Below are 113,633 nucleotides of genomic sequence, written 5' to 3' on the forward strand. Positions count from 1 at the left end.
TGGTTCTTTTGGATTATCCAATTGGCAGTGGACTGATGCTGCATCTTACCTTTTTTACTTTGAAATAAGCACTTGTTATTTCTTAAATACAGACTAAAGTAAAAGTAAACAAGACAAGTTGAATACGAGGGAAGAAAGGGGAGTTTTCATGCGCCATGTGGCACTGCTTCGGGGGATTAATGTCGGCGGCAACAACAAAATCAATATGAAAGAACTCAAAAAGGTTTTTGAAGAAGCCGGAATGGAAAATGTCAAAACGTACATCAATTCGGGCAATATCATTTTCAGCAGCAGCCATCCGTCATCGAAAGAACTCGCGGCAATTTTGGAAGGGGCGATTCTTGAAAATTTCAACCTGGAAATCCGGGTGCTCGTCTACAGTTTGGAGCAATACGAAAAAATTGCGCAAGCCATTCCGCCGCACTGGACGAACGGAGACGAGATGAAAAGCGATGTGCTCTTTCTATGGGAAGAAATCGACCGGGAATCCCTAGTGGAAGAAGTGGGAACAAAACCGGATATTGACCAGTTGTTCTATGTGCCCGGTGCGCTTCTATGGGCAGTCGACAGGCAACTGGTGACAAGGAGCGGCATGATGAAGCTCGCCGGGTCAGCTCTTTATAAGCGCATGACCGTCCGCAACGTCAACACCGCACGCAAAATCTACGAACTGATGAAAGAAGAATAGCAGAAAAAATTCCTTGAAAGCCTAAAATGAACGGCAGTGCAATAGTTGACATCATCTTGCAAAGGGGTGGACATTTTGCAAACCTATGTAAAGGATTTTCAGGAGATTGGCCACAATGATTTATTGCAGGTCGGAGGAAAAGGACTGAATTTAGGGCAGCTGGCAAAAATGCCGGGAATCCAGGTGCCTGCCGGATTTTGTGTAACGACAGACGCCTTCAAGAAAATGCTGGCCGGCCATACAGAAGCGGAAGAGCTGCTCGGTAAATTGTCGCTGCTGACAATGGATGATAAGGAAAAAATCAGAGAGGCGAGTGCGCATTTGCGGAGTCTCGTTGAAAGTTTGGCTATACCGGTAGAAATAGAGCAGGAAATCGTTTCTGCTATGGAAGAGCTGGGAGAAGGAACCGCTTTCGCTGTCCGCTCAAGTGCAACCGCTGAAGATTTGCCGGCAGCCTCATTTGCCGGGCAGCAGGATTCGTTTTTGAACATCCGTGGAAAACGTGAGATCCTGCGGCATGTCAGCAAATGCTGGGCATCTTTGTTTACCGAACGGGCTGTGGTGTACCGGATCCAGAACGGCTTCGACCACCGAAAAGTGCATTTATCGGTCGTTGTTCAGCGAATGGTGTTTGCACAAGCATCCGGAATTTTGTTTACGGCAGATCCGGTGACGTCAAACCGCCGAGTAACATCGATTGATGCCAGTTTTGGCCTGGGAGAAGCGCTTGTTTCCGGGATTGTGTCTGCAGACAATTACAAAGTCCGGGAAGGCCGGATTGTCCAAAAAACAATCGCGTCCAAAAAAGTCGCTGTTTACCCACGACCCGATGGAGCCACTGAGAAAAGAGAAGTTCCACCGGCCGTACAGAAAAAACAGGCGATCGAAGATGAGCAGATTGTGACCCTCGAGAAACTGGGCCGGCAGGTTGAGAGCCGGTTCGGGAAGCCACAGGACATAGAATGGTGCTTGGAGGATGATGCCATTTATATCGTGCAAAGCCGCCCAATTACCACTTTGTATCCTTTGCCCGAAAAACGCGACGATCATTACCGGATCTTTTTTTCAGTAGGCCATCAGCAAATGATGACCGATCCGATCAAACCGCTCGGCATTTCCTTTTTCGGGTTCATGCCCGATTATGACCTGATCCATGCGGGTGGCCGCTTATTTGTTGATTTGACGCATGATTTGGCTTCGTTCAGCGGACGTAAAATTGCGGTATCGTCACTCGGCAGCAACGATCCGTTGATGAAACAGGCACTTCTCAACTTTTTGGAAAGAAAACCGAAACTGATAAAAGGCAAACGTGTATTCAAACTGGGGAACGATTACCTTCCGTGGACATTTCCAGCTGTTCTGGCGAAAGTGTACCGGGACAATGATCGCCGTTTAGCCGGCCAGCTGATCAACCGGAGCGAGGCTTATATCAGGGAACTCGAATGGCGGATTAAAGAGGTTTCCGGAGATGAATTGTTCGCCTTGATTTTAGAAGATCAAAAAGAATTGAGAAAGAGTGCTTACGACCAGCGCGGCATAGCGGCGATTCTGATCGGCGCCTATGCCACACACTGGCTCAATAAAAATATGGAGAACTGGCTTGGCGAAAAAAATGCGGCCGACGTTTTAAGCCAATCGATCACCAACAATGTCACATCGGAGATGGGGCGTGAACTATTGGATGTAGCGGATGCGGTGCGCGCTTATCCGGAAGTGCTCGCTTATTTCGAACACCCGGATCGAAATGCTTTTTTCAAAAATCTCGAAAAACTGAAGGGCGGACCGGAAGCCAGCCGGGCGATCCGGGATTACCTCGGTAAATACGGAATGCGCTGTGCCGGCGAAATCGATATCGCCAAGACACGTTGGAGCGAAGACCCGACCATTCTCATGCCGCCCATTTTGAGCAACGTCAAGAATTTTCCACCGAATGCACGGCAAGCAATGGTGGAAGAAGGAAAACGGCGCGCCGCCGAAAAAACGGAAGAGCTGCTGCAGCGGCTGGCACAGCAGCCCGGCGGCAAACGGAAAGCGAAAAAAGCCAGACACATGATCAGCCTGCTCCAGAATTTTCTCGGGTACCGGGAATATCCGAAATTCGCGCTCGTCAAACATTTATTTCTTTACAAGCAGGCCTTGAAGAGAGAGGCGGTTCTCCTCCAGCAAAAGGGAGCGATCCAAGAGCCGGAGGATGTCTATTACTTGACGTTCGAAGAGTTCCGGGAAGCGGTGAATGGAAAAGCGCTGAACTGGCAAATCCTTGAAGAGCGGAAAACAGCATACCGGCATTATGACAATTTGACGCCGCCGCGTCTGATGACTTCTGAAGGCGAAGAGATTTTTGGCAGTTATCAAACAGACCGGCTTCCAGAAGGGGCGCTTGCAGGGATCGGTGTTTCCGCCGGAACGGTTGAGGGGCGGGCAAGAGTGGTCTTCAAGATGGAACAGGCCAGTCTTGAATCCGGAGACATTCTGGTCACTGCCTTTACCGATCCGAGCTGGACGCCATTGTTTGTCTCAGCGGCTGGCCTGGTGACGGAAGTCGGCGGGCTCATGACGCACGGCGCAGTAATTGCCCGTGAATACGGATTGCCGGCTGTCGTCGGAGTCGAAAATGCCACGAAAACAATAAAAGACGGACAACGGATTCGCATCAACGGCTCGGAAGGCTACGTGGAAATAATGAAATAACAGAAGAATGATTGAAAATTACAATAGTAAGTATTTTGATTTATTGGTAAACTGAGGTTAATTAACCTATTCGATTGTTAAGGAGACTCAGCCATGTCGAACCTTTCACTTGCGGAAGCAGTAAAATTGAAAAGTGTGTTAGCGAAACGAATTCAAGAATTGGAAGAAGAAATGTACCGCGTGTCCTATGTTGAAATTGAAAAAGGGGCGAAAGTGCCGAAACAAGCCCGTACTTTATCGATGGTGGAAGAGGAAATCGACGAGATTCGCAGCGACTTCCGCCTATTGGACAAATTGATGTACCGGGCAAATATCGAAAATGAAATCGACTTTAACGGCAAGGCTTTAACAATTGTGGAAGCCATCGAACTGGCGACGCAGCTGCGTGCCAAAGCACGGAAGTTCAAAGACTTCGGAGCTGCTTCCAAAGAAGAGCTAACCTATTCATTTGGGGAAGGGACGCCGCTTGTCCGGCTGGCCATGTTTGAGCCGGAAGAATACCGGCTGAAGGCCCTTGAACTGGAACGCCAGGCGAACCGCCTTTCGAACGCCATCAACTCAAAAAACTATGCAGTTGAGCTGGATTTTGACAGCGAGAAGTATTTCTGATCCTTGAAGCGGTGAGACTCCGCTTCAAGGCATAGGAGGAGCACTTGCGTTGTACTCCAGTACAAATGATTGAATGGCAGATGGCCAAACCAATGACCCATCACCCATGACACCTTTACCTTTGACCGATGACCAACCATTTGCAAATGCTGGCTGATAGCCAATTTAGTGTTTTACCCGCTCCTTCTATGAATCCTCTTGCCTGTTGGCAAGAGGATTTTTTCTATTGCAGCCTTATCTTCGTTTCGAAGCTTCGCTAACGAGGCTTTTTTAATTTCTATCGATGTGTTGTCCGTTTCTATCGGTGTTATCGCCATCTCTATTGAAGTTCTTCTTTTATTAGCACAGAGAAGAACATGGCTTTCCCGTTTAAGTTCAGCCTTCTACAGGAATAGAACAGCAAGGAGGGACTGGTTATGATTATTTATACGATTGGGCATTCCAGCCATTCGAAGGAATTTTTTGATCACATGCTAAAAGAAACGGGCATTGAATTGTTGGCGGATGTGCGGGCATATCCCGGCAGCCGCAAGTGGCCCCAGTTTTCAAAAGATGTGTTTCCGGTTTGGCTGGAAGCGGAAGGAATCACGTATGAACATTTCGGGAAACTCGGCGGCAGGCGCCGGAAATCGAAAGAGGTGGAAGAGGAAGTGAACGCCGGCTGGCGCAACCGGTCGTTCCAGAATTACGCTGATTACACGCTGACGGAAGAATTCCGGCAAGGCATTGAAGACCTGCTGAAAAGGACAGCTGAAAAGAAAGTCGCCTATTGCTGTTCGGAGCGGCATCCATCCCGCTGCCACCGGCTGTTGATTTCAAACTGGCTTGTCGCAAACGGCTATTCAGTCAAGCACATTATTGACGGCAAAGATGGTGCGATCGAACTCGTGGACCACGAGCTTGGCATGTGGGGCGCTCCTGCACAATTGAAAGATGACGGCACGGTCGTTTATCCGGCCGCTGAAGAATAAGCACAAAAACGAAACTTCTTTCAGCTTAAACCCGTACAATAAAGAAGAAAGCAAACGCAAGAAGAAATGGAGAACGGTGCCGATGAAAAAGTTAAAAATCCTTCTGTTTGGAAATCTGCTGTTAGCTGCCATGCTGGCCGGCTGTTCCAGTGATGAAGAACCGGGTGCGGCGGACAAGCAGCCGGCAAAAGAAGCGCAGCAAGTTGAGAAAGAAGCAGAAAAAGAAGCGCCAGCTGAACCGGCCATGCCGGAAGCAGCCGTACATAATGTGGAAGAAATCGTGAAAGAAAAAGGGAAATACGATGCAAGAAATCAGATGGAGGAAATCCAGAAAGAACTGGAAGCAGCTCCAGATGGAATGACCGGGGAAGAAGCCTATTCCCTGATTGTTTCATTGATCGCACCGGACCTTGAGGAGCCGGCAGCGAAATTCGAAGCAATCGATCCCGTAATCACCATTGATTCCGCCACACCGGAAGACCAAATCAATCTGCCGGAACAGGAAACGGTCAATGTCGCTGTACTTTTGGATGCAAGCGGCAGTATGGCCGGGGAAGTATCGGGTGGCCAAAAGATGAAGCTGGCCAAACAGGCCATCCAGAAATACGCAGCGGACCTGCCGGAAGGCTCGAACGTCATGCTGCGCATCTACGGCCATAAAGGCGAGGGTACCAATGCCGATAAGGAAATGTCCTGCAGTTCAAACGAAGTGGTCTACAATTTGAGTGCTTACGACGAACCGAAATTCACCGCGGCGCTTGAAGCGTTTGCACCGGCGGGATGGACGCCTTTAGCGGGAGCTATCGAAGCAGCCGAACAGGATTTACAGGAACAGAAAGGCGACAATATCCGCAATGTGATTTATGTTGTCAGCGATGGCATTGAAACTTGCGGCGGCGATCCGGTGGCAGCTGCAGCATCTCTCAGCGGATCCGGCATCGAAGCGGAAGTGAATATTATCGGATTTGATGTGGACAACGAAGGGCAGAAGCAGCTTGAAGAGGTGGCGAAAGCCGGCAAAGGCCAGTACAAATCCGTTTACTCGGAAAGTGAACTGAATGAATACCTGAAGCAGGAATACAGCCGCCTGTACTGGGAATGGCTGGCTTGGGGCAATGACCGCTATTTGGATATTTTGCAGCAAAGCAATAACATCTATGGTGATCTGCTGAAATACAACAACGACATTTACGGCAAATCGCTTGCTTCCTTAAACAATATGTACAGCATGTCCAACAAATTGGCGGATCTCGGGAAGTTCAAAGACGAGGAAGCAGCTACTAAATACAAAGAGTTGATCGAGATGCGGCATGAAACCGTGACCCAATACTTCAGACAAGAACAGGAAAGAAAAGACGCCATCCGGAAAGACATGCATGAAAAGCTCGAAGCGAAAGTAAAACAGCTGCAAGAAGAAAGTGAAGAAAATTACGGTTCATAAAGCAGCAAAAGCCCCTGTTGAGATCCATGGATTTCAACAGGGGCTTTGTTTAGGAAACGGGAGCATCTATTAAAAATTTCATCAGATCAAACCAGATAACGGCTCCAATAGCTAGAGCTAAAATGACCATTTCGCTTGCCGTCAAAATGGCTTCCTTTGGATGTTCGGAATAGCGCCATTCGAAAAATGCTTGAACGGCCATCTGCAGAACAAAAAGAATAACCATAATGCCTAGCATTAGATTGAGGGAATAATCTTCATAGATTAGCTTGTAAAAGAAAATGAGATAAACAATCATAGAACCAATCCGAATAACCCAATCAATTTTCCGATGCAGACTATTGACATGATTATAAGAAAAGAACTCTTTTCTTCCTTTTTCGATATGGAAGATTTTCCGCAATAAAACCTTGACCAGAAAAATGACTGTGAACAGTACGGCTAGACTTAATAATAACTTCCCCATGGCTGGCCCTCTCCTTCATACCTGCAATCTGCTGGAAATGCTTCTATTACAAATACGTTCCAAAAGATGGGAAGTTTCAGGAAGTGAAGGAATTCAATAAACGAATTCATGCGAGATGTCGGCATAATAAAAACCTGCAGCAACTTGTCCAGTTCCCGCAGGTGTTGGGGTTAGTATCTTCTGCCGTGTTTCGCCTGGAAATTTTCTTCTGACGACAATAAATAAGAAACACCTTCAATAAATCCAAGAATCGCAGGGATGGCTGTCCAACAGAAGGCTAAATACAAAAGACCGGTTTTGGGTTTGCCAAGATAGAATTTATGGGCTCCAAAATCACCAAGGAAAATACCGAGAAGGCCGGCTGCCAATTTGTTTTTCATGCCGTTCATCCTTTCTGCATTATTCGTATGTTTTCCCTTCTATGCAAATTGCTAATCCTGATTCATAAATCCAATCCCATTGACAGGTGCAGATTAAGGAGTTATTATAGATCCATAAAGTCTTTGAAAGGAGACGGACAGCTATATGAAATATTCTAAAGCCACAAATTACGCCCTTCATACCATGCTCCATCTGGCAGCAGCTACACCGGACAAACCAATGGGCGTGCAGCAATTGGCCCAGCAGCAAAAACTTTCACCGACATACTTGTCTAAAATCCTGACGAAGCTGGTGAAAGAAGGCATGGTGCAATCTGCTTCAGGCGCCAATGGAGGCTACTCGCTGAAAGCAAACTGGGAAAGCATTTCATTTCTTGATATCATCCACGCCATTGAAGGCAAAGCTTCGCTGTTCGACTGCGATGTCGATCACGGACCGAACTGCCTGATTCAGCAAGTAATGGTTTCGGCGGAAGAGAAAATGGAAGAAGAACTTCGAAACGTTAAAATAGCCGATTTGGCCAAAGAAATAACAGCGGCAAAATAAACCGCTGTTTCTTTTTGAACCAATTAAGGACTTAAAGAGTCTTTGAAGTCTTTTAAAAACAAAGGAGATGAGTCGAAATGAAAACAGTGGATTGTGCCATTATAGGCGGGGGAGCAGCGGGACTGAGTGCAGCGTTGGTACTTGGAAGATCGCGGAGAAAAGTGGCAGTGTTTGATGACAATACCAACCGGAACCGGGTTACGCAGGAATCCCACGGATTTCTGACTCGAGATGGCATCAAGCCTGAAGAATTCCGAACTATTGCAATTGATCAGTTAAAGCCTTACTCTTCCGTCGAACATGTCTCTAAAAAGGTATTAGCCATTGAGCGGCTGGAAAATGGTTCTTTTACAATTTCAACCGCCGGCGAAGAATTAAATGCGGAAAAAGTAATTCTGGCTACAGGCGTCCAGGAAACTTTTCCCGATATTCCAGGCATCCGGGATTATTACGGCAAAAGCCTTTACAGCTGTCCGTACTGTGACGGTTGGGAAATGAGAGACCAGCCGCTCGTGGTCATTGCCGAAATAGAAGCGCATGCTTTGCATTTAGGGAAGCTTGTCTACAACTGGTCGGAAGACCTTGTCATTGCAAGCAATGGGCACCGTTTCACAGCTGAAGCGCTGCAAGAGTTCGAGCGGAAAAATATTCGCGTCAAAAGCGGGAAAATTGCTGCTCTGGAAGGAAAAGACGGCTATTTAAAGAAACTGGTGTTTGAGGGCGGGGAAGAACTGGAGCGGACAGGCGGTTTTGTCGTGCCATCCTATTACCGGCCGAATCCTTTTGCAGAACAACTGGGTTGTGAACTCGACAGCAATGGGGCCTTGGCAATGGATCCTTTTGGGCGGACTTCTGTGCCCGGCGTTTATGCAGCCGGGGAAAACGTTACCGGCGGCCCTTCGTCGCTGATCATTGCCGCGGCAGAAGGAAGCAAGGCGGCGACCGCCGCAAACATGGAGCTGGTTCTGGAACGCTACTGATGTTGAGCCATTCCGAGCCGTAGCTAATTCCGCTATAATGATTGTTAAAAGGGAAAAAGGATGGGGACAAATGAAGCGATTTTCAACAGAACATAGAATTACAGCATTTTCAAAAAAACACGAACCGGCATATTTTGCAGAACTGGGGGAGGCAGTGGCGGTTGAAACGATGGATTGCTACGACGGACAAGTGCAAGACAGCTCTACGCTCCGCGGGGATTTTGACAGAAGCCGGCTGAATCCGGCAACCGGGCCGATTTACATTAACGGCATTCAAAAAGGAGACACCTTGTGTGTCGAAGTGCTGTCAATCGAAACGGGGGACTTCGGCATCATGATGGCTGCTCCTGGGCTCGGGCCATTGGGAGCGCATGTCACGGATTCGACGACAAAGATCCTGGCGATCCGAAATGGCCAGATAGAGTTTGCCGAATCGCTCAAGCTGCCGGTAAGGTCGATGATCGGTGTGGCCGGCGTTGCACCGGCGGAAGGGGAAATCTCGACAGCCCTTCCAGGGGAACATGGCGGAAATCTCGATACAAAAGACATCAAAGCGGGCAATAAACTGTATCTTCCGGTGTTTGCAGACGGAGCACTTGCGGCGTTCGGAGATTTGCATGCGGCAATGGGGGACGGGGAACTGAGCGGCACCGGTGTTGAAACAAGCGGGGTTATTGGGCTGCGCTTCACGAAAGCGCCTATCCTAATTGAAAACCCGCTGGTCGAAGATGCTGATTTTCTCTACTTCCTTGCCTCTGCCAAATCTTACGAAGAAGCCATCGATACGGTTTTGTACCAGACGGCGAAGCAATTGGCCGACTGGCTCCGTTTGCCGTTTGAAGACGGCTACCGTTTATTGAGCGCAGTCTGCGATTTGAGATTCAGCCAAATCGTCAATGACTTGGTGACGGTAAGAGTCGCTGTGCCAAAATCTTTATTTGCCGGTTCTTTTCCTTGGAAGCAATAAAGTAAAAGATCCGACTTTTTCCAACCCGTGCACATCGGATGAGTCGATTCGTTTCCTCGTACAATGAAAAGTGAAAGGAGGTCAGCAAATGGATATGCTAAAAGATATGAACGAAGCCTTACGCTATATTGAAGAACAGTTGGACGCGGACATTGATTTTGAGGAAGTGGCGACGATTGCTGGGGTTTCGGAATATCATTTCCGCAAATTGTTTTCGTATTTGTCCGGCATGAGCCTGAGTTCGTATATCCGAAACCGGCGATTGTCCCAGGCAGCCTTCGATCTGCATCAGGGCGGCGAGCGGGTATTGGATGTCGCCGTCAAATATGGCTACGATTCGGCGGACGGTTTCAGCCGGGCGTTTCGTGACTGGTCCGGCATGAATCCGTCGGAAGTGAAAAACAGCGACTCGTTCAAAGTATTTCCAAAGCTGACTTTCCAACTGACTGTACAGGGAGGAATCGATATGGAATACCGCATTGTGGAGAAAGCGCCTTTTAAATTAGTAGGAATCAAAAAACGCGTGCCAATCGTTTTTCAAGGAGAAAACCCGGAAATCATGAAAATGGTGCAGTCCATTACACCGGAACAGCGGGAACAGCTGCAGCAGCTGCGCAACACGGAAGTGAAAACGGTCGTCAACGCGTCGTTCAATTTTGATGAAGGGCGCAATATGGAAAAAGGGCAATTGGACCATTTGATCGGCTCCATCACAACAAAGGATCGCGATTTTGGAAATTTTGATGTAGTGGAAGTGCCGGCAGGAAGCTGGGCGGTTTTCAGTTCGGAAGGGCCGTTTCCTGAAACGCTCCAACAGACATGGGCGAAAATCTTTTCGGAATGGCTGCCTTCGTCCCATTATGAACTGGTGGACGGACCGGAAATCTCTTTTAACGACGGCTTTTCAAATCCGCAGAAAGTCTACAGCGAGATTTGGGTTCCGGTGAAAGAAATGAAGAAGTAACAGCATCAAAACCCCTTAAATCAAAAAGCCGATGTTTCTGCAGAAAGCAGAGCATCGGCTTTTTTAGGGAACAATTGATTTTGGGAGTTTATTTTATTTCTATTGATACTGAAGAAGCATCAACTGGAACGCCTTCATCTTCAAAGTTTTCAACATACGTAATGGTTGGAATGATGGTTACGGAAGAAGCTGCCGGATCCAGGGCTTCAAAGGTGAATTGTTGCCGGGACTCGCTGCCGGTTCCAAACTGCATAGGGTAAATATTTCCGAGGTCGTCTTTCAATTGCCAATCAGTCATATAGTGGTTTTCATCGATTTCGTCTTTCGACAGCGTCATCACGGTGGACAGTTTCGTTAACTTCAGTTTATCCAAAGTATAGCTGCCGCCTTCAAAGGAAATCTCTTTGCCGATAGACACCTTTTTGCTGTCAATGGCTTTGAGTTTAAACTCAAATGCCCAATCTCCAGCTACGCGCGTGCCGGTTTCCATGTCTTCGAAAGCCTCGGGTTTCCAGGAAAGGTTCAAGGTGCTGGGCGGACCGAAAAAGAAATCGGGAGCCATCGTGATCATGCCGGCATAAGTCGTATCATCGACTTTCTCCATGACGGTGGCAGAGCCTGAACCGCCGGCTCCAGACGCTTCCAGCAGGCCGCTTGTGTTAGGGAACTTACCCAGGTCTTTTTCGGTCTTCAATGCAAAACTGATGGTGACCGATGTGCCGTCGTAGACTGCTTCTTCGATGGCAACCGTCGTGCCGTTGCTTGTCTTTGCCAATCCGATCGGCTGGGCCATTTCACTGAAATGATTGAAAATCAATTCGTCGCCATCAAAATAGGAGACGATATTCTGCAAAACCGGAATCTGGGAAGCAAGTGAAGGAAAAGCGATCGTTGCCGTAGCCGCAGATGCCAGAAAAATACCGGCTGCAAGCGCCAGTTTGGCCAACCAAGGGGCTTTGCGCTTTTTGCCGAGGAGGCGTCTGTTCATCTGGTTTTTTTCAGAGCTGGAAACTTCAGCTTCCGGAAAGTCTTCAATATCGGTCATCAGCCATTTCTTCAAGTCGCTCATATGAATCGCTCCTTTCGTTCCATCAAATGCCCCAGTTTCCGCTTGCCGCGGTAGAGCCGGTTTTCGACTGCTGAGAGGGTGATGCCGAGTGCTTCTGCAATTTCATTGTTTGACAGGTCCAAATAATACCGCATCAAAAACAATTCACGGTCTGCTTCCGGCAGTTGATGGAGCCGGACAAGCATTTCCTCGCGTGATTCGTTCTTCAGGACGGCTTCTTCCGTGGAGTGCCGGTCGCCGCTTTCCACATTCTCATCGGTTAATGTTTCCCGCAGCTGCTGTTTTGTCTCCCGGCGATACCGGTCGATTGCTTTGTATTTGGCAACCATGCCAGCCCATTTGCGAAAATCGTCATCGCTGCCCTCAAACTGGTGGGCTTTTTGCCAAATCGTCAGGAATACATCGTTCAGGCATTCTTCTGCCGCCTGTTTTCCGCAGCTTTTGGCTAGAATGTGCTGGCAAATCCCTTTGAGAAAAGGCATGTATGTATCAATCATAAATGCCAGGGCTTCTTCATCCCGCCGCTTTAACCGGCCGATAAAATTCTCCACTTGAATCCCTCCCTTGCCTTGTTACTGAATACAACGAAGCCATATGAACAAACCTCGCGGACTTTTTAAAAAAATGGCGAAACAAAAGCAGAAGCCGAAATATCGGCCTCTGAAAAAGCGGGAAGTCGTGCGCTGGAATCCTGTATATTGTTGAAAAGTATAATCGACCGGCCGGTGACATACAATAGGGTTTAAAAGACATAGAAGATAAAAAGAGCAGCAGGCACCCCTTTGGGTTTCCTGCTGCTCTTTATCATTTATTTGGTCATGTCTTTATGATGGAATGGGCATTTGCCCTTGATGGGTTCACTGTCGTCTCCAATGAAAAATTGCTTCCATTCATTGTGCGTCGGGTCGCCAAAATGGCTGATGTCCGGGTGGGTTGGCAAGTGGTCCCAAGCTTCCACGCGGGAACGCACTTTGTCGCGCGACATGATGCCGCCTTTTTCGGTCCCTTTCAAGCCTTCGAAAATGCGTCGCGGCTGGAATCCGAGCACCATCGCGTTGCCAAGATGGCGTGTTTTGCGCTGTTTGTATGCCGGGGCATTGCCGAACACGAAAATCGGTTCGCCGTCGAAGGTAAAGTCCCACAGGTAATGGTCCGGATCTTTCGGCGCATCTTTCGGCCATTCGGTTTTATCGGTATCGTGCATGTATTGCAGCAGATCCCAGAATTGCTTCCGGTATTCTTCAAGAGAACCTTCCGTTTCAAAAGGCTCGACAAACACAAACAGGCCGTGGCGCTTATGCTTAGGATCTTTAAAAAGCTGAAGAAATGCCGAAACTGCTTCCGGCAGATTGCTCCAGTCGTCCTGAGTGACATAGGCGTAGCGGAGCTCACCTTTCAACTCGCCGCTCATCCCGAAATAGCAGGGGAACGTTTTATCGGTTACCGTGTTATGGAAGGTCTGGTATTCGTTAAGCAGCCATTCAGGCAAATCGCTGCGGTTTTGAAAATCTTCTTTTGTCAATAAAGCGTCAACAGTCGTCGTCAATGAAATTCCTCCAATTTGCTTCTCATTACATCTCTGTACAACATTCCCTAAATAGGGGGAATAAAACGCCCGTACGGCAAGCGAGTAAGGCATCCCATAAATAGTTTAAGCAAGTTTTTGTATAAAGTTGAATGCCATTGAAATGAAGAAGTGAGCAATAATCTGTAAATGCAAGGGTTGAATTCAGTTGTAATTTTAATTTTTATGCAAATTTTTAAATAAAAATTTATTGACTGACTTTTTTATTCATAGTAACCTTTACCATGTGTTTATTAAAAAAACAAAATTCTGTTGCAGCTACTGCATAAAAAAGGGATGAGGAAATGGCTACAGTTACAGAAATCAGTTCGAAAAAGAAGAAAAAGCGGGAAGCAATGCATCCGTTCAATATTTTGTTCATTGTGATTTTATTTATGGCGCTCTTAACTTACTTTGTACCGGCTGGAGAATATGAACGCATCACAAACGATGCCGGCCAGACGGTTGTAGTGGACGGCTCTTATACGCAAATCGATTCGAATCCAGCTGGGTTCTTGAGTATTTTTCAGGCGATACATAAAGGAATGGTGCAAAGTGCGCCGATTATTTTCTTCATCTTCATTGTAGGCGGGGCCTTTCATGTGTTTCGTGATACAAAAGCAATCGAAGGGGCATTTGCTAGCCTCTCAGAAAAGACCAAGGGCAAAGAAATGCTGATGATTCCGATTGTTATGCTGTTCTTCGGAGTCGCCGGAGCATCAATCGGCATGTTTGAAGAAGCTTTTCCCTTTGTCATGATCATGGTGCCACTCGCAATTGTGCTTGGCTATGATTCCATGGTGGGACTGGCTATGGTGTTGATCGGTGTTTCGGCAGGGTTCACGGCTGCTTTTATGAATCCTTTTACGGTTGGCGTAGCGCAAGGACTGGCTGAGCTTCCGTTATTTTCAGGAATGCTGCCGCGAATCGGCTTTTGGCTGGTGTACATGGCTGCCGCTATTATTTTTGTGATGCTGTATGCACACAGAGTCAAAAAAGATCCGAAGAAAAGCATTGTGTACGAAGAAGACCAGGCGCGCGGCATTGATCGAAGCGGCATGAACTTGGAGAAAATCACGAAGAAGCAAGTAGCGGTTCTCGGTATTTTGGGGCTCACCTTAATTGTTCTGGCGTATTCGGTTATCGAGTACAAATGGTATATCGGTGAAATTTCAGCTCTGTTCATCATCATGGCTGTCGTGATGGGCTTGGTTTATGGGATGGGATTCAATCGAATCACGAAATCCTTTGTCAAAGGCTGTGAGGAAATGGCGACCGGTGCGCTTATTGTCGGGTTGGCATATGCTGCGGTCGTGATTCTGCAGGAAAGTTTCATCATCGATACGATTCTTTATGGAATTTCCGGACTGATTTCTTCTATTCCGGCGGGCTTAAGTGCGGGGGCCATGTTTGTCACCCAAGCGCTTTTGAATATTGCCGTATCGTCGGGAAGCGGCCAGGCTGCTCTGAGCATGCCTATTATGGTGCCACTTTCGGATTTAATCGGTGTCAGCCGGCAAACGGCGGTTTTAGCATTCCAAATGGGAGATGGCATCACAAACCTGTTCTCTCCGACAAGCGGCTTGCTGTTCGCCGCACTCGCCATGGCAGGGATTCCGATTATCAAATGGTTTAAATGGGTATGGCCATTGATTTTGGTGCAGGCTATACTGAGCCTGATTTTTGTGACAGTTGCCCACTTCTTTATCTGGACGGTTTAAATGATCAATTAGACAGAACGGCTTCACAACATCGTTTGTGAAGCCGTTTTTTTCTATGGAAGAGGGGTATAACCAAATAAAGACAGCATGTTTTATTGTAAAATCTTCATTTAAAAGGAGGGAAACAATATGAAACCAGATTCTTCAAATGATCACCCATCAAATAGCGATTCAACAATGGACAAAATCACCAAGAAAGCAAAAGGCGCTTTTGGAAAAGACGACAGCCATGAAGTCGGCGTCGATGGGCCGTTCCAAAATGCACCGGACGAAGGCAAAGAAGATGTTCCAAAAGGCAATAAAGTCATTACAGACCATAAGACCGGGGAAAAGAAACATATTGAAAATACCGGGGACAAATATTAAAAAACGGATGCGGCAGCTGACTTAGCTGCCGCATCCGTTTTTTCCTGGAATCAGGCTCTTCTCAATAAGACCTTCTGCAGAAATTTCTGCGTCCGTTCCTCAGTCGGAGCTTTAAAAATGTCTTCCGGTTTCCCTTGTTCGACAATATGGCCGTCTGCGATAAAGATGACGCGGTCCGATACTTCTCGGGCAAAATCCATTTCATGCGTCACGATGACCATCGTTTGTCCTTCCAACGCCAACTCTTTGATGACGGTCAATACTTCGCCGACTAGCTCGGGGTCAAGCGCAGAAGTCGGTTCATCAAACAAAAGAAGATCCGGTTTTAAGGCAAGAATGCGGGCAATGGCGGCCCGTTGTTTCTGGCCGCCTGACAGTTGTTCCGGATACTGGTTTTTATGGTCGAGCAATCCGACTTTCTGCAGCAGCCCTTCTGCTTCGCGCAACAAGTCCTGCTTGTTCCTTTTTTGCACAACAAGCGGCGCTTCGATAATGTTTTCAATTACCGTCTTATGCGGGAATAAGTGAAAATGCTGAAACACCATGCCAGAAAATTGGCGGATGTCGATTTTTTGTTTTTTGCTTGGCGTTTTTCCAGTGAACGTGACATGGACGTCATTGATCTGGAGCGACCCGCGCGACGGAGTTTCCAAAAGGTTCAAGCAGCGGAGCAAAGTGGTTTTGCCGGAACCAGACGGCCCAATAATGCTGACGACTTCGCCTTTATTAATCTCTAAGGATATCGATTTCAGCACTTCCACGTCATCAAATTGTTTGCTTAAATTTTCAACTTTGATCATATAAACGGCCTCCTATCACGCTGCCACATAGCGGTTTGCTTTTTTCTCGAGGTAATCCTGCAACAGCGTCACCAGTGCACAGATGGCCCAGTAGATGAGTGCGACCAGGATATACAAAGTGAGGCTTTCATACGTTTGCCCGACCACCACTTTGGCGCGGTAGAACATTTCGGAAACGGTGATGACCATAGCGAGCGAAGTCCCTTTGATGATATCCATAAACGTGCTCGATAACGGCGGAAGAGCGATGCGCGTCGCTTGCGGCAAAATGATGCGGATCATCGTTTGCCAATAGTTCATCCGCAAAGTCTCGGCTGCTTCCCACTGGCCTTTTGAGACAGAAGAGATGGCAGAGCGGATAATTTCTGCAGTGTAGGCGGAAAAATGGACGCTGATGCCGATGATGGCAGCAGTCAGCGGTTCCATTTCAATGCCGACCATCGGAAAGCCGAAATACAGAATAAACAAAATGACCAATAGCGGAGTGCCCCGCATAAAGGAAATGAACAACCGGGCAGGCAGAGACAAGCCGATAAAGCGGTTCATGCGGGCAAGGGCAACGAACAGTCCCATGATCAGCGCAAAAAACATACTGACCAATGCAATCAAGATGGTCTGCCAGGCCCCTTCCAATATGAAAGGAAGGGAGTCCAGTGCAATTTCTACATTAAAAAGATATTCCCATTTAAAGTCGGCCATTGGAAAACTCCTTTGCTGATTATGTATAAAAGGGGAACCCGAAGATTCCCCAAAAATGATTACTCTTTTTCAAGCGGCTGGGTCACATCGGCACCCAAAAATTTAGTGGAGATTTCTTTTAGCGTCCCGTCAGCCAGCAACTCTTCAAGCGCAGCATCGAGTTTTTCTTTCAGCTCCGGACTGTCTTTCGGCATAACGATGGCACTGCTGCTGAAGGAGAACTTAACGCCTTCAGCCAGTTTCAAGCCGGGCTTGTCATACTGCTCAAGGGAGCGCATCAATACCAGGTAATCGTTCAGCGTCGCATCCACGCGGCCGTTGACGATTTCCGGAAGGACTGTATCGGAACCGGTATAAACAATCACTTCAGCGCCTTGTTCCTGGGCAAATTTCGAATAGTTGCTTGTAGCAGAACCGCCGACTTTTTTGCCTTTCAAATCTTCCACTGATTCAATGCCGGAGTTGTCGCTTTCGCGAACGATGGCAGAACCGTAGGAATGTTTCACTGGAATCGTGAAATCGAATTTTTCCTTGCGCTCATCTGTAATGGCAAAATCATTGGCTGCAATATCGATTTGTCCATTGCGAAGCGCCGGAAGCAACCCATCAAACTCCATTTCTTTGAATTCGACTTCCAGCCCGAGTTTCTCACCTAAAGCACGGGCAACTTCCACGTCATACCCCGTCAGTTCTTTCGTAGTTTCATCATGATATGTAATCGGATAATAAAGGCCTTCTGTCCCGACAACGATTTTGCCGGCTTCTTCGATGCGTTCCCACGCGTTTTGTTCTTTGCTTTCTGATGAAGCTGCCGCTTCATTCGATGTTTCTTTGCTGCCGCATGCGGCCAGCAAGATAGCGGCTGCCAGAACTGCCAGCAACAATAAAAGCCGTTTTGTGTTTTTCATGTCTGCACCATCCTTTTCTATTGGTTTACTTGGTTTTAAGTTAATAGAACTGTTCCAACATGGAGGCAAACAAAAAGCCTCTTCTATAAGAAGAGGCAGGCATGTGAAAACACATTGAAATTCCGGCTCTTCTTATCTCTCAAGCTAAAAGCTTGTTGGATTTGGCACAGTGCTCCGATTGCGAGCCCGCTGCCGAGGTTTCGTAGGGCCAATCCCTCCACCTCTCATGATAAGAACAAATTGCTATTAAACTATGTTGAAAACTTTACCACCGTTGCATTTAATCGTCAACACAATATTCTAAAAGAACATATACGAATGTGTTATTCCAGCTATAAGCATTATTCCTTAAAATTTTGCGAAAAGCGACAGACAAAAGATTAAGAAGTGAAGTTAAAACTTACACCAGTCAATTTTTCTGAGACTTCCCACAGCCGTTTGCTTACTTCTTCATTATGGGCTGCGGGGTGAGGAGTTTCGATAGCTGGATACCCCCGGCGCTGGCCTTTGCCATCGGGACCGATGTATTCGCCGCCCTTTAACCCAGGTTCAGTTGCTGCGTAGATGGTGGGAAGTGCACCCATCGCTGCAGGCTGGAAATAACGGTTCATCAACCCTTTGAAAATCCGTGGGGCTTCCCGTTTGCCGAACTTGAACAAATTGGTCGCAGAAATGCCCGGATGGCAGGCAATGCTGATTGTTGGCAGGCCATGCTGTTTCAATCTTTTGTCGAGTTCCTGTGCGAACATCAAATTGGCCAGCTTGCTTTGGCCGTAAAACTTCATGCCTTTATAGCCTTTTGAACCGTCGAGGTTATCAAAGTCGATGGCTGCACCGCGATGGGCCAGGCTGCTGAGTGTCACAACGCGAGACGCAGGTGCTTTTAAAAGGAGGGGCAACAAGCGGCCGGTCAATGCAAAGTGCCCAAGATGGTTGCTGGCAAACTGCAGTTCAATCCCGTCTTTCGTCTTGGTGAAGGGAGGGACCATAACCCCTGCGTTATTGATCAATAAATCCAACGAATCCATTTTGCCTTTAGCTTGCTCAGCAAAGTCCGATATGCTGTCTAGGTCTGACAAATCGAGTTTCATGACTTCGACGGAAGCACCGGGTGCTTCTTTTTTTATATGTTCCAAGGCGGTTTGCCCTTTATCCGTGTCTCGAACAGCAAGAATGACGTGTACACCTTGCCCGGCAAAAGCTTTTGCGGTTTCAAGGCCGAGTCCGCTGTTCGCTCCTGTAATGATGGCCGTCTTTTCCGTTAATCGGTTCTCTTCCAAACGATTCGCTCCTTATTTGATAAATTCATTTTTCTAAACCACTGTACCCCTATCTTGGTTTTGGTAATCCAAGTATTTATTCCACATAGTGATTAAAAGGAATGAACGAGGGAAGAGAATAGAAACACACTCAAAAAGGAGACTTGTCATTTATGGATTATCGAAAAATCACAGTTGCCGGAAGCGGTGTATTAGGAAGCCAGATTGCCTATCAGACAGCATTCAAAGGGTTTGAGGTGACGGTTTACGATATCAATGATGAAGCTCTTGAAAAAGCGAAGTATAGAATGACCAAGCTGAAAGCCAATTACAAAACGGATTTAGGCGCAACCGACGCGGAAGTCAACGGAGCTTTTGACCGTCTGACATTCAATTCGGACTTGGCACAAGCAGTAGCAGACGCGGACCTTGTCATTGAAGCGATTCCAGAAGTAGTCGATATCAAGATCGCTTTCTACAAGGAACTGGGAAAAGCGGCTCCTGAAAAAACGGTCTTTGCCACGAACTCCTCAACTCTCTTGCCGAGCCAGTTTGCAGAAGCGACCGGGCGCCCTGAAAAGTTTCTTGCTCTCCATTTTGCGAATACGATTTGGATCAACAACACAGCAGAAATCATGAAGCATTCTGGAACGGATGAAAAAGTATTCAATGATTTGATCGACTTTGCAAAAGCAATCGGCATGGTTGCACTGCCGCTTCATAAGGAACAGCCGGGCTATATTCTGAATTCATTGCTTGTGCCTTTCCTCGACGCGGCGGAATTGCTGCTGGTAAAAGAAGTGGCGGATGTCCAAACCATCGATAAAACCTGGCAGATTGCGACCGGTGCGCCGCTTGGCCCGTTTGCCATTTTAGACGTGGTCGGCATCAATACAGCCCATAACATCGTTCAGGCAAAAGCAGCAGCTACCGGCAATCCGGATTTTGAAAAGCTTGCGAATTTACTCAAGACGGAGTACATCGACCAAGGAAAACTCGGAAGATCGACAGGGGAAGGGTTCTACAAATACCCGAACCCGGCGTTCCTTGATCCGGAATTTTTAAAGAATTAATGATGAAGTGACCTGCAAAAGATGAGGTATGCACAGAACCGGCAGCTCTTGAAATTGGGAGCTGCTGGTTCTATTTGCATAAACTTAACGGACAAACGGAAGATCGTATACTATTTTAAAAGGGCGGAAAATAATTTTTCCGCACAAGCAGTTCATCCTGATTTTGTAACTGGAATTCTTTAAAAACCCTTTTCTGCCAACGGTTTTTAGCGATGTTTATCAGTTGACGAAAAAACAGTTTGGCATATAATTTTAAGTAGAAAGACCAATTATGAAGAAAGGGGAAGGATAACCGTGTGGGCCTTGAAAGTCATCTCATGGCAAGCCCAAGTGTTGGAAGGGTGGCCATAGGAACCGATTGCTCCTGAAAAAGTGAGTAGGATCTTGTGACTTTTGAAAAGCTGGCATCGGCCAAAAAATTTAACATAAGGAGAAGATTGCAATGAGCACTTTGTTTCCAAGAAAACAAACAGATTTATTCCCAAGCCTCTTTGGAAGCGGATTGGAATCAGACTTCTTTAATAAGTTTTTTGGGGAAAACGCCTATCCTCAAGTTGATATAAAAGAGAAGGCAGGCCAGTATGAGTTTATGGTCGATCTTCCAGGGTTCTCCAAAGATGAAGTCGAAGTGGAGTACAAAGACGGCTACTTGGAAATCCGCGGTGAACGTGAACAGAATTGGGAGTCCAATGACACGGAAGGGCGCTACGTACGAAAAGAACGTTCTTATGGTGCCTTTAAACGCAGCTTCTATATTGGCGAAATTGATGAAAAGCAAATTGCCGGTTCATTTGAAAAAGGAGTATTAATGCTCCAAGTGCCGAAATCCAATGAGCAGGCAAAAAAAGATAAAGGCTACCGCATTCCAATCGAATAAGGCAACGCCTCATATTCCCCTAATTTATCGGGAAACACAAAACCGGTATGCAGCTGAAAGATAGCTGCATACCGGTTTTTTTCGTGATTTAGTTAATTTTATTCTGCTTTTACAGCAGCCCTTTTAAATACCCATAGCCTTCAGCTTCCATTTCCGCTTCCGGGATGAACAGGATTGAAGCGCTATTGATGCAGTAGCGCAAGCCGCCTTTGTCTTTCGGCCCGTCATTGAAAACATGTCCCAAATGGCTGTCGCCGGAACGGCTCCGTACTTCAATGCGCACCATATTGTAGCTGGTGTCTTTATGTTCGGTTACCACATCCGGTTCAATTGGCTGGGTGAAGCTCGGCCAGCCGCATTTGGAATCGTATTTGTCGCGGGACGAGAACAGGGGCTCACCGGTTGCGACATCCACGTAAATGCCAGGCTCGTAATTGTCCCAGTATTCGTTGGAGTAGGCAGTTTCGGTGTCGTTTTTCTGTGTCACTTGGTACTGGGCATCAGTCAGTGTCGCTTTCAGTTCCTCGTCGCTCGGTTTCGGGTAAAGCGCCGGATCGATCAAAGCCGGGACTTCCTGGTCTTCGAGCGAGTCGAATTCCACATGGCAATAGCCGTTCGGATTTTTCTCCAGGTAATCCTGATGGTATTCCTCTGCCAGGTAATAATGTTCAAGCGGCTCCACTTCTGTAACAAGAGGGTCATCGTATTTCGGCGCCTCATTCGCCATCACGGCTTCAATGATTGCGCGGTCGGCTTCATCTTTGTAGTAGACGCCGGTGCGGTATTGTTCGCCGCGGTCATTTCCTTGCTGGTTCAACAGCGTCGGATCGATGATCATGAAATAATGGGACAGCAGTTTTTCAAGGTCTATGCGTTCGGGATCGTAGCGGACATGGACCGTTTCCGCATGTCCCGTATTTCTGCGGGTTACGTCTTCATAGCTTGGGTTTTCGGTATTGCCGTTGGCGTAGCCGGAAGTGACGTCATAAACGCCGAAAACACGCGCCATATAGGCTTCGACGCCCCAGAAGCAGCCGCCCGCAAGCCAAATATCTTTCAAGTTTTCTTCATCAAAAGTTAAGCCCTCATTTGGATTATCAGGAAACCGTGATTCGGATCCGGCAGCAGTGGTTTCGCCCGCATTGTTAAAGTTCGGCACAGAGCAGCCGGCCAGCAGCACAACTAAGAGCAGGAGACAGGCGTGTTTAAGTTTCATGGTTGGGTAACCGCCTTTCATTATTGGATGCTTTCGAAGGTCTCATAAATTTGGTCGTTGCTGAAATGGCCGGGAGCGCTTTTTACCATGACGCCGTCCGAACCGATATATGTGGAAGTCGGGTAGGCAAGGACTCCGTATTCATCGAAGACAGCACCTCCCTCATCCAATAGGACGGTAATATTCGATGCGTTGTCCAGTCCGCTGAACCACTTGGCGAAAGACGCACTGTCTTTTTCGGCATTTGAACTTGGCGACACGATGGTCAGCACTTCAAAATCGGGATCTTCACCAGCCAGCGTATTCAACTCTTCCATGCCGGCGAGGCAGATGGAGCACCAGGAAGCCCAGAATTTCACGTATACTTTTTTGCCGGCATACTGAGACAACTCGTGCGGATTGCCTTCCAAATCGACCAGGTCAAAAGCAGGCGCCGGTTCGCCTTTATTCACCGGTTGTGCAGAAGTGGCAGCGTTTTCAGGGTTGCTGGAACAAGCGGCCAATAAACAAATTAAAGCGGTGATCAAGAACATTTTAGAAAATGCTTTCATTGGAACCATCCTTTACTCGGGAATCTAGCGGCTGGGGAAAAGGCAATTGCGGATAGGGCAGCCATCTCTATTTACGAATATCATATAGTGGATTGGCAATAAAAGACATTGAATGGACTCAGGCTAGTGAATAAAGAACAGAGAGCCGTCCACATTTCGGACAATAGATGAAAACCGGCAGCCCATTTTTTGGAACTGCCGGTTTTATGTAAAAGGGAACCTTTATTTGTAGTTGTCAAAATCAAACTTCACACCTGTCAGCTTTTCGGAAACTTCCCAAAGTCTGTTGGCAACAGCTGCATCCAGCGCAACATCGTGCGGCGTTTCAAGCGTCGGGTAGCCTTTTCGGTAGCCTTTGCCGTCTGGTCCGATGTACTCGCCGCCTGTTAGGGAAGGGTGGACTGCGGCATAAACTGTTGCAAGAGCACCCATTTCCGGCGGATGCAAATAGAAGTTGGCGGCGTTTCTTAAAAACTTAGGCGCATCCCGTTTTCCAAGTTTGAAAATGTTGGTGGCGGAAATTCCGGGATGGCAAGCCACGCTGATGGTTTGGCAGCCATGCTCTTTTAATTTCTTATCCAGTTCGAGCGCAAACATCAGATTGGCGAGTTTGCTTTGGTTGTAAAATTTCTTGGCCTTATAGCCTTTAGAACCGTCCAAATTGTCAAAGTCGATTTTCCCGCGGTTATGGGCCAGGGAAGCAATGGTCACTACACGCGAAAAAGGCGTATTATTCAGCAGAGGCAGCAAAAGGCCGGTCAATGCAAAATGGCCAAGATGGTTGCCGCCGAACTGCAGTTCAAAGCCGTCTTTGGTTTTGGTATAGGGAGGCATCATGACACCCGCATTGTTGATCATCAAGTCGAGCGAATCATTTTCGCTCCGGAAGCGCTCGGTAAAAAAACGGATGTTGGTCAAATCGGTGAGATCCAATTGCATCAGTTCTACTTGTGCCTGCGGATGGCGGCCGATTATTTCTTGCCGTGCTGCATTTCCTTTTTGCAGATTGCGGACAGCCATCACAATCCGTGCCCCTTTGCCGGCCAAGTCTTTTGCCGCTTCCAGGCCGATGCCGCTGTTGGCACCTGTAATGATGGCGGTTTTTCCTGCCAGTAGATGTTTTTCCACAAAATCAGCTCCTGCTATTGAGTGCGAATCCTTTTCAACTTATCATGAGAACCAAATCAGAACAAATATAAAAAAATGATTTATTTCTCTCAGCGGATATTGTAAGATGAAGGTGGTATTAATCTGATAATTCTAATAATTTTACATAGCCACTCTTTGCAATCTAACGCTATTAGGAAAGAAGGAGAACAGCGTGGCAGAGATTATGCAAAAATTCACGACGTGCTTGTGGTTTAACATGCAAGCGGAAGAGGCGGCAAAATTTTATGTTTCAATTTTCAAGGATTCAAGCATTGGCCGAATTACCCGTTATGTGAAGGAAGGGCAGGAAATCCACGGCAAAGAACCTGGTTCCATCATGACCGTTGAATTTCGAATCGCCGGGCAAGAGTTCATGGCTTTGAACGGTGGGCCAATGTTCAAATTTTCGGAAGCCGTTTCGTTTATCATTAATTGCGAAACTCAAGAGGAAATCGACTATTATTGGGACAAACTGACCGAAGGCGGAGATGAGAGTGCCCAAGTATGCGGCTGGCTAAAGGATAAGTTTGGCGTGTCGTGGCAAGTGGTTCCGATTGCGATGAATGAGATGCTGGTAGACCCGGATACGGAAAAAGTGGAGCGCGTCACCAAGTCATTTATGCAAATGAAGAAGCTGGATCTGAATGAACTTCAGCGGGTGTACGAAGGTTAACGATTTCGGGAGTGGCTTAATAATTTTAAGGCAGCGCACAAAAAAATCAAGCTCTTTTAGAAAAGAGCTTGATTCGTTATGCTTGTTTAACTATTAATGGTTGTGGTGATGCTTTTTGTGGTGCTTGTAGAAATGTTTGCCGTGTTTGTAATGTCTTTTATCTTTGCAATTGTCATCGTAGCGATCGCGTTTGTGTTTTTTGTGATACTTTTTGTGTTTCTTTTTGTCGTGTTTGTATTTATGATCATCATCATCGTAGCGGTCGCGTTTTTTATACTTGTCATCATGATCTCTTTTGTACTTTTCATGGTAACCGTCTTTGTCTTTATCATGCCCATCGTCTCCGTGTGCCAATGCGCCAGTTGCGGAGAAGCCGAACACTAAAAACAATGCCATCAAGATTGAAAGATATTTCTTCATGTTATTCTCTCCATTTCATAATTAGATTTGGTTTATTCTCTAGTCTGCAGGGGCGTAGAGTCATAAACTTGCCTATTTATGTACTTTTAGAGAGTATGACCTCCTTCTGTGATGGGTGTTAGATGGTTTCAAGAAATTTCTATAAATGTTTATTTCAAAGAAATTTCTTGTCCTTGAAGACATTGTACAACATAAATCAAAAATTTACTACAATTATCCGAAAATTATAAAAAATAAATTTATTTTAGTTTTTCGGGATAATAGTTGGGCAAGAGCAGGAAATTCTCTCAATACATAGTTGTGTTTTAGTTTAGGAAGAAAATAACATCTATCAGGCCGCTTTATTTCATTAAACAATTTTACTGCTATAACGCAAAAAGGAGGGGGAATGATGAAAAAGATTTTAATTTACGGGGTAGGGCCGTTCGGCAGCTTGTTTGCTGAACGCCTTTCAGAAGCGGGGCACTCCGTATTCTTGCTGGATCACGGGGAGCGGCAGCAAGAGTTGAAGCCATACGGCGTTGTGACAGAAAATACAGCGACGGGTGAGCAAACAGTGACGAGGCTTCCAGTAGTAGAGCGCCTGGAAGAGGAAGATGCGTACGATCTGGTCATCGTGCCAATCCGCAAAAATTTGGTTGGGGATGTGTTGCCGGCATTGGCCGCCAATAAAAAGGTTCCGACTTTCTTGTTCATGATGAACAACGCCGCGGGCCAGCAGCAATTTGTTGAAGCTCTCGGCAAAGAACGGGTAATGGCGGGTTTTCCGCTCCCGGGCGGCTATAAGAAAGACCACGTCATGTATATGATGCCGGTGGAAGAAAAGAAACCCACGGTCTTGCCGATTGGCGAAGTCGATGGAAACGTGATTTCACGAACTTATGAAGTGGCGGACATTCTCAGTTCGATGCGGGGCTACCGGGCACAAATCCGGAAAGACATCGACGGTTGGCTGAAAACGCATGTCGCCTTGCTGATTCCGACGCTTGCTCCGGCAGTCTATGCGTGCAATACAAATTTATCTCACTTTGCTGCAACTCGGGATGCTCACGTGCTGTTAAAGCGTGCGCTCCCTGAAGCTTTCCGGGCAATCCAAAATGCAGGGGTGCCCATCACGCCACCTTCACTTCGCATCGTCGAATGGATCCCTGAACCGTTGTTTGTCCTGGCTCTCGGCAAAATGGCAAAAAGCGCCACATTTGAAAATGTAATGGGGCATTTGGAAAGCGTTCCGGATGAAGTCCGCCATTTAACCGATGAATTTTTTGAGCTGATTCGGCACGGCCATACCCCGACACCGACCTTAGATGGGCTGGCGGAATTTACGTATGGCACCAAAGAGGCGATTCCTTTTGGATCAAAAAGTATTCCTCTTCGGTGGGGAGGGGTTTATGGAGTGGCGATTGGAGCAGCCGTCGTGGCGGGTTTACTTATGAAAGCAAGGAAGAGAATTTAATTAGATGTACGAAAAAGAACAGGCTCCGTAATGGCTGGAGCCTGTTCTCGGTCATTAATGGCGTTTTTTGCCTTTGTCTTTTCCATGTTTTTCCCATTTGCCGTGAGTTGTTTCAACATCCACAACTTTTTTGTCATAATGGGTTTGTTCGTTTTTCTTGAATGTTTCTTTGTGCTTGGTCACTTCTTTCGTTGTTTTACCGAATTCTTTATCAAAGAATTTTTCAGTTGTTTTGCTGATGATTTTGCCGTTGCTTCCCGGTTTGCCGCGGTGCTTAATGGTTGTGACAGTTGTTTTGGTGATTTTAACCGGAGTCGTGAATTTTTTAATGGTGTGAATGGCTGTTACTTCATCCCAAGAAGTCGTTTTGGTGATTTCATAAGTGGTTTTAACATATACATCTCGATACCAATCGTGTTTTGGATGTTTTTCACGTTTCTTTTCAACTTTTGATTCCGTGTAAGTGTCTTTCTTAAATTTCTTCTCGGTTTTGTAATCCGTGTCTTTTTCTACTTTGACAATCTTGTCATAGCTTACTTCTTTTGTCGTTTTTACAATGGTCGTGACGCCTTTATGGAAAGTCACTTTTTCGGTTGTATTGTTATCTCCATGATGGCCATCGTTGCCAGCAAAGGTCATAGAAGAAAAACCGAATACCAACATAAAAGTCAATAAAATCATCGCCAACTTTTTCATGACTGATTCTCCCTTGTTTAAAATTAGATTTTTTGTTAGTCTCTTCGTGCATCGCTGAGAGATTAAACTTGCAATCGTCATTTTAAGGTACTTTTTGAGAGAAATTTGGCCCCCTTTTTATGCGGCTTGCGACAAAAAAGATTGTACTTGCACGATAATTATACTATAAAGAGCAAATAATTCATATAATTCAGAATAAATAATTTAAATATTTTTACTAATATCAAGGTATTCTTTAGTAGGATAAAGTGTTTGTTTTTTTAAACAGTTCAAGCTCAGTATAGATATGAAGAAAAGAAGTTCAATTCGCCTGTTGGACCAAATCTGTTGATCCTTTTTTATCGGTGAAGTTTCCAGAATGCTTTAACAATTTTCATGTAGAATAGAGATAACTACTTTAAATCCGAAAGGAGCTCATACATATGAAACACAATTTTCCTTTTTCCAAAGACATAAAACGGGCCTTCCAAAACGATCCGCCGGGACAATGGATGACTGTCGTACCAACGGGATGCATTCGCCTGAATTCAGGTTATCCGCAACCGGTCCTGGTGCCTTCCATAGAAATAAAAGAGGCAGTTGCGCGCTTGATTGATGAAGAACAGGATTTGCCGCTCCACTATATCGGCAGCCCCAGAATTCCGGAGTTAAAAAAATTCATCCAGCAGCGCATGCAAAAACGAGGAGTCGTTCTTTCCGAGGAAGAGCTTTTGATCACATCGGGCGCTTGCCAGGCCATTGACTTGATCTCCCGGATTTTGCTTGATGATGAAGCCGTTGTAGCAATTGAGGCGCCAACCTATATGGAGGCGTTGGAGGTGTTCGGAAATTATACCGAGCATTTCATGGATGTGCCGATTGACGCAAACGGGCTCGATACCGACCGTTTTGAAGAAATGCTGGCAGACAAAGAAGCGAAAGGGGAAACTTTGCCGCGCTTGCTTTACACCATCCCGACATTCCAAAATCCTACGGGGACGACAATGACGCTGGAACGGAGAAAAAAGGTGCTGGAATTGGCAGAACGCTACGATTTTCTGATTTTAGAAGACGATGCCTATGGTGAACTGGCATTCGGGGAACAAGCGCGTTTGTTGAAAGCGATGGATCCGGGCAACCGTGTGCTTTATGTCGGATCCTTATCGAAAGTTGTCGCGCCGGGCATGCGGATCGGCTGGGTGGCAGGAGCGGAGGAATTGGTCACGGCTATGGACTGGTTCAAAAAAGATTTGCACCATCCCTTCGCCCAGGCAACCATGGCTTCGTATTTAGAAGGACTGGATTTTGACGGCCATCTTCAAGAGCTTCAGGATGCTTATCAGCGAAAAAGCAGTGTAATGGTTGCGGCATTGGAAAAATTCTTGCCGAAGTCGGTTTCCTGGTATACACCGAGCGGCGGATACTTTGTTTGGGTCCAAGTGCCGGGAGTGGATACAGTCCAAATGCTGCCAGAAGCACTCGCGGCTGGTGTGGCATATGTGCCCGGCAGATACTTTTTCCTGAACCAGGAGGAAGGCCGTGAATTCCTCCGGTTGTCGTTCAGTTATGCGGACGAAGAACAGATTGTAAAAGGAATCGAGCTTTTAGGGCAAGTGATCGGGAGAACGGTTCCGCAGGAAAACAATTAAACCATACAAGAGGAGAAATTTTTTGGAAACATATATCGTTATCCACAATATAGAAGCCGAGCCCGAATGGCCAAAGCTTTTCGGCATCGCACTGTCGGTCTGCGACAGTTTTCAAATCATGTACCCGGATGGAGAATGGGATGCGGAAAATCCTTTGCTGACGGGCAAGCCGGAGTTTGAGAACTTGGAAGGGATTCAAACTTTTCCATGGGATGGCATGAAAGACAGCACGGTTTATCGCGGTCCTTTGAATGCAGAGTCCAGAGAATTGTTTTGGCATCGTATGGTTCCGAGAGAGGATGACTATGTGTATCCGCTTTGGAATTTCGATTTTTACCGGGAAGGCAAGCTCGTTTTTTCAATCCAGGATTTTTCAGTCTGCCTTGCCTATTCCTACCCCGAAATGATGGAGATTTTTGCAGAGCAAGGAATTGATTTATTGAGTTTAGAAGGTTAGTAAAAAGGAGGCACCCAAAGGGATGCCTCCTTTACATTTTTATTCCACGACGTATTCAGTTTCTGTTCGGAAGGCAGGGCCCTGTTCAGGCGTCAGCCAGGCTTCAAGTGTGTAAGTGCCGGGTTCCAGTTCCAGCGGCGGCACTTCGATTTCATACTGCAATTCTTCTGCTTGTTTCACCGTTTCTTCTCCAAGTGCCTGCGCATACATGCTGACAGACGACTGCAGGAAAACTTGCTCGCCTGATTCATCGAGCAAAGCGAAATCATAGCGTTGGCTGCTGGTGAAATCAAAAGTCAGCGGCTTTTCCGTTTGGTTTTTTACCGTATACAGATAGGTTTTGTCATCCAGCTGTTTAATCGCCGGTTCCGGTTCGCCGGCTGCAATGCCGCCGGAAGTGCCTTCGTTTGTTTCGGGTTCTTCAGGCATTTTCTCTGCGTCCTCCTCCATGCCGCATGCTGTTGCAAAGAGTGCTAGCAACAACAGCGATAGTGCCAAAAACCATAAGCGTTTTCTCATTATCGCACCTCCTTTGAAACTTCAATGGAATCTCTTCCGCATCTCTTTAGTATAAGACCGTTAATCGAAGAGAAAAGTTACAAAAGAAAAAGGCGCCGGCGGCAACCTGTCAAAGGCCGCCGCCGACGCTTTTTTGAATCAATCACGTAATCGATGCTTCGTAAATAGTCCGGATTGAATCAGCAATGCCTTCGTTGAATTCGTCATCGCTTTGGTCAGCGCTGACGCCTTCAGATAAACCGCGGGAGAAGCTGGCGATTAAGCCGTTGTTCCGCGCCAATTTCTCATTCGCTTCTTTCCGTGTATAACCGCCGGAAAGCGCCACTACCCGGACGACACGGGGATGTTCAATCAATTCTTTATAGAAATTATCAACTGTTGGAATCGACAATTTCAGCATCACCGGCTGGTCTTCGCTGAGATTATCCAGCTCTTTCAAGATTTCTTCTTTTAACAATGCTTCAATTTTTTCTTTGTCAGCACTGTGAATGTCCACTTCCGGTTCAATGATGGGCACAAGTCCGGCAGCGATGATTTGCTTGCCGACTTCAAACTGCTGGGCCACTACTTGTTTAATGCCTTCAGCATTCGCTTCTTTAATGACCGAGCGCATTTTCGTGCCGAATACTTTGCGTTCAACCGCTCTTTTTAACAGTTCATCTAAATTTGGAATGGGTTTCATCAGCTGGACGCCGCCCTCTTCGTCAGCCAGGCCTTTATCGACTTTCAAGAAGGGTACAACGCCTTTTTCTTCCCATAAGTAATCGGGTGTGTATTTGCCTTCCACTTTCCGGTCCATCGTCTGTTCGAACAGGATGGCTCCAAGAATGGAATCGGAATTGAACGCAGGAGCGGTCATGACGCGCGTCCGCATTTCGTGGATCAAATCGTACATTTCCTCTTCGTTGGAATAGGCATCTTCCGGAACGCCGTATAATTTCAACGCTTTTGGTGTACTGCCGCCGCTTTGGTCAAGCGCTGCGATAAAACCTTGTCCGTTTTTAACCAACTCTAACTGCTCTTTGTTCATTTTCCCAGCTCCTTAGATAAATTTTTTTGAATAAATCCTTCATAAAAACTTTAACTAAAAGTGACCTCTTACAATAATTAGTGTATCAATAATCGATTTAAACTACAAAAGAATATATAGCACCTGAAGCACTGAATTTTCACACTGTTCCAGTATGAATGGGTTTTCTGAACGGTATTTTAACTGTGGAATAAGTATGGAAAGTTAGTTTACTGGTTGCACAAAGTTTGTGAACATTGCTACAATTAATGATAACGTTTTCAATTTGAAAGGAGGAAGGGAGTCAAAAAGATTTTTCTCCCGTTGACGCAGATGAAAAACAACAAGAACTTTTATATTTTTGCCATTACTTTAGTGGCTACTTTAGGTGGTCTTTTGTTTGGCTATGACACAGCCGTCATATCCGGTGCAGAAGGAGCTTTGCAAAATTATTTCGCAGATTCCTTAGGGCTTAGTTCCTTTGTTCATGGCCTTACAGTTTCCAGTGCGTTAATTGGCTGCATCATTGGCGGCTTATTGTCTGGTAAAGTTTCAACAGCGATCGGCAGAAAGTACTCATTGATTCTGGCTGCCATTCTTTTTATTCTTTCGGCTTTAGGCTCTGCTTATCCAGAGGTTTTGTTTTTCACAGCGGGGGAACCGACGATGGCTCTGCTGATTACCTTTAATGTTTACCGCATCATTGGCGGTATAGGTGTAGGCTTGGCTTCTGCTGTCGCTCCGATGTATATCGGCGAAATTGCTCCCGCACATTTGAGAGGCCGGTTGGTTTCATTAAATCAGTTTGCCATTATTCTTGGTATGCTTGTCGTTTACTTTGTCAACTGGGGCATAGCCAGAGGCGAGAGCCTGGAGTGGATCAATTCAATCGGCTGGAGATACATGTTCGCTTCTGAACTGATCCCGGCGGTGTTGTTCCTGCTTCTCCTGTTCTTCGTACCGGAAACACCGCGCTATTTGGTGTCACAGCAAAAGGAAGACAAGGCAATGGCAATTTTGCTGAAGACTTACGATGCAACCATGGCAAAAGCCACTTTATACGAAATCAAGCAATCGTTCGACCATAAGAAAGAAAAATTATTCGTCTACGGAAAAGCCATTGTAGTGATTGGCGTATTGCTTTCCGTGTTTCAGCAATTTGTCGGGATCAACGTGGCACTGTACTACGCACCGAGAATTTTTGAAAGTATGGGAGCGGCACGTGACGCTTCGTTTTTCCAGACCATTGTCATGGGCTTGGTCAACGTCATCTTTACAGTCATTGCGATTCTGACAGTAGACAAATTTGGGCGTAAGCCGTTGCTGGTCATCGGGTCAATCGGTATGACAGTGGGGATGTTCGGCGTTGCCGGTCTTGCTTATTTCAATCAAATCGGGATTGCGACTTTGGTGTTCATCATCATTTATACAGCATCCTTCATGATGTCCTGGGGACCGGTTGTGTGGGTCTTGCTGTCTGAAATTTTCCCGAACAAAATCAGAGGGCAGGCACTGGCGATTGCTGTCGCAGCTCAATGGGCCGCCAATTATTTCATTTCTTCTACATATCCGATGATGATGGAAGTCAGCGGGGCGATGACGTACTCATTCTACGGAATCATGAGTTTGCTTTCGGCATTATTCGTTTGGAAGTTCATCCCGGAGACAAAAGGCAAGTCGCTGGAGGAACTTGAAATCCTGCTGAAAAAATCACATGCTTCAAAACAAGGGCAGACAGCGAATAAACGCGGTTCTGCAGTGAAAGAAATTTAACGCAGCAACAGGCGGTTTCCATCAGCAGAAGGCTGAAGGGAATCGCCTGTTGTTTTGTGTATTAGAATAATTTAACTGTTTTAATAAAGGCAGACTGTCTGAGACCAGCAACCTTTCAATTCAAGGCTGCTGGTCTTTTGAAATTAGATGCAAAATTAAGCTTGAATGGATTCGATTATTATTAAAAACGGCACTTTCGCATAATTGTCAAAATTTTTTATCAATAATTTGCTTCTTTGTGTTAGAGTAATGAAATAACTAAATTCAAAAGGGTGATTCAGATGACGAGAAGCAATACGACAGAGCTTGAGAGAGCAACAGACACAGCGAAAGTGACAGTGGCAGACATCATGGTGGCGAATCAGGCACTGAAAGACGTCATTGTGAAAACGCCGCTTCAGCGCAACGAAATTCTGTCCGCCCGATACGGCTGCAACGTCTTTTTGAAACGGGAAGACCAGCAAGTGGTGCGGTCTTTTAAATTGCGCGGAGCGTATAATTTTATCTCCAGCATGACCATGGAAGAACGGAGCAGAGGCGTCGTCTGCGCAAGCGCCGGCAACCATGCACAAGGTGTGGCATACTCCTGCAAGGCGCTCGGCATTGAAGGGAAAATCTTCATGCCGCTCACCACACCGAGCCAAAAAGTGTCCCAGGTCAAGCGCTTCGGCGGTGAACAAGTTTCCGTAGTCCTGACAGGCGACTCGTTTGATGATGCGTTTGCAGCGGCAATGGAGCTTTGCACAGCGGAAGGAAAAACTTTTGTCCATCCGTTCAACAGCACCCAAGTCATTGCGGGACAAGGAACGGTCGCCCTTGAAGTGCTGAATGAAATGCAGGAGCCGGTCGATTACATGTTTTGTGGAATCGGAGGCGGGGGGCTTGCTTCCGGCGTAGGTTCCTATCTAAAAGGAATCAGCCCTTCCACCAAACTGATTGGTGTTGAACCGGCGGGAGCCGCCAGCATGAAAGCTTCCTTAAAGAACGGCGAAGTGACCCGCCTGGATGAGATTGATACTTTCGTTGACGGAGCTGCAGTGAAACAAGTCGGTGATTTGACGATGGCAATCTGCGAAGACGTCGTTGATGACATCATTCCCGTGCCCGAAGGAAAAGTGTGTACGACCATTCTGGAACTGTATAACGAAAATGCCATTGTCGCAGAACCGGCGGGCGCATTGTCGGTAGCTGCCCTGGATTTTTATAAAGAGCACATCAAAGGCAAAAACGTGGTCTGCGTAATCAGCGGAGGCAATAACGATATCGAACGGATGCAGGAAATCAAAGAAAAGTCGCTGATCTATGAAGGCTTAAAACATTATTTCATCGTGACATTCCCGCAGCGTGCTGGAGCACTCCGCAAATTTATGGAACAAGTGCTTGGTGAAGAAGACGATATCACTCATTTCGAGTACACGAAACGGACGAACCGCGAGCATGGACCGGTTATTGTCGGCATCGAATTGAAACGCCGGGAAGACTACGAACCGCTTGTCACCCGGATGGCGGAAAACGGTTTCCCGTATAAAGACATCAATAATGATTCCTTATTGTTTAATTTATTGATCTAGTGCTAGAAACTTTCCATTCTTTAAGTCATTTCGCTCCAAGTGGACGCTTTCCGCGGGCCCGGCTTCAGCCGCTTCCTTCGCTACGCTCCGTCCAGGGTCTTCAGCTCGTGCTGTTCCCGCAGGAGTCGCCACTTTCCGCTTCATTCGGTTCACTTTTTTAATAAAGTTCTCTTATACTATAAAAAGTGAAAGAGTAGGCATGTTATTTATTCATTGTTCTTCATCGATATGGAGCAACCCAGTGGAGACGCCTGCGGGAAAGCGAGACAGCCGAGACCCCGCAAGACGCGTAGCGGCTGAGGAGGCTTGGCAGATCGCCCGCGGCAAGCGCAGCTGGGTTGCGGAATATCGGTTAATAAGTTATGTCTTTCTCAACATGCTGCAAGAACCCCTTTCAAAGAAAGGGCTCTTGGCTAGTATATTGCTTTTGTGAGCATTTGGTGATTTTTTGGCAAATGCTCTTTTCTTTTGGAGCGTTTCAATTGATAATATAGAAGGAAAATTCATCATCGGTGAGTTGAAAAGAAAGCAGAGCAAAAGGATGGAAATCATTGCCTAGACGACTAATAAGAAAAATCATGCAAGTGCTGATGCTGGCGCTTTTTGCATTTACAGTGTTTGCGGCGTATGGCATTTGGACATATGCTGCAGAAACAGAAAATATAAAAACCGATGCGGCCATCGTTCTTGGCACCAAAGTGATCGGGGACCAGCCCTCGCCGGTGCTGCGGGAACGCATCAACCATTCGATATGGCTGTATGAAAATGAGTTTGTGGATAAGATCATTTTTACCGGCGGCAAAACGGACGGCGCCAAAATGGCGGAATCGGAAGTCTCCCGCAAGTATGCATTGGGAATGGGAATTCCGGATGAAGATATTTTCATTGAAACCGAATCCATGATTACGGAAGAAAATTTTCTGTATGCCTACGAAGTTGCAGAAGAAAATGGACTGGACAGCTTTCTGGTGGTCAGTGACCCTTTACATATGAAACGTGCGTTATTGATGGCGCAAGTGACGGGAATCGATGCCTATTCTTCACCGACACAGAGTTCAATCTACCAGACATTCAGCAGCCAGCTGCCATTTTTCATCCGAGAAACCGTATGTTACGTCGGCTATGTGCTGTCATTCGCATTTTTCCGTTAAATCACAAAAGAGCGCCTCTGCTAAAGTAGAGGCGCTCTTTATTCTTTCTTATACGATTCTTCGTCCGCTTTTTCCGAGGGCATAGTAAATGCCATGCTGCAGCGATTGCAGGCATTCGAACTTTTTTAAGCTGGTCAAAGTTTGCGAAATAATTAGCGCCAATTCAGGCGACACGCCGACCAAAATCACTTCGGTTCCAAGAAGCCGGGCAGACGCGCCGAGTTTGTCGATCAGTTCAGCCGTATGGGCTGTAATGTTTTTATTCAAGCCGGTTAAATCCAAAAGCAGGTAATTGGCCTGGTGCTTCGGCAAGTGGCTAAGCGTTTTATAAATCAAATCTTCAGCGCGTTCTTCATCGTAAGTGCCGATCATCGGGACGACGATAATGCCTTCGAGTACCGGGATGATGGGAGAAGAAAGTTCTTTCACAAGCTTCTGCAGCATTTGGGTATTTTCATTTACGAGCAATTCAAGCTTGTTGATTTGTTCGGCTTCCTGCCGTCTCGACAGTTCATGGATATTGCGTTGGACGGTCACATCGGAAGGGAAGTACTCAACGATGCTGTATGGATTTTCACTGTTCTGGTATTGAAGGGTCTTGTACCAGAAATTGATGCCGAAAATACCGGTTAATACACCGGCGTAATGGGAAGGGACGAAAATTCCTTCTGTTTGTTTTTCGTCCAGCTGATTCAGTTTGTATTCCCAGTCATCCTGGATATGCAAAGTGAACGTATTGTTCTTTTCATCCATTTTAACAATTTCCACTTTCCCCCAGCCGGCAGGGGCATATGTATCGGAAATCCATTCCACGATATTCGACGTATCGATGTGCTTCATTTCTGCGAAACCTTCGCCGACGATGATGCCTTGGCGAAAACCCGTTGTTTCCAGAACCAGGTTGGTTGCTTCAACGCCTGAGATTTCCTTGATGGTATCAAAGAAGGTTTTCATGGCACTGACCCAAAAGAAGACTACGTCGCCGCCTTCGAAAAGCACTTCTCCTGAATCCAGATCCCATTTCAATTCGATTCCGCCAACTGTTATGTTTTTCTTTTGCGTCATTGTTGTTCCTCCATATCAGCAAGATAAATCAATTATATAGTTTAGATTTCTGAATGTCTCTTTTGACACCTAAACGCAGAAAGCATAAAAAAATATATCTGAATAAACTGAAAATACACTTTTCATCTAACGGGAATGGGTGTATAATTAAAAATATAAGAACACTTGTTCTTTCTGGTTATCTACATAAGTTTTGTATAGGGTGTCTGATGAATCCAGCAGGATTATGCGGATTCAGGGAAAAATAGCTTCTCCTTGAATACGTAAAATAGATAAGGGATAAAAGAAAGGAGCGATTTACGTGCCGGTAGTTGCTTATATGGTGTTCAACGGGAATTGCGAAGAAGCAGTCAAGTACTATGCGGATGTTTTTGGAGCAGAACAGCAGGAAATTATGCGTTTTGGGGACATGCCTCCGGAGGAAGGCTTTGAAATGGTGGAAGAGACGAAGAACTTGGTTATGCATACGGCTTTAAATATCGAAGGCAGTGAAGTGATGTTTTCTGATGGAATGCCGGATTCGGAAGTGCCGTTTGGCAAAAATCTCAATTTGACGATCGTCTCGGATGATTTGGACAAAGTGAAGTCTCAATTTAACCGGTTGGGAGCAGACGGTAAGGTGACGATGGAGTTGCAGGAAACTTTTTGGAGTCCGGCATACGGGGCACTGGAAGATAAGTTCGGCATTGTGTGGCAGTTTAATTACGATGATGGGTCTTATGGCCAGCAGCAATAACACCACAATATGGGGGAAATGACAGCACGCGCCTAAAGCAGGCGCGTGCTTTTTGCTTGTGCGTTTCGACTGCTTAGCAGTTAGGGTATGGGTATAAAAAACCTTGAAATGCGTACCTTGTATGCTTTTTCGTCTATAGGAGTGGACCGCCGCTATGCCGCATATTTCAATTGATGAATCAGTTTCGCTTTACTATCATGTTAAAGGACAAGGCATGCCCATCGTTTTTATCCATCCATTTGTTATGGGGCATAATGTATTCCGTAACCAGGAAGCTCTCGCAGAAAGCTATCAATTGATTTTCTATGACCTTGCCGGGCACGGGCTCAGTTCAAGAGGCAGCAATCCGTTGACCATCCATCTGCTGGCTGAACATTTAAAGAGACTGCTCGATAAGCTCGGCATTAAACAAGTGGTTCTTTGCGGTTACTCCCACGGAGGCTTGATCGCCCAAGAATTTGCTTTGAACTACCCGGAACGCACCATTGCTTTAATCCTGTCGGGAGGCTACTCGGAATTAAATAATTTCACTCCTAAATTCTTTATCAAATCCGTCATGTACATGGCGAAATTTCGGCAAATCCCCATGGCTGCAAAACTGCAGGCTAAATTAAACCGGAAACTGCCGGGAGATGAACAAGCGATTTACCGATTGGCCAAAAAGTCGGATCCTCGGGCTTCTTATGAATTTTGCAAAACGGGGCTGCACTATATTTCCACCTATTCGCTTCATCGTTTGAAAATGCCGATTCTGCTTCTATATGGAACGCTCGAAAAACCGATGCACCATTACCGGATTCCGTTTTTGAAAGCGGCACCCCAAACACAGGTGGTTTTTATCGAAGGGGGTACCCATCAATTGCCGCCCCGGTCATTCAAGGAATTCAATGCGGCTGTAGATTGTTTTCTGTGGCCGATCGAAGAGCAATACCGGCTGGGTTCTACCATAGCAAAGACCGGTGATGCACGATGAGAAATGCTTTGCGTTTGATTGGGCCGACGGTGATGATTTTTATCGGGCTTCAAGTCATGGAAAATGTCGCGATTACGTTTTTGCTTTTTTATAGCTGGCTGCTGTTTGTACCGCTGATTGACCGGGCATTTCCGGTGGAACAGCTGAAGTTGGACAAACGCGGAGTTGTTTTAGGCGTCGGAAGCGGGGTGCTTTTTTTCATTTTTATCTTTGGCGGGTTAAGTTGGCTGCATGTCTACTTATTGGATATTGAATATTTGCGGACTTTGCTGATGGACTGGGGATTTTCAGGACGAGGGGAGATCCTCTTGGTCCTTGTGCTGCTGTTGGCCAACCCGGTATTGGAAGAACTTTACTGGCGAGGCTACATGTTTAACCGGCTGCGGATGAAAGGAAGCGCCTTGTATGCTGTTGGGATGTCGGCTGGTTTTTACACTTTGTATCATCTGCTGTCGATCATCCCGATTTTTGAAGCCGGGTTTAGTTTTGTCGCCGTACTTCCTGTGTTTATCGCCGGGCTTTTTTGGGGGTTCATTCGGGAAAAATCGGGTTCGATGACCGCAACCATCATCAGCCATGTGCTATCGGATTTTGGAATTGTTTGTGTCTACTGGTTTATTGTGAGATAAGGGGGACGACGGAATGGTGGCAGTCCAAAAAAGTATTGTGATCAATCGGCCAATTGACGAAGTATATCGATACGCAACAGATCCAAAGCACTGGTATCAATGGTATTCCGGTTTATCCGAACCACGGAATTTAAGTGGGCAAGGTGAAGCGGGGACAACGATGGATTTGGATATTCATATGTTCGGCATGCAGCTTCCTGTCATCGTTGCAGTGACCGAAAATTCACGGACGGGCAGCGGCTATACGTGGAAAGGGCTTATCAAAGGATCAATCGATTCTCTTCAGAGCTGGACTTATACGCCAGAAGGCACAGCTACCCGGATTGATTATGCGGAAGAGTATGAATTGCCAAAGAGTCTGATGTCGAAGTTAGCGGATAAGCTGATCATCAAAAAAGTGATGAATAGTGCCATGGAACAGAGCTTAAAGAACTTGAAAGACATTTGTGAAACAACGGAACTCAGAACCAATTAGGAAAAGCGGCTACGTCTGGCAGTTTTACTCCAGCACGTAGCTTTTTTTATTTTAGCGGATGGCTAACCAAAGTTGTGGGTATACAAATAACAGATTAGAAACACGGTTAGGGGCGATGAAATGATAAAAGAGAATACAAAAGTCGGCATCAGCCTGTTGCTGCTGGGGGTAGGGCTTGGCGTGGCTGCGCTTTTCCTGGTGATATTTACGGAACTGGCCGAAGAAGTCATGGAAAACGAAATGAGAAGATTCGATGGATCGATTATCAATTACTTTAAAGCAATTGACCATCCTTATCTCGATACGGCCATGATTTTGATCACAGAGCTTGGTTCGGTCTGGTTTTTGACAATGCTGTCCGTTGCGACGGTCCTCGTATTAAGGATTAAATACAAAGATAAATGGGGGATTTTGTTTTTCCTCCTGGCTGTTGGAGTTGGCGGTTTATTGACAAAAATGCTCAAACAATTGTATGAAAGAGGCCGTCCTTCCATCAATCCGGAAATCGATGCGGTCGGCTACAGCTTCCCAAGCGGCCATTCCATGGGATCTCTTATTTTCTATGGCTTTATCATGTATCTTGTTATGCGCGGCAATGGGAGTGCTGCCTTTAAGCGGCTTTCCATTGCATTCATGGGGATTGTGGTGCTGCTCATCGGCTCAAGCCGAGTGTACTTAGGCGCCCACTTTCCGAGTGATGTGCTGGCCGGTTATATAGCTGGTACGATTTGGCTGATTTTGTGCCTGATTGCTTTAGAGTGGATTCAGTGGCAAAGCAAAAGCGATGTGCGTCCGGTGCATTCTATCCGCAATATGCTGGCGTCCATGTGGAATGCGATCAGAAAGCGATTTCCGGCGAATAAATAGCAGGTGAAATTTTTCCCAACCCGGTGCTCTCCTTTTTATTTTGATGACAGATGGAGACTGTAGTATGGTTATCTTAAGAATGTTTGATGTACACATTATCCATAAGTTTTGGTTGAATTCTAAGGAGGCATCAGCCTGTGAACGAAAAGATTGCAAACCTGGCAAAAACATTGACTGCAACAGGCAAGGGCCACATTTTTTATAGTTCCAACAGTTTGGAAGATTATATCCGCAATGCCGTTTCTTTTATCGTATATGGCATTCAGCAAGGAGACTACGTGCTGTTTGTAGAAAATTCCCGTATATTTCCGATGATCCACCATCATTTGAAAGAGAGGCTGACGGAAGAAGAACAATCAGCTTTGCACTACATCAATAATTTTGATTTTTATTGGCGAAATGGGAATTTTCATCCGCCTACCATTTTGGCTTATTTAGATGAAGTGATGGCTGCAGGAAATGGGACTAAGCGCAATGTCCGTACATGGGGGCATGTCGAGTGGAGCGATTCGCAGGATATCGAACGGGAAATCGCAGTGTATGAAAACGAGCTTGACCGGATGGTGCTTCAGAATGAAGCAATTTCTGTTTGTGCTTACAATGCGGAGCGGGTTTCCGAAGAGCTTAAGAAGAAGCTCTTGAGCTGCCATGGCTACTTAATGACAGACAACAGCATTATTTCCTTAGCGAATAAATAACAGCAAAGGCTGTTGTAAACCGTTCTTTCTTCTTTTAATCTTGAGACAGAAAGCAATCAAAAGGAGGAGTTGGATGAAGGAGTTATCGAAGAAACGCTCAAAAGCGATGTTCATTGATTTTCTGACAGCAACCACAGCGCTGGCCGTTTTGGAAGCAGCCGTGCCAAAGAAAGTCAAAAACAATGCAGCCTATTCGCTGGTCGTGCCAACCTTGGTGGTATGGGGACTAGAGTATGTGCAGCTGGCCAAATCAGGGCAAACGCTCGGCTACAAAACACAAGGGCTCATTTTGGAAAGTGAAGACGGCCAGAAACCAAGCGGCGAACAAATTGCCAAGCGTTTCCTTTACCGTGATTTTATCAGCACCATTGATTATTTTAAAGACCGTAAAGGCTTTGAACAGCTAGGCGGGGCAAGCTTCCCGCATGATGCTTATGCCCGTACGGTAGTCAGAGAAAAATAAGCCTACGAACAATCGTCCCATTCTGCCGCTCTTTTGAGGATCACTCAAAAGAGCGGCGTTTTTTATTTTTGCGCCTTGTCTCACTTTGACTAGTTGAAGCTCCGGATTTCCGCTAAGATAAAAGAAAGAATGTATAGAAATGGATAATAATTTTAAAGGCAGGAGGGAAGCACATGTTCAAAATCATGATAGTGGAAGACGATGAGACGATTGCCGGCATTTTGAAAGAAGAACTGCAGAAATGGAATTACGAGGCCTTTGCAGTAGACGATTTTAACCGGGTGCTTGATGTGTTCAAAGAACAGTCGCCGCAATTGATCTTGCTTGATATCCAGTTGCCTTCATTTAATGGCTACTATTGGTGCCAGGAAATCCGCAAAATATCCCAGGTGCCGATCATTTTTGTCTCATCAAGAAACGAAAACATGGATATCGTGATGGCAATTCAAATGGGAGCCGACGATTTTATTGCCAAACCGTTCGATTTAACGGTGGCCATCGCGAAAACACAGGCGTTGCTGAGAAGAACGTATGATTTCAACGAATCGGATAACTTTCTGAACTTTAACCGGACGGTTTTGAAAACGGGAGAGTCGAAGCTCTATTATGAACAGCAGGAAGTGGATTTGACCCGTACGGAATTGAAAATCCTGGAGCTGTTGTTTCTGCAAAAAGGGGAGTACGTCACGCGTGAAGAAATCATGATTCAGCTTTGGGAAGACGAATCGTTCATCGATGACAATACCTTGGCGGTAAATGTGGCAAGGCTTCGAAAAAAACTGGCGCAGGTGGAACTAACCGATTTTATCGTCACCAAAAAAGGCATCGGGTACGCGTTGAATAAGGAAGCAGCCCATGCCTGATTTCTCGAGAAGTGAACTCTTAAAAAAGTTTTTATGGTCAGTGCGCCCGCAAATATTCATTTTCACCGGCATGATGGTGATATTCGGTTTGGTGTATTTGTTGGGCCGGCTGCCACTCGATTTTTTTCTTTACAGCATGGAAGTATCATTTTTTCTATTTGGCATTTACGTGGCCATCCAATATATTCAGTATGCAAGACGCTACGGGAAGGTAAGGCGTCTACAGACAACAGATATTGCAACATTGCAGGAGCTTTCGGAAAGTCCAGACCCTTTTGAACGGCTGTACATAGAAAAACTGGCGCTCGTTATGAGGGAACTGCGCGAAGCAGAAACAGTCCATACAGACCGGCAAGCCGATCAGCTGGATTACTTCACATTATGGCTGCATCAGATCAAGACGCCGATTTCTGCAATCAGTTTGCTGAACCAAAGTTCCAGCGGGAAAGAGGCGCGGCAGATTTCCATGGAATTGCTTAGGCTAGAGGATTATACGCATATGGCATTAAATTATGTGAAGCTGGAGGAACCGGGTGCTGAACTTGATTTGAGCCAAGTGGACCTTGATGGTGTTATTAAAAAAGCTCTCAAAAAATATTCTATTTTGTTTATCTACAACGGCATTAAATTAGAATACGAACCGCTTCAGATGACTGTTTTATCCGATGAAAAATGGCTGCAAAATTTGCTTGAACAGCTTCTTTCGAATAGCCTGAAATATACGCCAAACGGCAAAATCTCCATCTACAAAGATCCAGGGGAAGAACAGACGTTGATCATTGAAGACACGGGGATCGGCATTCGTCCGGAAGATTTGCCGAAGATTTTCAATAAAGGCTACTCCGGTTTTAATGGGCGCCTTTATGAAAAGTCGACCGGCCTCGGTTTATTTCTCAGCAAGAAGATTTGTGAGCGGTTGGGGTATAAGCTCGATATTCAGTCGGAACTAGGCAAAGGAACAAAGGTACTGATTGATCTGTCGAGAGAGGAATTACGGGTATTTGATTGAGGAATGAGAACGCAGTTGGATAAAGAGAAAAGAACCAAAAACAGAAAAATGATTAGTGATTTTAGTAGAAAGTCGGATGAAAATTAAAAACACGAACTATGAATAGATAATAAGATGCAAATGTTCGCTTTTGTGTTGACTCCCTGTTGGGTGCTTGTTATATTAGCGAAGTGTTAAAAATGAATAATAATTCTCGTATATGCCCGGTAATATGGTCCGGGCGTTTCTACCAAGTTCCCAAAAAATGAACTGGACTACGGGTTGAAGTATTTGACGATGGCGATTTTAACCTTCTATTGGTTTGCCTCGTTCGAACACTTTAACTTTGCAAGTCCAGAAGGTTAGCAAAAGCTAACTTCTCTGGCTTTTTTTGTGTGGACAGACGTGGGAAGGACTTAACAACTAGGAGGAAGACAGCATGAGAAAAGTGAAAACCTATCAAATTTGGGTACTGGCAATGGCGATTTTGCTAATTCTTGCAGGATGCAGTTCAACAGGCGAAACAGAAGCGAAAGAAAAACCGCAACGTCCGATTTTAATTCAAGGGCCAATGCCGATTGAAGCGGAAAAGTTTGCTGAACGTTTGGAAAATGTGAAAGTAGAAGAAGCAGGGTCGACCTTTGAATTTTACATTGGGACAGTGGAAGGGTATCCAGTGATTGTAACCAAGACGGGGAAAGGGATGGCAAATACCGGTGCTGCAACTGCATTGGCCATTGAAAAATACAATCCCGCAGCAATCATCAACCAAGGAACATCAGGCGGACACGATCCAGCACTGAACGTCTTTGATATTGTGCTTGGCGAGCGTTCTGTAAATATAGGAGCTTTGAAAACAGGGGATTTAGCAAAAGGTGAAGGCATCGAGCCAACGGAATGGAAGCCGATGGACTTGATGGCTTCAGAAGGCAGTGCCGGAGAAGACCCGGATGCTGAAAATATTCGTTACTATGAAGGCGACAAAGAATTATTGGCTGCAGCTAATGCAGTAAAAGATACGCATACTAAAGGGAAAGTTGTAGAAGGAACAATCGGTTCCGCTGATTTCTGGAACAATGAAGTGGACCGCATCAATTGGATCCATGAGAAATATGGCACCTCTGTTGAAGAAATGGAAACTGCATCCGCTGCGCAAATTTCTGCAGCATACGATATTCCATTCCTCGGCATTCGCATTTTATCAAATAATAAAACAAACGACGGTGCTTACAATCCGGATACAGCAGCAGCGAATCAGGATTATGTGTTTGAAGTGGTAAAAGAATACATTTCCAGTCTTTCAAGCAAGTAAGTAAATTAAAAGATGGCTATAAAAACATATGAGGTTTGAAGGCTGTCGAGTGTTTCTCGATAGCCTTTTTCTTTTCGCTTCATGTGGTCGCTTTCTACTGCGCCTTTACTCGGGTCCGAGAGTTTCAATGCCAGTTCATCTGTTCAATCAATCGCGCTATCAGAATCTGGAAGTCGCGTTCGGGATAGCGTTCCTTGCTCTTCTTGAGTTCTTCAGCAGCATAGCTGGCTGCTTCCTCATAGCTCGAGTGATTAGCTACAGCGCCTTGGCTTGTGTACATGGGAGAAGTTCCATTGATCTGCACAAACCGGAATGTTATATAAGGATGTTGTTCGTTTGGATGTTTCGTATCTTCAGACGTCAAAACATCATTTTCACTAAAGTAAGACTGCTGATTTTCGGTAGCCAGGCCGATGCGCTTCAATAGCCACAAGGCGGTGTACCCCGTTGGTGCTTCTTCACGCAGGTTGAGGAATATTTCTGGAATCGTCTGGGCAACTTTCGGGAACGGGTTTGCTCCATTTGTTAAGTAGACAAAATAAGCGGGAGCGGCTTGGTCTTTCAGTAACTTTTCAATCATTGGTCTGCCTCCTAAAGAATTGAATTAATAATAAAAAACAAGGTCTTTCGATACAGTATAACAGTAAAAAATTTCAAATAATCTTTGTGGTTACCTTAATTTTTCTTTCATATACTTAAAAAGGTATCTTACGAAATCGTAAGATACCTTTTTCGATTGTAAGAAACGGTACAGGCAGACCGCATTTTTCTGTCGTATAGTTAAAAGAAAGGAGGGGTTAGCAATGGCCTTATTAGAAATTAAGAATCTGAAAAAAGTATATACGGCTCGTTTTTCCAACCAGCAAACCGAAGCACTTTCGACGGTCAACTTCTCAGTGGAAAAAGGCGAGTTCGTCTCCATCATGGGCGAGTCCGGTTCCGGGAAAACGACGCTTTTGAATATTATTTCGACTTTGGACGAGGCGACAGGCGGAGAAGTTTATCTGGATGGAAAACCCCTATCCAATATCAAAGACAAAGAAATATCCGCTTTCCGCCGGAACACCTTGGGCTTTGTGTTCCAGGATTTTAATCTGCTGGATAATTTCACGATCAAAGACAACATCCTGTTGCCGCTCGTGCTGTCAAAAACTCCGGTAGCGGAAATGGAAGAGCGGCTGATTCCGATTGTCCGCAAGCTGGGAATTGAAGCCCATATCAACAAATACCCATATGAAGTTTCAGGCGGACAAAAGCAGCGGGTAGCTGTGGCGCGGGCATTGATCACACAACCGAAAATCATTCTGGCAGACGAACCGACCGGTGCCCTCGACTCGAAGGCTTCGCAAAACTTAATGGAAATATTAAAGGGCATCAATGAAACAGGGCAGACGATTTTGATGGTCACACACAGTACGCGCGCAGCAAGTTTTTCAAGCCGGGTCTTATTCATCCGCGATGGCTCCGTCTACCACGAAATTTACCGGGGCGAGCAGACTTCAGACGAATTCATGGAGCGCATTTCCCAATCATTGACGGTGTTGTCGAGCCGGGGTGGCAAAGATGAATAATCGCTTTTTCACTTCTTTGGCCGTTCGCAACATCAAATCGAACCAGCAATTGTATGTGCCGTATTTGCTGTCGTCGACTGCAATCATCACGATGTTCTATTTGATGTCTTCTCTTTTGACGAATAAATTCGTCCAGGAACGTTCAAGTGTGTTGCCGACGCTTTTTGCAATGGGAACGATTGTCATCGGGATCTTCTCGTTTATCTTTATTTTGTATATCAATAGTTTTTTGATCAAAAGAAGAAAAAAGGAAATCGGCCTTTACGGAATACTGGGCTTGGAAAAAAAGCATGTGGCGAAGATTTTGTTTTTTGAAACGCTCATCACCACGTTTGTGAGCATTGCCGGAGCGCTGATTGTAGGGCAGGTTTTCGGCCGCTTGTTTTTCATGCTGCTGAATTACCTGCTCCGTTTGCCGACAGATATCAATTATTCGACAAGCCCGATGACGGCTTTGATCACGGCAGGCTTGTTCGCTGGAGTATTTGCGATCACTTATCTGTACAACGTCAGCCAGTTTACATTCGCCAATCCGATTAAATTGTTGAAAGGCAAAAAAGAAGGCGAGAAAGAACCGAAAGGATCGATTCTTCTCTTTATCCTGTCTCTTGTTTTATTAGGCTGGGGCTACGGCATTTCGCTGACCATTGCCGATCCACTCAGCGCGATTTCAAAGTTTTTCCTTGCGGTGTTGCTGGTCATTATGGGAACTTATTTATTATTTATCACGGGTTCGATTTATATTTTAAAGGCGTTGAAGAAAAACAAACGGATCTACTACCGCCCCGGGCCTTTCATCTCCATTTCAGGCATGCTGTACCGGATGAAGCAAAATGCGGTGGGCTTAGCGAATATCTGCATTTTGGCTTCGATGGTGATCATTGCCGTGTCGACAACGGTCACTATTTTTGTCGGGACAGAGGAAACATTGGAAAATCGTTTTCCGAAAGAAAACAACATGACCCTTAACGGAACGGACTTATCGCAGGAAGAGTTGAATACGCAATTTGTGGGGCTGCAGGGCAAGTTCCATGAAGAAGCACAGAAAATAGAGCTTAAAGTGACAGATATGGAAAGTTATCGCTACTTGACTGTGTTTGGAAATTTGGAAGGGAATCGCCTCGTATTTGAAGAAGGGTTCCCGGCAGCAAATGTCCCTTTATATATCCAGGTGCTCTTATTGGAAGATTTTAATGAAATGGCCGGAAAACAGATCGAGCTTTCAAATGGCGAAGCGCTGTACTACCATTCAAAGGGAGCTCTCAATCAGCAGAATATTGTAATCGGGGATCAGGAGTTCAAATTGAAAGAAGCCGACTACGATTTTGGGGGAGAAGCAGCCATTGTCACGACGATGGTTCTAATTGTTCCTGAGCTTTCCCAGATCGAAATGATTTCAGAAATCTATCAGCAGGAATTGCCGCAGGCCAATCCGGCGAGCATTGATGCCTTCATCGGTTGGAACACAGACGGCACAAATGCCCAGAAGAAAGCACTGGGCAAGCAGATGAAGCAATTATCCAGCGCTTCAGAATCACTCAGTTTCGAATCCAGAGAAGCCTTTCGGGAGGAATGGTACAGCATGAATGGCGGGTTCCTGTTTCTCGGGATATTCCTTGGATTGCTGTTTACGATCGGCACGGTCTTGATCACTTACTTCAAGCAAGTATCGGAAGGCTTTGATGACCGGGAGAAATTCCAGATCATGCAAAAAGTCGGCCTCGACAAAGACATGATCCACGAATCCACCCGTTCGCAAATTGTCTGGATGTTCCTGCTGCCAATTGTGACGGCAACCATCCACGTCATTTTTGCCTATCCGATTGTCCGCAAAATGCTGACGGTGTTCGGTGTGACGAGTGAAATCACCTGGCTGTTGTCGTTCACAGGAGTCGTAATTGCGTTCGGCGCCATTTACTGGATGATTTACCGCATCACTTCAAGAGTCTATTACAGTATTGTGAAATAAATTCAATGAAGAGCTGTTCGAGGACCCTGTCCACTGAATGGCTCTTTTTTCAGCCTAAAGACTGAAATGGTGTTCAAAATGAGCATATTAATACCTTTTTGTTTTATTTTCAAATAGCATTTACCTATACAGGAAACGGAAACCGGCATCGGTTTTCAGCAAGGGCAACTGGGTATAGACCTTTAAGGAGGAATTCATTTGAAAATCAAAACAGAAAATATATTTGAACCATATACATTTACATCGGGCTTAACCGTAAAAAACCGGGTTATGATGGCCCCGATGACAATCTCCTCTTCCGATGCGAACGGAGATGCAACGGACGCCGAACTGGCGTATTACAACCGCCGGGCCAAAAGCGGGCTGGGCGCTGTCATCACCGCTTGTGCATTCGTTGAACCGTTAGGCGCCGGATTCCCGGATTCCATTGGAGCGGACAGCGATGAGCGCATTCCAAGTCTAGCGCGTGTGGCTGAATCCATTCATGACGGCGGAGCCAAAGCGATTCTTCAGATTTTCCATGCCGGCCGCATGTCCAATTCGAAATTGCTGAACGGCGAACAGCCGGTGTCAGCAAGCAATGTCGCCGCCCCGCGCCCGAATGCGGAAACACCGCGTGAAATGGCACCAGAAGAAATCGAAGCCACGATTGCTGCTTTTGGCGAAGCCACAAGACGCGCGATACAGGCAGGATTCGACGGAGTGGAAATCCACGGAGCCAATACGTACTTGGTGCAGCAATTTTTCTCCCCTCATTCTAACCGCCGCACCGACAAATGGGGTGGGGATGTAAACGCACGGATGGCGTTTCCATTAGCGGTCATCGAATCGATTCAAGAAGCGGTGGCTAAATATGCCGAGAAGCCGTTTGTCATCGGCTACCGGATCAGCCCGGAAGAACGGGAAGAACCGGGCATTACGATGGACGACACGCTGCTGTTTTTATCTGCCATTGTGGACAAAGGCATTGATTACATCCATGCATCTGTCGGCAGTTTCTTCGGCGGATCGATTCGGGAAGACGATGTCCGTTCACGCGTGGAAATGATCCAGGAACATATTGGAGACCGTGTGCCGGTCATCGGCGTCGGCGGCCTGCAGACGCTTGAACAAGTGAAAAAGGCGCTTGAAATCACGCCGCTTGTATCACTTGGCCATGCCTTGATCATGGATCCCGAATGGTTGGTGAAAGTGAAGAAAAGCCAGGAGAAAGAAATTTTTCAGGCGCTTCACCGCAGCAAAAAGGATGAACTGGACATTCCCGAAAACTTATGGAACATGGTCGCGAATGCGCCGGGCTGGTTCCGCGTAGAAGACTGAGCGAAAAAAGCCGCGTTTCCAGTGAATATACTGGAAACGCGGCTTTTCTGTTGCGGGCTCATTGCGCGTCTTCTGAAAAAGACAGCCTTTTTTCGTGAAGAGCCTCGCGCAGAATTCTGATAGCTTTTGGCCCAACGCCGTGCAACTTCAAAAGATCTTTTTCTGAAACAGTGGTGAATTGCTCCAGATGCGTGAAGCCGGCGAGCAATAAAGCATTGGTTGCAGGGCGTCCTATGCCCTGCGGCAAACTGTGTTCAACTTCCTGCTGTGCCATCTTAATCCCTCCAGCCCTTCTTGCTGTAAATATACTGCCAGCCTAAGAAAATTGCAATGCTTATAATTTCAGGAGCGATTCCTGAACTCTTGGAAAATAGGAATGCTGTCAATTCGTTATACCATTAAAAAGCTGCAGCCCATAAGTTTGGCTGCAGCTATCGTTTTGGATGAAGTTACGAAGATTCAGCAGTCCGGCTGGAATGTGTCCGCCGGCTTCTTCTGCTGAGGACATTGACGATCAATACCCCTGAGATGGCAATCACTCCGCCGATAAGCGAAAGTCCGGTCGGCAGTTCATGCAGCCACATCCAGGCAACCAGGATTGCGACGGCCGGTTCCAAATAAATCATGCTCGATACGGAACTGGCACTGCTCAAAGACAAGGCAGTGGACCACGTGACATAAGCGATGGCAGCCGGGAAAATGCCGACATACAGCGTGGATAAATGAGCTTCCAGCGTCGCATTTTGCAGTGCTGTAAAAATGCCCGGCGAAAAGATGAAGAACGGCAATGTGCCGGCCCAAGTGAAATAAGCCGTCAGTTCGATTGCTGAGTAGCGCCCCAACAAGTTTTTCTGGTACACAAAAAAGATGGATGTCGCAAAAGCCGCAATCAGGACCAGCAAGGCGCCTTTATTGAGCGTCAGCGATGCGCCAGCAGCCCCAAACGCAATCAGGACAATGCCGATAAAGCCGACGCCAAGGCCGATCCAGCCGATTCCCGTCAAACGTTCTTTCAGCACGACGGCTGCAATCAATGCAGTGAAAATCGGGCCGGAGCCAACCAGCATGCCCGCGGTGCCGGCAGAAATGGTCTCCATCCCGAAAGTGACGCAGATATGATAAATGCTGATGCCAATCCAGCCAAGAACCAATATGCTCCAAATGTCTTGCTTGCGTGGCAGCCGGAATTTTGTGCCGGGCCACAGCGCATAGGCCAGGAACAGCAACGAAGCAATGACAAACCGCACCAGGACCATTTGTCCGGCATCGTAGCCGCCTTGGAGGCTGACGCGGATGGCTGCAAAAGATGATCCCCATATAAGAACAGAAAATAATGCCAGTGAAAAAGCTTTTGTATTCAAAAATTTTCCTCCAGTAAACACGATGAATTTATAAAACAACAGCTTCTATTATATTCGGAAACATAGGAAATGTCTTTTATTCCAGCTCTTTCTTAAATGCATATTGAAAAATTATTCCAGTTCCTCTTTATTTTGTTTCAATAGTTCTATATTTTTATTGAAAACCTTCCTCTATAATTTAAAGGATAAAGGGAAAAATGGTGAGTGAAATGGGGGAAGTGCAATGGCATCGCAAAAATTTACAGACACAGAGATAAAAAAATCAATCGATGAATTATTGGAAAAAACAGACCACCGGACAGCGGCATGTTGGGCAGCTGACTGTGCTGAGCGTGTTCTTTCCTATTATGAGCAGTATCACCCTCAAGACGGGCGGCTGCGAAAGGCGGTTCAAGCAGCTCAGCGATGGGGAAAAGGAGAGCTTCCGACTCGAGACGCCCGCGAAGCAGCTTTTCCCGCTCATGCAGCGGCACGTGAAGCGACGGATGAAATTGCAATTGCAGCAGCCCAAGCAGCAGGGCAGGCAGGCGCTACTCCTCATAGCATCGGCCACGCAGTTCATGCATCCACTTATGCCGTCAAAGCAGTGGCGCTCGCTAACGATTTTGATGAAGCGGCAATTGCGGAAGAACGGAACTGGCAGTATGCCTGTTTAAAAGAATGGGTCCGCTCTTAAAACGGAATGCTGCTATTTTTAACTCTAAAGAACAGCCTGTCTCCTGCCTGTAAGCAGGAGGCAGGCTTTTTCTATGGCATGAAATTTACAAATCTGCCATACATATCGCCTTCTCTGCCGTTTGTTGTTTGAAAGGAAGGGTAATCTAGAAAAGAACAGTAACTTTCTTAATGGAAATCCCATTATTGTAAAATATGGAACCACCAGCTTACATAAGGAGGAATAGTATGGATATGAACAAATACCGGGTCAAGCCGGATGAACAAGTAGAGTTGTCCAATTACCAGACGGCTGAGCAAGATCGGCCAACCGAAGAAGAACTGCAAGACAAGTTGATTCCCGAGAGCCTCGAAAAATTAAAAGCACTCTACACGAAATTGCGTGCAGAGGAAGAGAAAGGGATCGTCGTTGTCCTTCAGGCGATGGATGCCGCAGGAAAAGATGAAGCCATCAGTTACGTTTTTTCAAATCTGGCGGCACAGGGATTAAAAACGACGTCTTTCAAAAAGCCGACAGAAGACGAACTGAAACACGATTATCTTTGGAGATTTCACAAAGGACGCCCGGCAAGAGGGGAAATCGGCATTTTCAACCGCTCCTATTACGAAGAAGTGATTGCGCCGAGAGTCCACAACCTATTGGAAGATACGCCGCTGCCGAATGAACTGATTGGTGATGATATTTGGAAAGTGCGCTACCGCCAAATCAATGATTTTGAAAGATACTTAGTGGAAAATGGATTCCCAGTCGTTAAATTCTTTTTTAATATGTCCAAGGACGAACAGAAAAAACGCTTGCTGGAGCGCATGAAAGATCCTGAAAAGAATTGGGAATTCTCGTTTAACGATGTCAAAGAACGGGAGCATTGGGACGGATATCAGGACATTTTTGAAGACTTGATCAATCATACTTCTACAGAGTATGCACCCTGGTATGTGCTGCCTGCCGATGATGAATGGTATTCACGTTACCTCATTTCCGAAGTGATGGTCGAGTTGCTTGAAAAAATTAACCCGCAATTACCGGTTATTTCCGGCGAAGAAAAAGAGAAATTGGATGAAGCCATTAAAAAATTAGAAAACGAGTAGTGCTGCTACTGCCTTAACCTTCTGAAAAGCGATGGTTAAGGCAGTTTTCTTTTTACAGAAAAAGAAGTAAACTGATAAAAAGTCCGAAAAGTCAATTAATACTTCTTTACAGGAATATTCCTCGAGGAGTATATTGTAAGTATGAAAATATTACTGAATTCACTAGCTGAACCGACGCGTTGGAATATCGTCGAATTGTTGAAAAAAGGTCCGCTGGCAGTCGGAGAAATTGCCGAGGAGCTGGGGCTTCGGCAGCCGCAGGTATCCAAGCATTTAAAAGTATTAAGCGAAGCCGGAATTGTGGCAGTCCATCCCATTGCAAACCGCCGTGTCTATCAGCTGAACCCCGAACCGTTTCAGGAGCTGCAGGAATGGGCTGAATCTTATCGACACCTTTGGGAAGAGCGGTTTGACCGATTGGATGATTATTTAATGAAAGTCGAGAAACGTGGAGAGAAGGAAAAATAATTGCCCCTGCAGGTCGTGGAGCCAATGGAGTATAACCCATCCTAAGGAGGAATTAGAATGTCAGTCAACAAAGATTCAAATGAAGCTTTTACAAAAGTCGAGGGATTGGAGTTGGTGATGGAGCGGTTTTTCATGGCGCCGAGGGAGCTTGTTTTTTCAATGTACACGGAGCAGGAACACATTCAAAATTGGTGGGGGCCGAATGACTGGAAGACGACGGTTTATCAGATGGATGTGCGGCCAGGCGGCATTTGGCATTATTGCATGCGTTCAGAAGATGGGCAGGAAGCGTGGGGGAAAAGCACTTATTTGGAAGTGGAAAAACCCGGACGGCTCGTTTATGACGACGTTTTTTCCGATGAAAACGGAAATGATGTGGAAGGTTTTCCAATCATGAAAATTACTGTCGATTTTGTGGAAGAAGGAAACGGAACACGCATTGTCACCCGGACTTTGTTTGAATCCGAAGAGGACTTAAAACAGGTAATGGATATGGGAGTAGTCGAAGGCATGACGGAAACCTTCAATCGCCTCGAACAGTACTTGGATCAGCAATAGCAGAAAACGCAGCGGAAATAGAAACGGCCACCCTAGAAAGTGAAATTCAAGGGTGGCCGTTTTTTAATGTTAGAGAAATAGCAGATTGATCAGGACGGTCAGGATAATTGACAGAACGATTGAAATGATAATGCTCCCCATACAAGACATGCGCATAGCCTTCCCACCTTTTTTCCTGTTTCTCTCCTTTTCCTGCTTTCCATCTGCATTAAACAATTTTTCTTGCAGATCCTGCGTTTGGCTGATGCAGCTGAAAGGGAAAAGGGGAACCATTCTCGATAAAAACTTAAACAAGATGGAGGAATGCTCATGGCTATTTTTTCGAACGACTCATTAAAACAAAAACATGTGCTGATTACAGGCGCTACTGGCGGCATTGGATATGAAACGGCGAAGGTGCTGGCGGGCATGGGGGCGAGACTTACCGTAACAGGCAGAAACGAAGAAAAGTTGCTCGAGTTGAAGCAGGAACTGATTCCATTGGCGGGAGAAGAAAATATTTTCGTGAAAACAGCAGATTTGACGGACGAGGCAAGCCGTGAAGAACTTGTGGAAAGTTCTGCGAAAGCCTTAGGTTTTATAAACGGCCTCGTCAATTCAGCCGGCATCGGCGGAGGCGGTGTAGTGGAAGAGCTGGATGAAGAAACGGTGGAACGGGTCATGGATGTGAATTTCAAATCTACGCTTTTTCTGACACAATTGGTATACCGCAGAATGCTTGAACAAAAAGAAGGCGACATTGTAAACTTGTCTTCATTATCAGGACTCCGGGGCACGCATGGCAACACGGCTTATGCCGCCAGCAAATTTGCGGTCATTGGCTGGACGCAGTCGATGGCGCTGGAAGCGATTGAACACAATATCCGGGTCAATGCCGTTTGTCCCGGATATGTAGAAACAGAAATGGCCTGGAACAGCATCCGGAAGAAAGCGGAAAAGAACGGCATATCGTTTGAAGAAGGAATGAAAGAAGCCGCCGCTGCAATCCCGTCCGGCCGCATATCAACAACCGAAGAAGTGGCAAATACGATTGCCTTCCTGCTGACAGATGCGGCCCAAAATATTGTAGGCGAGTCATTGAAGATTTCAGGTGGGAACTTCATGAGGTGAAAGGGGGAAAGGACCTGCTTACCCCCATGCTGGAAGCTGAACAAGCTGCTCGATTTCCAGAAGGAAATCAGTGGCTTTCTTTTTTGGCTAAGAAGTCCTGGAAAATGCTCCTGTTCTTTCCATCCGCCTCCTGTTTTTAATCTCTCCCTGATCGCTCGTCTAAAACGCTAAATTCAGTTTGACAGGATGGGCTATCTATTATATGTTTTAAGCAAAAGAATGATACGAAACAAATATGGATTTTGCAAAAGCATACTTTTATTGGTCGAAAAGCACTGCGAAGCGGGAGGTGCCTATGGAACAGATAAGAGCACGGCTTTTTTTTATCTATAATTATCGGAATATTGAGATTTATTTAGAGGGTATATGCAAAGCTATTGAACGGCTAATACAGATGCCCTTAAAACACAGGAAACCGGTTTGGGATGAGACCGATTTAGTGCTGGTCACTTATGGAGATCAATTTTTGGAAAAAAACCACTCTGGCTTATACACATTGAGAAAAGTATACGGCCGGCATTTCGTTGAGCTGTTTGAAATTGTTCATCTCCTTCCATTTTACCCTTCTTCTTCGGACGATGGATTTGCAGTCATCGATTATAAAGCAGTGGACCCGGCGATAGGTGATTGGGAAGAGGTGAGGCAGTTTTCTCAGTCCGCTCGGCTGATGTTCGATTTGGTCTGCAATCATGTTTCGGCAAAAAGTGAATGGTTCCTGGAATACGTGAAAGGAAATTCTGTTTACCAGAATTACTTTATTGAAGCAGATCCTGCGGAAGATCTGAGTGAAGTTGTCAGGCCGCGGACTTCTCCGCTATTGACAAAATTCATATTGGCGAATGGAGAAGAAAAGCATCTTTGGACTACGTTCAGCGAAGATCAAGTGGACTTGAATTTTGCTCACCCTGCTGTATTGGCAGAAATAGTTGATGTTTTGCTTTTCTATTTGGAACAAGGAGCCGAATATCTCCGTTTGGACGCTATTGGATTTATATGGAAAGAAATTGGGACACCGTGCCTTCATCACGAAAAGACCCACCAAATCATCAAATTGTTCAGAGAAGTTATAGACAGAGCGGCACCCGGCACATTGCTGCTTACTGAAACCAATGTACCTCATCAAGACAATATTTCTTATTTCGGCAATGGACATGACGAAGCTCATCTTGTTTATCAGTTCCCTTTGCCCGCACTGGTCCTGTACTCGATACACTTTGAAAATACCCGTTTTTTAAAGGAATGGGCTAACAGCCTTCCGAAAACCGCTCCTGAAACGACGTTCTACAACTTTTTAGCGTCACATGACGGGATTGGACTGAATCCGGTCCGCGGCATTCTGCCGGAAGAAGACATCAAAGAGATGGCAGAACAAATGAAACGGGAAGGGGCTTTGATTTCTTACAAGACAAATGAAAGTGGAGAAGCGATTCCTTAAGAAATCAATGCCACTTATTTTGATGCACTGAGTAAAAGAGGTGACGGGGATGAGCTGCGGATTAACCGTTTTCTTGCAGCGCATTCTATTCTATTGGGTTTGCCGGGAATCCCTGCTATTTACATTCAAAGTATTTTAGGGTCGTGCAATGATTATAAGGGTGTAGAAAAAACGGGAGCACCCCGGTCCCTCAATCGCCAAAAGTTTGAGATGGATGCCATCGAACAAGAGCTGAAGCAAACCGGGACAGTGAGAAACCGGATTTATCAAGGACTTGCCAGGCTGATTAAACTAAGGAAAGCGGAGCGGCTTTTTCACCCAAATAGCCATATGGAGGTGGTGGATTGCGGTGATTCAATTTTTTCCTTTTACCGGATGGCGTCTGGAAACGAACGTATTTTGCTGGTTCATAACCTGTCCAATCAATCGGTCTACGTACCCGGGACGGGACGCTTCATGGATATTTTCACGGAACAGCAAGTGGATTTTAAAGAAGGAATCGATCTTGATCCCTATCAATTTTTGTGGTTAAAACCCATCGATTAGGAGGAGAAAAGATGAACAGAAAATACCTGAGTTTTTTTTCAATCTTATTAATTGTCTTGTTAGCTGCATGCGGTGGTGAAGAAGCCGGGGATACCGAAAACGTAACAATTGAATTTATGCATTCGTCTGTCGAGCAGGAGCGTTTGGCGGTCATTACGGAACTGATTGAAAAGTTCCAGGATGAAAATCCGACAATTACCGTAGAACAAGTCCCGGTTGAAGAAGATGCCTACAACACAAAAGTGGTCACTCTGGCCAGTGCCGGTCAGCTGCCGGAAATTGTAGAGGTAGGCCAGGATTACGCGAAAGTGATGGATAAAGATGAACTGATTGATAAAGAGGTCGTGCAGGCGGTTATCGAAGAAGCAGGGGCTGACAACTTCTATGAAGGGGCGCTGAAGCTGCTTGCCACGGAAGATGGAAAAAGTTACACGGGATTGCCGATTAGCGGATGGGTTCAAGGCATCTGGTATAACAAAAAAATGCTTGAATCACAGGGGTTTGAAGAACCTGAAAACTGGGAGCAAGTGATGGAAGTTGCAAAAGCTTTTACTGACACAGCCGGCAAAAAGTACGGCATTGCCATCCCGACTGTAGAAGGCGGCTTTTCGGAACAAGTCTTTTCCCAATTTGCTTTGTCGAACAATGCCAATGTATTAAATGCGGATGGTGAACTGGCCATCAATACACCGGAAATGAAAGAAGCTTTGCAGTATTATCAGGAGCTTGCTCAATACACCATGCCGGGATCAAACGATACCACAGAAGTGAATGATGCCTTTATGAACGAATCGGTTCCGATGGCTATTTACTCGACTTATATTCTGCCGGGTGTCTTTGATCAAGGGAAAGCGGAAAACATCGGCTTTGCCATTCCGACCAATGAAACAAAAGCGGTATACGGTTCTGCTTCAGCTTTGACCGTGACATCCGGTCTGGAAGATGCCCAAAAAGAAGCAGCCCAGCAATTTTTGACGTTTATGGCACAGCCGGAAAACATGACCAAATGGGTTTTAATGTCTCCAGGCGGAGCTCAGCCGGTTAGCGATTTGGTCACAGAAAATGAAGAATATCAGTCAAACGAAGTGGTTAATGCTTTCGGGGACTTATCCACCGAGATCGCTTCATCTTTCAACGACATTCAAGTATTTGGTTTGGTCGACGGCAAAAACTACTTGAAAATGGGGGACATTACGAGTTCTGGAGAAATTCCGAAGATGATCAACGGAGTAACGGTCGGCGGCCAAAGCGTCGATATAGCCATTGAAGGGGCGGAAGCCTCCCTGAAAGAAATTCTGAAGTAAAGAAAAGAGGGGATGCCTGTTTAGGCCATCCCCTGCCTGTATTTACAGGGCAATGGCAAGGTGAGAATGCCGGAAATGGAGGCAAACTATGAAACGGAAACCCAAAAAGAAAAACGACAACAAGCTAGCAGCGTTGCTGCTATTTCCAAGCATTTTTTTAATTTTATTGCTTGTTGCGTATCCAATGGTTTCAAACCTTCAAATCAGTTTTTTCGAACAGTCCATCAATCCGAATCTGGATCCAACATTTATTGGTTTTGAAAATTACAAAGAAATTTTAACGGATGGTGTTTTTCTAAGGTCGCTGGGCATTACGTTTCTTTATACGTTTCTTACGGTTGTAGGGAGTACGGTTGTCGGATTGGCAGTAGCGATTTTGTTCAACCGGCCATTCAAATTCCGGAAAATTTCCCGTTCATTGATTATCGCATCTTATGTGGCACCTTCAATTTCTTTGGTATTTGCTTGGAAATACATGTTTAACAATAACTATGGAATCATCAATTATGTAACGGTGGATGTTCTCCATCTCTTTGATCAGGCCCCGCTTTGGTTTGACCGGCCGGGCAGCAGTTTTGTGCTTGTTGTGATATTTGCCATCTGGCGGTATTTCCCTTACGCGTTCATTTCCTTTTTAGCCATTCTCCAGACCATTGACAACACGTTGTACGAAGCGGCGGAAATAGACGGTGCTTCTGCGTGGGAAAAATTCAAGGTGGTGACTTTGCCTGCTATCATGCCAGTACTCATTATTGTTGTGACTCTCCGGGCCATCTGGATGTTCTACATGTTTGAAGATGTCTACTTATTGACGAACCAAGTCAACACACTGGGCATTTATCTGTATGAAACCGCTTTTGCTTTTAATGATCTTGGGAAAGCTGCGTCGATATCGGTTATCCTCTTCATTATTCTATTCGCGGTTATCATTCTAATGAGAAAGCGGGTGAATGCTGATGGCAATGGCTAGCAGCAGAAAAGATAAACGAACTCGAAAAATCTTCTTTTACTTAGGTTTGGCGATTGTGTTGATTGTATCGCTTTTTCCATTTTTCATCATGCTGATGACGTCTTTGAAAAACTCGGCTGAAGCGATTGCCCAAGTGCCTACACTGCTTCCAAAGCAATGGACGCTTGAACATTATGTAGATATCTTCAATCCGGTTTTGTTTCCTTATATTACGTATTTCAATAATAGTTTAATCGTTTCATTGATGGTTGCAGCCATTTCCGTCTTATTTTCAATTTTTGGCGCGTATGCTTTATCCAAATTGAAATTTTTTGGGCGAAGCACCATCAACTCCAGTTTTTACATCGTATATATGTTTTCCGGGCTTTTGCTGGTCGTACCGCTCTTCAAGATCATATCGAGTTTAAATCTTTACGATACAAGAACCGCATTGGTCATTACACTGATTGTCCAGACCTTGCCGGCTGCTATTTATATGCTAAAAAGCTATTTTGATACGATTCCGGACGATCTGGAAGAAGCAGCTATGATGGACGGGCTTAACCGCATACAAATCATCTTCTACATCATCATCCCATTGTCCATTTCCGGCATCATCTCAGTCTTTGTGTACGCCTTTATGATTGCCTGGAACGACTTTTTATTCGCATCCATTTTTTTATCAAGCTCAGAAAACTTCACACTACCGATTGGCTTGAATACACTGTTCAGTACGCCTGATTATGTGTGGGGACGGATGATGGCTGCTTCGATTGTCACTGCTTTGCCGGTCGTTATCATGTATGGAATTACCGAGCGTTATATCAAGGGCGGGGCAACTGAAGGCGGTGTGAAGGGCTAATCGAAAGAAGGAGAGTTTAAGCAAGATGAAAAAGCTTGTAGCAATTAAACCAAGAGTTGCGGCTTTAGTTGATTATGAGGACCGGGCAGTTTTGCCGAATGAAGTGAAAATTGCAGTGGAAATTGCTTCACCTAAGCATGGAACCGAAGTCGCTGATTTCAGGGGGCAGTCGCCTTTTGTAGAAGAAGAATTTTCCGAAGAATGGCGAATGTTCATGCCGAGAAAGGAAGGGACGGCAAGAGGCATTGTATTTGGAGAGTTGCCGCTTGGAAATATGATTGTCGGCCGGATTATTGAAGCCGGGAATGATGTGGTTGATTTTCCGGTAGGCGAAACGGTTTGTACGTACGGTCCAATCAGGGAAACGGTAATTGTCAACGGCCTTAACAATCCCCGCTTGCGAAAAATGCCGCTAGGGGGCAAGTGGCAAAATGCGATTTGCTACGATCCGGCTCAATTTGCCTTGAGCGGCGTTAGGGATGCCCATGTCCGGGCAGGTGATTATGTGGTCGTAGTTGGACTTGGCGCAATTGGGCAAATTGCAGTTCAATTGGCCAAACGGACAGGCGCAAGTTTAGTGATCGCTGTAGATCCAATCGGACATCGCCGAAAAGTGGCACTTCGAAACGGCGCTGATCTGGCAATTGATCCACAGACGACAGATGCCGGGTTTGAAATTAAAAAACTGACCAATAAAGTCGGGGCGGATGCCATCATTGAAACAAGCGGAAACGCTGCAGCCCTCCAAGGAGCTTTAAAAGGCATCGGCTACGGGGGGATTATTTCCTATGTCGCTTTTGGGAAGACGTTTCCGGAAGGCCTGAATTTTGGGCGGGAAGCTCATTTTAATAATGCGAAAATTGTCTTTTCCAGGGCGGCCAGCGAACCGAATCCGGATTACCCGAGATGGAGCCGCAAACGGATTGAAGATACCTGCTGGGAGCTTTTGATGACTGGGCACCTCAATTGTGAAGACATTATTGATCCCGTGATTCCTTTTTATGAAAGTGCTGAAGCGTATATCAAATTTGTCGACCAGCATCCTGAATTAAGCATCAAGATGGCGATTGATGTAAAAAAAGAATCGATTCACAATCTAAAGGTAGTGCCGGAAGCGTAAGCAGGCGATAGGAGGAGCACGAATGCAAATCGTTACACAAGACCAGCCCTTTTTCCCAAAGGGGATTCAAGAGAAGTTTCGCTTTATCCAGGGAATGGGGTTTGACGGGTTTGAAATGGACGGCAAATTGCTGGTGAACAATCTTGAGGAGGTCCAACGAGCGATAGCGGCAACCGGACTGCCGGTTGCATCTGCATGCGGAGGCTACAGTGGATGGATTGGGGACTTCGATGAGGAAAAGCGGCTTAATGGCTTAGCGGAAATCGCTGGCATATTGAGAGCGCTTCAGGAAGTGGGGGGGAAAGGAATGGTCGCGCCGGCTGCTTGGGGAATGTTTTCATATCGCCTGCCGCCGATGGTGCCGCCAAGAAACAAAGAAGCCGATAAAAAAGCCGTTACGGAATCTTTAGGATTCCTGAACCAAATTGCTGAAAAGACGGAAACGCTTCTTTTCCTTGAGCCGTTGAACCGCTATGAGGACCATATGATCAATACCGTTGCCCAAGCTAGAAGCTATATTGATGAAAATGGCTTTAAACAAATTAAAGTCGTCGGAGATGTATACCATATGAATATTGAAGAAGACCATACGGCCGAGTCGCTGTTCCACAACCGCGACATCATCCGGCACATTCATTTGGCCGACAATCAGCGGTATCAGCCTGGAAGTGGATCAATTGATTTTAAGGAGCTGTTTGGGGTGCTGAAAAAAATGCAATATGAAGGACTTTTAACGCTGGAGTGTCGGGTCAAAGGAGAAAATTTGAAGCAGGCTTATGCAGAATCACTCCATTTTCTAAAAGAGTTGGAAAACTGACCGGTTGCACCATTAAAAAGGGCCATGGCTGTGAACAAGCCAAGACCCCTTTTTTTAAGTCCACCACATTTTTGCCGTAGGTTCTCTCAGTAAAAGCGGCATTAAATTATCCACTGCTTTCGTAAATCCTTCTTCTACAGACATCAATCCGTCTTCATGTTCGATACTGACGACGTAATCGTAATCGTAGAGCCGCAAAGTGCTGATGATATCCGCCCAGGTTTTTTGATCATGGCCAAAACCGACCGTCCGGAAATACCAGGCCCGGTCGCGCATCTGGGAATAATCGGTCATATCGGTAAGGCCGTTGCGGTTCATGTTTTGCTGGTCAATGATGGTATCTTTGGCATGGAAATGGTGAATGGCGTTTTCCCGCCCGAGTATTTTAATGGCTTCGACCGGATCGATGCCTTGCCACCACATATGGCTTGGATCAAGGTTGGCGCCGATTGCCGGGCCGCACGCTTCCCGCAGGCGGAGCATGGTAGCAGGGGTATGCACGGAAAATCCGCCGTGGAGTTCCAGGCCGATCTTGACTTTCAATGATTCGGCCAGCTCATTTTTTTCTTTCCAATAAGGAATCAGCTTTTCTTCCCATTGCCATTTCAGTATTTCCTGAAAATCGGATGGCCAGGCAGCCACCGGCCAATTTGGAAAAAGCGCATGCTCATGGTCGCCTGGACAACCTGAAAATGTATTGACGACAGGCACGCCAAGTTCCGAAGCCAATTGCATCGTTTTTACCAATAATTCATCCGCCGGTTCACTAAACTTTTTCTGGGGATGAAGCGGGTTCGTGTGGCAGCTTAAGGCGCTGATGACAAGTCCATGGTCGCTGATCTGCTGCTTGAAGCGCTGAAGTTTGTCTGCATCATTCAGCAGCTCATCAACATTGCAATGAGCATTCCCCGGATAGCCGCCCGTACCAAGTTCCACAGCTTCAATGCCTTTTGATGATACATAACCCAGCGTTTCCTCCAAGCTCTTCTCCGAAAATAAAACCGTAAAGACGCCTAATTTCAATGCCAAAACCTCCTTTTAAAATGTCAGAAAATACAGAAATGTAATCCATTACATTCTTAACATAACCAAATTTTCTTGTGAAATCAATAGATATTGCCGAATAAAAAACTTATTGACAGATTATTCAGATTAATTTACGATAAAAATGTAATCGATTTCATTTTAATTTTTAAGTGGGATTTTGGAAAGTAGGAAAGCATATGGCCAATATTCAGCAGGTAGCAAAACAGGCAGGAGTATCTGTAGCCACAGTCTCAAGAGTGTTGAATGGGCAAAACACGGTTTCATCGAAAACAAAAACGAAAGTGGAAGAGGCGATAAAATTCCTGAATTATGAACCCAGCATGCTGGGGCGGAATTTGCGGAATTCCGAAAGCCGGATCATCCTGATTTTAATCCCGAACATCTCCAATCCGTTTTACTTGGATATCATCAAAGGGATTGAAAACATGGCACTCAGCCAAGGCTATAACATCCTGTTGTGCGAGACCGATTCGAATCCGGACAAAGAAAATATTTATTTTGATCTGGTGAGAAAAAAGATGGCAGACGGCATTGTGTCGATGGACCCGGCAGTCAATGTGGACACCTTGAAAGAGCTGGCCCGGACATACGCCATTATTCAATGCAGCGAATACGGGGGCGGCATCGGCATTCCTTATGTGACAATCGACAGTGAAGAAGCATCTTACCGCGCGGTAAAGCATTTGATCCAAATCGGGCATACAAAAATTGTGCTGATGAACTCGGATGAAAAGTTTTTATATGCGAGAGAACGGAAAGCCGGCTATCAGCGGGCTTTGAAAGAACATGGCATTGCTTTGGACAAAGATTACGTGATTTACACCCAGGAACTTAGCTTTGCGCATGGCCAGCAGGCGATGAAAAAAATCCTGGCTTTGCAGGACCGGCCAACAGCCGTTTTCGCGGTATCGGATTTGTTGGCGATCGGGGCATTAAAGGAAATCAATGCTTCCGGCCTCCACGTGCCAAATGACATCGCCGTAGTCGGCTTTGATAAAATCGATTTTTCGAATATGACCAATCCGACTTTGACGACTGTTGCTCAGCCCATGTACAAAATGGGGACGACGGCGGCAGCTATGCTGATTGATAAGATCAAAGGCAGGGAAGTGGACAGCGTCATACTCGACCATGAACTGATCATCAGGGAATCGACGTCCGGATAAACAGTGGCAAGAGGCAATAAGGTAATCGGTTCAGGGTTTTTGTGTAATCGCTTACATTTTGACGGTTAAAAAAACAAAGGGGTGAATCGAATGAAGAAATTATTGATGTTATCGTTGATTACCGTATTTGGTTTAGCAGGCTGCGGCAGCAATGAAGAAGCCGGGTCAAGCGGAGGAGGCGGAGCAGAAGACGATACACTGACAATCGGCATATCCTTGCCTTCTGCAACGCACGGCTGGATGGGGGCGTTGATCGACAGCGCTGAAAAGCAGGCGCAGGCTTTAAAAGAAAGCGACGGCATTGAATACGTCATGACCAATGCAGCGGATCCCAACAAGCAAGCGAATGATGTGGACGATTTGATCGCCCAGGACGTCGATGTCATTGTCATGCTGCCGATTGAATCAGCTGCGCTGACGCCGGTCGGCCAGAAAATAAAAGATGCCGGCATACCACTGGTCATCGTGGACCGGGAACTGGAAAATGATGCAGCAACCGTAGTGGTTAAAGGCGACAACGAAGGCATCGGTGTCAACGCCGGCAAGTATTTTATCGAACAGCTGCAGGGCAAAGGAAAGATTGTTGAAATCAGCGGACCGCCAAGTTCGGTAACGGAACAGCGGGGCTCCGGATTTAAGGAAGCGGTGGAAGGGCAGGAAGGCATGGAAATCATTGCTTCACAAAGCGGCGATTTCTCTACTGAAAAATCACTGGAAGTCATGCAGAACATCTTGCAGGCCAATCCTCAAATTGACGCGGTATTTACGCAAGATGACGGAATGGCATTAGGCGTCTTGCAGGCGATTAAAGAAGCAGGCCGCACCGATATCAAATTCGTTACAGGAGCGGGCGGCGCAAAAGAAGTATTTGAAGACATGAAAAATGACGGCTTGATGAAAGCGACATTCCTGTATTCACCGACGATGGTGGAGGATGCAGTGAAAATTGCCGCTGATATTGCAAAAGGTGAAGAACCGGCAGAACCGATGGTCGTCAAAGAAGCGACGCAAGTGACCAAAGAAAATGTAGATGAGTATTACGATCCTGAATCTAAATTCTAACAGGAGGCCAGGAAATACAATGAGGTTCATTGTATTTCCTCTTTTCCTATATAAGGGGAGTTTGCGCCATGGATAGACAGCCTTTCCTGATGATGCAAAATATGGAGAAGTCATTCAACGGTGTGCCGGTTTTGAAAAATGTCACGCTGGAAGTTGAAAAAGGGGAAATTCATGCCTTATTAGGCGAAAACGGGGCAGGAAAGTCCACATTGATGAATCTGTTGGGCGGCGTCCATCAACCCGACGGTGGAACCATCCACATAAATGGACAAGAAGTAAAAATGGCCAACCCGCGGGTGTCCCAAGAACATGGTATCAGCTTTATCCATCAAGAGCTTAACATGGTGTCGGATTTGAGGGTGTATGAAAATATGTTTTTGGGCTCAGAACTCCGAAACAGAATGGGCTTTTTAAAAGTGGAAGAAATGTGCCAAAAAACATACGAAGTAATGGCAAAGCTGGGCGTCGACATCGACCCGAAAGAGTATGTGCGGAATCTGGCTACGTCCTATAAGCAGCTTATTGAAATTTCGAAAGCCTTGCTCCACAACTCCACGCTCATCATCATGGACGAACCGACCACTTCACTGGCCGAACACGAAGTAAACCGTTTGTTTGAACTGATGAGAAACCTGAAAAAGTCCGGCGTTTCGATTATCTATATTTCCCATAAATTGAAGGAAATTAAAACGGTGTGCGACCGCTTTACGGTTTTACGGGACGGGGAGCGGGTGAAGACTGGAGCCATTGAAGAGGAAGATATTGAAACCATTACTCGCCTGATGGTTGGAAAATCCATTTCGCAGGACCGCTTTATCCATGAACATCAATTCGGCCCAGTGTCGTTGGAAGTCGTCAACTTGACAAGCTCCGGCTTGTTCCGAAACATCCATTTTGCACTTAGGCAAGGTGAAGTCCTTGGGTTTACGGGCCTTAGCGGCGACGGCCGGACTGAACTGTTTGAAAGCTTATTTGGGTACCGGAAAAAATACAGCGGCGAAGTTCGGATCCACAGCAAATCGGTAAAAATAGATCATCCCCGAAAAGCGGTCAAAGCAGGCATCGGACTGGTGCCGAAAGACCGGAAAGAAAATGCCATCATCAAAGACTTGAGCGTCATCCATAACATGAGCCTGTCTTCCATGGGGCATTTTGAAAAATCAGGGTTTATCCAGGACCGGATGGAACGGAAAAAATTCCAGAAGTACAAAGAAATGCTCAATATCAAAGTGCACAATCCCCGGATCACCATCGACAAATTAAGCGGAGGCAACCAGCAAAAAGTGATTATTGCCAAATGGCTCGAAGTGGGCGCAGACATTCTCATCTTTGACAACCCGACGCAAGGAATTGACGTGGGCGCCAAGCAGGAAATTTATCATGAAATTGCCGAACTGGCCAAGTTGGGGAAATCAGTTATTATTCTTTCTTCAGAAGCGCCGGAAGTGCTTCGGATTTGCCATAACATCAATGTGATGTACCAAGGCGAAATAACGGCCAGATTTAGCGGTGATGAAGCTACCGAAGAAGAAATCATGAATTATGCTACTGGTTCAAAAAGGGAGGCTGCGAAAATTGGCTAACATCGATGCAAAAGAATACAAGCCCCAAGGTTCAACAGCCAAAAGCCGGCTTTCCTGGCTTTGGTCGGAATACAGCGTCATTATTGCTTTTGTCATTATCTTTATTGCCTCTTCCATCATGAACCCAAGATTTTTGGATATGAACAACCAGCTGAATATTTTGATGCAGGTGTCAATCATCGGCATTATTGCGATGGGGATGACGGTTGTCATGCTGTCAGGCGGCATCGATTTGTCGGTCGGCTCGGTCCTGGCTTTGGCGGGGGTAATTTCCGTCTTGGCGCTGAATGCGTCCGGCAGCATTCTGGTCGGCGTTTTCACAGCTTTATTGGTCGGTTCGTTTGCCGGTTTCTTAAATGGGCTGATGGTGGCTAAAGGCAGGATTGCCTCATTTATTGCCACGCTTGGGATGATGGCAGGCGCCCGGTCGATTGCGCTTTATATCGCAGACGGCGGCAGCGTATCCGGGGAAGTTACCGGATTTACCGCCATAGCCAACAGTGATTTCTGGATATTTGATGTGCCGGTCCTCATTTTCATCGCGATGACGGCGCTCGTCTTTATCCTGATGCACAAAACCCGTTTCGGCCGTTACGTCTATGCGCTTGGCAGCAACGAAAAAGCGGCGTTGCTGTCGGCCATCCGGGTAGACCGCATTAAAATCGGCGTTTATACCTTGATCGGGACGTTGGTCGGTGTAGCAGCTGTCATTGAGACATCCCGCTTGAATTCCATTTCATCCTCGAGCTCAGGCGCGCAGTATGAATTGGATGCCATTGCGGCTGTCATTATCGGGGGCACAAGGATGACCGGAGGGCGCGGAAAAATCATCGGCACCCTTTTCGGTGTTCTGATTTTGGGCATCTTGAATAATATGATGAACTTGATGAATGTTTCGCCGCATCTTCAAGGTTTTGTAAAAGGGCTGATCATCATCATAGCGGTCGTCTTTCAAAAAAGAGAATAGGGGGCAACAATATGGGCTATCGAGTAGGCATTATTGGTTGCGGCTCCATTACGAAAATGCGCCATGCACCTGAATATACGGCAAACCCGCATGTGGACGAAATTGTTTTTTATGACCGCAACCCGGACCGCGCGGAAGCACTGGCGGCTTTGTTCGGCGGAAAAGTTGCGGAAACGGTGGATGAATTGATGGAGGATCCAACAATTGACATGATCAGCGATTGTTCCTCTAATGAATATCACCATATTTTCTCTTCCAGAGCATTGCTGAGCGGCAAGCATGTGCTGTGCGAAAAGCCTATTTCGCTGACCATCGAGCATGCCAAAGAAATTCTCGATGCACAAAAAAAATCCGGCAAAAAACTGATGCTCGACCACAATCAGCGGTTTACGCGCGCCCATCAAAAAGCGAAAGAAATCATCGCGGGCGGAGAACTTGGAAACGTTTTGACGTTCCGTACCACGTTCGGGCATTCCGGTCCCGAACAATGGGGACACAATAAAACCAACTCGACCTGGTTCTTCAAAAAAGAACGCTCAGGCCTTGGTGTGGCAGGAGATTTGGGAATCCACAAAGTGGATGTGCTGCATTACTTGCTGGACGATGAAATTGAGCAAGCCAGCGCTTTTCAAGGTGCCTTGCACAAAGTCGACGAACAGGGCCAGCCGATTGAAGTGTGCGACAACATCGTCTGCAGTTTGAAAACAAAAAAAGGGCGGTTAGGAACCGCTTCGTTTTCCTGGACGCATTACGGCCAAGAAGACAATAGCACAGTCCTGTACTGCGAAAAAGGCATCTTGAAAATATACAACAGCGATGAATATCAACTGGAAGTGCTGACAAACAACGGCGAGAAAATCAATTACGAATTGGAAAGCATCCAGACAAACGACAATCAGACCAATACCGGCATGATCGATGCTTTTATTGAAAGCATCCGGCTGGACCATCCGCCGATGGTGACGGGGCAGGAAGCCTTATCGTCATTAGCGGTTATTCTGGCTATTTTAGAAGCAGCGGAGACAGGGCGTGTGGTAACGGTTGAAAGCGGGTCCCTCCAGTATTTTTAAGGAGGGGCTTTTAATAAGGAAAAGAAACGCCAGCAGGAAGAAGGAGCGAGCGAAGTGAAGGTGCGCGAAGCAACCGAACAGGAATATGAAAAAATCTACAGACAAGGGTACAGGGAATGGGCAAAAGGGCGTTCTCTTCAGCAATATATAACAGACAATCAAAAAGAAGAAACACTGGGCAAACGGTATGTCTTGGTAGATGGCAAGGAAAACATCATCGCTTCATTGATGCTGCTGGAGTTCAAACCTCGGTTGTTCGGGATTGGCTCGATTGTGGTGGAGCCGGAATTCCGGGGAATAGGCGCGGGAGCGCAATTGATCAAGGAAAGCTTGAAGCTGCATGCGGATGCGGCTTTCATGCTTTACAGCGAAATCGGCGTAGCTTATTATGAACGCTTCGGGTTCCGGGCACTGCCGGAGTCCTATCAAAGTTCGGTTCAAGCCATCTGCATGATTCGGGCGGATAAGGAATTATGCTTACAGATCCTGAAAGAGCCGGTCCCTCCATATTTTTAAAGACATAGAAAAAGAAGAACCGGAAGCGGAGGGCTTTTGGTTCTTCTTGCTGGTTACGCACCTTTTTCTGCTTTTGGCCGCCGGGTGCCGTACAGCATCCAAGGAGAAGGAAGGTCAAACTGGTGATTTTCCGGCAATGACTGAGCTTGTTCTTTCGTGAAGTCCATCCAGATCAACGCATCTTCTTGGACTTCCTGGCACAATTTTTTATGGGCAGAAGCGATGGTTTCCCATAAGCCGGGTTGGTCCATCAAGTCTTCCCAAGGATAAATGGCGTGCAGGTAATGATATTTTTTAATATCCCTTTTGGCGATTACCACCCGTGTGGCGTCTGCATTTTCGAAAAACGACCAAGTTTCCAGTTCGTCTTCTGCAAATAACTCTGGAGAAGCGGGAAACGGGTAATAGCATTCGTAGGGGAAAACGGCGCCAGTTTTTACATACAAGTCATGGACCCATTGTTTTTTCCGTTTTACATCGCTCAATTCGTTCCAACCAGCAGAACCGCTTTCCAGCTGGGACACATCTTTTGTAGTAGCTCCGTAAATGACTGCTTGGGGTGAGAGCCCAAGCTTTTCCAGAACACGCCGTGCCGGAAGATTTTTTTCCTGCGTGTTGGCACCGACCCAATGGATATCCGACAGCTTGAACGCTTCGTCCATGACTTGGGAAGTCAGCATGGTTGCCAAGTCTTTGCCTCTATACCGGATGTCGCTGCGAATTCTGCCGAGCATCGCGTAATGCTTGGCAAATATCGAGTAGCCGCAGACGCTGGCCAAGTGATCATCCAAAAATAAACCGAACAGGCGGTTTTGATCGGTAGTGACAAGCCGCTCAAAAATCCGTGTGACGTAATCATCTTCAATTCCTGTTTGCATTGCTTTCATATAAGGCAAATCTTCAAGGCTCAGTACACGTATTGTTTTTTCCATTGCCTGCACTCCCTGCTTCTGTCGGATTGACTGGTTTTCTAGTTTATTATAACTTTGAACAAAGGGACTATGCATGCAATTTGCTGCTGCAGCCAAAACAAAAAGCCGTTGGAAAAACCAACGGCCTTCTAAGATTGTGAGGAGAAGTTACTTAATGGCACAGGAGTTCGGCGACCATTCGGTGTGGGTGGCGCCGGTACTGACCCAGTGGATTTGGTTCAGGATTTTATAGCTTCCGGATGGCAGGCTCTTGAAAGATGTGAAATTCAATCTTCCGTCATTTGATGTATTGCGCCACCCCGGTTTTGTATTCGGATTGAACCCGTATAAAGTTACGTACGCATAACCCGGCCACTCAGCCAGGGATTTAAATTGCTCATACTTCGAGCCATTATAGCGGTAAAGGACAGGTTTCCAAAAAACGGTATCCGTTTCGCGCCCTTTCCAGGCAGTCACATAGCGAGGAGGTTCGGCTTTGACAATTTTTCCTGCACAAGACATGGAGCCAACTGCGTGCGAAGGCCAGTTGCCTTCGCCATTATGGGCTTCGGCGGGTTGTTCAGCAGTAAAACTGATGGCAAAAAATATAGAAACAGATGCTAATAGTTTGGCGGCAGTAGAGAATTTTTTGAAAGCCATGGTTATTCCTCCTCTGGAATATGTAGAATAGAAAATACCTATTGGTTAGAAATCAAAATATACGGGAATAATAAATAATGGAAAATTCAGATATTGAATATAATATCATATTTTTACCAAGAAACCTAGCGTTAGGATAAAAATGAAAAAAGATTTTCATAAATTTTGTCGAAGATGCAAAAAGCGGAAATAGCTGCTATGCGTTTTAAAATTTTCGCCTGTTGTGAAAAGACAGATGGAGGTGGAAAAATGAGCTTCAGGAAGACAAGGAGTTTTCTATACAAAATCGACCGGTTGAGCGGTGATTTCAAGGCCGTGAAAAATGGCACCATCGGAAGCAGAATCGGTAAACGGATGCTTAGAAAAATGATCAACCGCCTATTGTGGAGGTTCTTTAAAATATAGTCAGCGAAGGGCCGTCTGCAGTTCTTGCAGACGGCTTTATGATGCGCTGTAAATTATTTTCTTTTTAAAACGCCCAAATAGTTTGCCCATGGGCCGACATCTTCCCGGTACCGTTCCGCCATCACGCGGATGATTTGGGAAAGATGGGTCAGGTCGTGGACAACCCAGGTTGACAGCAACTCCCGCAGTTTGACAGAACCGAATTCCGGATGAATGCCGGTCAGTTCAAAGTGAAGTTCAGGATCCACAAGGTGGTTTAGTTTTTCAATATTTTGCACGCGGAGTGTTTTAAATTCCCGCAGCTTTTCTTCAAGCGAATTTTGATTGCTGATTTTCAAATGGGCAAAGCGGTCAAAAGGAGGGAAAGGCCTGGTTTCACCATCCTGCAAAATAGTTTCCAACCTTGGCAGCCAATTCATTTTTTCCGCTTCGATCAAATGTGCCACAACTTCTTCCGCATTCCACGTGTTTTCGCCTTCGCGGTTTTGCAGCCAGCCTTCAGATAACCCCGACAAGAAGTGGGTAAGTATGCCGGGGGTTCGCTCCAAAATTTCAATCGCTTCTTCAAGTTTTAACTCCATTTATATGCTCCTTTCCGTGGTTGAGTAAATAAGAAATTAAACATGTTGCATTCATTATATAGTAATCCGAATTTTTAGATAAGTTCTAGTTTTATTCTTTATTAAAGCGTATAATGGGTACGAATTTAAAACGAAAAATGATAGCTTAACTTAACTAAAATAGAGAAAGGAGAAAAGACAAACATAGTTTTCTCGTATTCCTTTGCCAGTCGCCGGAGCTTTAAAGCTTCTCAAATGAAATGACAGCCACTATTTGGAAAAGGAGAAAAGAAGATGCTGTATAATGTCGTATTATTCCTCCACATTTTAGGAGCGGTGATCATGTTCATGGCAATCAGTATCCTCGCGTTATCCATGCTTTCCTTGCTGCATGCGAAAGAGACGGAAGATGTGAAGCGCTGGTCGGGACTTGCAGTGAAAACGGATGCGCTCTTTCCGTTAAGTACACTCATCATTATTGTGCCGGCACTGTACCTCGTATTCTCGACATGGGGATGGGGGATAGCATGGATTAATGTATCTTTAGCAGCGCTTTTGGGCACCAGCTTTTTGGGGCCGGTCATCAACTTGCGCCGGCTTAAAGGAATTCTTGCCGCTGCTGAAGCAGAAACGGATTCTGTCCCATCGAGTGATTTAGTGAGAAAAGTGAGAGATCCGGTGCTTTAGAATTCCGTTTCTATTATGTCGATGCTGGTTTTTGGCATTCTGTTTTTGATGGCCGTCAAGCTGCCATTGGTGGGTTCGCTCATTACGATGGCCATTGCTTTAGTGGCTGGACTTGTACTTGCCCGTTTTATGCTGGCGAAAACTAAACCAGACACTTCTGCGGATACAGTCTCATTTAGATGAGCTTAGCGCACATCAAAAAACATTTGCTGCATCTAGACCGTGCTGATAATTCATCAGCACGGTTTTTATCATTAAATCTAAGTGGATTACATATTAAATTATTATGAATAATCAGAAAATATATTGAAAGCAAAATTTTTGATACGTATAATGAAAATGTAAGCGCTTTTTATTTTGGAAAGGGAGTGGGGAAATGTGAACGATAACCATGCAAAAGGCAGAGTGGCCGTAATGGATGAGCCGGAGAAGTTAAGCTACCGGGAATATGATTTGCCGAAGCCAGGGCCGGGAGCGGTTCTTCTGAAGGTGCTGCGTTCCAATATTTGCGGGTCGGAGCTGCATATATGGAGAGGCCAACATCCGACCAAAAAGAAAGGCGTCCTTGGCCATGAGATGATCGGTGAAGTCCATTCGCTTGGAGACGGTGTGACGACCGATTACGCAGGCGAACCCATCCAAAAAGGAGACCGCATCGTTTCCGCTTATTACATCACATGCAGAAAATGTGCTGCATGCCGGGAAGGGCATTTTCACTTGTGTGAACATGCTTACGATTTCTGGAACCAGCCGCCGGAAGTAAGCCCCCATTTTCATGGTACTTTTGCTTCGCACTATTACATTCACCCAGACCAATACTTCTATAAAGTGCCAGACAATGTATCAGAAGCTTCAGCAGCCAGTGCAAACTGTGCTTTGTCGCAGGTTTATTTCGGCTTGGACAAAGCCGGTGTGACGTATGGCCAAACCATTGTCATCCAAGGAGCAGGCGGCCTTGGCTTGAACGCGACGGCAGTAGCCAAGGAAAAAGGCGCCAGAGTAATCGTGGTCGATGGCGTAGAAAGCCGGCTGCAGCAAGCCAAACTTTTTGGCGCCGACCATACGCTCAATTTAAACGACTACGGCTCTGTCGAAGAACGGATAAAAGCCGTGCTTGATCTTACGGATGGGAAAGGGGCCGAATTTGCGATGGAAGTGGCAGGCGTCCCTGCCGCTTTTGCAGAAGGCATCCATTACATCCGGCCTGGCGGCAAATACGTCACCATTGGCAATATAACACCGGGCAAACTGGTGGAATTCGATCCGGGTCTACTAACCAGAAAGTCAATTCAAATTATTCCGGTCGTCCGCTACAATCCCTGGTACTTGTACAAAGCCTTGAAATTTCTTTCAAACACGCAAGGGAAATATCCGTTTGACGGCATGATTGATGCTGAATTTTCAATGGATGATATTAAACTCGCGCTGGATAAATCCGCAGCACGGGAAGTGACGAGAGCGACCATCATTATGGACCGGTAACGATTCTTCAGAAAGCCTGATCATACAATTAAAAGGTTCAAAAATTAGCAGACGGAGGTCATACAATGGATAAACCAAAATTATACGTACTGGATACAGGAACAATGAAAATGGATAAAAACTTCATGGTGGCTGCCCATAATCCGGCAAGCATTGACAATCCCAATCCACCAGCTGAATTTGTTGAATTCCCGGTATATGCTGTATTGATTGACCATCCGGATGGAAAAATTCTGTTCGATACCGGCTGTAACCCGGAAGGAATGGGGGAAAACGGAAGATGGCCGGAAGGCGTCCAAAAGTTGTTCCCGGCGTTCCAGGATGAATCCTGTTATTTGATCAACCGGCTGGAGCAATTGAATCTGCGGCCTGATGATATTAAGTATGTCGTTGCTTCCCATTTGCATCTTGATCATGCCGGATGTCTCGAGCTGTTTACGAATGCAACAATTATCGTGCACGATTCTGAACTGAAAAATACGATGAAGCAATATGCGATGACAAAAGACATGGGCGCCTACATATGGGCGGACATCAACGCTTGGATTGGCAACGACTTAAAATGGAAAACCGTTATGCCGCATGAAGATGAATTGGAGCTTGTCAAAGGCGTTAAGATTTTGAACTTCGGACCGGGGCATGCCTGGGGACTTTTAGGGCTGCACATTGATCTTCCGGGAGAAGGCGGCGTCATTTTGGCGTCGGATGCTGTGTATTCAGCGGAGAACTACGGGCCGCCGGTTAAAATTCCGGGAATCATTTATGATTCATTGGGCTATTTAAGCGCAGTGGAAAAAATCAAAAAATACGCTGAACGCACCAATTCGCAAGTATGGTATGGACACGATTCCAAGCAGTTCCGCAATTTCATCAAATCCACCGAGGGCTTTTATGAATAAGGCAGTTTAATTGGACCGGCCCTGCGGCATCTGGACATCAGCTGTTAGGGCCGGTCTTCTTTGATTGAAAAAGGGAGGACAAGTGGATGATTGACGTAAAAAGTTATTATTTTGGCTCGATTATTGATGGAGAAGAACTCAGCAAAGAAGGCAGAACAGACCTCGAAGTTTTTAATCCTTATACAAATGAGGCTATTGGAAAAATATCCTGTGCGACACCGGAAGACGCAAAACATGCGGTGGACACGGCGCAGCGGGTATACACCGAAACGACTAAAAAGATGCCGGCCCATAAACGTTCGGAGATTTTGCGGAAAGCCGCTGATTTGCTGGAGCAAAGAGTGGAGGAGTTCGCCCGCACCCTGGTACTGGAAGCCGGCAAACCGATTAAAGAAAGCCGGGTCGAAGTGCAGCGGGCAATCCAGGTTCTCCGTTTTGCTTCAGAAGGAGCCAAAGCGATTTATGGCGAAACCATTCCGCTCGACAGCGCCATTGGGGGCGAAAATCAAATCGGCATCGCCAAACGGGTGCCATTAGGCGTTGTAGCAGCCATCACACCATTCAACTTCCCGCTCAACCTGGCACTGCATAAAATAGCGCCAGCACTTGCAGTCGGGAATACGGTCGTGTTGAAGCCTGCTGAAAAAACACCGTTTTCATCAGTGCTGCTGTATCATTTGCTGGAAGAAGCCGGACTGCCAAAAGGTGCGTTAAATATCGTTATGGGGCCGGGGCAGGAACTGGTGGAACCTTTGGTGACGCATCCCGACGTCAAAAAAGTCTCGTTTACCGGAAGCAGTGCCGTCGGATGGAAAATCCATGAAATGGCGAAGCGGAAAAAAGTGACGCTTGAACTGGGTTCCAATGCACCGAATATTATTTTTGAAGACGGGGATATCGAGGTGGCGGTCAATGCAATTGTGCTCGGCGGCTATACATATGCCGGACAGGCCTGCGTTTCCGCACAGCGGATCTACGTCCACGAAACGATTTATGAAAAATTCCTTGATAAGCTTGTGGAAAAAGTAAGTGCACTGAAAACGGGAGATCCGCTGGAAGAATCGACCGATATGGGGCCGATGATCACCGAAGAAGCGGCACAGCGTGCGCAGTCCTGGGTAAAAGAAGCCGAAGATCAAGGCGCAGCGATACTGACGGGCGGCAGCCGCAAAGGATCGATGCTTGAACCTACCGTTATCAGCAACGTTACATCTGACATGAAAGTCGTTTGTGTGGAAGTGTTCGCGCCGATTGTCAGCGTCATGCCGTTTTCAAAGGAAGAAGAAGTGGTGGCCCATGCCAACAATACGGACTTTGGCTTGCATGCCGGCGTCTTTACCGCCGACATCAACCGGGCGATGCGCATGGCAGATGCCATTGAGACGGGGGGCGTCTGGATCAATGAAGTATCCGTGCGGCGCTATGACCATATTCCATATGGCGGCATCAAAAGCAGCGGCATCGGAAAAGAAGGCGTGAAGTATGCCATTGAAGAAATGACGGACTTGAAATTTGTCGGAATCAAGCTGTATTGATTCTATAAAACCAGAATGGCCGAACTTAATAATTCCAGATAGGGAGAGGATCAAATGAAGGTGAAGTCAGCAGTATTGCGTGAAATTGGAGCCCAGACTCCGTATGAAGAAAGCCAGCCGATTCAGATTGAAGAATTGGAACTGGATTCTCCGGAGCGGGGAGAAGTATTGATCCAGATAAAAGCAGCGAGCCTTTGCCATTCCGATTTATCGGTGATGAACGGCAGTCGGCCGCGTCCATTGCCAATGGCGCTTGGACACGAAGCAGCAGGCGTTATTGTGGAAGTTGGAGAAGGCGTCGTCGGCTTGGAAGTCGGAGACCATGTGGCGTGCGTCTTTGTACCGAGCTGCGGCCAGTGCGGGCCCTGCCGTGAAGGGCGCCCGGCTTTATGTGAGCCTGGAGCTGTCGCGAATACAGCAGGAACCTTGCTTGGCGGTGGACAGCGGCTCCACAATGCAGAAGGCGTAGTTAATCACCACGTCGGCGTATCGGCATTTTCCGAGTATGCGGTGGTTTCCCGGAATTCCGTCGTGAAAGTCAGCAAAGACATTCCGTTTGAAAAAGCGGCGTTGTTCGGCTGTGCCGTCATTACCGGCGTTGGGGCTGTAGTGAATACAGCCGGCATAAAACTCGGCAGCACCGTAGCGGTTGTCGGACTGGGCGGCGTAGGGCTCAGTGCGCTGCTTGGCGCCATTGCGGCAGGCGCGAGCCGGATTGTAGCAGTTGATATTAACGAAACGAAGCTTAAGCAGGCGAAAGAACTTGGCGCGACTGACACGTTCAATTCCAAAGATCCGGATGTGGTGGAACAGATCCGCCAAGCTACCGGCGGGGGATTGGACTATGCATTTGAGACAGCTGGAGTGGTGCCGGCGATGGAAGTGGCTTATTCCATTACGAAGCGTGGTGGAACTACCGTCACAACCGGGCTTCCGCATCCGGAACATAAATTTTCTTTCCCGTACCTTTCGTTGACCGCGGAAGAACGGACGCTTAAAGGCTCTTACATCGGCAGCTGCGTGCCAAGCCGGGACATCCCGCGGTATATGAATTTGTTCCAGGAAGACCGGCTGCCGGTCGATAAGCTGATCACCGATTTTATTTCTTTGGATGAAGTAAACAAGGGCTTTGATATTCTGGCAAAAGGGGATTCCTCCCGTATCATCATTAAATTTTAAGGAAATCCAAAAAAACCCGCAGCCTGTGAAATCATTGATTTCAAACAGGTTGTGGGTTTTTCTTTTTTTATGGAAGAACTATTCAATAAACAAAAAATCATGGTCAAAAATAAACGCATAACTGATATCCACAAACAAAAAATACTTGTCGGATAGCGGGAAACTGAATGTGCGGATCATTTCAGCCGTTTCAATATCTGCGTACGGATCGGACAGGATTCCTTTATGCCATGTCCGCATGTGCAGGATGTTTTCCAGGAAATAAGGGCGGAATGCCCAGTGCGACCCTTTTTGATCCATTTCCATCGCCCAGCTGCCCTCTTTCTTCCTGAAGTTTGAAGACACTTGCTGGCCATCGCTGTTGCAGACGTAGATGCGGAAACTTTCTTCATCGAAGGCTTCGGTGACAGAAGCGATAAAGGCATCGGCCGTTTCCGGGCCCTGCCATTTCACCGGCATTTTTTTCATCTTTTCCTCACAGGCTAAAGCAAATGCCAGGCGCTCTTTGACCAGCGTTTTTTCCCTTTGGATAAACCCGAGCACTTTTTCGCCGACATTGATCAGCAGCGAGTCATCAAGCTGCGGTGCAAAAGACGGCCTTGCCAAATGGAAGCCCTGGTAATAATGGCCGCCGTTTTTCCAGGCAAAGTACAGTTGATGGTCGTCCTCTATATTTTCATAAGAAAGCTTCGCGCCAATTCGGCGCGCAAGCAGCGACACAGAATAAAGAATGTCCTGAAAAACATCCGGGCTGCTCTGGCGGATAATGCCGGTATCAATTTTTAAAATATGTGGTTTAAGTTGGCGTATCCGATCGATGTTCGAGCTTTTAGCTCCGACATGATCGACGGCAATCTGGATGCCGTAAGTTTTGTAATAAAGCAGCAGATGATTCAGCACATCGAATCGTTCTTCAAAATCATGTTCGGTAATTTCCAGCACCAACCGGTTCATGGAGAATCCTTGTTTTTCAAATTCCAGTAAAGTATGCAAAAAATCTTCGCCGCCGTTGATTAGAAGCTGTTTGGCATTTCGGTTGATGAACAATGATCCGGCAGCGCCTGATTGGAGCATTTCGGTGATAGCCAGCTGCAGAAGGTGATGGTCAACTTCTACTTTGTATTCGTCAGGCACATCGGCATCGTGGAAAAATTCTGCCAGGCTGAGCCATTCGCCATCGGCTTGGTAACGGCCAAAAATCTCATAGCCGATAATGGTATGTTTTACTGCACTGACAATAGGTTGAAAGGCCGGTTTTACATGGTCGAGGTTTTCGAGAATGTCTAATGGATCCAAAAGTCCGCCTCCTTACGGGAGCTTTTATGCAATCAAGTATTCTTTCAATGCTTGTTGAAGCGTGCCAAGCGTTTGTGTTTTCGAATCGAATGTTAAGTCCAAATTGATCATCTTTCTGACGACTTCTGCTCTTAACCCGGTAATGATCGACTTGCAGCCCATCATAGCGGTGCCGTCGATAATTTTCATCAAGTGGTGAATGACTTCAGGTTCCATGTCAGCGATGCCGGATAAATCGATGATCAATGTCTGGATGCGGGATCTGCCGATTTCCGTCAGCACTTTTTCTTCGAGGATGTTCGTCCGGAACGAGTCGACTGTACCGATCAGCGGCAGGATGCAGACCGAAGCGTTGATCGGAATGATCGGAACGGACAAGTTTTCAACCAGCTGGCGGTGAGCCAGAATCAGGGAATCTTTATAAGTGGAATAACTGATAAAAAAGGTATTCAGGAATTTATCCACGCCGTTGTTTACAACTTCTTCGAGTTTGAAAAAGTCAGGAGCCAAATCGCCTTTGGATAATTGATTGTATTGATTGATGAAAGTCCACAGTGTGCGGCGGATAGCCTGCACCCATTCCAACTTGAAAGCCAAATCGATTGAATGGGTTGCCCAGGCAATCCCTTCTTGCTTGGCAAACAGATTTAGTTTTTCTTCTTCGCCATCTACAATATAACCGACTACTTTGTGGGCGTTGGAAACCAAATCAATATTCCCGATAGCCAAGATTTCATCAATTTTATCTTTAACGTTCACAGCCTCTGACAATAACTTTTCTTCAAAGGCATTTTTGTTCTCTGCAAAAAACGCTTTTACTTGTTCAGAATTCTGTAAGGCTTGTGCCATTTTCCCTGCTCCTTTTATGTAGTATTTAACTAATGTATCTCTTAATTAAATCATATAACTGCTGAAATTAGAAATTAAGTATTTTCAATTTTGTTTAAACTAAATTAGTTGCGGATGGTTCACCATGCCTGTAATTTTTCCCATTTTATTTTTCTATCAAACTCATACTAGCTGTTTTATTCTGGTGTTCAAAAGCCGGTGGGAATTAGAAGATATTGACTATTCCGAATATTAAATTTATACTAAAACGTGAGACAGGTTTAATGAGAAACGGGGATTATTACATAGATTGGCGCAATTCTTATGGCAAAGAAAAATGTCCGCAAGCCAAAAGAAGAGCCGGGCCTGCGCATAAAAGAAATTTTCACCTTGCTTGATTCTGGCAGTAGCAAAACAGCTTCTTGTTTTGTTCACTATAGCAATTCAAACTTTAAAAAAGGGGGAATTTGCATGAAGAACCAAAAAAACATGTGGAAAGTTCTATTATTGGCATTCATCGTATTTATTTTGGCAGCTTGCGGCGGTGATGGAGGAAGCGAAGAAAGCGGCGGAGAATCTGGAGGTTCCGGTGATTCAGGAAGCCAAAAAATCACGGTTTTCAACCGGAAAGTGGAAATCTCTGACCAGCTGGCTGCGATGGCCAAAGAATACACGGAAGAAACGGGAGTGGAAGTGGAAGTATTGGGGACGACAGGCGATGATTACCTGCAGCAATTGCAGATCCGCTTGAACAGCAACCAGGGCCCCTCCATCTTTACGCTTCAAAACGAAACAGAAGCAGAGCAATTGAAGTCCTATGCCTATGATTTAAGCAATGAAGAATATGTAAAACACATTGCACCCGATATGGAACTGAAAGTGGATGACAAAATTGTCGGCGTCCCTTATGGCGTCGAGGGATTCGGAATTGTCTACAACAAAGATTTGGTGAAACCGGAAGATGTAACTGATTATGCGTCATTTGTCAGCACGCTTGAGAAGTTCAAAGGAGAAGGCATTAATGGCTTCGGATTGGCACAGGATGCCTACTTCCTGATCGGCCATCCGAGCAACTATCCATTTGCCTTGCAGGAAGACCATTTTGACTTTATTGACCGCTTGAATGCAGGAGAAGTGACAATGGCAGAAACGCCGGAATTCCAGGAATTCGGCAAGTTTATGGAAGCGATCAAAGCAAATACGCCGAACCCGCTCAGCATCACCTATGACCAGGAAGTCGGTGACTTTGCTTCAGGGAAAACAGCCATGATCCACCAGGGAAACTGGGCATTTGGCATGCTGTCCGAATTTGAATTCGATTTCGAAGTGGGTATGATGCCATTTCCGCTGATGGGCAATGACAAATTAGCGGTAGGCGTCGGCAACAACTGGGTGATCAACAGCAAAAAAGAAGAAGGCGAGATCAAAGCCGCGAATGACTTCCTGAACTGGATGTCCACAAGCGAGACGGGGCACCGCTATATTGTGGAAGAGTTCGGCTTTGTGCCGGCTCTGACCAATATTGATGCAGGGGAACTGGACCCATTGTCACAAGCGGTTCTTGACGCCAGCAACAGCGGCGAAACCATTCCATGGGCGATCAACTACTATCCGGCGAATATTGTGCCGAATGATTTGACTCCGCTGGCGCAGCAATTCTTCTCGGAAGACATGACCGGCGAAGAACTGATTGCGGGCATGGACGAAGCATGGAAAGGTGCCCAGTAAATCAAATAGAAGTGAATCTGGACACGCCAAGAGGCGTGCCCGACCTTGTAGACAAAAGAACTCAACGTATGAGAAATGGATGAACAGACAACAGGGCGTCCCGGATCCTCCATTCCAGCCGGACGCGTTCCGCGGGCTCGCGCCGAACTAACTCAGAACTAGCGTCCCGAGTGGATTTCGGCACTTCGCTATCCCGCTGGAAAGGCATTGGCCGAAGCTTGCAAAAGGACAAGCCTTTGCGCCGAAGCTAGCGCAGCGATGCAGGAGCAGTGGTTTTCCGCCGGCTTCCATTCCGGATCCTAAACATGAAGCTATTAAAAGGTGTCGATTTGCCTCTAGGGCTGTCTGTTTAAGCTTCAACCCGATTCACATTCACTATTGAATCAAAGAGAGACACTTCAACCGGTCCGGCCACGTAGACTCCTGTGGGACAGCGAAAGCTGAAGACCCCGCAGGTGCGAAGCAGCGAGGAGGCTGAAGCTGAGCCCACGGAAAGCGAAGTGGCCGAACCGGTTGGTTTTATGCATTGCTATTCATTTAATTTACACTTTGTATACAGTCTGGACACGCCTCTTGGCGTGTCCACTATTCCTTAAACATGTCTAGATCATTCGCCGGAAAGAAGGGGTGGGCGTGCCAAATCGAAATAAACTTAAATGGTTTCTCTTATTTACTGTTCCATTGATTTTCATTTTTACGATTGTTGTACTCATTCCGTTTCTTGTGGGCATTTATTATTCGTTTTTTGAATGGGACGGTATCGGAGCAAATCCGAAAGTATTTGTCGGCCTGGATAATTTTGTGGAATTATGGGGGGACAACCAGTTTCTCCGGTCGATGTGGCTGACGACTTTGTTCACTGTCCTATCCGTCATTACAATCAATGTTATTGGGTTGGCTTTTGCTTTGTTGGTTACTTCCAGAATCCAAACAGCGAATGCTGCACGTACTTTGCTGTTTATGCCGTACTTGATCGGCGGGTTGATCCTCGGGTATATTTGGCAATTTGTTTTCGTGGATGTGTTTTCTTTTCTTGGAGAAGTGACCGGGCTGGACCAGGTGTTTTTCAACTGGCTGGTGGATCCGCAATTTGCTTTATATGGTTTGGTATTTGTTTTTACGTGGCAAATGGCCGGCTACATCATGATTATTTATATTGCGGGCATCCAGGCGATTCCGAATGATGTGGTGGAAGCGGCAAAAATCGATGGCGCCAGCACGTGGCAGCGGTTTACCCGCATTACGTTCCCGCTGTTGATGCCGGCTTTGACGATCAGCCTGTTCTTGACGCTTTCGTCCGCCTTTAAAATCTACGATGTCAATTTGTCGCTGACGGGCGGGGGGCCTGCCAATGCCACGGAACTCTTTGCCATGAACATTTACCAGGAAATTTTCGGCAGCAGCAATTACGGGTTTGGGCAGGCGAAAGCTATTGTGTTCTTCTTGATTGTCGCTGCGATTACGTTGACCCAAGTGTACATGACGAAAAAGCGGGAGGTCGAAATGTGATGAGAAAAACTTCTAGCATCTTAAAATCTGTGCTGCTCATTTTGCTCGCCCTTTTCTTCCTGTCGCCGATTTACATCATTTTCGTCAATTCGTTCAAAGACCGGCAGGAACTTTATGACAACGCCTTGGCGCTGCCGGATAACTTCAGTTTTCAATATTATTTGGAAGCAATGGAAAAAATGAATTTTCTCAGTGCACTTGGAAACTCCCTGTATATCACCATCGTGTCGGTCGTGCTGATTGTCATTTTGTCTTCTATGACCGCGTGGATGCTGGTCCGGACAGACAGCAAATGGAGTACGGTCATTTTCATGACATTCATTGCAACGATGCTGATTCCTTTTCAGACTTTAATGATGCCGCTTATGCAGTTTATGAGCGCCATCACCGAAAATTTGAATATCCCGATGTACAACACCCGGGAAGGCTTGATTTTCATGAATATCGGATTCCATGCCAGCCTCTCGGTATTTTTGTACCACGGCTTTATCAAATCCATCCCGATTACGTTGGAAGAAGCGGCGACGATAGACGGAGCTTCGAAGTTCGGCGTTTTTTGGCGAATCATTTTTCCGATGCTGAAACCCATTACGGCGACTGTCATGATCTTAAATGTCATCAGTATATGGAATGACTTTTTGCTGCCGTCCTTAACACTGATTGATACAGCCCTCAGAACCATCCCGTTATCGACGTTCTTTTTCTTTGGGGAGTTCACCATCCAATGGAATTTGGCTATGGCTGGACTCACGCTTACCATCATCCCTGTCATCATTTTTTATGCGATGGCCCAAAAACACATCATCAAAGGGATTGGGGAAGGCGCAGTAAAATAAAGAAAAGTGGTGATGAACGATGCGCGAAATGCCCGGATTAGCTGGTACTTTATACGTTTACGCTGAATGGCTCATGCGATTTTCTGCTGCTAATATCTTATGGTTTATCGCAAACCTTCCATTATTGTTTGTGCTGTTCAGCGTCTACCTCAATGGATTCACTGAAGGATTTGTGTGGTACTTGCTGCCGATTGCCGGGTTGTTTCCGGCGGTATTGGTGCCCAGTACAATCGCATTATTTGCCACGGTGCGTGAGTGGATTATCCAAAAAGACCAGCCGTCAATTACGAAGGCCTATTTGTTCCATGCAAAAGCGAATTATCGGAAAAGCTTATTCTCCGGCATCTTTTTAATGGGAATCTGGTTGGTTTGGCTAGTGGATTTCTACTTTTTCAAAGCGGCGAACGGGTTTTTCGGCATGCTCTTTGCATTCATTGGGCTGTTCCTTTTTGTTTGCACGCTGAACTTTTTTTCGCTGAGTGCGCATTTTGACATGACACAACGGTCCTTAATGAAAAATGCGTTTTACGTCACCATTGGCAATCCGCTGTTGAGTTTGTTTATTCTTGCAAGCAATCTTGCCATATTTTATGTCAGTACTGCAAAACTCTTATTTTTGCTGCCGCTTTTTGCCGCATCGATCAGCGCATATCTTTCTTTTCTTGCCTTTTACCGGTTTGCTTTAAAAACGAAGAAAAAAATCACAGCTTAATAAGGAAGGAAAAGCGGTGACAAAGAGGAGGCGTCTACTATCAGCATATATCCGAAAGCCTTCATTTATGATTTAGACGGCGTAATTACAGATACAGCAGAATTTCATTTTTTGGCCTGGCAGAAAATTGCGCAAAAACTTGATATATCGATTGACCGGCAGTTCAATGAGCAGTTGAAAGGAATAGGGCGGATGGATTCTTTGGAACTGATTCTAAAACTGGATCCTTCCTTATCCGAGCTGTCTAATGAAGAAAAAGAAAACTTGGCCAATCGGAAAAATGAGTTGTATCTGGAATTGGTTGAAACCATCGATTCATCCAATGTCCTGCCGGGCATCGAAGAATTGTTGGCGGCCAACAAAGAACAGGGCCTTAAAATCGCCTTGGGTTCGGCAAGCAAGAATGCACTGTATGTATTGGACCAGCTTGGGTTGACCCATTATTTTGATTACATTGTCGATGCATCGCAAGTAAGTAAGGGCAAACCCGATCCTGAAACATTTACGGCCGCTGCCGATGCTCTCGGGATTGAATATCCGGCATGCATCGGCATAGAAGATTCTGCGGCAGGAGTTGCAGCCATCAATGCAGCCAATATGTTTTCGGTAGGCGTCGGAGACGCTGCACAGCTTTCTGATGCTGACTATTTAGTCGAGGCTACTTCACAATTGGATTTTGAAGAAATTGTCGAGCGATACCGGCACCAGACGGCATTGAAAGAAACGGATCAATAAATGCTAATGTTTTGACCACCAAAGGGACCGGCTGAGGAGTGAAACCGATGACCTGGAAATTGATGAAATGCGGACTGGAGAACCCTGACCTTTTGCTTGATGAGAGCATTTTGTCATTGGGAAATGGCTATTTAGGCGTTAGAGGGAATTTTGAGGAAGGCTACCCGGAGCTGTTCAGTTCAATCCGGGGAGCCTATATCAACGCATATCATGACGAAACGGAAATTGCGTATGGGGAGAAATTATACGGCTTTCCGGTGATGCAGCAAAAAATACTCAATGTGATTGATGCCCAAACGGTCCAAATATATGTGGATGACGAATTGTTTTCCTTGTTTGAAGGAGAGATAATTCATTTTGAAAGAATTTTACATATGGATGCCGGTTTTGCAGAGCGTATCGTCCATTGGAAATCACCGAAAGGAAAAGAAGTGAAGATCGTTTTCCGGCGTATGGCTTCTTTTATCACACGGGAGTTATTTGCCCTTTCCATCCGAATTGAGCCGGGAGAAGGGATCCGTAAAATAAAGATTGCGTCGGCAGTAGATGGGGACGTCTCGAACTTTGTAGATGCCAGCGATCCGCGTGTAGGGTCGGGCCATGCAAAAAGGCTTTATGTGACGGAAGCCCGAAAAGAAGAAGATTTTAGCGTTGTGAAGTGCCTGACCTATGTTACCCAACTTGAAGTGGCTTGTGTAACAGCCACTGATATCCAGGCTGAGGAATATGCTTACAACAGCCAGACTGAAGGCAGCCGCGTAGAGGAAACTTATGTATGCGAAGGCAGGCGGCCGATTGAGTTTACGAAATTCAGCGTCTATACCGATACATTGAGGCACGGAATTGAAGTGGTGGAAGAAGCTCGGATGCTGCAGGAACGGCTGGAAGGCAAAAGTTTTGAGGATTTGCTGGTGGAACAGCGGGCATATATGGACCGTTTTTGGCTGCATTCGGATGTTGAAATTGACGGCGACGAGCCCATGCAGGAAAGCATCCGGTTCAACCTTTTCCAGCTGCTTCAATCGGTCGGGAAAGATCCGCACAGCAATATCTCGGCAAAAGGTTTGTCGGGAGAAGGGTATGAAGGGCATTATTTTTGGGACACGGAAATCTTCATATTTCCGGTATTTTTGATGACCAATCCCGAAATCGCAAAAAACTTGCTGACATACCGCTATTCGATTTTGGAAAGCGCAAAAGCGCGTGCAAAAGTCCTTGGCCATGAAAAGGGAGCTTTGTTTCCTTGGCGGACCATCAACGGACCGGAAAGTTCGTCGTTTTTTCCGGCAGGAACGGCGCAATACCATATTAGTGCAGATATTGCTTATAGCTATGTCCAGTACTATTTGACGACTGGAGACGAAGCATTCTTAAATGAAGCGGGAGCAGAAGTGCTGTTTGAAACGGCGCGTTTGTGGATCGATACCGGGCATATGAGCGGCACTGCTTTTAAAATCGACAGCGTTACCGGCCCGGACGAGTATACATGCATCGTCAATAATAATTATTACACCAACGTGATGGCCAAGCATAACCTGCTTTGGGCCGCCAAAGTTTACCGGATGCTTCAGGAAAAAGATGAAGCTCATTTGAATGAGCTCGCAGAACGCCTGGCACTCAACGAAACAGAAGCAGCGGCTTGGCAGGAAGCCGGCGAAAAAATGTATCTGCCTTATGATGAAACCCTTAAAATCAATGCACAGGATGACAGTTTTTTGCAAAAAGCGCGTTGGAATCTGAAGGACACCCCAAAAGATAAATTCCCGCTTTTGCTGCATTATCATCCGCTTACGCTTTATAGATACCAGGTCTGTAAACAAGCTGATACGGTTTTAGCCCATTTTCTGCTTGAAGACGAACAGGATTTGGCCACGATCAAGAATTCGTATGACTATTATGAACAAATTACCACACACGATTCTTCGCTTTCTTATTGTATTTTTAGCATTATGGCTTCCAAATTGGGGTATAGGGATAAGGCATATCATTATTTTAAGGAAACAGCCCGGTTGGATTTGGACAATAGCCACGGCAATACAAAAGACGGACTCCATATGGCGAATATGGGTGGTGCCTGGCTTGCCATTGTGTATGGATTTGCCGGTTTGCGCATTAAAGAGGCGGGCTTAAGCTTTGCTCCTTCATTGCCGGCAGCATGGAATGCTTTTGCTTTCCACTTTCAGTACAAGAGCAGGCTGATTTTCTTGCGCATAGAACAGGATGCGGTGAAGTACCTTTTAGTCGAAGGTGAGCCTGTAACGGTTTATCAGGATGGAGAGCCTATTCGGCTTGAACCGGGAAAAGAAGTAGCGATTAGGGAATCGGCAAAACGCCATTAAGCGAAAAAGGGCATTTCTATTTCGGATTGCATACTAGCCAAGCCTATAGCTTCAATCAGCCACCGGCATAAGCTCCATGCTTCAGACATCTATTGAAGGTTCGGCAGGCCTTAGGCCGAATCTCCTTGCGGAATGGAAAGGGTGAACCTGATGGCAGCAAACTACAAAAATGAGACCGGCAACAAAACACCATTTATTGCAATTGGAATTATATTGGGAACAATCATCGGCGCTATATTAGGGCTGATTTTTGGCAACGCGGCAGTGGGAATCGGATTTGGCATTGCTATCGGCTTTGCCGCAGGAGCAGCAATGGAACAAAAACGCATTAAGGCCTAAAGAAGACAAAAAGAATGCCGCGTTCACTTTCAAGAGTGAACGCGGCATTCTTTTTGATTATTCATCAAATGCCAGATCTTTGACCCATCTGGCCATATGCTGTTTGATGGACTGATTCGCTTCAGGGTTCGCATTTTTTAATAAGGTGACATTGTAATTTTTTTGGTTTTCGCTTTCCACGAAGGTGGGGGTAAAAGATGGTTTTACCAATTCAATCTTGGCTGATTCGGCGTCTGTCGTTTTGACCGCTTGAATGTGAAGAATGCCGCCAATTTGCTTTTCCAAGCCTTCTTGCCCTGAAAGGAAATTGCCTAAGGAATAAATAACAAAACTTTTTCTGCCATCAGTGGTTTGAATCCATTCTACTGGCTGCAGAACATGAGGATGATGCCCTAAAATCAAGTCGGCACCTTGTTCTACGGCAAAATGGGCGAGTTCGACTTGTTCTTCAGTAGGCATCGTTTCGTATTCATTTCCGAAATGCAGGCTTAATACGACTACATCGGAAACACCTTTGGCTTTTGCCAAATCAGTTTGCAATGTTTGTTTATCGATCCGGTTAAGCAAGTAGTTTTTGCCGCTGGGGGTTGGAATGCCGTTTGTGCCATACGTATAAGAAAGAAAAGAAAACTTGATACCATTTTTTGTTAGCGTTGTGAGTTTGTTTCGTTCTGCTTCCGAGGCATGAGCGCCTGCATGGTGTATTCCGAGGTGATCCCAGTAATTAATGGCACTGAGAATTGCCTTTTCTCCTCTGTCGAGCGTGTGGTTGTTCGCCATGGACACGACATCGATTCCCGTATCTTTCAACGCATCGGCCACTTCATAAGGGCTGTTGAAAGAAGGGTATGTGGAAAGCCCGATTGACTCTCCTCCTACAATGCTTTCGGAATTGGCAATCGTGATATCAGCCGCTTCAAGAAAAGGTTTTGCTTCATCAAGCATGGGGGTGAAATCAAAACCACTGCCGGTTTTTGCATCCAAATAAACCCGCTCATGAATTAAAATATCGCCGACTGCTGACAAAGAAACACTGGAAGATTTTATAAGTTTGGAAGGAATGATAGCGACAGGAGCACTTCGCGCTTCAAATTCTTCAGCTTCCGGTGCAGGAGCAGCGCTGTTCGTATGGGAGAAGCAGCCGGTCAAAAACAAACACAGCAAAATCAGAAGCAGGATTAGCAAATTTTGTTTCGTTTTCACCTTAGACACTCCTAAAAGTTCAATATGAATTATCGAGTCCTCACAAATCAAAAGACTTATGTATTTAATGATATAGTACTATAAAAACCGGGTTTTATATAGTCTTTTTGTGATGGCTTTAAAGGGGAATTAACTTTTCTTGCGGCCAGTACTGAAAGGTTAATGAAAAAAACGCAAATAACTATCCAAGTCTTTTAGGCTATTTATCGAAAATAAATAACTTCCAGTAAGCAATATAGTTATCCACAAGTACACAAATTTGACTGCCCTTAAACGGCTTTTCCTGAATGAATAAGATTTCTTCGAATTGCCGGCTGACAGCATGATTCAAAGCTATGCAATTGATTTTCGAAATATTGACAATTAACAGAAAAAATATAGTATGAACTATAGATAGACTTTTTGCTTTTTCATTCACCGCTTGCAAAGTTCACTATTTCAAGAGGGAGGGAAAAAAACTTGGCTACTTTTGAGGAAAAACAGCCTGCCGTGTCTATGGAAAAACTGAAGTGGATGTATGAACAGATGGTGAAAAGCCGTTATTACGAAGACCAAATGGTAGAAGTTTATACCGAAGGAAAGGCGCCGGTCTTCAATATTGGCGCCGGTCCGGTTCCAGGCGAAATGCACTTGTCAACCGGACAAGAACCGGCTGCCGTGGGAATTTGTGTGCATTTGACTAAAGATGATACAGTGACCGCTCCGCATCGTCCGCATCATCATGCCATTGCCAAAGGCGTCGACTTGAAAAAAATGACGGCCGAAATTTTCGGCAAGGAAACGGGGCTTGGCAAAGGCAAAGGCGGCCATATGCATTTGTTTGATCCGGACGTTAAATTTTCCTGTGGCGGAATTGTTGCTGCAGGCATTCCGCATGCTGCAGGTGCAGCACTGGCCAGCAAGATGCAAGGAAGAGATTGGGTAGCAGTGGCCTTTATTGGAGAAGGGGCAGCGAACGCAGGCGCCTTTCACGAATCGCTGAACCTGGCGGCGTTATGGAATCTTCCGCTTATTGTGGTAGTGGAAGACAATTCTTACGGAATTTCTGTTCCAAAAGCGTCTTCTACAGCTGTTGCATCCAATGATCTCCGGGCAGCGGCATATGGAATTTCAGGGGCATACGTAAAAGGCAACGATCCGATTGCCATGTATAAAGCATCAGAAGAAGCGGTTGCAAGAGCACGGGCAGGCCAGGGCCCTACCATCATTGAAATTGAAACACATCGTTATTTAGGGCATTTCCAAGGAGATCCTGAATTATACCGTGATAAAGCGGAAGTTCCGGGGCTGCGCCAATTGGATCCGATTTTGAAGCTGCGGAACATGCTGCTAGAAGCAGAACAAGTCTCCGAAAAAGAGATTGAAAAAATTGAAAAGCAGGCAAAGAAAAAAGTGGATGAAGCATATCAATTTGCAAGAGACAGCAAGTACCCAGAACCCGAATCCGCTTTAAAGGATGTTTTTACATCTTAATAATGAAAGGGGAAAATTCCGAATGGAAACAGCAAAAAAACGGATTTTAACCGGGAACAAAGCGATGGCAGAAGCCATTGCGCTTGAAATGGAGCGGGATCCAAGCGTTTTTGTACTCGGTGAAGACATCGGGAATTACGGCGGCATTTTTGGTTCCACCCAAGGGCTGATTGAAAAATTCGGCGCTCAGCGGGTGTTGGACACGCCAATTTCTGAAACGGCCTTTATCGGCGCCGCTATCGGTGCGGCTGCAGAAGGCATGCGTCCGGTAGCGGAATTGATGTTCGTCGACTTTTTCGGCGTTTGTATGGATCAAATTTACAATCATATGGCGAAAATTCCTTATATGTCCGGCGGCAATGTTCGGTTGCCGATGGTGCTTATGACAGCAGTCGGCGGAGGCTATAATGACGCTGCGCAGCATTCGCAAACGCTTTATGCGACGTTCGGCCATATGCCAGGAATGAAAGTGGTCGCGCCTTCCACTCCTTATGACTTGAAGGGCATGATGATTTCGGCCATCCGGGACGACAACCCGGTGTTGTTTATGTTCCACAAATCGCTGCAGGGATTGGGTTGGATGGAACAACTGGATGTATCTGCTGAACATGTGCCGGAAGAAGCCTATACAGTGCCGCTTGATAAAGCGAAAGTCGTGAGGGAAGGAAAAGATGTCACGATTGTAGGCGTCCAAATGATGACCCATTACGCTGTAGAAGCAGCAGAGAGATTGGCAAAAGAAGGCATTGAAGCCGAAGTGATCGACTTGCGGTCTATTGCCCCAATTGATAAAGACACGATTCTTCAGTCAGTCAAAAAGACACATCGCTTGTTTGTCGTTGATGAAGATTATAAATCCTATGGCATGACTGCCGAAGTGACTGCAATTGTGGCGGAGGAAGTATTTTACGATCTGGAGGCTCCGCCGCGCCGCTTAGCCAATCCGGATGTGCCAATTCCTTACAGCCGTCCGCTTGAAGATTTTGTCATACCGAATGTGGACAGAATTTTCGAACAAGTAAAAGCATTAATGGATGAAGAATGAAACTGGAGGCGTTCGAATGATCGAAGTGAAATTGCCGAAAATAAGGGAGGATGTCAACGAAAGCTTAGTGGTCATCTGGTTCGTCTCTGAAGGAGACGCTGTAAAAGAAGGAGACCGACTGCTTGAAATCCAGACAGAAAAAGAAGTGAGTGAAGTAGAAGCGGAAGCCAGCGGCACCATCAATGAGATTATTTATAAAAGAGGCGAATCAGCTAAAGTCGGGGAGGTGCTGGCAACGATTAATCCAGCAGAAAACACGCAGGAAACAAAACCGGAAGAGCAGAAAATCGTAGAAAACACAGAGCCGGAAACAAAAAATCCAGGTGATGGGCAAAAGCGGGAAGAACAGAAGATAACAGAGAACGCAGAACAGCCAAAAGAGGCTTCCGGGCAAACCGAACCAGCCAAAACGGTTCGATTGGCGCCTGGGCTGCGCAAGCTGGCACGGGAACTGAATGTTCCGTTAGAGTCTGTTGCTGGAACCGGAAGAAACGGCAAAATTACCGAAAAAGACATCCGTAGAGTGGCGGGCCAAGCCGCAGTAGTAGAGCCTGCTGGAAAAGCGGAAGAACCACAGCAAGAAAAGCCGGAAGAAGAACCGACACCAGAAGAATCAACAACAGGCAAAGCTTTAGATAAAGCACAAACAAAAGAAGTGCCTGAGAAAGAAACAGCGCAAGAAAATATGGAAAATGAAGAATTGCCAAATGAGGAACCGCTAGAAGAAGAACTGGCACAGCAAGAACAAGCAGCGCTTGCTGAACAGGCGGAGGCTATACTTGAACCGGAAGAAAACGACCGCGAATCCGATGCTGTATCGTTTTCTGGGATTCGGGGAGTGATTGCCAGACGCATGACAGAAAGTCTGCAAAACAGTGCGCAGCTTACTGAGACAGCTTGGGCCGATGTTACAAAACTGCACAGCAAAAAAGATGCATCAGGAAAAGAAGCAGGTTGGACAGCCGTCGTTGCAAAAGCTGCAGCCCTGGCTTTAGGCAAGCATCCGCTCGTAAATGCCCATATTAAAGAAGGGCAAATCCTTCCGCAAGAAGCAATCAATCTGGGATTTGCGGTTGATACGGATCGCGGCCTCCAAGTCGCGGTTCTACAAGAGGCAGACAAGCACTCGCTTGGCGATTTGCAAAAACATCTTGCGGACCTCGCGGAAAAAGCGAGGAACGGCCAATTGGCGAATGAACAAAGTGCCGGCAGTACGTTCACCATCACCAGTCTAGGGGCATACCGCATCCAATTTTTCACGCCTATTATCAATCCACCGGAAACGGCGATCCTGGGCGTTGGAACGATTGAAACCTACCTGGCACTCGAAGGCGGAAAAGTACAGGAAAGAAAACGGCTTCCATTGAGTTTGACAATTGACCACCGGGCGATTGACGGAGCTCCGGCTGCGAAATTCCTGGGAGATTTGATCGGGCTTCTGGAAAAACCGAAACAGCTGTTTAAAGAAGATGAGGAACTGGAGACAGAGAAGACGGCAGAAAAAAAGAAAGACAAAAAGAAAGGCAAAAAGAAAAGAAAAAAGAAAAAATCCTGAAAAAGAAGCGGTTCATAAGAGGCGTCTGGCGATAGTAGAAATCGTCCGCATGCCGACAGAAACCATTCTTCTAGAAAGTCATTTGTTTTGGCAACAAGTTAAGCTTTTCAGTATGTGCAAGGCATTCAGGAACAGGAGGAACATGCGTGGCCAATGAATTTTTGCAAAAAGGCATCCGGGGGACGAGTGCACATACAGACGCGGCCGTTGTCTTTGAAGGGCTGGACTGGCAGGAAGCTGGTGAGAGACCGGAAAAGTGTCCGCATTCTGTGTGGCAGCTGCTGTGGCATATGAATTACTGGCAAGACTTTATGCTGGCCTACTTAAAAGGCGAGGCGCCGAGAAATCCGGAACATGCGGCAGAAACCTGGCCTGAAGATCCGAGGCCAGCGAGTGAGCAGGACTGGGTCCAGGAAGTTGAGCGGTTTTCAGCCGGCCTACAGCAAGCTGAACAGGAGTCGGCAAAAGATTTTTCGGAAGAAGGCTTCGGCAAAAAAAGAAGAACGCGTGCGGATCTGCTCATGGTGATTATCAATCACAATAGCTACCATGCCGGACAAGTCGTCTTCGTGCGCCGGATGATTGGCGCTTGGCCACCGCCTTCCGGTGGCGATACATGGTAAAGGGGAAAGAGTAGGGTGGTGAATTAGCGCTAAAAATAAAACTGGTATTAATCCTTCATGAAGAAGCACGTTCAGGAAGGTTCAAGGAAGATCGAAAAAGCATGGCAAAAGGCTAAAACTATAAAAGGAGAAGAGTGTCATGGCTAAACTCAGACCAAAAAGACGAAACGAGTTTTTCCCCAGCCTCTTTGAAAGCACGGTAGAAACAGATGTATTCAACAAATTTTTTGGGGAGACTCACTACCCGCAAGTGGACATCCAGGAAAAAGAAAATCGCTATGAATTGGAAGTGGACTTGCCTGGATTTTCTAAAGAAAATGTCGAAGTGGAATACCGGGACGGCTATTTGGAAATCCGTGGTACAAAAGAACGGAAAAGCGATACAGAGGAACCGGAAGGGCGCTATATCCGTAAAGAACGGACATATGGCTCATTCCGCCGCAGTTTCTATATTGGAGAAATTGAAGAAGACCAAGTAGCGGCCACTTTCCAAAATGGGGTTTTGACGCTGAGCATACCAAAAGCGCCGAATTTGCATAGCGATCATCAGGGACATCGTATTCCCATTGAGTAGAAAAAGGGTGAATCTAAAAGGCAGTTTGGATATTCCAAACTGCCTTTTGCTATTCCCGGATTGTTTGCAGACAGTTAGTTGAATTCAAAGGAGAAGGCAGAGCGGTAGGCAGGAAAGTAATCCGAATCGATGGGAGTGCCCGTTGCTTCACAAAGCTGGTGATAAACAGATTCGTTCCATATTTGCCATGCTACACAAAGATTGAAAGAAGTATTTTTGCCAAATTGCTTTTTAAAGAGATAAAGAGATAAAGAGAGTTGTCCGGTGCATTTGTCCGGCCGCCGCCTTCATGAATCAATTCCACGCTGTTCTCTTCCCTCCGACCGCCAGAGCATAACGCAATATGAATGCAAGAGACAAAGAATTGAACTCCCGCATGGTTCCGGATAAGTGAATATGTATGGTCTTTACATAAAGGAAGTTTAAGGACATTCCAATTTTCTGGCCTTCATAGCTTACTTCCACCAGCAGCAGGTTTGGCCCAAAGTATGTCAGAAGCTTTTCAGAATAGGCATCTGTACTCGAAAAATAAATCCCATTCTTCCACTAAGTAAAGAAGTTTTTTGGTAAAAATCTGAATAAAAGGATGGGTTTATAACTAATTGATATTAAATTGTAAATTTTCTGACACAAACATTGTTTTATGCGTTACTATTTGTTTAGGCAATGAAATGAATCATCCTACAGAGGACTTATAAACTGCGATAAGCAAATGAAAGATGCATCCATAGTTTGAAAGTTTTCGCATCGGCACAATAGGAGGGATTAGTCATGGATTGTTTTTACAAAATTTTCTCCCTTGTGCCTTTTAACCTCTCTTTGTTTTCCTGGCCTTACTGATTCGTATCTTAAAGTTAATCGTTGTTCTTTCTTGATGCCTAGCCAAGCCGACAATTTAAGAAGGAGATGGAACTTGATGCAGCATAATCAGCTTTTGACTACCGAAAAAGTCCAATATACGTTTACGCGTGTAAAAGACACCTACGAGGAAAATGGACAAAAATTCATTACATTGTTTGGCAGATTGACCGTTCAAAACGATGGCCAGTCGAAAAGTGCATGGGTTGAAATCGAAGAAGTGAAATGGGAGCAGGCGACAGAAAAACTAAAGAATATGCCGGATGCCATGTATATGTTCAATGTCTCCAAACAAATTTTTAAAGATTTGCTTCATATTGCAAACAGCCATCATCAGGAATTATACTGCTTAACGCCTGTTTATCTGGCGAGAGAGTATAACCAATTGCACAGTTAAATCTATACATATTGACAAGGAACTTAACCGGAAATGGAAAAGTTCCTTTTTAATTTGTCGAAGTATCGCAGAACTGCTGGAACGCCTATCTGGCAGAAGAGGCAGAGCTGTATATGGAAATTGGGATGCAATCTGTTTGTGCATAGAGTTAAGCCTAATTTGGCTATAAGGCGGGTATAGAAAAGAAATATATGAATTGCCTTAACGCTAAATCAGGAGGAGGTCATCCCATGTACGAAAATGGCTGGAACTTATTGTATTTTAAAGAAGCTGCCTTGCTGTTTTCCGACCATTACGGAATAAAACTAGATACAGATGTGCCAAATCCCTTTCAAAGCAAATATGAGAATATCGCCCAAACGGAAGAAATTGAATTGATCCATCCGATGACAAAGCAGCCTCATTCGTTTCAACTCCATGAATACGCATACGGGGATGAAATTCTGCGTTATGCAATTGCAGAGATGATGGAAAACGGGTTGAATTATCAGTGTGTATGGCAGAAGGCAGAACCGCTTGAATCCGGGAATGCCCAAAACGAAAGTAAAGAAACAAACAGCCTGATTAAGTTGGACCACCGTTATGGCGTTTACCATTCCGTACCAGGGATGAAAGAATTTCTGGCTCGCTATCAAGCTATGCCATTTCTGGAACTCTGGCAGGAATACCATGAATATTTAAAAGCCAAATTTGGGGAAGCTGTTGTGCCTTTATTGCCAGGGAATGCCAGTGATGACATTGACGCTGTTTTCCACTTATGCGAAGCAGAACCTGTCGGGGACTTTGTCTCGCTGTACCGCTACTGCGATGGCAACGATCTGGATATGTGGATGGAGTTAGTGGAAGCCGGACATCCTGCTTATGCCCACATTACAGGATATCCCCTGATGAATTTGCGAGAAATCCGTTTGGAAGCCGAAGAAGCAGCGCGGGAAGCGATCAGCCGGGAAGAAGTCCAATCAATACCGGAAGGCTTTGTAAAAGACAATTTTATGCTGGCGCAGAAAATACCGATTTACCACGACGGCGGTGGAAACTTTATCGCCATTGATTTGGATCCTGACACCAAAGGATATTACGGCCAAATTGTCGAAGTGGACCACGAATACGAAGATCGACTCGTTCTGGCGGATAGTTTAAAGGAATACGTCGCCATTCTCTATTATTTCGTAAAAGAGCTGGGGGTTATCTACAACGGCGAAGGCTTTGAAGGGGAAAAACCGATATCTGCCTATATTGTACGAAGTGAGTAAAATCAGCGGGGCTTCCGCTGTTTTTTTCATGCATGCCTTCCGGCCAAATGAATGGATACCGATGAATTTTGCTTTCAGCTGTAGTATGTTTAAGTAGAAGTTAGCTTATCGCATAAGAAGCGATGAAAAAATTCAGTAGCTGGAGGGGTTTTATGAACATCTTGCTGATGCTGCGGGAAGCATTTTATGGAGCGGATCCGAATTTGATCGAAGAGCTGAAAAAAATCGGAAACGTAAAAGTCTTGTACACCGATAAGGGAATCGATAAGGAAGAACTGAAAAACGAAGTTAAAGACACGGATATTATTTTGGTGAATATCGTGAAAATTGATAAAGAGGTTATGGATGCTGCCCCACATTTAAAATACATCGTGAAGTTTGGAGCGGGCGTCGACAATATTGACATTGCTTATGCCAAACAAAAAGGCATCCGCGTCACAAGCGCTCCGGGATTGAATGCACAGGCGGTGGCCGACCATGCTTTTGGCTTGATGCTGTCAGCTGCCCGGGACATCCCTAGAAAAGACAAGGAAGTAAAGTCGGGCTATTGGGATACAACAATGGGATATGAAATTTATGAGAAAAAACTGGGCATCATCGGTTTTGGTGCAATTGGAAAAGCTTTGGCGAAGCGGGCGATGGGCTTCGATATGCAAACGCTGGCTTATGGCAATTACAAGGATTATGAGTTGGCTGAAAAGCTTAACGTCCGTTTTGTCGAGCGTGATGAATTGTTTAAAGAAGCCGATTACATCATTATCGCTACGAGCCTGACTGCTAAAAATAGGCATTTGGTAAACAAGGAAACGCTCTCGCTGATGAAACCGAGCGCTTTTTTGGTGAACATTTCCCGTGGGCAATTGGTTCACGAGAAAGATTTGATCGAGGCGTTAAAGAGCGGGAAAATCAAAGGCGCAGCATTGGATGTATTTGAAAAAGAACCGCCGGACAGCGAATTGCCGAAACTTGAAAATGTAGTGGCAACTCCGCATGTAGGAGGAGCCACTTACGAGGCAGTAGCCCGTATAAGCGATTTATCGGTCTCTAATATTAAAAGCTTGTTGAATGAAGAGGACTTGGATTTTGAAGTCCTTTGAAATTAAGTGTTGAAACTGTTTTTTGTATATTTGATGCATAAAAGAGAGTGTTGGATGAAACTGTATTCATTCTGCCATCTCTTTTTATATTGTAAAATAATGAACATGTTGACCTAGAAAGGAGCGATTTTCGGACAATTTTTAATTCTTCTTTTTTATTCGGACAATGAAAATAAAAGAAGAAAAACATGGTAATATTTATTCTTAAAATAGAATAATAAAAAGGAGAACGAAGCAGCCGCAGAGAATTATACTTATTAATACTACATGCTGCAAATAGACCGGCAATACAAGAACGTGCCAAATTAAGAGGGGGGAAGAAAGATGTTAATCCATTCTAATGAAGATCATGTCGCGGCTTTGGTGTTGGAAGAAGTAACGGTGCTGTTTGAAGAAATGAAAGCGTTTAGCCAGCTGTACGGACCGGATAAAGAAGACTTGGAAGAAGACGATGAAGCAGCGTTGCTGCTGATTGGCATCAATCTTCTTGCCCCTGCCAGTTTGAACACCTATATCGAAGCCATTAAACTGCTTTCCTATTTTCTGTCGGAGCATTGCTGGCAAGAAGAACCGGAAATGGAGATGCGCTGCAGCGAGCTGCTGGACCGGGCGAAGGAAATTTTGCCGGCAGAAAAGCGCCATCGCCGTTCCATCCGGAAATGGATGCTGCAACTGGATGAGAAAATGTTGCGGGCTTTTATTTAAAGGCGAAAACACTGCTTTTCAATGAGCCGATTGATGTGAAAGGGAACGCCAGGGGCGTATACTGACAGTGAAAATTAAATCCGGAAAGGGGATTTTGAAAGTGGACGGTTCACAATTGCTGCACCGGTCGGTTGCTGCCATCACGATTGACGGGCCAGGCGGAGAAAGTTATTTGGAGGATGGAGCCTTTTCAGCTCCGGTTGATGCTCCAGCGGAACTTGGAGGCGCAGGACCGAAAGCAGCTTTTAATCCGGGCCGTTTTTTAGCTTTGGGATACAGCACCAGCTTCAGTTTCATTTTAGCGAAAATCATGCAGGATGAAGGGAAGTCGGCCCGGACACGGGTAAGCTGCATCGTATCACTGTTCACAGATCCAATGGATGAAGGATTTAACAAAATCGGCATGGACTTGGAAGTTGCAATCGAAGGAATGGACGAAAGCGAAGTGCAGCGGCTGGCAGATGAGACGCATGTACATTGTCCGGTATCAAAAGCAGTGCTTGGCAATGCCGATGTGCACATCAAAATTATTCCTTACAAAGCAGAAAGCAAGCCGCTGGCATCTGCTGATTGACAAGCACTAGCATAGAAAGAAGCGGTTGAGCCAATTGGCTCAACAGCTTCTTTTTTGCTTTGCAAGAGAAGGAAGACAGGATCGGTCTTACGTTTTTCGAAGCACTTTAATGGCGCGGAATAGCCAGTAACCATAAATTCCAATAATGCCATAGTCGATAAGGATAATTAAGGCTGGAACGTAATCGGATGTATTGCCGGAATCTGTAGACATTCCAGCTAAGAACAATGGCATAATCGGCAGCATAACTGCACCCGGTCCTGTACTGACCAGCAGCAGGGCACCAGGGGCTATCACCAGCCATGGCCAAACCGGTTTTTTCTTTCCTCCTGCTTTTTCTGCTTCAGGAAAGGCAGAAGGAAGTTCTGTTGATTTCTCTTCCAATGCGCTATTGCGCCGGACTGCACTTCCAATTGTACGCTTTGCCCATCGGATGGCCAGCAAAGCCCCTGCTGCAAAGCTAAGAGCAACCAGCAGCATAACCACTGACACTACACTGAATTCTTCCGGCTTCCAAATGGGAAGGAGGGCGGTCATAAAAACAATTGGAAGCATAGATACCAGAATAAATGCACTGACGATTAGAACAAACCAGGCGAGCATCGGCGGCCGTGTAGCAGGTGACTGCATCATTGAGTTTTCCCCTTGAACAAATGTTTTTCCTTATTATAAGGCAGTGCAACTAGGAATGAAATATTATTTGAACTTTAATTAGGCACTAAGGCATGGTTGGGGAATGGTTAACATGCAGCGTCAATAAATTAAGCGTTTCCCGGAAATCGTGCGGGCAACGTGGATTCCGCTTGTTGCCACTCCGATTGTGCCGGCTCCCGGAAAAATGTGGTCGCCGCAGACATAAAGGCCCGGCAGTCCGGAACGGTGTGAAATGGCGTTAAACAAAGCGGCGTTGACAGTTTGCGGAAAGCCTCCAACATAGCCGTTCGGACGCCCGGTATAATGTTCCCACGCCCTGGGTGCACCGGTTTCAAGATAAAGGATGGCTTCCTGGAAGCCAGGGATCAATTTTTCTATGGCCCTGAGAATGCGGCCAGACACAGTTTCACGGGAAGCCTCGTACTTGTCCTTCGTATCCCAGTTTTCGAAGCGGGTATGGGTAGAGATGGTTACGGTTTGTATGCCTGCCGGAGCCCGCAGCAAATCATCCGGCCTTGAAGAGGACATGAAAAAGTAATCGCCCTCGGCCAAGCCTACTCCATTTTTTGCAGCGATTTGGCGGAATAGCGGCAATGGGGCTTCCAGTTTTGACGAATCGACAGCGATATACAATGACAAAGTGGTCCAAGTTGGAGTGGCAATTCCTTCCTGCAGCGGCTTTTTCAGCTTGTTGAGCAGGGAAGGCGCCAAGAGCTCGGGCAATTGGTGAATCGGCACATTCAACACTACATGGTCTGCTTGATATATGTTGCCGCGCTGGTCGGTCGCTGCCCATTTGCCGCCCTGTTGCTGCAGTTTTACGACGGTCCGCCGTTTCTTCAAGGTGCCGCCATTTTCAGCCAGGCTTTTGCCCATGATTTCGGCGAGTTGATACAAGCCGCCAGGAATGTAATATGCGCCTTCGTGGTAAATATCCAGAGCCAGCGCTGCAAGCAAATAAGAGGCGTCTTTGCTGCCGGTTTGCAAGCTGTCAATCAGCAAGGCATCAATCATTTGCCGAAACAGCTGCAATTGATCCAGGCCATGTCTCTTTAGGCGTTGTTCAAGTGTCTGGTTGAAGAAAGGCAATAGTTTTGCATGGCGTGGGCGCAGAGCAGCCGTCAAAAATGCCCATTCTTTTGGCGTACTGGGCGGAAGTGTGGGAAGTGGCCCCATCAATGTCCGGATATTCGCTGCAACCGAAAAGATTTCGCTATAAAAAGCCTGGATCTGCCGCTCGTATTCAGGGAAGCGGCTGACCATTTGGCTGACATGCTTTTCCCGGTCTTTAAAAAACTTGAAAGCAGCTTCCGGATGCACCATTTCCATGACAGTTTCAAGCGGCTCAAGCGGGAAAGGTTTTTCCAAATAACGAAACACCCGTTCAACAATCCCGTTTTCTTCGAGCCCCATTCCGAGCGTAGCACCAACTGGAAACAAGTATTGATTGCGCTGATACTTTCCGGCACAACCGCCAAGTTCAGAGGAGGCTTCAAGAAGCGTAACATCCATCCCGTATTTTGCCAGCATTGAAGCGGCCGTTAAGCCGCCGATTCCCGCCCCTACTACTAAAACCGATTGGTCCATCCCGACTCCTCCTTTTTTTCTATTATGTTGGTACTTTCTTTGCGTTGGCAAGTTTAGGGCAATTGCATCCATTGCTCGTACTGTTTAATATAGCCTGAATTTCTTTATAAAGTTTTAAAGAAGAGAACATAGGCAATAAAAAAGCAGGTGCAAAATTATTTTGCGCAAAAAATTTAAAGTTTAAAATTTTCGAAAAAAACATTTGCGCCTTTAAAGAAGGCATGGCAAAATAGGTGAAAGGGTTTTCATAACAGACAGCGAGGAGAGGGATTATGAAAAAACAGCAGGAAATCGAAATACCTTTTTTAATGGCTTTGATTCCTTTGGTCATCATGATAGCGATAATGGCAGTGACCATTATCAAATTTGGAGGAAGCCCCCATGTTCCTTTGCTGATCGGAGCAGCTGCAGCAGCCTTCATCGGATGGCGCTACGGCTATAAATGGGATGTTATTGAAGAAGGGGCCTATAAAGGCATACGCATGGCGCTTCCGGCGATTGTCATTATTATTCTGGTGGGCCTCATCATCGGTGCCTGGATCGGCGGCGGTATTGTGGCGACGATGATTTACTACGGATTGAAAATCATTACACCGTCCTTATTTCTGGTAACCATCTGCGTTATTTGTGCCATTGTCACTTTGGCAATCGGCAGTTCCTGGTCAACGATGGGAACCATTGGCGTTGCCGGTATGGGAATCGGCGTGAGTATGGGAATTCCGGCTGCCATGGTGGCTGGAGCGGTCATTTCCGGCGCCTATTTTGGCGACAAAATGTCTCCATTGTCTGATACAACGAATTTAGCTGCAGGGATTACCGGAACGGATTTGTTTGTACATATAAAACACATGATTTATACCACGATTCCCGGCCTGGTCATTGCTTTGGTCGTTTACTTTTTCCTTGGCCGGCAGTTCGGTGGAGCAGCGGTGGATACAGGAAACATCAGCAGCATTTTGACGGCGCTGGAAAGCAATTTCGTAATTTCGCCTTGGCTATTGCTTGTGCCGCTTGCCGTAGTGGTGATGGTAGCGAAAAAAGTTCCGGCTTTGCCAGCTCTTGCTATCGGTGTATTGCTTGGCTGGTTGTGCCATGTCTTTATCCAAGGCGGCAATGTGGCAGATGCGGTCAACACATTGCACGATGGCTTCTCGATTTCAAGCGGAAACGAAATGGTCGACAACTTGTTTAACCGCGGCGGCATTGATTCGATGATGTATACCGTCTCGCTTACCATCGTGGCCATGATTTTCGGCGGAATCATGGAACAAGTCGGGATGCTGCAGGCCATTGTGAAGCAGATTTTGAAAGTGGCGAAGTCTGCCGGCAGCCTGATTGCTGCGACGGTTGTATCGGCATTTTTTACAAATGCAACTGCATCTGAACAATACATTTCGATTCTTCTTCCGGGAAGAATGTATGCGAAAGCTTTCAAGGATAAAAACTTGCATTCGAAAAACTTATCGCGGGCACTCGAAGATGGCGGAACGGTTACTTCACCTTTGGTGCCTTGGAATACATGCGGCGTTTTCATCCTGGCCACATTGGGCGTTGAGACATTTGCCTATGCCCCTTATGCCGTGTTGAATTATGCCATACCGATCATTTCCATCATCATGGCTTTCCTCGGCTTGAAAGTGGAATACTTAACAGAGGAAGAAATAAAAGCCCTCAAAGAAAAAGAAGAAATACACGCAGAGGAAAATACGGAAACCGACTCTTCGGGATCAGTACTGACATGAATTTGAAAAGGCATCAAGCTGAAACCGCTTGATGCCTTTTTATTTTTCATTTCCCCTTCAGCTGCATTTAAAGGTTTTCCTATTCGGGTAATGGATGGAAAAGGACTGGAACGGAGGTCAGTGGATGAAGAAAAGAGGGCTTGGCATTCTTTTTCTTTTACTTCTTATCCTCCTCGCAGGCTGCCAAGAAGAACAGCAAGTGACACCAAAAGAACAGCTGGAGGAAGAGCAGGTCACACCGGAGAATCGCCTGATGGAGTATATCAGCCGCTGGGAACAAGGAGATTTTGCTGGAATGTACGAAGGGTATTTGACGGAAGGCACAAAAATGGCATATGAAACAGCAGTTTTTGTAGATTGGCAGAAGCAGCTGCATCAAGAACTGGCGATTCAAAACGTGGAAGTGGCTTATGCAAAGCCGGAAGAAGACATGCGTTGGAGCAAGGAGGAGCCGGCTGATTTCCGCATTCAAATCACAATGGATACGGCAGCCGGGCCGGTGGAATTTGACCGGACCTTGACGATGCTGTTTGAAGCGCAGGGAGGCAACGAAGACTGGTTCGCTGAATGGAATCCGTCATTTATATTCCCGCAGCTTGAAGAAGGCGATACGGTTGAAATTGAACGGAGCAATCCTGAGCGCGGCGAACTCCACGACCGCAATGGCAAACCGATTGCCGTCAACGGCAAAGCTTTTGAAGTGGGCGTGGTTCCGGTTAATTTTGATGAAGCAGCAAAGAAAAGCGATTTGGCGGCCCTTTTGGACATCACACCGGCAGAAATTGACCAAAAGCTCGGCCAAAGTTGGGTCCAGCCTGGCCATTATGTGCCGCTCGCTGTCCTGCCGGCAAAAGCGGAAGCAGCCTTGCAGCAAATTTTTGCGATACCGGGAACGGAGCGACGGGAAGTGCAGCTGCGGCAATATCCGTACGGCGAAGCGCTGTCCCATGTCTCCGGCTTTATTGGGCCGATAACAGCGGAGCAATTGGCAGAGCGGAAAGGCCAGGGCTACGGTCCGGATGATTTGATTGGGCGGCAAGGGCTTGAAGCGGTGCTGGAGGACCGGCTTCGCGGCGAGCAGGGCGTTCGTATCTTGCTTCGGAAAGCCCTTGAAGGAATTGACCCGATTGTTGCCGCAGAAAAAACGGCAAAGCAGGGGGAAATCATTAAGTTAACGATTGATGCTGAACTCCAAAAGAGGATTTACCAGGCGATGAAAGGACAAGCAGGTGCAAGTGCCGCTGTTGATCCGAATACAGGTGAGACCATCGCGTTGTTGAGCTCTCCTGGCTTTGATCCGAATGTTTTTGCCGCCGGCATTAAAGGCTCGGAATTCAGCAAGCTGCAAAACAGTGCGTTAAAGCCTCTGTTTCCCCGCTTTACTGGGAGTTACGCCCCGGGAGCGGCCATTGAACCGGTCATTTCTGCTATCGGGATGGCTGCCGGCAATGTTTCCTCAAAGGAAATAGGGCGCGATGTGTTGCTGAAAGGATTAAAAAGTTTTGGGTTCGGGGAAGAAATGCCGCTGCCATTGAGCTTGGCCGTTTCACAAATTTCCAATGACGGCACTTTGGATGCAGTTGGCCAGCTTTCGCAAGCCAAGTTAGGAAGAGGGCAGATGCAAGTGAACCTTCTTCACTTGGCTTCGATGTACGAGCCTTTTGCAACTGGAGGCGCAATATACAAACCGACGCTGCTGCTGGAAGAAAAGGATGAGATTTGGAAGGAAGGGCCGCTCAATCCTGAACAGGCAGAAGCCGTGCGCACGAGTCTGCAAAGTACGGAAGCCGGCAATTTGCTGGCTGAGAAAACCGGAACTGCACAAAATGGAGGGATAGAAACCGGTTTTGCCGTCAGTTTCAACAAAACCAATCCGAATATGATCTTGGCCGTCATGATTGAAAATGCAAAAGAAGACAATCGTACAGCAGACGTTTCTGCAGTTTCTGCCTCAGTGTTCAAGGAGTAGAAAGCCGTACTTAGCCTATTGCCATTATGGATTGTATGGAAGGAGACGTTTTCATGGAACTTGTAAAACACTCGGAATGGCGGGACACGAAACTGACTTTGCATTTACTGTCACAGATCTTGGGGAAGCTCCGTCTGGAAACTGCGCAGCAGGAACCGCAATGGGCGCATGTTATGCTGACGCTTACAGTGGATGGCTTTTCCACCGGGCTTCTTTACATCGAAGACCATGTTTTTCAAGCTGATGTGGATATCCGAAAAAATGCGCTATCCATGAACGTGGACGGCCAGGAACATTCTATGCCGTTGCAAAATGGAACTCCGATAAAAACCTATTATGAATTTGTCTTTCAGACGCTGCAGCAGCATGGAATATTCATTGCGATTAATCCCCGTCCGCAGGAAATGGCTGTTGCAACCTTATTGAGTGAAGATACAGTTCATCATGTTTATGAGCCGCTGCAAGCTTTGAGGGGCTTGGAGCTGTTTCATTTTGCGCAGCGCGAAGAACTGCAGTTCGTCGGGCCATTGCGCTGCCGGAAAGTGAAGCCGGGCTTGTTTTGGGGAACATTTGATGTGTCGGCTATTGTTATTCAAAATATTGCCGAACCGTTTCCGGAGGATAAACCAATCGAGAAAGCGGCTTTCGACGAACAATTTATCGAATTTGGGTTTTGGTTAGGCGATGACCGGACAGATGCTCCGTCCTTTTTCATCTTGCCTTACCCTTTCTTATATAAGAATTTGAATGATCCTTCGATAGAACCCGAGGAAGCTTATTATGATAGCCGGGCAAGTGAATTTTTTCTGCCTGTCCCTGCAGTGATGAACGCTTCTTCTCCAAGCAAGGCTGTACAGCGGTTTTTCAATACGGGCTTTGATGTATTAACCCGGGAGTTGAAGTGGGAAGGGTGTGAATATTATAAGACGCCGTTGCTGATGAAATCCCAGCCCACCATGAAAAGTGAAAACTAAGGGCTTGGTAGGAAAAGGCGTTTTTTCTTGTTGGCAAAAGCCGTTGCTGCCTGCGAAGAAATGGTTTTTCTGTTTCGGTGTTTAAGTGCAAGAACCGATGGCTAAACATTCTTATAGACAAAAATAGAAGGGGGCAATGTGCGATGAACATCCGGATTGAATGCACATACCGAACAGCGAAAGGAACAGAAGCTTTCTTCCGTTCCGAAGAAATGCCTGCAGGCAAAGGAATGGTCATCGCTGAAGATTTGGAGCGGACCGGGCGCGCCAAAAACCTGGTGTTTGTGGACGGCTACGACAGTTCCTGGACAATGAAGGAAATGAAGGGCTATTTGAAAGGCGTGGAAACGGAGCCGCACAATGTGACTGTTTATTTTGACGGCGGCTATGAGCGGGTAACGCAGCGGTCCGGCCTTGGCTGTGCCATTTACTACGAAATGAACGGAAAACCCTATAGGCTTCGCCAAAATGCGGCGGTCGCAGAACTGCTGTCGAATAATGAAGCCGAGTATGCAGCCTTGTACATGGCAGTGCAGGAACTCGAAGGCTTGAATGTCCATCATTTGCCGGTCCGATTTATTGGGGATTCAAAAGTGGTCATCAACCAGATGGGCGGGGAATGGCCGGTCATTGAAAAAGACTTGCTCCGTTGGGCAGACCGCATCGATGAAAAACTGAATAGCCTCGGCATTCAGCCCGAATATGAACTGATTCCGCGCAAAGGCAATGCAGAAGCGGATCGGCTGGCGACGCAGGCTATGAACGGAACCCAAATTTCCGGAACCATTGAGTTGATCCCTGGCAATTGAATGGAACAACCGATAAGCTTGCTTTGGGAAGCACATGTGGATGTGCAAGATCCAGTTAAAGATGGAATGACCAATTGGAAAGGGTGTTAGCATGAGATTTTCGGCATTGAAAAAGACAGATATTCAAATTTCGGCGCTTGGACTGGGAACCAATGCAGTTGGCGGCCACAATTTATTTGAAGGTTTGAATGAAGAAGAAGGAAAAGATTTTGTCCGTGCCGCGCTGGACAATGGCATTACATTTATCGATACAGCCGATGTATACGGCAAAGGGCGTTCGGAGGAACTGGTGGGGGAAGTGCTGAAAGAGTACGACCGCAGCCAGTTTGTCGTTGCTACAAAAGGCGGAAGCGACTGGCGGACGGGTACCCGCAACAACAGCCCGGAATACTTGCGCAGCGCCTTGGAAGACAGTTTGAAACGGCTGCAGCTGGACTATGTCGATTTGTATTATATCCACTGGCCGGATGACAAAACACCGATTGTTGAGGCCATTGCGGAACTGTCCCGTTTAAAGCAGGAAGGGAAAATCAAAGCGATCGGCGTCTCCAACTTTTCACTCGACCAACTTCGCGAAGCCAACTCTACTATGGAAATTTCGGCAATCCAGCTGGAATACCATATGCTCGACCGCAAAATTGAAGAAAACATTTTGCCTTATTGCGTCGAGAACAATATTTCAGTTGTAGCGTATGGGCCATTGGCGTTTGGCATCCTGGGCGGCAACTATACAAAAGATCTGCAGCTGGAAGAAGGCGACTGGCGCAACCGGGTGCCGCTGTTCCAAAAAGGAAATTTTGAGAAGAACATCGATTTTGAGAAGAACATCGAGATTGTGGAAAAGCTGAAAAAAGTGGCAGACAAAAAAGGAACGGATGTCTCGAATTTAGCACTTGCTTGGCTTCTTGAACAGCCGGGCGTTGACGCCGTCATTCCGGGCGGCAAAAAACCGGAGCAGGTAGAGTCCAATATTGCAGCAGCGGAAATTCGGCTGGAAGCAGAATTGATGGATGAAATTGACAGCATCCTTCAACCTACACGATAAGCAACATAAGCTTTATGTAAACCGTATCAAAAGCACAAATTGTATTTTCGTTCTTAACCGATCCGTAGCTAGTACGGATCGGTTTTTAAATGTGGCGAAAATATGAACGAAAGAAAAAAGTGTAATTATTTTCAGAAAACTCAATCTTATCAGTTGCTATTCGAAATGAAATAGATTATAAATAAGTTGTACAAAAGTTTTACAAATAAGATGCAAGGGAGAGGTTCACATGAAGAAAGGTTTAGCTTTATTCGCAGTTGCTTTGGTTCTGTTCCTATCGTTCGGTATGGGAGTTTCAGCAGATAGCCATACAGCCAAAGTCAGAGTTGTTCATGCTTCACCGGATGCACCCGCTGTCGATGTCTATGTCAATGGTGATGCAACACTTGAGAACGTGCCGTTTAAAGCAGACTCTGGTTATTTGGAAGTGCCGGCAGGGACGCACAATGTAGAAGTTTTTGCTACAGGCACTGAATATGCAGAAGGTGCTGGCGTACTGCAAGCAGATTTAACCGTTGAAGCTGGAAAAGCTTATACAGTTGCAGCAGCGAATACTGTCGATGCACTTGAATTTGTAGTTGCTGAAGATTCAATGGAAGTAACTGAAGGGAAAACAAAAATTCGTGTGGGCCACTTGTCTCCTGATGCACCGGCTGTGGATGTTGGGCTGATCGGCGGGGACGCTGTCTTCAGCGGAGCGGAATTCCCGGGAATCACTGATTACACAGAGTTGGATCCAGGAACATATGATTTGGAAATCCGCTTGCCTGATGGAACTCAAGTATTGCCGCTAGAAGGAACTGAATTGGCAGCGGACACAGTATACAGCGTGTTTGCCGTGAATAATGCAGATGCTTTGGAAGTGATTGCTTTGGTTGATTACGAAGCTGCAGCATCACCAGATGGCATGCCGACAACCGGACTTGGTACACCGGACCAGTCAAATGCTCCTTGGATGTTGATGCTTGGTACACTCGCTTTGTTTGGAGCTAGTGCAGTTGTTTGGAAAAAACGATTTCAGGAATAGTGTGCTGATTGCCGCGGCAATTGTCTTTCTTGGCGGCTGTGGGCAGCAAGAAGATGAAGTGAGCAAGCGCACTGAAAATATAGACTTTGTGGCAGAGAAACCGGCACCCGTCGAAGTGAAAAAGCCGGTGCCGGTAGCCAACCCGATTAATACTGTTAAAAGGGAAGGCATTCTGCCGACAAAACTGGAAATCCCCGCGATAGAGGTGAAATCTGAAATCCTCCATCTGGGGCTGACAGAAACAGGGGAAATGGCAGTGCCGGATAACGGCGAAGAAGTCAGCTGGTTTTCTCATGGCTATCAGCCTGGAGAAAATGGGCGTGCAGTGATTGCAGGACATGTTGATGATTTGGAAGGGCCGGCAATATTTTGGGACCTCTCCAAACTAAAGGCGGGAGATGAAATTCTCGTGGCCGAAGGAGACAAGCAGCTCCGATTCAAAGTGTACAAAATGGAATCGGTTCCATTGGACAACGCTGATTTGTCTTCAATATTCGGTTACCAATCTTCACCGGAATTGGTCTTGATCACTTGCGCCGGAACTTACGATTATTCCAGAGGGACACGGGAAGAGCGGTTAGTCGTATATGCCAGTTTAATAGAAGAATAATTTTAGACGCAAAAACAGGAAAGGCCGAGCAGCCTTTCCTGTTTTTGCGTTTTTTAGTTTTCATCTTCCGGAAGCTCCCGGTGAGTTTTTGGATATCCCATGGAAACCCATTCAGAACGATAAGAGGAGTCCAGTTCAGTCAAGCCAACTTCGGCATGGTCGTACGGGGCGTTCGGGCTTTCCCGGTGGTCGACTTCTGTGCTGTTGCGCATATCGTGGTCCGGAAACACCCAAACGGTTTTTTTGCGGCTATTGAACGTCTTCACCAAAACAAAAGCGGTAGCGGCTGCTGCACTGGCGTAAAAAATTTTTTGCATCGCTTCACTCATGGGAATTCCTCCAATTCTATAAAGGATATTTCTTATCGCTTTCCCGTTTCCCTCCATATTTAATCATTGCGCGGTTTTGCAAACGGCTAATAGAAGATGCAGATACCATTTGTGCATGAGCCATCTCCTTTAATTTTAATAAGAATAAAAAATGATTATTTAGATACATTAACTTTTGCCTATCGTAACATCATATTTTTAACAGGTCTATCCAAGGTAAGCGAATTCTTGAAAATAGAAAAAACCTCCAAGGTTTGGAGGTTTGAAAAGGTTTACTAGACTTTCGGCAAATCTTTGATAAGTGAAATGAACGATCGGGATGTATAAGGGAGGTAGCGGTTTTTGGCAGAAATGATGCCAAGCACCCAAGGAAATGTATTGGTCAGTGAAAGCGTCTTGAACGGACCGTTTTTGGACCGTTCGCAAATCAATTTGGGCATCAATGTAATGCCGAGGTTTTTTTCGACCATGCCGACAATGAAATCCCATTGGGAACTTTCATATGCAATTTTGGGTGTAAACCCTTCGCTCAAACAGAATTCAATCGTCCGGCCATTTAATGTGAATTCTTTGCTCAACAGCAAAAAAGGATCGTCTTTGCATTCGATTAAATCGATGGTTTCCCGATGTGCCAATGGATGGGATTCATGGACAAGCAACTTTATTTCTTCGTGTACAAAAGGTACGACATCGAATTTTTCCTCGTCTACCGGCAGCATGACAAATCCCAGATCGACTTCTCCTTCCAGCACTTTTTGTTCCACTTTTTTTGCACCGTCTTCTGCGAGCATAACGGTGACTTCGGGATAAGCCTTTTGAAACTCCGCAATAATTGTTGGGAAAAACAAAGTGCTGATGACAGGTGGAAGACCGATTTTTATTTTTCCTTTTTTTAAGTTCATGACGTCATAAAGAGAAGCAGTCAAGTCATCCAGGCTGACAACAATCTTTTGCGCCTGCTCGAAAACCACGGCTCCTGCATCCGTTAATTCAATTTGCCGGGAAGATCGGTCAAACAAGGTGACTTCCATTTCTTCCTCCAAGTTTCTGACCATTTTGCTTAAAGTCGGCTGAGTAACATGCAAGGCAAGCGCCGCTTTTGTAAAGCTTTTGTGTTTTGCAACTTCAATGAAATAAGTTAATTGACGAATATCCACAATGCATCCTCCTGTTATAACAAATAGTTATAGAACCTATACTTATTATTCATTTTACCTATCATAAGTGTGAGTGTACACTTAAAAAACCGCCGCTGATAAATATTTTAGAAAATTTACGCATTTTACACTGAAAAGAGAGCGCTTTCAAATTTAGCATTTGTACTTATATTATATTCTGCAAAGGCGGTAAAAAGAATGATGCAGCGGATATGGCGGCAGTTGAAAATCGCTGCACTGGACTGCTGCAAACGAAGGAGGAAAAATTATGTTTAGTATGATCGGTTTAATTGGTGGATTGGCATTGCTTATCTTTTTGACAATGAGAGGCATGAATCTGCTGATTGCAGGGCCATTAAGCGCATTGGTTGTCGCGGTATTCAGCAGCCTTCCGCTTTTCCCGCAGATGGTGGCTGAAGGAGAAGTGAACTTCTTAGGCAATTACATGACCGGATTTTCCGGGTTTATCACATCCTGGTTCCCGATGTTCCTGCTTGGAGCAATTTTCGGAAAGTTGATGGAAGACAGCGGAGCAGCTGACAGCGTATCCCGTTGGCTCGTCAGTAAAATCGGCCTTAAGCGAGCAGTGCTGGCTATTGTCATCGCTTGCGCCGTGCTGACATACGGAGGGGTAAGCCTATTCGTCGTAGCATTCTCGGTTTATCCAATGGCACTCAGCTTGTTCAAACAAGCGGATCTTCCGCGCCGGTTTATCCCGGCCGCTTTGGCTCTGGGTTCGGTTACGTTTACGATGACATCCGCAGGGTCGCCGGAAATCCAGAACTGGATTCCAATTGAGTTCCTGGGGACGAGCCCGTACGCTGGATGGGAAGTCAGCATTGTCGTTGCTGTATTTATGGCAGTATTCGGCTACTGGTGGCTCAAGCGCATGATCAACAAAGCCGTCAACAAAGGGGAGCGCTTCGAAGCGCGCAAGACAGATCCAATCGTGGAAGAACGCAATTTGCCGAATCCATTGATGGGATTGATCCCGCTCCTGGTGGTTCTGGTCATTTCGTATATCTTCCATGATTCATTGAAAACCTCAGCGTTGATCATTGCACTTTTAGGTGGAGTGATTGCCACTTATTTATTGAATAGAACACATTTCCATGACTTGGGCAAAGCATTGACCGACGGAACAATCGGAGCGTTGATCGCTATTGGGAACACGGCCGCCGTTGTCGGTTTTGGCGGTGTGGCAAAGGCGGCGCCGGCTTTCCAAGTGGCGGTCGATGCCATGACGAATATCCCGGGAAGCCCGCTGATTGGCGGAGCCATTGCTGTAAGTGTGATTGCCGGCATCACCGGATCATCTTCAGGCGGACAGGCTATCGCATTGCCGTTATTGGCACCGCATTATTTGGACATGGGAGTAAATGCGGAAGCGCTGCACCGCACAATCGCAATTTCTTCCGGAGCGCTGGATTCCCTGCCGCATAATGGATATGTCGTGACAACCATCCAGGGCATTTGCGGAGAAACGCATAAAGCGGCTTACGGATCGGTAGGGGCGGTAACGGTGGTTGTGCCGCTTCTGGGCACCATTATTGCAATCGTTCTGTTTTCTTTAGGAATGGGCATTTAAATCTTAGTCGAGGTGATTCGTATGGTGGAAAATAAAGTAGTGTTTATCACGGGGGCAGCAAGCGGCATCGGGTATGAAATCAGTGCCGATTTTGCCAAAGCGGGTGCCAAAATCGTATTGACAGACATCAATGAAGATGCCGTTAAGGAAGCCGCACAGACCTTGAAAAACCAAGGTTTCCAAGCGATCGGCATTAAAGTGGATGTGACGGACGAAACGGAGCTTTCAGCAGCAATCGATCAAGCAGTAGAAGAGTTCGGTTCACTTGACGTATTGATCAATAATGCAGGCATGCAATTTGTCGCGCCGATTGAAGAATTCCCGACGGAAAAGTTTGAACTGTTGGTGAAAATCATGCTTGTCGCTCCATTTGTAGCAACGAAACATGTATTTCCAATTATGAAGAAACAAGGCAAAGGGCGCATTATCAATATGGCTTCCATCAACGGACTGGTTGGCTTTGCCGGCAAAGCGGCTTATAACAGCTCCAAGCACGGCGTAATCGGATTGACGAAAGTGGCTGCTCTTGAAGGTGCGGAATACGGCATCACAGTCAACGCCATGTGCCCGGGCTATGTGGATACACCGCTTGTGCGCAATCAAATGGGCGATTTGGCGAAAACACGCAATGTTTCGCTGGATAAAGTGCTTGAAGAAGTCATTTATCCGCTGGTTCCTCAAAAGCGTCTGTTGTCTGTGCAGGAAATTTCGGATTATACGATGTTTTTGGCAAGCGACAAAGCATCTGGTATTACAGGGCAGGCAGTCGTCTTGGACGGCGGATATACGGCACAATAATAAAAGACCATCCGTTCGCAAGACACACGGATGGTCTTTTCATGCAATCTCATTTTTTCTTAGCCAGTTCCAATGTAATATCGGCTTTTTTCAAATCATGCTGAACTTGTTCATTTACATCATAAGCATGATACATTTCATTTTTAATCATGTATTGGGCAATTTTGTCGTGCGTATCAATCGCGATGTCCAACTCACGGCGCAGTAATTTCTTAACCTGAGGAGTAGCAGTTTCGGTAATCGCAACTGCCAGATTGCGGACGGCTGCTTTTGCAGTCACTAGGAAATCAGTGGCAATAGCCAAATCATCCAGCATAGAGCCGGGAATCGCTAAATTTTCTTTATTGATTGCTTCTGTTTCAGTTTTTTTCTGTTCGTTTTGATTAGCCATAATATCCTTCCTT

Annotated in this window: 115 protein-coding genes and 2 riboswitches; of the genes, 83 read left to right on the forward strand and 32 right to left on the reverse strand. The window is 46.1% G+C overall.

What is annotated here, in order from left to right; translation table 11 throughout:
• The first annotated feature begins 148 nt into the window (after nt 1–148).
• The 5 genes from BLQ32_RS07250 to BLQ32_RS07270 all read left to right on the forward strand — a co-directional run bounded on the left by BLQ32_RS07250 (nt 149) and on the right by BLQ32_RS07270 (nt 6,400).
• Nucleotides 149–688, forward strand: coding sequence for a DUF1697 domain-containing protein (locus BLQ32_RS07250; RefSeq protein ID WP_074509736.1), 540 nt, complete (start codon nt 149–151; stop codon nt 686–688).
• 75 nt (nt 689–763) lie between these two features.
• On the forward strand, nt 764–3,379 hold the full coding sequence (gene ppsA, locus BLQ32_RS07255; protein ID WP_074509737.1) for a phosphoenolpyruvate synthase: 2,616 nt from the start codon (nt 764–766) through the stop codon (nt 3,377–3,379).
• Between the two features lie 93 nt (nt 3,380–3,472).
• Nucleotides 3,473–3,988, forward strand: a complete 516-nt coding sequence (locus BLQ32_RS07260; RefSeq protein WP_053166301.1) for a hypothetical protein — start codon at nt 3,473–3,475, stop codon at nt 3,986–3,988.
• Between the two features lie 416 nt (nt 3,989–4,404).
• Nucleotides 4,405–4,959 (forward strand): DUF488 domain-containing protein, encoded by a 555-nt coding sequence (locus tag BLQ32_RS07265; RefSeq protein ID WP_074509739.1) that lies wholly within the window; start codon nt 4,405–4,407, stop codon nt 4,957–4,959.
• An 82-nt stretch (nt 4,960–5,041) separates the two neighbouring features.
• Nucleotides 5,042–6,400 carry a VWA domain-containing protein gene (locus BLQ32_RS07270; protein WP_175557084.1) on the forward strand — a complete coding sequence of 453 codons (1,359 nt, stop codon included), beginning with the start codon at nt 5,042–5,044 and terminating at the stop codon, nt 6,398–6,400.
• 49 nt (nt 6,401–6,449) lie between these two features.
• Here BLQ32_RS07270 and BLQ32_RS07275 read toward each other — a convergent pair whose 3' ends face one another.
• Complete coding sequence (locus tag BLQ32_RS07275) at nt 6,450–6,866, reverse strand: DUF4181 domain-containing protein (protein ID WP_074509742.1); 417 nt, start codon at nt 6,864–6,866, stop codon at nt 6,450–6,452.
• Nucleotides 6,867–7,036: 170 nt separating this feature from the next.
• Nucleotides 7,037–7,246 (reverse strand): TM2 domain-containing protein, encoded by a 210-nt coding sequence (locus BLQ32_RS07280; protein WP_074509905.1) that lies wholly within the window; start codon nt 7,244–7,246, stop codon nt 7,037–7,039.
• Nucleotides 7,247–7,391: 145 nt separating this feature from the next.
• Between BLQ32_RS07280 and BLQ32_RS07285 the strand changes: the two genes are divergently transcribed.
• The 4 genes from BLQ32_RS07285 to BLQ32_RS07300 all read left to right on the forward strand — a co-directional run bounded on the left by BLQ32_RS07285 (nt 7,392) and on the right by BLQ32_RS07300 (nt 10,704).
• Nucleotides 7,392–7,793, forward strand: coding sequence for an Rrf2 family transcriptional regulator (locus BLQ32_RS07285; RefSeq protein ID WP_074509744.1), 402 nt, complete (start codon nt 7,392–7,394; stop codon nt 7,791–7,793).
• A 77-nt stretch (nt 7,794–7,870) separates the two neighbouring features.
• Nucleotides 7,871–8,773, forward strand: a complete 903-nt coding sequence (locus BLQ32_RS07290; RefSeq protein ID WP_074509746.1) for an NAD(P)/FAD-dependent oxidoreductase — start codon at nt 7,871–7,873, stop codon at nt 8,771–8,773.
• A 70-nt stretch (nt 8,774–8,843) separates the two neighbouring features.
• Nucleotides 8,844–9,740: an acetamidase/formamidase family protein gene (locus BLQ32_RS07295; RefSeq protein WP_074509748.1), complete on the forward strand. Its 897-nt coding sequence runs from the start codon at nt 8,844–8,846 to the stop codon at nt 9,738–9,740.
• A gap of 88 nt (nt 9,741–9,828) precedes the next feature.
• Nucleotides 9,829–10,704 (forward strand): AraC family transcriptional regulator, encoded by an 876-nt coding sequence (locus BLQ32_RS07300; RefSeq protein WP_074509750.1) that lies wholly within the window; start codon nt 9,829–9,831, stop codon nt 10,702–10,704.
• Nucleotides 10,705–10,792: 88 nt separating this feature from the next.
• Here BLQ32_RS07300 and BLQ32_RS07305 read toward each other — a convergent pair whose 3' ends face one another.
• From BLQ32_RS07305 to BLQ32_RS07315, 3 genes are all read right to left on the reverse strand, one after another.
• Entirely contained in the window at nt 10,793–11,773 is a 981-nt protein-coding gene (locus BLQ32_RS07305; protein WP_074509751.1) for a DUF4179 domain-containing protein, read from the reverse strand.
• Nucleotides 11,770–12,324, reverse strand: a complete 555-nt coding sequence (locus tag BLQ32_RS07310; protein WP_083335277.1) for a sigma-70 family RNA polymerase sigma factor — start codon at nt 12,322–12,324, stop codon at nt 11,770–11,772. The genes BLQ32_RS07305 and BLQ32_RS07310 overlap by 4 nt, the downstream gene beginning before the upstream one ends.
• A gap of 257 nt (nt 12,325–12,581) precedes the next feature.
• The gene (locus BLQ32_RS07315) at nt 12,582–13,319 is read right to left on the reverse strand and encodes a YqcI/YcgG family protein (protein ID WP_074509754.1); all 738 of its coding nucleotides are present in this window, start codon (nt 13,317–13,319) and stop codon (nt 12,582–12,584) included.
• Between the two features lie 323 nt (nt 13,320–13,642).
• Here BLQ32_RS07315 and BLQ32_RS07320 point away from each other — a divergent pair, with 323 nt between their 5' ends.
• Together BLQ32_RS07320 and BLQ32_RS07325 are read left to right on the forward strand one after the other, a co-directional pair.
• Nucleotides 13,643–15,058: a YfcC family protein gene (locus BLQ32_RS07320; protein WP_074509756.1), complete on the forward strand. Its 1,416-nt coding sequence runs from the start codon at nt 13,643–13,645 to the stop codon at nt 15,056–15,058.
• A gap of 129 nt (nt 15,059–15,187) precedes the next feature.
• Nucleotides 15,188–15,424 carry a hypothetical protein gene (locus tag BLQ32_RS07325; RefSeq protein WP_074509757.1) on the forward strand — a complete coding sequence of 79 codons (237 nt, stop codon included), beginning with the start codon at nt 15,188–15,190 and terminating at the stop codon, nt 15,422–15,424.
• A gap of 50 nt (nt 15,425–15,474) precedes the next feature.
• On the opposite strand, the gene BLQ32_RS07330 is transcribed toward BLQ32_RS07325, so the two are convergent.
• From BLQ32_RS07330 to BLQ32_RS07345, 4 genes are all read right to left on the reverse strand, one after another.
• Nucleotides 15,475–16,224, reverse strand: a complete 750-nt coding sequence (locus tag BLQ32_RS07330) for an amino acid ABC transporter ATP-binding protein (protein WP_074509759.1) — start codon at nt 16,222–16,224, stop codon at nt 15,475–15,477.
• A gap of 15 nt (nt 16,225–16,239) precedes the next feature.
• Nucleotides 16,240–16,923: an amino acid ABC transporter permease gene (locus tag BLQ32_RS07335; protein WP_074509760.1), complete on the reverse strand. Its 684-nt coding sequence runs from the start codon at nt 16,921–16,923 to the stop codon at nt 16,240–16,242.
• Nucleotides 16,924–16,982: 59 nt separating this feature from the next.
• Nucleotides 16,983–17,831, reverse strand: a complete 849-nt coding sequence (locus tag BLQ32_RS07340) for a transporter substrate-binding domain-containing protein (RefSeq protein WP_074509762.1) — start codon at nt 17,829–17,831, stop codon at nt 16,983–16,985.
• Nucleotides 17,832–17,960: 129 nt separating this feature from the next.
• A riboswitch (SAM riboswitch) is annotated at nt 17,961–18,067 on the reverse strand.
• 144 nt (nt 18,068–18,211) lie between these two features.
• Nucleotides 18,212–19,111 carry an oxidoreductase gene (locus BLQ32_RS07345; protein ID WP_074509764.1) on the reverse strand — a complete coding sequence of 300 codons (900 nt, stop codon included), beginning with the start codon at nt 19,109–19,111 and terminating at the stop codon, nt 18,212–18,214.
• Nucleotides 19,112–19,263: 152 nt separating this feature from the next.
• On the opposite strand from BLQ32_RS07345, the gene BLQ32_RS07350 reads away from it, so the two are divergent.
• Together BLQ32_RS07350 and BLQ32_RS07355 are read left to right on the forward strand one after the other, a co-directional pair.
• Nucleotides 19,264–20,163 (forward strand): 3-hydroxyacyl-CoA dehydrogenase, encoded by a 900-nt coding sequence (locus BLQ32_RS07350; RefSeq protein WP_074509765.1) that lies wholly within the window; start codon nt 19,264–19,266, stop codon nt 20,161–20,163.
• Between the two features lie 442 nt (nt 20,164–20,605).
• Complete coding sequence (locus tag BLQ32_RS07355) at nt 20,606–21,040, forward strand: Hsp20/alpha crystallin family protein (RefSeq protein WP_074509767.1); 435 nt, start codon at nt 20,606–20,608, stop codon at nt 21,038–21,040.
• A 109-nt stretch (nt 21,041–21,149) separates the two neighbouring features.
• Here BLQ32_RS07355 and msrB read toward each other — a convergent pair whose 3' ends face one another.
• The 3 genes from msrB to BLQ32_RS07370 all read right to left on the reverse strand — a co-directional run bounded on the left by msrB (nt 21,150) and on the right by BLQ32_RS07370 (nt 23,935).
• Nucleotides 21,150–22,256: a peptide-methionine (R)-S-oxide reductase MsrB gene (msrB, locus tag BLQ32_RS07360; RefSeq protein WP_074509907.1), complete on the reverse strand. Its 1,107-nt coding sequence runs from the start codon at nt 22,254–22,256 to the stop codon at nt 21,150–21,152.
• Nucleotides 22,257–22,276: 20 nt separating this feature from the next.
• Nucleotides 22,277–22,807 (reverse strand): TlpA family protein disulfide reductase, encoded by a 531-nt coding sequence (locus BLQ32_RS07365; protein ID WP_074509769.1) that lies wholly within the window; start codon nt 22,805–22,807, stop codon nt 22,277–22,279.
• A 222-nt stretch (nt 22,808–23,029) separates the two neighbouring features.
• On the reverse strand, nt 23,030–23,935 hold the full coding sequence (locus tag BLQ32_RS07370) for an oxidoreductase (RefSeq protein WP_074509771.1): 906 nt from the start codon (nt 23,933–23,935) through the stop codon (nt 23,030–23,032).
• Between the two features lie 193 nt (nt 23,936–24,128).
• Here BLQ32_RS07370 and BLQ32_RS07375 point away from each other — a divergent pair, with 193 nt between their 5' ends.
• Nucleotides 24,129–24,629, forward strand: a complete 501-nt coding sequence (locus tag BLQ32_RS07375) for a VOC family protein (RefSeq protein WP_139150513.1) — start codon at nt 24,129–24,131, stop codon at nt 24,627–24,629.
• A gap of 93 nt (nt 24,630–24,722) precedes the next feature.
• Here BLQ32_RS07375 and BLQ32_RS07380 read toward each other — a convergent pair whose 3' ends face one another.
• Entirely contained in the window at nt 24,723–25,049 is a 327-nt protein-coding gene (locus BLQ32_RS07380; RefSeq protein ID WP_053166266.1) for a hypothetical protein, read from the reverse strand.
• A 391-nt stretch (nt 25,050–25,440) separates the two neighbouring features.
• Here BLQ32_RS07380 and BLQ32_RS07385 point away from each other — a divergent pair, with 391 nt between their 5' ends.
• Nucleotides 25,441–26,505, forward strand: a complete 1,065-nt coding sequence (locus BLQ32_RS07385; protein ID WP_074509773.1) for a ketopantoate reductase family protein — start codon at nt 25,441–25,443, stop codon at nt 26,503–26,505.
• Between the two features lie 54 nt (nt 26,506–26,559).
• Here the strand turns inward: BLQ32_RS07385 and BLQ32_RS07390 are convergent, their stop codons facing one another.
• On the reverse strand, nt 26,560–27,201 hold the full coding sequence (locus BLQ32_RS07390; RefSeq protein WP_074509774.1) for a hypothetical protein: 642 nt from the start codon (nt 27,199–27,201) through the stop codon (nt 26,560–26,562).
• A 422-nt stretch (nt 27,202–27,623) separates the two neighbouring features.
• Here BLQ32_RS07390 and BLQ32_RS07395 point away from each other — a divergent pair, with 422 nt between their 5' ends.
• Nucleotides 27,624–28,829, forward strand: coding sequence for an aminotransferase-like domain-containing protein (locus BLQ32_RS07395; protein ID WP_074509775.1), 1,206 nt, complete (start codon nt 27,624–27,626; stop codon nt 28,827–28,829).
• A gap of 22 nt (nt 28,830–28,851) precedes the next feature.
• Complete coding sequence (locus BLQ32_RS07400; RefSeq protein WP_074509777.1) at nt 28,852–29,286, forward strand: hypothetical protein; 435 nt, start codon at nt 28,852–28,854, stop codon at nt 29,284–29,286.
• A gap of 39 nt (nt 29,287–29,325) precedes the next feature.
• On the opposite strand, the gene BLQ32_RS07405 is transcribed toward BLQ32_RS07400, so the two are convergent.
• Together BLQ32_RS07405 and BLQ32_RS07410 are read right to left on the reverse strand one after the other, a co-directional pair.
• Nucleotides 29,326–29,805 carry a BsuPI-related putative proteinase inhibitor gene (locus tag BLQ32_RS07405; RefSeq protein ID WP_074509778.1) on the reverse strand — a complete coding sequence of 160 codons (480 nt, stop codon included), beginning with the start codon at nt 29,803–29,805 and terminating at the stop codon, nt 29,326–29,328.
• 142 nt (nt 29,806–29,947) lie between these two features.
• Entirely contained in the window at nt 29,948–30,835 is an 888-nt protein-coding gene (locus BLQ32_RS07410; protein ID WP_036803701.1) for a fructose bisphosphate aldolase, read from the reverse strand.
• A 312-nt stretch (nt 30,836–31,147) separates the two neighbouring features.
• Here BLQ32_RS07410 and xylE point away from each other — a divergent pair, with 312 nt between their 5' ends.
• The 3 genes from xylE to BLQ32_RS07430 all read left to right on the forward strand — a co-directional run bounded on the left by xylE (nt 31,148) and on the right by BLQ32_RS07430 (nt 35,309).
• Entirely contained in the window at nt 31,148–32,587 is a 1,440-nt protein-coding gene (gene xylE, locus BLQ32_RS07415; RefSeq protein WP_074509910.1) for a D-xylose transporter XylE, read from the forward strand.
• A 281-nt stretch (nt 32,588–32,868) separates the two neighbouring features.
• Complete coding sequence (gene ilvA / locus BLQ32_RS07420; RefSeq protein WP_074509779.1) at nt 32,869–34,158, forward strand: threonine ammonia-lyase IlvA; 1,290 nt, start codon at nt 32,869–32,871, stop codon at nt 34,156–34,158.
• Between the two features lie 551 nt (nt 34,159–34,709).
• Nucleotides 34,710–35,309, forward strand: coding sequence for a YdcF family protein (locus BLQ32_RS07430; protein WP_074509782.1), 600 nt, complete (start codon nt 34,710–34,712; stop codon nt 35,307–35,309).
• A gap of 48 nt (nt 35,310–35,357) precedes the next feature.
• Here BLQ32_RS07430 and BLQ32_RS07435 read toward each other — a convergent pair whose 3' ends face one another.
• Nucleotides 35,358–36,374, reverse strand: a complete 1,017-nt coding sequence (locus BLQ32_RS07435) for an STAS domain-containing protein (RefSeq protein WP_036803708.1) — start codon at nt 36,372–36,374, stop codon at nt 35,358–35,360.
• 319 nt (nt 36,375–36,693) lie between these two features.
• Here BLQ32_RS07435 and BLQ32_RS07440 point away from each other — a divergent pair, with 319 nt between their 5' ends.
• The 10 genes from BLQ32_RS07440 to BLQ32_RS07485 all read left to right on the forward strand — a co-directional run bounded on the left by BLQ32_RS07440 (nt 36,694) and on the right by BLQ32_RS07485 (nt 44,378).
• Nucleotides 36,694–37,110 carry a VOC family protein gene (locus BLQ32_RS07440; protein WP_425312150.1) on the forward strand — a complete coding sequence of 139 codons (417 nt, stop codon included), beginning with the start codon at nt 36,694–36,696 and terminating at the stop codon, nt 37,108–37,110.
• Nucleotides 37,111–37,264: 154 nt separating this feature from the next.
• Nucleotides 37,265–38,083 carry an alpha/beta fold hydrolase gene (locus tag BLQ32_RS07445; protein ID WP_053166258.1) on the forward strand — a complete coding sequence of 273 codons (819 nt, stop codon included), beginning with the start codon at nt 37,265–37,267 and terminating at the stop codon, nt 38,081–38,083.
• Nucleotides 38,080–38,712 carry a CPBP family intramembrane glutamic endopeptidase gene (locus tag BLQ32_RS07450; RefSeq protein ID WP_074509784.1) on the forward strand — a complete coding sequence of 211 codons (633 nt, stop codon included), beginning with the start codon at nt 38,080–38,082 and terminating at the stop codon, nt 38,710–38,712. Before BLQ32_RS07445 ends, BLQ32_RS07450 begins: the two co-directional genes overlap by 4 nt.
• 13 nt (nt 38,713–38,725) lie before the next feature.
• Nucleotides 38,726–39,187, forward strand: coding sequence for an SRPBCC family protein (locus BLQ32_RS07455; RefSeq protein ID WP_074509786.1), 462 nt, complete (start codon nt 38,726–38,728; stop codon nt 39,185–39,187).
• Nucleotides 39,188–39,307: 120 nt separating this feature from the next.
• Nucleotides 39,308–40,054: a phosphatase PAP2 family protein gene (locus tag BLQ32_RS07460; protein ID WP_074509788.1), complete on the forward strand. Its 747-nt coding sequence runs from the start codon at nt 39,308–39,310 to the stop codon at nt 40,052–40,054.
• A 137-nt stretch (nt 40,055–40,191) separates the two neighbouring features.
• Nucleotides 40,192–40,752 carry an MEDS domain-containing protein gene (locus BLQ32_RS07465; protein ID WP_175557085.1) on the forward strand — a complete coding sequence of 187 codons (561 nt, stop codon included), beginning with the start codon at nt 40,192–40,194 and terminating at the stop codon, nt 40,750–40,752.
• A 73-nt stretch (nt 40,753–40,825) separates the two neighbouring features.
• Nucleotides 40,826–41,215, forward strand: a complete 390-nt coding sequence (locus BLQ32_RS07470) for an RDD family protein (protein ID WP_074509790.1) — start codon at nt 40,826–40,828, stop codon at nt 41,213–41,215.
• A gap of 173 nt (nt 41,216–41,388) precedes the next feature.
• Nucleotides 41,389–42,078 carry a response regulator transcription factor gene (locus tag BLQ32_RS07475; protein WP_074509791.1) on the forward strand — a complete coding sequence of 230 codons (690 nt, stop codon included), beginning with the start codon at nt 41,389–41,391 and terminating at the stop codon, nt 42,076–42,078.
• The gene (locus tag BLQ32_RS07480) at nt 42,071–43,087 is read left to right on the forward strand and encodes a sensor histidine kinase (RefSeq protein ID WP_074509792.1); all 1,017 of its coding nucleotides are present in this window, start codon (nt 42,071–42,073) and stop codon (nt 43,085–43,087) included. The genes BLQ32_RS07475 and BLQ32_RS07480 overlap by 8 nt, the downstream gene beginning before the upstream one ends.
• Nucleotides 43,088–43,260: 173 nt before the next feature.
• Nucleotides 43,261–43,364: riboswitch (purine riboswitch) on the forward strand.
• Between the two features lie 141 nt (nt 43,365–43,505).
• On the forward strand, nt 43,506–44,378 hold the full coding sequence (locus BLQ32_RS07485) for a 5'-methylthioadenosine/S-adenosylhomocysteine nucleosidase (RefSeq protein WP_074509794.1): 873 nt from the start codon (nt 43,506–43,508) through the stop codon (nt 44,376–44,378).
• A gap of 124 nt (nt 44,379–44,502) precedes the next feature.
• Here BLQ32_RS07485 and BLQ32_RS07490 read toward each other — a convergent pair whose 3' ends face one another.
• Nucleotides 44,503–44,958, reverse strand: a complete 456-nt coding sequence (locus BLQ32_RS07490; RefSeq protein ID WP_074509795.1) for a hypothetical protein — start codon at nt 44,956–44,958, stop codon at nt 44,503–44,505.
• A gap of 223 nt (nt 44,959–45,181) precedes the next feature.
• Here BLQ32_RS07490 and BLQ32_RS07495 point away from each other — a divergent pair, with 223 nt between their 5' ends.
• From BLQ32_RS07495 to BLQ32_RS07505, 3 genes are all read left to right on the forward strand, one after another.
• On the forward strand, nt 45,182–45,949 hold the full coding sequence (locus tag BLQ32_RS07495; RefSeq protein WP_036803728.1) for an ABC transporter ATP-binding protein: 768 nt from the start codon (nt 45,182–45,184) through the stop codon (nt 45,947–45,949).
• Nucleotides 45,942–47,918 carry an FtsX-like permease family protein gene (locus BLQ32_RS07500; protein ID WP_074509796.1) on the forward strand — a complete coding sequence of 659 codons (1,977 nt, stop codon included), beginning with the start codon at nt 45,942–45,944 and terminating at the stop codon, nt 47,916–47,918. Before BLQ32_RS07495 ends, BLQ32_RS07500 begins: the two co-directional genes overlap by 8 nt.
• Nucleotides 47,919–48,116: 198 nt before the next feature.
• Nucleotides 48,117–49,238: an NADH-dependent flavin oxidoreductase gene (locus tag BLQ32_RS07505; protein ID WP_074509798.1), complete on the forward strand. Its 1,122-nt coding sequence runs from the start codon at nt 48,117–48,119 to the stop codon at nt 49,236–49,238.
• Nucleotides 49,239–49,296: 58 nt separating this feature from the next.
• On the opposite strand, the gene BLQ32_RS07510 is transcribed toward BLQ32_RS07505, so the two are convergent.
• Both BLQ32_RS07510 and BLQ32_RS07515 read right to left on the reverse strand, forming a co-directional pair.
• Nucleotides 49,297–49,512, reverse strand: coding sequence for a helix-hairpin-helix domain-containing protein (locus BLQ32_RS07510; RefSeq protein WP_074509800.1), 216 nt, complete (start codon nt 49,510–49,512; stop codon nt 49,297–49,299).
• Nucleotides 49,513–49,687: 175 nt separating this feature from the next.
• Nucleotides 49,688–50,599 (reverse strand): DMT family transporter, encoded by a 912-nt coding sequence (locus BLQ32_RS07515; RefSeq protein WP_036803740.1) that lies wholly within the window; start codon nt 50,597–50,599, stop codon nt 49,688–49,690.
• Between the two features lie 223 nt (nt 50,600–50,822).
• On the opposite strand from BLQ32_RS07515, the gene BLQ32_RS07520 reads away from it, so the two are divergent.
• The 12 genes from BLQ32_RS07520 to BLQ32_RS07575 all read left to right on the forward strand — a co-directional run bounded on the left by BLQ32_RS07520 (nt 50,823) and on the right by BLQ32_RS07575 (nt 61,532).
• Complete coding sequence (locus tag BLQ32_RS07520) at nt 50,823–51,275, forward strand: putative immunity protein (RefSeq protein ID WP_036803743.1); 453 nt, start codon at nt 50,823–50,825, stop codon at nt 51,273–51,275.
• A gap of 227 nt (nt 51,276–51,502) precedes the next feature.
• Entirely contained in the window at nt 51,503–52,363 is an 861-nt protein-coding gene (locus BLQ32_RS07525; protein WP_036803746.1) for a PPK2 family polyphosphate kinase, read from the forward strand.
• A gap of 141 nt (nt 52,364–52,504) precedes the next feature.
• Nucleotides 52,505–52,831, forward strand: coding sequence for an ArsR/SmtB family transcription factor (locus BLQ32_RS07530; RefSeq protein WP_074509802.1), 327 nt, complete (start codon nt 52,505–52,507; stop codon nt 52,829–52,831).
• 57 nt (nt 52,832–52,888) lie between these two features.
• Nucleotides 52,889–53,389 (forward strand): SRPBCC family protein, encoded by a 501-nt coding sequence (locus BLQ32_RS07535; RefSeq protein WP_074509803.1) that lies wholly within the window; start codon nt 52,889–52,891, stop codon nt 53,387–53,389.
• A 309-nt stretch (nt 53,390–53,698) separates the two neighbouring features.
• On the forward strand, nt 53,699–54,499 hold the full coding sequence (locus tag BLQ32_RS07545; RefSeq protein ID WP_074509804.1) for an SDR family NAD(P)-dependent oxidoreductase: 801 nt from the start codon (nt 53,699–53,701) through the stop codon (nt 54,497–54,499).
• A 466-nt stretch (nt 54,500–54,965) separates the two neighbouring features.
• Entirely contained in the window at nt 54,966–55,934 is a 969-nt protein-coding gene (locus BLQ32_RS20025) for an alpha-amylase family glycosyl hydrolase (RefSeq protein ID WP_244890331.1), read from the forward strand.
• Between the two features lie 210 nt (nt 55,935–56,144).
• Nucleotides 56,145–56,480, forward strand: a complete 336-nt coding sequence (locus tag BLQ32_RS20030) for an alpha-amylase family glycosyl hydrolase (RefSeq protein ID WP_244890332.1) — start codon at nt 56,145–56,147, stop codon at nt 56,478–56,480.
• An 11-nt stretch (nt 56,481–56,491) separates the two neighbouring features.
• Nucleotides 56,492–57,784, forward strand: a complete 1,293-nt coding sequence (locus tag BLQ32_RS07555) for an ABC transporter substrate-binding protein (protein ID WP_074509806.1) — start codon at nt 56,492–56,494, stop codon at nt 57,782–57,784.
• A gap of 88 nt (nt 57,785–57,872) precedes the next feature.
• Nucleotides 57,873–58,754 carry a carbohydrate ABC transporter permease gene (locus BLQ32_RS07560; protein ID WP_074509808.1) on the forward strand — a complete coding sequence of 294 codons (882 nt, stop codon included), beginning with the start codon at nt 57,873–57,875 and terminating at the stop codon, nt 58,752–58,754.
• Nucleotides 58,747–59,595, forward strand: coding sequence for a carbohydrate ABC transporter permease (locus BLQ32_RS07565; protein ID WP_074509914.1), 849 nt, complete (start codon nt 58,747–58,749; stop codon nt 59,593–59,595). The genes BLQ32_RS07560 and BLQ32_RS07565 overlap by 8 nt, the downstream gene beginning before the upstream one ends.
• A 25-nt stretch (nt 59,596–59,620) precedes the next feature.
• Nucleotides 59,621–60,715, forward strand: coding sequence for a zinc-dependent alcohol dehydrogenase (locus BLQ32_RS07570; protein ID WP_074509809.1), 1,095 nt, complete (start codon nt 59,621–59,623; stop codon nt 60,713–60,715).
• A gap of 22 nt (nt 60,716–60,737) precedes the next feature.
• The gene (locus BLQ32_RS07575) at nt 60,738–61,532 is read left to right on the forward strand and encodes a sugar phosphate isomerase/epimerase family protein (RefSeq protein WP_074509811.1); all 795 of its coding nucleotides are present in this window, start codon (nt 60,738–60,740) and stop codon (nt 61,530–61,532) included.
• A 54-nt stretch (nt 61,533–61,586) separates the two neighbouring features.
• On the opposite strand, the gene BLQ32_RS07580 is transcribed toward BLQ32_RS07575, so the two are convergent.
• Nucleotides 61,587–62,555 carry a sugar phosphate isomerase/epimerase family protein gene (locus BLQ32_RS07580; RefSeq protein ID WP_074509812.1) on the reverse strand — a complete coding sequence of 323 codons (969 nt, stop codon included), beginning with the start codon at nt 62,553–62,555 and terminating at the stop codon, nt 61,587–61,589.
• Nucleotides 62,556–62,755: 200 nt separating this feature from the next.
• Between BLQ32_RS07580 and BLQ32_RS07585 the strand changes: the two genes are divergently transcribed.
• The 6 genes from BLQ32_RS07585 (at nt 62,756) to BLQ32_RS07610 (ending at nt 68,943) form a co-directional block, all read left to right on the forward strand.
• The gene (locus tag BLQ32_RS07585) at nt 62,756–63,745 is read left to right on the forward strand and encodes a LacI family DNA-binding transcriptional regulator (RefSeq protein ID WP_074509814.1); all 990 of its coding nucleotides are present in this window, start codon (nt 62,756–62,758) and stop codon (nt 63,743–63,745) included.
• Nucleotides 63,746–63,835: 90 nt separating this feature from the next.
• On the forward strand, nt 63,836–64,807 hold the full coding sequence (locus BLQ32_RS07590; protein ID WP_053166242.1) for a substrate-binding domain-containing protein: 972 nt from the start codon (nt 63,836–63,838) through the stop codon (nt 64,805–64,807).
• A 68-nt stretch (nt 64,808–64,875) separates the two neighbouring features.
• Complete coding sequence (locus BLQ32_RS07595) at nt 64,876–66,390, forward strand: sugar ABC transporter ATP-binding protein (RefSeq protein WP_074509815.1); 1,515 nt, start codon at nt 64,876–64,878, stop codon at nt 66,388–66,390.
• The gene (locus BLQ32_RS07600) at nt 66,383–67,357 is read left to right on the forward strand and encodes an ABC transporter permease (RefSeq protein ID WP_074509817.1); all 975 of its coding nucleotides are present in this window, start codon (nt 66,383–66,385) and stop codon (nt 67,355–67,357) included. Before BLQ32_RS07595 ends, BLQ32_RS07600 begins: the two co-directional genes overlap by 8 nt.
• A gap of 11 nt (nt 67,358–67,368) precedes the next feature.
• Entirely contained in the window at nt 67,369–68,427 is a 1,059-nt protein-coding gene (locus BLQ32_RS07605) for a Gfo/Idh/MocA family protein (protein ID WP_074509819.1), read from the forward strand.
• A 54-nt stretch (nt 68,428–68,481) separates the two neighbouring features.
• Complete coding sequence (locus tag BLQ32_RS07610) at nt 68,482–68,943, forward strand: GNAT family N-acetyltransferase (RefSeq protein ID WP_074509821.1); 462 nt, start codon at nt 68,482–68,484, stop codon at nt 68,941–68,943.
• A gap of 53 nt (nt 68,944–68,996) precedes the next feature.
• Here BLQ32_RS07610 and BLQ32_RS07615 read toward each other — a convergent pair whose 3' ends face one another.
• The 3 genes from BLQ32_RS07615 to BLQ32_RS07625 all read right to left on the reverse strand — a co-directional run bounded on the left by BLQ32_RS07615 (nt 68,997) and on the right by BLQ32_RS07625 (nt 71,500).
• On the reverse strand, nt 68,997–69,875 hold the full coding sequence (locus BLQ32_RS07615; protein WP_074509822.1) for a GNAT family N-acetyltransferase: 879 nt from the start codon (nt 69,873–69,875) through the stop codon (nt 68,997–68,999).
• A gap of 147 nt (nt 69,876–70,022) precedes the next feature.
• Entirely contained in the window at nt 70,023–70,514 is a 492-nt protein-coding gene (locus BLQ32_RS07620; RefSeq protein WP_053166237.1) for a hypothetical protein, read from the reverse strand.
• Between the two features lie 458 nt (nt 70,515–70,972).
• A complete protein-coding gene (locus BLQ32_RS07625) occupies nt 70,973–71,500 on the reverse strand; it encodes a DinB family protein (RefSeq protein WP_074509824.1) in 528 nt (175 codons plus the stop codon).
• 273 nt (nt 71,501–71,773) lie between these two features.
• Between BLQ32_RS07625 and BLQ32_RS07630 the strand changes: the two genes are divergently transcribed.
• The 6 genes from BLQ32_RS07630 (at nt 71,774) to BLQ32_RS07650 (ending at nt 77,261) form a co-directional block, all read left to right on the forward strand.
• Nucleotides 71,774–72,166, forward strand: coding sequence for a hypothetical protein (locus tag BLQ32_RS07630; protein WP_074509826.1), 393 nt, complete (start codon nt 71,774–71,776; stop codon nt 72,164–72,166).
• Between the two features lie 15 nt (nt 72,167–72,181).
• Nucleotides 72,182–72,349 (forward strand): hypothetical protein, encoded by a 168-nt coding sequence (locus tag BLQ32_RS19820; RefSeq protein WP_175557086.1) that lies wholly within the window; start codon nt 72,182–72,184, stop codon nt 72,347–72,349.
• 195 nt (nt 72,350–72,544) lie between these two features.
• Nucleotides 72,545–73,648 (forward strand): zinc-binding dehydrogenase, encoded by a 1,104-nt coding sequence (locus BLQ32_RS07635; protein WP_244890333.1) that lies wholly within the window; start codon nt 72,545–72,547, stop codon nt 73,646–73,648.
• A gap of 65 nt (nt 73,649–73,713) precedes the next feature.
• Complete coding sequence (ahlS, locus tag BLQ32_RS07640) at nt 73,714–74,547, forward strand: AhlS family quorum-quenching N-acyl homoserine lactonase (protein ID WP_036804520.1); 834 nt, start codon at nt 73,714–73,716, stop codon at nt 74,545–74,547.
• A gap of 86 nt (nt 74,548–74,633) precedes the next feature.
• Nucleotides 74,634–76,082 (forward strand): aldehyde dehydrogenase family protein, encoded by a 1,449-nt coding sequence (locus BLQ32_RS07645; protein ID WP_074509828.1) that lies wholly within the window; start codon nt 74,634–74,636, stop codon nt 76,080–76,082.
• A 54-nt stretch (nt 76,083–76,136) separates the two neighbouring features.
• Nucleotides 76,137–77,261 (forward strand): zinc-dependent alcohol dehydrogenase family protein, encoded by a 1,125-nt coding sequence (locus tag BLQ32_RS07650; protein ID WP_053166233.1) that lies wholly within the window; start codon nt 76,137–76,139, stop codon nt 77,259–77,261.
• 78 nt (nt 77,262–77,339) lie between these two features.
• Here the strand turns inward: BLQ32_RS07650 and BLQ32_RS07655 are convergent, their stop codons facing one another.
• Together BLQ32_RS07655 and BLQ32_RS07660 are read right to left on the reverse strand one after the other, a co-directional pair.
• A complete protein-coding gene (locus BLQ32_RS07655) occupies nt 77,340–78,557 on the reverse strand; it encodes an EAL domain-containing protein (protein WP_036804526.1) in 1,218 nt (405 codons plus the stop codon).
• A 24-nt stretch (nt 78,558–78,581) separates the two neighbouring features.
• Nucleotides 78,582–79,406, reverse strand: a complete 825-nt coding sequence (locus tag BLQ32_RS07660) for an STAS domain-containing protein (RefSeq protein ID WP_074509830.1) — start codon at nt 79,404–79,406, stop codon at nt 78,582–78,584.
• A gap of 450 nt (nt 79,407–79,856) precedes the next feature.
• On the opposite strand from BLQ32_RS07660, the gene BLQ32_RS07665 reads away from it, so the two are divergent.
• The 7 genes from BLQ32_RS07665 (at nt 79,857) to BLQ32_RS07695 (ending at nt 87,583) form a co-directional block, all read left to right on the forward strand.
• Nucleotides 79,857–81,113, forward strand: coding sequence for a sugar ABC transporter substrate-binding protein (locus tag BLQ32_RS07665; RefSeq protein ID WP_074509917.1), 1,257 nt, complete (start codon nt 79,857–79,859; stop codon nt 81,111–81,113).
• Nucleotides 81,114–81,746: 633 nt separating this feature from the next.
• Nucleotides 81,747–82,622, forward strand: a complete 876-nt coding sequence (locus BLQ32_RS07670; RefSeq protein ID WP_036804531.1) for a carbohydrate ABC transporter permease — start codon at nt 81,747–81,749, stop codon at nt 82,620–82,622.
• Complete coding sequence (locus BLQ32_RS07675) at nt 82,622–83,458, forward strand: carbohydrate ABC transporter permease (RefSeq protein WP_053166229.1); 837 nt, start codon at nt 82,622–82,624, stop codon at nt 83,456–83,458. Before BLQ32_RS07670 ends, BLQ32_RS07675 begins: the two co-directional genes overlap by 1 nt.
• Before the next feature lie 19 nt (nt 83,459–83,477).
• Nucleotides 83,478–84,170, forward strand: coding sequence for a YesL family protein (locus BLQ32_RS07680; protein WP_083335284.1), 693 nt, complete (start codon nt 83,478–83,480; stop codon nt 84,168–84,170).
• Between the two features lie 39 nt (nt 84,171–84,209).
• Nucleotides 84,210–84,905, forward strand: a complete 696-nt coding sequence (gene pgmB / locus BLQ32_RS07685; RefSeq protein ID WP_074509831.1) for a beta-phosphoglucomutase — start codon at nt 84,210–84,212, stop codon at nt 84,903–84,905.
• A gap of 47 nt (nt 84,906–84,952) precedes the next feature.
• Entirely contained in the window at nt 84,953–87,244 is a 2,292-nt protein-coding gene (locus BLQ32_RS07690) for a glycoside hydrolase family 65 protein (RefSeq protein WP_074509833.1), read from the forward strand.
• Between the two features lie 150 nt (nt 87,245–87,394).
• On the forward strand, nt 87,395–87,583 hold the full coding sequence (locus tag BLQ32_RS07695) for a glycine zipper domain-containing protein (protein ID WP_036804539.1): 189 nt from the start codon (nt 87,395–87,397) through the stop codon (nt 87,581–87,583).
• Nucleotides 87,584–87,640: 57 nt separating this feature from the next.
• Here BLQ32_RS07695 and BLQ32_RS07700 read toward each other — a convergent pair whose 3' ends face one another.
• Nucleotides 87,641–88,786, reverse strand: coding sequence for a CapA family protein (locus tag BLQ32_RS07700; RefSeq protein WP_074509834.1), 1,146 nt, complete (start codon nt 88,784–88,786; stop codon nt 87,641–87,643).
• Between the two features lie 495 nt (nt 88,787–89,281).
• On the opposite strand from BLQ32_RS07700, the gene BLQ32_RS07710 reads away from it, so the two are divergent.
• The 10 genes from BLQ32_RS07710 to BLQ32_RS07755 all read left to right on the forward strand — a co-directional run bounded on the left by BLQ32_RS07710 (nt 89,282) and on the right by BLQ32_RS07755 (nt 98,940).
• A complete protein-coding gene (locus BLQ32_RS07710) occupies nt 89,282–90,259 on the forward strand; it encodes a thiamine pyrophosphate-dependent dehydrogenase E1 component subunit alpha (protein ID WP_074509920.1) in 978 nt (325 codons plus the stop codon).
• A gap of 22 nt (nt 90,260–90,281) precedes the next feature.
• A complete protein-coding gene (locus tag BLQ32_RS07715) occupies nt 90,282–91,304 on the forward strand; it encodes an alpha-ketoacid dehydrogenase subunit beta (protein ID WP_074509838.1) in 1,023 nt (340 codons plus the stop codon).
• 16 nt (nt 91,305–91,320) lie between these two features.
• Complete coding sequence (locus BLQ32_RS07720; RefSeq protein ID WP_074509840.1) at nt 91,321–92,859, forward strand: dihydrolipoamide acetyltransferase family protein; 1,539 nt, start codon at nt 91,321–91,323, stop codon at nt 92,857–92,859.
• 146 nt (nt 92,860–93,005) lie between these two features.
• A complete protein-coding gene (locus BLQ32_RS07725; RefSeq protein WP_175557087.1) occupies nt 93,006–93,482 on the forward strand; it encodes a DinB family protein in 477 nt (158 codons plus the stop codon).
• A gap of 139 nt (nt 93,483–93,621) precedes the next feature.
• Nucleotides 93,622–94,056, forward strand: a complete 435-nt coding sequence (locus BLQ32_RS07730) for an Hsp20/alpha crystallin family protein (RefSeq protein WP_053166221.1) — start codon at nt 93,622–93,624, stop codon at nt 94,054–94,056.
• 916 nt (nt 94,057–94,972) lie between these two features.
• Nucleotides 94,973–95,311: a hypothetical protein gene (locus BLQ32_RS07735; protein WP_074509841.1), complete on the forward strand. Its 339-nt coding sequence runs from the start codon at nt 94,973–94,975 to the stop codon at nt 95,309–95,311.
• Nucleotides 95,312–95,541: 230 nt separating this feature from the next.
• A complete protein-coding gene (locus tag BLQ32_RS07740; RefSeq protein WP_074509843.1) occupies nt 95,542–96,564 on the forward strand; it encodes an SMI1/KNR4 family protein in 1,023 nt (340 codons plus the stop codon).
• Nucleotides 96,565–96,716: 152 nt separating this feature from the next.
• Nucleotides 96,717–97,661 carry a phosphoglycerate dehydrogenase gene (locus tag BLQ32_RS07745; RefSeq protein WP_074509845.1) on the forward strand — a complete coding sequence of 315 codons (945 nt, stop codon included), beginning with the start codon at nt 96,717–96,719 and terminating at the stop codon, nt 97,659–97,661.
• Nucleotides 97,662–97,985: 324 nt separating this feature from the next.
• Nucleotides 97,986–98,366 (forward strand): hypothetical protein, encoded by a 381-nt coding sequence (locus tag BLQ32_RS07750; protein WP_074509846.1) that lies wholly within the window; start codon nt 97,986–97,988, stop codon nt 98,364–98,366.
• A gap of 100 nt (nt 98,367–98,466) precedes the next feature.
• Entirely contained in the window at nt 98,467–98,940 is a 474-nt protein-coding gene (locus tag BLQ32_RS07755) for an OsmC family protein (RefSeq protein WP_175557088.1), read from the forward strand.
• A gap of 87 nt (nt 98,941–99,027) precedes the next feature.
• Here the strand turns inward: BLQ32_RS07755 and BLQ32_RS07760 are convergent, their stop codons facing one another.
• Together BLQ32_RS07760 and BLQ32_RS07765 are read right to left on the reverse strand one after the other, a co-directional pair.
• Nucleotides 99,028–99,573, reverse strand: a complete 546-nt coding sequence (locus BLQ32_RS07760; protein ID WP_074509848.1) for a hypothetical protein — start codon at nt 99,571–99,573, stop codon at nt 99,028–99,030.
• 120 nt (nt 99,574–99,693) lie between these two features.
• Entirely contained in the window at nt 99,694–101,181 is a 1,488-nt protein-coding gene (locus tag BLQ32_RS07765) for a phytoene desaturase family protein (RefSeq protein ID WP_074509849.1), read from the reverse strand.
• A 272-nt stretch (nt 101,182–101,453) separates the two neighbouring features.
• On the opposite strand from BLQ32_RS07765, the gene nhaC reads away from it, so the two are divergent.
• The 7 genes from nhaC to BLQ32_RS07800 all read left to right on the forward strand — a co-directional run bounded on the left by nhaC (nt 101,454) and on the right by BLQ32_RS07800 (nt 109,357).
• On the forward strand, nt 101,454–102,923 hold the full coding sequence (nhaC, locus tag BLQ32_RS07770) for a Na+/H+ antiporter NhaC (RefSeq protein WP_053166214.1): 1,470 nt from the start codon (nt 101,454–101,456) through the stop codon (nt 102,921–102,923).
• A gap of 124 nt (nt 102,924–103,047) precedes the next feature.
• Nucleotides 103,048–104,892 (forward strand): penicillin-binding transpeptidase domain-containing protein, encoded by a 1,845-nt coding sequence (locus tag BLQ32_RS07775; RefSeq protein ID WP_074509851.1) that lies wholly within the window; start codon nt 103,048–103,050, stop codon nt 104,890–104,892.
• Between the two features lie 53 nt (nt 104,893–104,945).
• Nucleotides 104,946–105,866 (forward strand): DUF5996 family protein, encoded by a 921-nt coding sequence (locus tag BLQ32_RS07780; RefSeq protein ID WP_074509853.1) that lies wholly within the window; start codon nt 104,946–104,948, stop codon nt 105,864–105,866.
• Nucleotides 105,867–106,009: 143 nt separating this feature from the next.
• Nucleotides 106,010–106,675 carry a reverse transcriptase-like protein gene (locus tag BLQ32_RS07785; RefSeq protein WP_074509855.1) on the forward strand — a complete coding sequence of 222 codons (666 nt, stop codon included), beginning with the start codon at nt 106,010–106,012 and terminating at the stop codon, nt 106,673–106,675.
• A gap of 91 nt (nt 106,676–106,766) precedes the next feature.
• Nucleotides 106,767–107,720: an aldo/keto reductase gene (locus tag BLQ32_RS07790; RefSeq protein WP_074509856.1), complete on the forward strand. Its 954-nt coding sequence runs from the start codon at nt 106,767–106,769 to the stop codon at nt 107,718–107,720.
• Nucleotides 107,721–107,949: 229 nt separating this feature from the next.
• A complete protein-coding gene (locus BLQ32_RS07795) occupies nt 107,950–108,747 on the forward strand; it encodes a DUF4397 domain-containing protein (RefSeq protein WP_036804569.1) in 798 nt (265 codons plus the stop codon).
• The gene (locus tag BLQ32_RS07800; protein WP_244890334.1) at nt 108,713–109,357 is read left to right on the forward strand and encodes a class F sortase; all 645 of its coding nucleotides are present in this window, start codon (nt 108,713–108,715) and stop codon (nt 109,355–109,357) included. Before BLQ32_RS07795 ends, BLQ32_RS07800 begins: the two co-directional genes overlap by 35 nt.
• A 53-nt stretch (nt 109,358–109,410) precedes the next feature.
• Here BLQ32_RS07800 and BLQ32_RS07805 read toward each other — a convergent pair whose 3' ends face one another.
• Nucleotides 109,411–109,686 carry a hypothetical protein gene (locus BLQ32_RS07805; RefSeq protein WP_053166208.1) on the reverse strand — a complete coding sequence of 92 codons (276 nt, stop codon included), beginning with the start codon at nt 109,684–109,686 and terminating at the stop codon, nt 109,411–109,413.
• Between the two features lie 275 nt (nt 109,687–109,961).
• Nucleotides 109,962–110,843 (reverse strand): LysR family transcriptional regulator, encoded by an 882-nt coding sequence (locus BLQ32_RS07810; protein WP_074509858.1) that lies wholly within the window; start codon nt 110,841–110,843, stop codon nt 109,962–109,964.
• A 268-nt stretch (nt 110,844–111,111) separates the two neighbouring features.
• Between BLQ32_RS07810 and BLQ32_RS07815 the strand changes: the two genes are divergently transcribed.
• Entirely contained in the window at nt 111,112–112,431 is a 1,320-nt protein-coding gene (locus BLQ32_RS07815) for a GntP family permease (RefSeq protein WP_074509860.1), read from the forward strand.
• A 21-nt stretch (nt 112,432–112,452) separates the two neighbouring features.
• Nucleotides 112,453–113,229 carry a 3-hydroxybutyrate dehydrogenase gene (locus BLQ32_RS07820; RefSeq protein ID WP_053168400.1) on the forward strand — a complete coding sequence of 259 codons (777 nt, stop codon included), beginning with the start codon at nt 112,453–112,455 and terminating at the stop codon, nt 113,227–113,229.
• A gap of 49 nt (nt 113,230–113,278) precedes the next feature.
• On the opposite strand, the gene BLQ32_RS07825 is transcribed toward BLQ32_RS07820, so the two are convergent.
• On the reverse strand, nt 113,279–113,620 hold the full coding sequence (locus BLQ32_RS07825) for a spore coat protein (protein ID WP_074509861.1): 342 nt from the start codon (nt 113,618–113,620) through the stop codon (nt 113,279–113,281).
• Nucleotides 113,621–113,633: the final 13 nt, after the last annotated feature.

It is taken from the genome of Planococcus glaciei, from assembly GCF_900099655.1.
GTDB lineage: Bacteria > Bacillota > Bacilli > Bacillales_A > Planococcaceae > Planococcus > Planococcus glaciei.

Excerpts from the sequence above, each read along its gene's own strand:
- BLQ32_RS07250 (WP_074509736.1), top strand. The coding sequence starts at position 149 with ATGCGCCATGTGGCACTGCTTCGGGGGATTAATGTCGGCGGCAACAAC.
- BLQ32_RS07260 (WP_053166301.1), top strand. The coding sequence starts at position 3,473 with ATGTCGAACCTTTCACTTGCGGAAGCAGTAAAATTGAAAAGTGTGTTA.
- BLQ32_RS07265 (WP_074509739.1), top strand. The coding sequence starts at position 4,405 with ATGATTATTTATACGATTGGGCATTCCAGCCATTCGAAGGAATTTTTT.
- BLQ32_RS07270 (WP_175557084.1), top strand. The coding sequence starts at position 5,042 with ATGAAAAAGTTAAAAATCCTTCTGTTTGGAAATCTGCTGTTAGCTGCC.
- BLQ32_RS07275 (WP_074509742.1), bottom strand. The coding sequence starts at position 6,866 with ATGGGGAAGTTATTATTAAGTCTAGCCGTACTGTTCACAGTCATTTTT.
- BLQ32_RS07280 (WP_074509905.1), bottom strand. The coding sequence starts at position 7,246 with ATGAAAAACAAATTGGCAGCCGGCCTTCTCGGTATTTTCCTTGGTGAT.
- BLQ32_RS07285 (WP_074509744.1), top strand. The coding sequence starts at position 7,392 with ATGAAATATTCTAAAGCCACAAATTACGCCCTTCATACCATGCTCCAT.
- BLQ32_RS07290 (WP_074509746.1), top strand. The coding sequence starts at position 7,871 with ATGAAAACAGTGGATTGTGCCATTATAGGCGGGGGAGCAGCGGGACTG.
- BLQ32_RS07295 (WP_074509748.1), top strand. The coding sequence starts at position 8,844 with ATGAAGCGATTTTCAACAGAACATAGAATTACAGCATTTTCAAAAAAA.
- BLQ32_RS07300 (WP_074509750.1), top strand. The coding sequence starts at position 9,829 with ATGGATATGCTAAAAGATATGAACGAAGCCTTACGCTATATTGAAGAA.
- BLQ32_RS07305 (WP_074509751.1), bottom strand. The coding sequence starts at position 11,773 with ATGAGCGACTTGAAGAAATGGCTGATGACCGATATTGAAGACTTTCCG.
- BLQ32_RS07320 (WP_074509756.1), top strand. The coding sequence starts at position 13,643 with ATGGCTACAGTTACAGAAATCAGTTCGAAAAAGAAGAAAAAGCGGGAA.
- BLQ32_RS07325 (WP_074509757.1), top strand. The coding sequence starts at position 15,188 with ATGAAACCAGATTCTTCAAATGATCACCCATCAAATAGCGATTCAACA.
- BLQ32_RS07330 (WP_074509759.1), bottom strand. The coding sequence starts at position 16,224 with ATGATCAAAGTTGAAAATTTAAGCAAACAATTTGATGACGTGGAAGTG.
- BLQ32_RS07335 (WP_074509760.1), bottom strand. The coding sequence starts at position 16,923 with ATGGCCGACTTTAAATGGGAATATCTTTTTAATGTAGAAATTGCACTG.
- BLQ32_RS07340 (WP_074509762.1), bottom strand. The coding sequence starts at position 17,831 with ATGAAAAACACAAAACGGCTTTTATTGTTGCTGGCAGTTCTGGCAGCC.
- BLQ32_RS07350 (WP_074509765.1), top strand. The coding sequence starts at position 19,264 with ATGGATTATCGAAAAATCACAGTTGCCGGAAGCGGTGTATTAGGAAGC.
- BLQ32_RS07355 (WP_074509767.1), top strand. The coding sequence starts at position 20,606 with ATGAGCACTTTGTTTCCAAGAAAACAAACAGATTTATTCCCAAGCCTC.
- msrB (WP_074509907.1), bottom strand. The coding sequence starts at position 22,256 with ATGAAACTTAAACACGCCTGTCTCCTGCTCTTAGTTGTGCTGCTGGCC.
- BLQ32_RS07365 (WP_074509769.1), bottom strand. The coding sequence starts at position 22,807 with ATGAAAGCATTTTCTAAAATGTTCTTGATCACCGCTTTAATTTGTTTA.
- BLQ32_RS07380 (WP_053166266.1), bottom strand. The coding sequence starts at position 25,049 with ATGAAGAAATATCTTTCAATCTTGATGGCATTGTTTTTAGTGTTCGGC.
- BLQ32_RS07385 (WP_074509773.1), top strand. The coding sequence starts at position 25,441 with ATGAAAAAGATTTTAATTTACGGGGTAGGGCCGTTCGGCAGCTTGTTT.
- BLQ32_RS07390 (WP_074509774.1), bottom strand. The coding sequence starts at position 27,201 with ATGAAAAAGTTGGCGATGATTTTATTGACTTTTATGTTGGTATTCGGT.
- BLQ32_RS07395 (WP_074509775.1), top strand. The coding sequence starts at position 27,624 with ATGAAACACAATTTTCCTTTTTCCAAAGACATAAAACGGGCCTTCCAA.
- BLQ32_RS07405 (WP_074509778.1), bottom strand. The coding sequence starts at position 29,805 with ATGAGAAAACGCTTATGGTTTTTGGCACTATCGCTGTTGTTGCTAGCA.
- BLQ32_RS07410 (WP_036803701.1), bottom strand. The coding sequence starts at position 30,835 with ATGAACAAAGAGCAGTTAGAGTTGGTTAAAAACGGACAAGGTTTTATC.
- xylE (WP_074509910.1), top strand. The coding sequence starts at position 31,148 with ATGAAAAACAACAAGAACTTTTATATTTTTGCCATTACTTTAGTGGCT.
- ilvA (WP_074509779.1), top strand. The coding sequence starts at position 32,869 with ATGACGAGAAGCAATACGACAGAGCTTGAGAGAGCAACAGACACAGCG.
- BLQ32_RS07435 (WP_036803708.1), bottom strand. The coding sequence starts at position 36,374 with ATGACGCAAAAGAAAAACATAACAGTTGGCGGAATCGAATTGAAATGG.
- BLQ32_RS07440 (WP_425312150.1), top strand. The coding sequence starts at position 36,694 with ATGGTGTTCAACGGGAATTGCGAAGAAGCAGTCAAGTACTATGCGGAT.
- BLQ32_RS07445 (WP_053166258.1), top strand. The coding sequence starts at position 37,265 with ATGCCGCATATTTCAATTGATGAATCAGTTTCGCTTTACTATCATGTT.
- BLQ32_RS07450 (WP_074509784.1), top strand. The coding sequence starts at position 38,080 with ATGAGAAATGCTTTGCGTTTGATTGGGCCGACGGTGATGATTTTTATC.
- BLQ32_RS07455 (WP_074509786.1), top strand. The coding sequence starts at position 38,726 with ATGGTGGCAGTCCAAAAAAGTATTGTGATCAATCGGCCAATTGACGAA.
- BLQ32_RS07460 (WP_074509788.1), top strand. The coding sequence starts at position 39,308 with ATGATAAAAGAGAATACAAAAGTCGGCATCAGCCTGTTGCTGCTGGGG.
- BLQ32_RS07470 (WP_074509790.1), top strand. The coding sequence starts at position 40,826 with ATGAAGGAGTTATCGAAGAAACGCTCAAAAGCGATGTTCATTGATTTT.
- BLQ32_RS07475 (WP_074509791.1), top strand. The coding sequence starts at position 41,389 with ATGTTCAAAATCATGATAGTGGAAGACGATGAGACGATTGCCGGCATT.
- BLQ32_RS07480 (WP_074509792.1), top strand. The coding sequence starts at position 42,071 with ATGCCTGATTTCTCGAGAAGTGAACTCTTAAAAAAGTTTTTATGGTCA.
- BLQ32_RS07485 (WP_074509794.1), top strand. The coding sequence starts at position 43,506 with ATGAGAAAAGTGAAAACCTATCAAATTTGGGTACTGGCAATGGCGATT.
- BLQ32_RS07490 (WP_074509795.1), bottom strand. The coding sequence starts at position 44,958 with ATGATTGAAAAGTTACTGAAAGACCAAGCCGCTCCCGCTTATTTTGTC.
- BLQ32_RS07495 (WP_036803728.1), top strand. The coding sequence starts at position 45,182 with ATGGCCTTATTAGAAATTAAGAATCTGAAAAAAGTATATACGGCTCGT.
- BLQ32_RS07500 (WP_074509796.1), top strand. The coding sequence starts at position 45,942 with ATGAATAATCGCTTTTTCACTTCTTTGGCCGTTCGCAACATCAAATCG.
- BLQ32_RS07510 (WP_074509800.1), bottom strand. The coding sequence starts at position 49,512 with ATGGCACAGCAGGAAGTTGAACACAGTTTGCCGCAGGGCATAGGACGC.
- BLQ32_RS07520 (WP_036803743.1), top strand. The coding sequence starts at position 50,823 with ATGGCATCGCAAAAATTTACAGACACAGAGATAAAAAAATCAATCGAT.
- BLQ32_RS07525 (WP_036803746.1), top strand. The coding sequence starts at position 51,503 with ATGGATATGAACAAATACCGGGTCAAGCCGGATGAACAAGTAGAGTTG.
- BLQ32_RS07530 (WP_074509802.1), top strand. The coding sequence starts at position 52,505 with ATGAAAATATTACTGAATTCACTAGCTGAACCGACGCGTTGGAATATC.
- BLQ32_RS07535 (WP_074509803.1), top strand. The coding sequence starts at position 52,889 with ATGTCAGTCAACAAAGATTCAAATGAAGCTTTTACAAAAGTCGAGGGA.
- BLQ32_RS07545 (WP_074509804.1), top strand. The coding sequence starts at position 53,699 with ATGGCTATTTTTTCGAACGACTCATTAAAACAAAAACATGTGCTGATT.
- BLQ32_RS20030 (WP_244890332.1), top strand. The coding sequence starts at position 56,145 with ATGGATGCCATCGAACAAGAGCTGAAGCAAACCGGGACAGTGAGAAAC.
- BLQ32_RS07555 (WP_074509806.1), top strand. The coding sequence starts at position 56,492 with ATGAACAGAAAATACCTGAGTTTTTTTTCAATCTTATTAATTGTCTTG.
- BLQ32_RS07560 (WP_074509808.1), top strand. The coding sequence starts at position 57,873 with ATGAAACGGAAACCCAAAAAGAAAAACGACAACAAGCTAGCAGCGTTG.
- BLQ32_RS07565 (WP_074509914.1), top strand. The coding sequence starts at position 58,747 with ATGGCTAGCAGCAGAAAAGATAAACGAACTCGAAAAATCTTCTTTTAC.
- BLQ32_RS07570 (WP_074509809.1), top strand. The coding sequence starts at position 59,621 with ATGAAAAAGCTTGTAGCAATTAAACCAAGAGTTGCGGCTTTAGTTGAT.
- BLQ32_RS07575 (WP_074509811.1), top strand. The coding sequence starts at position 60,738 with ATGCAAATCGTTACACAAGACCAGCCCTTTTTCCCAAAGGGGATTCAA.
- BLQ32_RS07585 (WP_074509814.1), top strand. The coding sequence starts at position 62,756 with ATGGCCAATATTCAGCAGGTAGCAAAACAGGCAGGAGTATCTGTAGCC.
- BLQ32_RS07590 (WP_053166242.1), top strand. The coding sequence starts at position 63,836 with ATGAAGAAATTATTGATGTTATCGTTGATTACCGTATTTGGTTTAGCA.
- BLQ32_RS07595 (WP_074509815.1), top strand. The coding sequence starts at position 64,876 with ATGGATAGACAGCCTTTCCTGATGATGCAAAATATGGAGAAGTCATTC.
- BLQ32_RS07605 (WP_074509819.1), top strand. The coding sequence starts at position 67,369 with ATGGGCTATCGAGTAGGCATTATTGGTTGCGGCTCCATTACGAAAATG.
- BLQ32_RS07615 (WP_074509822.1), bottom strand. The coding sequence starts at position 69,875 with ATGGAAAAAACAATACGTGTACTGAGCCTTGAAGATTTGCCTTATATG.
- BLQ32_RS07620 (WP_053166237.1), bottom strand. The coding sequence starts at position 70,514 with ATGGCTTTCAAAAAATTCTCTACTGCCGCCAAACTATTAGCATCTGTT.
- BLQ32_RS07625 (WP_074509824.1), bottom strand. The coding sequence starts at position 71,500 with ATGGAGTTAAAACTTGAAGAAGCGATTGAAATTTTGGAGCGAACCCCC.
- BLQ32_RS07630 (WP_074509826.1), top strand. The coding sequence starts at position 71,774 with ATGCTGTATAATGTCGTATTATTCCTCCACATTTTAGGAGCGGTGATC.
- BLQ32_RS19820 (WP_175557086.1), top strand. The coding sequence starts at position 72,182 with ATGTCGATGCTGGTTTTTGGCATTCTGTTTTTGATGGCCGTCAAGCTG.
- ahlS (WP_036804520.1), top strand. The coding sequence starts at position 73,714 with ATGGATAAACCAAAATTATACGTACTGGATACAGGAACAATGAAAATG.
- BLQ32_RS07645 (WP_074509828.1), top strand. The coding sequence starts at position 74,634 with ATGATTGACGTAAAAAGTTATTATTTTGGCTCGATTATTGATGGAGAA.
- BLQ32_RS07650 (WP_053166233.1), top strand. The coding sequence starts at position 76,137 with ATGAAGGTGAAGTCAGCAGTATTGCGTGAAATTGGAGCCCAGACTCCG.
- BLQ32_RS07660 (WP_074509830.1), bottom strand. The coding sequence starts at position 79,406 with ATGGCACAAGCCTTACAGAATTCTGAACAAGTAAAAGCGTTTTTTGCA.
- BLQ32_RS07665 (WP_074509917.1), top strand. The coding sequence starts at position 79,857 with ATGAAGAACCAAAAAAACATGTGGAAAGTTCTATTATTGGCATTCATC.
- BLQ32_RS07675 (WP_053166229.1), top strand. The coding sequence starts at position 82,622 with ATGAGAAAAACTTCTAGCATCTTAAAATCTGTGCTGCTCATTTTGCTC.
- BLQ32_RS07680 (WP_083335284.1), top strand. The coding sequence starts at position 83,478 with ATGCGCGAAATGCCCGGATTAGCTGGTACTTTATACGTTTACGCTGAA.
- BLQ32_RS07690 (WP_074509833.1), top strand. The coding sequence starts at position 84,953 with ATGACCTGGAAATTGATGAAATGCGGACTGGAGAACCCTGACCTTTTG.
- BLQ32_RS07695 (WP_036804539.1), top strand. The coding sequence starts at position 87,395 with ATGGCAGCAAACTACAAAAATGAGACCGGCAACAAAACACCATTTATT.
- BLQ32_RS07710 (WP_074509920.1), top strand. The coding sequence starts at position 89,282 with ATGGAAAAACTGAAGTGGATGTATGAACAGATGGTGAAAAGCCGTTAT.
- BLQ32_RS07715 (WP_074509838.1), top strand. The coding sequence starts at position 90,282 with ATGGAAACAGCAAAAAAACGGATTTTAACCGGGAACAAAGCGATGGCA.
- BLQ32_RS07720 (WP_074509840.1), top strand. The coding sequence starts at position 91,321 with ATGATCGAAGTGAAATTGCCGAAAATAAGGGAGGATGTCAACGAAAGC.
- BLQ32_RS07730 (WP_053166221.1), top strand. The coding sequence starts at position 93,622 with ATGGCTAAACTCAGACCAAAAAGACGAAACGAGTTTTTCCCCAGCCTC.
- BLQ32_RS07735 (WP_074509841.1), top strand. The coding sequence starts at position 94,973 with ATGCAGCATAATCAGCTTTTGACTACCGAAAAAGTCCAATATACGTTT.
- BLQ32_RS07740 (WP_074509843.1), top strand. The coding sequence starts at position 95,542 with ATGTACGAAAATGGCTGGAACTTATTGTATTTTAAAGAAGCTGCCTTG.
- BLQ32_RS07745 (WP_074509845.1), top strand. The coding sequence starts at position 96,717 with ATGAACATCTTGCTGATGCTGCGGGAAGCATTTTATGGAGCGGATCCG.
- BLQ32_RS07750 (WP_074509846.1), top strand. The coding sequence starts at position 97,986 with ATGTTAATCCATTCTAATGAAGATCATGTCGCGGCTTTGGTGTTGGAA.
- BLQ32_RS07760 (WP_074509848.1), bottom strand. The coding sequence starts at position 99,573 with ATGATGCAGTCACCTGCTACACGGCCGCCGATGCTCGCCTGGTTTGTT.
- BLQ32_RS07765 (WP_074509849.1), bottom strand. The coding sequence starts at position 101,181 with ATGGACCAATCGGTTTTAGTAGTAGGGGCGGGAATCGGCGGCTTAACG.
- nhaC (WP_053166214.1), top strand. The coding sequence starts at position 101,454 with ATGAAAAAACAGCAGGAAATCGAAATACCTTTTTTAATGGCTTTGATT.
- BLQ32_RS07775 (WP_074509851.1), top strand. The coding sequence starts at position 103,048 with ATGAAGAAAAGAGGGCTTGGCATTCTTTTTCTTTTACTTCTTATCCTC.
- BLQ32_RS07780 (WP_074509853.1), top strand. The coding sequence starts at position 104,946 with ATGGAACTTGTAAAACACTCGGAATGGCGGGACACGAAACTGACTTTG.
- BLQ32_RS07785 (WP_074509855.1), top strand. The coding sequence starts at position 106,010 with ATGAACATCCGGATTGAATGCACATACCGAACAGCGAAAGGAACAGAA.
- BLQ32_RS07790 (WP_074509856.1), top strand. The coding sequence starts at position 106,767 with ATGAGATTTTCGGCATTGAAAAAGACAGATATTCAAATTTCGGCGCTT.
- BLQ32_RS07795 (WP_036804569.1), top strand. The coding sequence starts at position 107,950 with ATGAAGAAAGGTTTAGCTTTATTCGCAGTTGCTTTGGTTCTGTTCCTA.
- BLQ32_RS07805 (WP_053166208.1), bottom strand. The coding sequence starts at position 109,686 with ATGAGTGAAGCGATGCAAAAAATTTTTTACGCCAGTGCAGCAGCCGCT.
- BLQ32_RS07815 (WP_074509860.1), top strand. The coding sequence starts at position 111,112 with ATGTTTAGTATGATCGGTTTAATTGGTGGATTGGCATTGCTTATCTTT.
- BLQ32_RS07820 (WP_053168400.1), top strand. The coding sequence starts at position 112,453 with ATGGTGGAAAATAAAGTAGTGTTTATCACGGGGGCAGCAAGCGGCATC.
- BLQ32_RS07825 (WP_074509861.1), bottom strand. The coding sequence starts at position 113,620 with ATGGCTAATCAAAACGAACAGAAAAAAACTGAAACAGAAGCAATCAAT.